The organism is Stenotrophomonas sp. YJH_SMC_6 (assembly GCF_059371335.1).
Genome location: NZ_JCAFUM010000008.1, coordinates 57,672 through 171,075, shown reverse-complemented (window position 1 = coordinate 171,075; position 113,404 = coordinate 57,672). Strand labels below are relative to the sequence as shown.

The window sequence follows — 113,404 nt, the reverse complement described above, 5'->3', positions numbered from 1 at the left end:
TGATCGAGGTTCATTAAATTGGGCCCCTTCACGAACCGTTAGTGTTCGGAGTGCTTCTATAACTCTCGACAGGCGCAACGCCTGTTGTGGATCTCTCCCATCCCCTGGAGCAGATCTCGGAACGGGGACTCCTCCCCAAGTGCCCGTTCCCCGGCCCCGTTGACCTCCCCCTGGTCAGCGGGGCTTTTTATTTGTGCCGCCGCAGCACCAGGGATGGGGTCAGATCCTTGGTGCTAGGCTGGGCTACCGTTCCACAGGGGAAGGCCATGCCCGATCTGTTTGCACTGGCAATGCCCTGGTGGGAGTTCATCCTGCGCGCGGTGGTGGTCTATGTCGTGGTGCTGGGCATGGTCCGGCTTGGCGGCAAGCGGGCTCTAGGGCAGATCACGCCCTTCGACGTGCTGTTGATCGTGCTGCTGGGCAATGCGGTGCAGAACGCGCTGCTGGGCACCGATACCTCGCTGGGCGGCGGCCTGCTGCTGGCCGCGACCCTCATCCTGCTCAACTATGGGGTGGGCTGGCTGACCACCCGGAATCGACGCATGGAGCGGATGATCGAAGGAGAACCTACCGTAATCGCGCGCGATGGCCGGCTTTTGGAGGGTGTTCTTCGCCGCGAACTGATCAGCCGGGCCGATTTCGATGCTGCGTTGCGCCAGCAGGGTGGCCTGCGGATCGAGGATGTGCAGATCGCCCTGCTGGAGACGACCGGGCACATCACCATCCTTCCGCGGAAGGGCACCTGATCGTGCAGCACCGAGCATGGGCTCGGCGCTACAGCGCATCATTCACGGTGTGCAGCGGGTAGTGCCGGCCGCCGGTTTGCGCTCGTAATAGGCGAAACGATTGCCGCTGTCGATACCGACCAGGTTGCCGTTCTGCAGCAGCTGCAGCACGAAGTCGCTGCCGATATCGCGGTGGATGAGGATGCGGCCATCGCGCAGGCTTGCCCGCAGTGGCTGTTCGCGGCCACCGGCCTCAACCACACCACCCTCGAGGAAACGCAGCTGCGACAGCACGCTGCGCTCGGCTTCAAAGCTGCCACAGGGCAGTGCGGCGGCCGGCACCGGCGTGAGCGCTGCCGCGGGGGCGCTGGCGAGAACGGCAAGGTCTTTGGCCGGACCGCAGGCCGGGGCATCCGCGCGCTGTGCACAGGATCGCTGCAGCGCATCGCGGGCCTCCTGCAGGCGGCCACTGCTCCACAAGGTTTCGGCGGTGTCGGCGCAGAACGTTTCGCCCTGTTGCACGCGGCAAAGGTCGATCAGTTCATCAAGCTGTGCAGGTGGCAGAGGCGCATCCACGGAATGCTGCAGGCCGAGCAGGGCCTTGCCCATCATTTCCGAGGCAATCTCCTTGGCTGCCGTCATGCAACCCTCGGCGTCGAACGAGGGCAGCTCCTCCCTGCAGATCTCGGGAATCGGCGGTTCTTCCTTTCCGGGCGCTGCGTCCTTGGCCTGCTGCTGGTAGGTCTCCAGCAGGCGCATGCAGGCTGCGCCCACGCCCTCGGCGCACCAGGCGTGCAGTTTCACGGGTGCGGCCTCTGGCAGCGCCTCCAGGCACTCGGAGGTGTTCATCACGCAACCGCCCTCGACGGGCTGCGGCATCGTCTTGCAGGCGGCGGCGTGCTCACGGGTGAACTCGCGATAGGGCGTGCTGATCGTGCGGTCGTTGTCCGAGAAGTACCAGTTTTCCAGCTGGCCCGTGGACAGGTTGCCGGTACCGAGCACGTCTTCCTGGCGGGCGATGCGCAGCTCCTCGGTGGCCTGGTAGGGGCCGGACAGGAAGCCGTGGCCTTCGCTCTCCAGGGTCAGCGTGGTGTTGCCGTTGCTGTCCTTGTAGGTGCCGCAGGCCATCGACTGAGCGGCGGCCGGCAGGCTGGCCGAGGCCAATGCAAGCAACAGCAGGGAGCGCCAGCCCGCAGCGCGGGGGCGGGGGGAAACAGCAGCGGGCATGGGGTCATCCTTGAAGGAAGTGAGCAGGGCCTGTCCGGTGCGGGGCGCACCACAGGCAGGAGAGGGCGCCACGGGTCAGGCGTGGCGCCGGAAGATCACAGCCAGTCGCGCGGCACCAGATAGTCGGCCAGGCGCGCCTCGGCGCTGCCCGCTTCCGGGGTGAAGCCGTACTCCCAGCGTACCCGGGGCGGCAGGCTCATCAGGATGCTTTCGCTGCGGCCACCGCTCTGCAGCCCGAACAGGGTGCCGCGGTCGTAGACCAGGTTGAACTCCACGTAGCGGCCGCGGCGGTACAGCTGGAACTCGCGTTCGCGCTCGCCATAGATGGCGTCCTTGCGCTGCTGCACGATCGGCAGGTAGGCGTCGAGGAAACCATCGCCGACCGCACGCAGATAAGCGAAGTCGCGCTCGAAGTCGCCGTGCAGGTCGTCGAAGAACAGCCCGCCGACGCCGCGCGTTTCATTGCGGTGGCGCAGGAAGAAGTACTCATCACACCAGCGCTTGTGCGCGGCATAGCGTTCGTCGCCGAACGGAGCACACAGATCGCGTGCCACCTTGTGCCAGTGCTGCACGTCCTCGTCGAACGGATAGAACGGGGTCAGGTCGAAGCCGCCGCCGAACCAGCTGGCCACCACTTCACCGTCGCGCTGTGCCTGGAAGAAGCGCACGTTGGCATGGGTGGTCGGCACGTAGGGGTTGAGCGGGTGGAACACCAGCGACACGCCGGTGGCGCGCCAGGAGGCGCCGGCCAGTTCCGGGCGGTTGGCCGAGGCCGACGGCGGCAGGCGGCTGCCGGACACATCGGAAAAGCCGATACCGGCCTGCTCGAACACCGCGCCGTCGCGCAGCACGCGGGTGCGCCCACCGCCGCCCTCGGCACGCTGCCACAGGTCTTCCTGGAAGCGGGCCCGGCCATCGACGGCCTCGATCGCCGCACAGATGCGGTCCTGCAGGTCGGTGAGGTAGGCGCGCACGCGCTCGAATTCGTTCATGGCGCGTACTTTACCGCAGGGCCCGCCCGAAGCTGCCGACAGGCCCTGGCCGGCTCAGCGCTTGCGGTTGGAATGGCGTGGCGGCGGGGTGTCGTCTGATGCCGCGTCATCGGCCGCCTTCTGCAGCGCGCGGCCCAGATCGATCAGTTCCCAGTTCTGGGTGCCGAGCACGTCGCAGGCCACGTGCAGGCCACTGCGGTCGGCCTTGCACAGCCGGTCCAGCAGTGCATGTGCATCCACCTCGGCATCGTTGCCCTGGGCCGTGACCAGGTTCTCGCAGCCCTCGCGGACGCCGGCGCGGCAGACCGTGGTGTAGTGCTCGGCGGCCTGCAGCCAGTGCCCGGACAGCGCAAGGCGGTTGCCGAGCATGTTGCAGCCCTGCAGCTTGCCCTGCGCGCAGCAGGCTTCCGCCCCGCCGGTAGCGAGCGCCTGCGGGCAATCCTGGGGTAGCGGCAGCACGGTGTACTGCTTCGGTGCACTGCAGCGGCCCGGGCCATCGCCAGTGGGGGTGAACACCTGGAAGCGGGTCCAGGTATCCAGGCCCAGCAGCTGGCCGCCAGGCAGCGGACGCAGCACGAAGTCGCCGCCCCTGTCGTGGCGGATGCGGATGTCGCCCTCTTCGACGCGGGCGCGGAGATGACTGTTCCAGCCAACGCCGACCAGGCCGTTGTCACCGAAGTCCAGCGTGTCCATCAGACCGCCATCGGCCCGGTAGTTGCCGCAGGGCAGGGCCGTTGCCGGTTGCGGTTGCAATGATGCGCCCAGCGCCTGCAACGCCGGCAGACGCTCGCAGGTGGCGGTGTCGTTGCCCGGTGTGCAGGCCGCAGCCAGCGCCTGCACCGCCAGCAGGGGATCTCCCGCGTCCCAGGACAGTTCGGCCACCCGCTCGCAGAAGCCGCCATGCGCTACCTCGCGGCACAGCCGCAACAACTGTTGCCGCCGCTCAGCCGGAATGATCACCGGCACGGTCGGCGCCGTCATCGTCACCATGGCTTCGGTCATGGCTGCCGTCATCGCGGCCTTGACCAGCTGCGCCTGCACTGCGGGGTCGGCCTCGAGCGCGGCGGCACATGCCGGGGTTTCCTGTTCGAAGCCACCGTTGTCACAGGCAGCGGGGAGCTTGATGCCGGACAGGGCGGCGTCGAGGGCCGCCTTCTGCTGGACAGGATCGGCCTTCACCGTAGGCTTGGCTTCATCACGCCAGCGATCAGCCAGTTGCAGGCACATGCCGGGCACGCCTTCCCGACACCCTGCTTCCAGCGCGGCCGGAGTGGCTTCGTGACGGTTGTCCAGGCAGGCCACGGCATTGGCCAGGCAGCCGCCTTCAGCCGGCGTGGCTGCTGCGGCGCACTGTTCGGGGGCCAGCAGGATGTAGGTCGTGCCATCCACCTCGACCGTGCGGCCACGATCACGTACCTGCAGCGGGCTGGGCAGGCCGTACTCCAGGTTCACCAGTTGCAGCTTCCCGTCGATCTGCTGGAACGCGACCGGAGACGGTGCACTGCCGAAGTGCTTCTGCTCGCCACGGTTGGGTGAGCTGATGCGCAGCGTGCTGCTGCCTTCGTCGGCCTTGAACAGGCCGCATTGCGGTGACTGTGCGGCGGCCATCGGTGCGGCCAGCAGCAACGCCCAGGCCAGCCAGCGCTGGCGCGGTGCGGGTGAATGCATGTCGTCTCCTTGACGATCGAACGGGAAACTCCAGGCGCTACGGCGAACCAGGGCCCTCGCGCGGGGGCGTACATTCTGCCGTGCCGGGCACGGGCTGGTAACGCTGGTAGGCGGTCTGCGCATCCATGCCGAGCAGATCGCCGTTGCCGAGCTGGCGCAGCACAAGGGTTTCGCCGTTCTGCTGCAGGTGGATGGCGCCGTTCTGCAGGCGGGCCCGGGTGCCATCGCCGAAGTCGAGCCTGTCGATCACGCCTCCATCGGCCTGGTAGCGGCCGCAGGGCACCTGCTGGGCCGGGACGAGGCGCAGGTCGGTGCCGGGACCGCGCAGCGGTGCGATGCGTTCGCAGGCGCTGGCGCGGCCGGCATCGCAGACCACCTGCAGCGCCTGCACCGCCAATGCGGGCTCCAGCGCGATCAGCTGCTGTGCGGCTACTTCGACGCAGAAGCGGCCACCACGTTGCTGCAGGCACAACTGCTGCAGGCGATCACGTGCAGCGGCCGGAAGCGGTGAATCCGGCATGTTTTCGTCTTCCTGTTGCAGGCGTTCACCGACCTTCTGCATGGCGGCGGCCAGCGCATCGCCGGTCAGCGTCTCGCAGGCCGGCGGGTCATGGCCGGGCGTGTGTTCGCGGCAGATGGGCGGGCGTTCGAAGCGCGCGGGGCTGGTGTCATCGCTGCCGGTTACAGTTGTTCCATCGCGAAGCTGGCGCAGCAGCGCCGAGCAGCCCGCGCCAACGCCTTCGCTGCACGCACGCTGGGCCTGGCCGGGTGAGGCCGTGGGCAGCCGTGCAACGCAGTGGCTGCCGGCGACGCGGCAGCTGCCGTCCATCGCGCTGGGCTCGCTGGCGCAGGTGCGGGACTGGCGCAGGGTGTAGAGCACCACCCCGTCGTACTCGATGCGCTGCCCATCGGCGCTGATCCGGATCGGCTGCGCCACGCCATCGTCGAGCATGACCAACCGCGTCTGTGCCGCACCGCGATCAACCCACAGCGGCTGCGGCTCGCTGCCATCATCGTGGTGGTAGCCGCTGCCGGGAGTGGTGAACACCAGCGCCATGCCGCCATCGGCGCTGCGGTATTCGCCACATTGCAGCGCGTCGGCGCTGGCAGGCAGCGCAGTCAACAGCAGCAATGCGGGGAGAAGGGTCGGCAAGCGCAAGCGACGGTCCTTGTCGTGCGGGAAAGGGGGGGCTCAGTGGAAGCGCGAGCGGAGGTCCGGCCGCAACAGGCGCCAGGCCAGCCAGCCCTGCAGGCCGAGGAGCACAAATGACATGGCCACCACGGTTAGCGTGATCAACCAGCGTTTCAGATGGAGTTCCTGCTGCAGGACGGCGTCGTCGGAGAGAAACGGGATGACATCACGCATGAACACGTCCAACCAGCCGGCGACCGCAAAGTTGGCCAATGCGCTCAGCAGCAGGATCACCACAAAGCTCCACAGGCCCCAGCTGCGCTCGCGCAGCAGGCCCCAGCTGGCCAGCGTCGAGGCCAGGCACAGCAGCGCGACGATCATCGACGCGGCCACCGGATGCGCCAACAGCCAGGTCAGGCTGTGCAGGTGCTGGTCTTGTACTTCCCTCTCAACCAGATGCCAGATCGGAAGGTTGTGCAGCGGCCACAGCAGCAGCCCCTGCATCACGAAGTACACCGTGAGCAGCAGCGACAGCCAGAACGAAGCGTGTGCGATCGGGCGCACCCAGGCGTGATAGGTCGGCTGGACCAGCGAGGGAATCGGCGGGATCGACATTGACATCCGGTGTCCTTGCAATCGGTGCCCGCGCGATCAGCGGGCCGTCACCCGGGTGGCGACGGCCGGCAGGATATGGTGTTCGCTCAACGGTGCCAAGGGCTGGCCATGCGGCGGCTGCAGCGGCACCCAGGCCAGTTCGGCGATCTCGGCACATGCCTGTGGCGTGCCGTCCACCCGCACCCACCAGGCCTGTGCCTGCACGCGATGGCCGGGCTCGTTCACCGCCCAATCCTCGAAGGTGCCCAGCGCGATGGCGGTATCGGCGCACAACTGCACACCGAGTTCTTCGTCCAGTTCGCGGGCCAGCGCCTGCAGCGGCGCTTCGCCGGGTTCGGGCTTGCCGCCCGGTTGGATGAAGCGGCTGGCGCCGTGCTTGCGCACCACCAGCGCCCGGCCGCGGTCATCCAGGATGACCGCGGCCACGATGTGGATCGTGGCCGCGGCGTTGCTCACTTCAGGTTCTGCTCGAACAGCTTGAGGATGCGCTTGTACTGGTCCAGCCAGGAATCGGCGCGCACATAGCCGTGGCGCTCCAGCGGGTACGGTGCGATCGACCAGTTGTCCTTGTGCAGTTCGATCAGGCGCTGGGTGAGGTTCACCGAGTCCTGGAAGAACACGTTGTCATCCATCATGCCGTGGGCGATCAGCAGGTTGTCCTGCAGGTTCTGCGCGTATTCGATCGGCGAGGACACGCGGTACGCCTCCGGATCGATGTCCGGGGTATTGAGGATGTTGCTGGTATAGCCGTGGTTGTACTGGTGCCAGTCCACCACCGGGCGCAGCGCGGCGCCGGCCTTGAACGTGCCCGGCGAGCGGAACAGGGCCATGAAGGTCATGAAGCCGCCGTAGGAACCACCGTAGATGCCGGCATGGTCGCGGTCACCCTGCTGGGTGTCGACCAGCCAGTCCAGGCCGTCCTTGTAGTCTTCCAGTTCCGGGTGGCCCATGTTGCGGTAGATCGCCGTACGCCAGTCGCGGCCGTAGCCCTCGCTGCCGCGGTAATCCATGTCCAGCACGATGTAGCCCTTCTGCACCAGCAGGTTGTGGAACATCTGCTCGCGGAAGTAGGCCGGGTAGCGCTGGTGCACGTTCTGCAGGTAGCCGGCGCCGTGCACGAACATCACGATCGGGTACTTCTTCCCCGGTTCCTTGTTTTCGGGCTCGTAGTACTTGGCCCAGACCACGCCGGCGCCATGCTTGGACGGCACCGCCACCAGCTTCGGCTGGATCCACTGGCGCGCCTTGAACTCGGCAGTGCGGGTGTCGGTCAGCACGCGGGCCTGGCCTGCGCCGGTGCTCGGTACCACGGCCAGCTGCGCCGGCAGGTAGGCGCCGGAGTAGCGCACCAGCAGCTGCTGGCCGTCCGGCGACAGCGAGAAGTCTTCCACGCCGTTGAGGCTGGTCAGCTCGCGCACTTGGCGGCTGCCGGTGTCGACCGCGCAGACTTCGTAGTCATGCGGCGCCTGCTGGTTGCACAGGAAGTAGAAACCCTTGCCATCGGCCGAGGGCACCGGCGCCGAGGTTTCCCACTTGCCGCTGGTCAGCGCCTGCGGCTTGGCCGTACCGGACTGGGTATACAGGTGCGAGAAGCCCGATTCCTCCGACAGCAGCCACAGCGTGCGGCCATCGGCCATCCAGCCGAAATCATTGAAGCCCCAGTTGATCCAGGCGTTGTCGGTCAGGCGATGGCGGTTCTGCACGCGGCCGTCGGCGGCGTTGATGCTGACGATCCAGCGGTCCTTGTTGTCGTTGGCACGCAGCATCACCGCGGCCTGCTGGCCATCGGGGCTCCAGCGGATGCCACCGCCCATGAAGTCGCTCATCACCTGCAGGCTGCGCTCGCCCTTCAGCGCGTCCTTGCCGGCCTTGCGGCGCAGCTCGGCCAGCGGATCGGTGCTGATGCCCGGCAGGCCGGCCAGCGAAACCTTCTCGGCCTTGCCGGTGCGCACGTCCACGTACCACAGCGTGTGCGGCTCGAAGCCGTTACGGCCGACGCGGGTGCGGGTGTCCTCGGTTTCCTCGTAGCCCGACTCGGTCACGTACAGCGGCATCTTGCCGCCACGGCCGTCATCGAAGTCCTTCGGCTTGGTCACCACGACCAGGTGGGTCAGGTCAGGCGACAGCACGCTGTCGGCGATCTCCACGTCGGCGCCCAGGTACACCGGGCCCGGCGCGCGGGTCGGGTCAGCCTGGCGCCAGCGCTGGTCCTGGTCCTTCAGTGCTTCGCGCTGGTCACGGTCGCGGCGAAGGGTTTCCAGCGTGCGCAGCTGCTGGTCGCGCAGCACGTCGGCCTTCGGCGGTGTACGCGGATCCTTTTCGGCCTTCAGGCTGGCCACCTGCTGCACGCCGCTGGCGGCGGCCCAGTGGAACCAGTTCTGGCCGACGCACCAGATCACGCCATTGTCGGCGGCAAAGTTCACGTTGCCCGCGCGCTCGTTGCTGCGGGTCAGCTGCGTCAGCGCGCCGCTGCGCAGGTCGCGCACGAACACGTCGCCATTGCGCACGAAGGCGCTGCGGCTGCGGCTGCGGTCGTAGACCGGCTCGGCCACGTCCAGGGTGCCGCGCTGGTCATCGGCCACCTGCGCGGCCACGCCACCGGCCACCGGCTGGCGGAAGGTATCGCGCACCGGGCTGCCGTTGCGCTTGAGCTGGTACTCCACCTGCTGGCTGTTCCACGACCACCAAGCCTTCTCGACTGGCGGGCCGATCCAGTCCGGGTCGGCCATGGCCTGTTCGATGGTGATCGGCGTCGGCGCGGCATGCGCGGCCGGTGCGGCCAGCACGGCCGACAGCAGGAGGGACAGGGGCAGCACTCGGGACATGGGCGGACGGCACCAGTAGAGGAAAACCGGCCAAGCGTAGCAGCCGCAAGGGCCAGAGGCAGGGGCCACAGGTCATGGCAGCGGAATCGGCAAAATGGCCCTCTCCAAGTCGCTGCGACGGCGTGTGCGGCATGATGGCCATTCCGTTCGGATGGAACCGATATGTACTGCTACGACTACAGGATCTCGCTGCGCGTGCAGCACCCAACAGAGGCCGGCGCCGGGATTGCCGCCCGGCTGGATCTGGAACCGGCGTTCTCCCGAGACGTCGGAACCGGATACCGGGATCGCGACGGCAGCCTGATCAGCGGGCATGCGGAGACCCGCGTGGTGTTCGTACTGGAGAGGGGCAAGGACGGCTGGGTGATGGATGCCTGGCCGGCGTTGGTCGATCTCCTGCGGGCACGCGCCGATGTGATCGGGGAACTGCTGCAGGAGGGGGCTTCGATCGGCGTGCGTGTCGGCATCTTTGGAAAGACCGCATGGGCGGGTTCTTGTGCTGGATCAGCAGTTGCTGGGACTGATGGCGGACCTGCAGCTGGGTTTTCAGGTGGAGACCTATTTCCCGGACCCGGCGGACACGCCCGGCGCCAGCGACGAGGTGGCAGGCAGCTAGTGCAACCGGTTGCCGTGGTCGCGCATCCATTCTCGTGAACCCGCATCATCCATCGAACAGGAGCCCGACCATGCAGGAACTGATCCCGATCACCCTCTTCATCTGCATCGCCTACGCGATCCATGCCATTGCCGATGCGCGCGCGCGCAGCAAGCTGGTGGCCCCGCACGTGCCGGAGGAAGTGATCCGCTCGCTGGCCGTGCTGGAAGAAGAGCGCCGCCGCCAGGGCGCGCTGCGCTGGGGCATCAGCCTGGTCAGCCTGGCCGTGGCAATGGGCCTGCTGGAGGCGATCGGTGCACGCGAACTGACCTTCGGCGCCGCCGCCGCGATGGTCGGCAGTGCCGGCCTCGGTCAGCTGCTGGCCTGGCACTTCACCCGCCCCGCCGCGCGCAAGGGCTGAGGCAGGCATGCCACGGGCACAGGGGGCGCCCTGCGCATGAGCCTGCTGGGTGGAGCATTGGCTGCATTGCGGGGGCGTCGCCGCGACGTCCCCGCCGAGCCCATACCCGACGCAGATGACGACCGCGCTCTGGTCCGCGCCATCATCGATGGTTCGCAGCCGGCGTTCGCGCAGCTGGTGCAGGCGCATCAGCGCACCTGCGCGCACGTGATCGGTCGCATGGTTGGCGACCGCGACCAGGTGGCCGATCTGCTGCAGGAAACCTTCCTGGCGGTGTTCCGCCAGTTGCACCGGTTCCGATTTGAATCTTCGTTGCGTACCTGGGTTTCGCGGGTGGCCTACACCACCGCGCTGCAGCACCTGCGACGGCGACGCCTGGAAGCGCAATGGATGGTTGCGGTGGAGGTGCCGGAAGAACTTGGCATCGGTGATGAAGGCCCGGGCCCGGCCGAACTGAGCGAGATGCTGCAGGCCGGGCGCCAGCTGGGCGCGGCACTGGAACGGCTGAGTGCGCCACAGCGGCTGATCGTCGGGTTGCACTACCTGGAGGATTTCGATCTGGCCGAGATCGAGCAGGTGACCGGGCTGGCGCGCGGTACCATCAAGAGCCACCTGCACCGCGCGCGCCAGGTCCTGAAGCAGGAACTGACGCGGCACGCCTCCGCTGGAGAACTGCTGTGAACCTACCAACCGACCCCCGCGATGCGGAAGAGCGCGCGCTGGCCCAGGCGTTGCGTGAGCAGGCGCAGCAGGAAGACGCGCCGGATGTGAGCGAGGCGCTGCAGAAGCGCATTACTTCTGAATCGCGCGACAGTGGTGTGTGGTACGTGGTGGTGCAGGTGGTGCTGGTTGGGGCGTTGGTGGCGGCAGGCGTCTGGTACTTCCGGGGCTGAATCGCAACCTCGTTGGGCCGGCCCGCTGGCCCCGCCGTAGCGACGTCCCGGACGAAGCATGAACACATTGTGTTTTGTGAATACAAATGTGAAGATCGCCGCCTTGGTTGTGTCGCCATGGATGGCGGAAGCATTTCGCGTTCCCCGATGGCGAGCAATGCGCCTGACAGGAATCAGCAAGTGCAACTCGAAAACTCGTACCACCTTGGTCGGCCCAGCCTTCTGGCGTTGGCGATCGTCGGCTTCGGAGCCTCCTCTTTCTCCCCACACGCGCAGGCAGCACGCCACTGTGTGACGACCGTGACGGGGATGACGTTCAACCAGGAAAGCCAACCGGTCTCAGCGTCCCAGGTCGAATGCTGGGACGATGGCATCGTGGATATGGGCTGGGGTGGCTGGGGTGGTGGCGGTGGCAACAGCAACAACGGTGATTGGGATCGTGGGCCCGGCGCTGGTTCGGGCGGGTCGATCACCACGCCAAGCGTCGAAGAGCAGCGCACCGCCGACAAGCTGGAAAAGGCACGTTGTGCTGGCGAAGTGAGCGGCAACCCCGTTGTGCTTTCGACAGGCAACAAGGTCGAACCTGAAGTCGATTTCAGCAGCGAAGGTGCAATGCCGCTTCGACTGTCGCGTACCTACAACTCCTTCTGGAGTGGCCGTGGTCTTTTTGGCCGATTCTGGCTGAGCAACTTCGACTACTCGATTACTGTCGCCGCCGACGGGAAGACGATCTGGGCACAGAGGCCCGATGGCCGTCGGATCCGCTTCCAGCGTGATGCCGCCAGCGGCAACTTCGTTGAACAGAAGGCATTGCCGATCGCCTACATCGTGCGGAATCAGGACGGTTCGCTGACCCTGTTCAACGACGTCAATGGGCATGAGACATACTCGGCAGCAGGGCGAATCACCACCCGCGTGAACGAACAAGGAATAGGTTGGACTTTCACCTATCGCGGGGACTATCTCGACCGGGTGACCCATACGTCGGGACGCTTCGTGGCCTTCGAATGGGCCAACGGCATGGCGGCAAAGGTCACGGATCCGGCGGGGAATGTCTATCGCTACTATTACGACCACAACATCTTCGGAAGTGGGGCAGGGTCCGGTCGTCTGACCAATGCTCTGTTGCCGGGCAGCACGATCACGTACTTCTACGAAGATAATCGCTTGCCCGGGGCACTGACCGGTAAGGCATTCAACGACACGCGCTACTCGACCTTCACCTACGACGCTGAAGGGCGAGCAACCTCGACCCAGCACAGTGGTGGCGTTGAACGCTTTCAGTTCGCCTACGATGTGAAGAGCAGCAAGCCGGTCATTCCGCCACCTGCGCCGCTACCGCCCGGCGGCTATGTATTCAACGAAGAGCGGCGGATGTGCGAGTACGGACCCAATGGTGTGCAGAACTGCCACGGGCCACGCCTGGTGGATGAGCCCATGCAGCAGTTTGCGATGGCTGCTTCGGCCCCGGTCGCGCAAGCGTCTGACCCGGCAAAGGCGATTCCGGTACGCATAGATGTTACCGAGACAACGCCCTTGGGCCGTAAGACCACCTATGCGTACCAAGACGATCGCTTGGTCTCAGTGTCCGGTGCCGCCGGAAGCTGCCCTGCAAGTTTCAAAGAGAAGGCCTACGACGAAAACGGCTACGAGCGACGCACCACCGACTTCGCGGGCGTCGTGACCGAGTACAGCTACGACGGCCAGGGCCACATCCTTCGGCGCGTGGAAGCCGCAGGTACGCCCGTGGCGCGGACCTGGACCTACGAATGGGACATGGCGAACAATCGCCTGCTGTCGCAGACGCTGGCAGGCCAGGCCACGACACGGTACAGCTACGACGCCAGGGGGCGCATCCTCAGCATCACGAACAAGGACCTGACTGCGGCTGGTGCGGGTCGTGAGCAGCAGGTTACCTATGGTTATCGCCTGCACGGCAATGGCCTCGTCGCCGAAATGACGATCGATGGCCCACTGCCGGGTACAGGAGACCGCTCCACCCTTCAGTACTCGGTGGCGGGGGACTTGATCGCCTATACCAATGGATCGGGACACAGCATCCGCTTCGAGAATCACAATGGCCTTGGAAAGCCGGGTCGGATAACGACTGCCAACGGCGCCATCAATGACTATGTGTACGATGCACGTGGCCGCACGATCAAGGAAACAAGCACGGTCGACGGGAAGCCGTTCACCACGACCTACAGCTATACACCCGCCGGCCTCGTGGATACGGTTGTCCACCCCGACGGCAGCCAGGTCCACAACTACTATGATTCCGCGCTGCGTCTTTTGGAGACGTGGTCTCCCAACAAGCGTGGTGGGTACTCGCGAAGGGCATTCGGCTACAACAATGCATCGCAGGTGACCTTCGAGCAGGTAATGGAAACTGCATACCCTGTCACCACCCAGGTGACGGGTGCGATTGACCGCGTGACCCACGACACCAACTGGAACTGGTACGTTGAAGGCTGGGCGTGTTCCATGGGCATGGACGGATCCATCGACGTCCACGTTTACGCCAATGATGCTGCAGGCGGGTCTTCCTTCCTTGGTGGCAACACTGCCAACCTCGTGAGCGAGCCGCAGGTTGCTACGTCCTGCAAGGCGGGTGGAAGCAACTACCGGTATCACATTGGCCTGCCCGCTGATCTGCGCCTGCAGCATGGTGGGAAGACGATAACGGTCTACGGTAACGCCGTTGATGGCGGGCAGAATCGATCGTTGGGTGGAAGCGGAGCTTCGGTCGTGCCAGCGCCTATGGTCGTCGGGAACATCGATGAAGTCAGTCACGATTCTAACTGGAACTACTACGTTCGCGGATGGGCATGCGCGACCGGAGTCGCTCGCTCCATCGACGTTCACCTCTATGCAGGCGGGGCCGCAGGAGCAGGAACGTTCGCAGTCTCGGGTTCGGCGAATCAGGCAAGCGAGCCTGGAGTGGCAGCGGCATGCCAGATTGGCGGAGGGGCTTATCGATTCACTCTCCCGCTTGACGCAGGGATGCGTCGTGCCCATGGCGGCAAAGGTATTTTCATCCATGGCATTTCGCCGGCAGGAGGGCCGAACTCGCTCGTTGGACCGCAGGGCGGATTTACGGTTCCCGCAATGCTGCGTGGCGCTGATCTGATCAATCCCGAGCGCGGCACTTCACTCAGTGATGAGCAGACGTGGAGCGTTACATTCACGGTACGAAACACGGGTAACACCGTCTGGAATCCGGGAAGTACTGCGATGGTGCTCAACACCGGGGAGCAGATCGCATTGGGTCACAGGGTGCTCCCCGGCGAGCTAGCGCAGTTCAACTGGAGCTATGAGGCCACTGCAGAAGCGCTGACCAGAACACACGTCCGCTACTTTCAGATGATGGACGCGGGTATCCGCTTCGGACCGAACCACGAGTATCGCATCACCGTTGGCGGGAAGGGCAGCGGCCCCAACTGCAGCGGCGTCAACTGCTACGAGGAAGAATGATGAGTTCTGGATTGTTGATACTGGCGTCGGTGGTGATTCTCAGCAAGTCGATTGAGTACGATGAACTGGGCCGCATGACCGTTGAGCGTGGAAACAACGGTCAGCTGACCCGCCATGAGTACGATGCAGAGGGCCGCCGCACCGCGACGGTAGATTCTCTGGGACGCAGGCTGGTCATGACTTACGACGCGTTGGGGCGGATGTCAAAGGTGACGCATCCCGATGGCGGGGTGACCTCATATACCTATGACACGGCGGATCGCGTGGTCCAGATCAGAGACCCTCGTGGCAAGGTTACCCTCTATGAATTTGACGGGCTGGGCAACCTGCTTGCGCAGGACAGCCCCGATTCGGGAACGACTACGCTGGCGTACAGTCCGGCGGGCCTGTTGTTGGCGAGCACGCGCGGCGATGGCATAAACACCTCGTACCAGTACGACGGCCAGGGACGCCTGCTGCAGGCCAGTGCCGCTGGGCAGCTGCAGACCTACCGCTATGACAACTGTATGAACGGCAAAGGCAGGTTGTGCTCTGTCACAGAGGGTGGAGCGATCACCTCATTCAGTTACACACAGGACGGACAAGTTGCCGAGCGCGGTGACGACGTGCGCCTGGGAACCGTCAGCCAGCTGCTGACGATGCGCTACAGCTACGACGAGATGCGCAGACCGAGAACCATCACCTATCCCGATGGTATGCAGGTTCAATACGAGTACTCGGATGGGTCGCCCTACGCGATGACCGTCATCCAGAACGGTCAGGCGGTGCGCCTCGTTGACAAGGCAGAGTACCAGGCGGGCGGTGCCCGTCGATCCATGCAGTTCGCCAACGGGCTGCAGGAGCGTCAGGAATTCGACGTCGACGGGCGCTTGAAATCGAGGGTTATCGCAGGCGCGAATTCAACGGTGCTTTCGAAAACCTACGCTTACAGCAGTGGCAACGAAATTACCCGAATCGATGATGCAGTTGAACCCGGTGCTTCCCAGCAGATCGGCTATGACAGTCTTGGCCGTATTTCCGAGCAGCAGCGAGGTGGGAAAGGCCACACGATGCGCTACGATGAAAACAGCAACTGGACGATTTTCGGCGAAGGTAACCACACCCGCACCTTCAGCATCGATGCAGGCAGCAATCGTCTGCTTGGGTACTCGTCCAACAAGCCTGGCGATGAATCACGCAGCTACAGCTACGATGCGATGGGGAACCGGACCGCAGAGCATGCGGCTGGCGACGAGCGCACCTACGGCTATTCAGCGTTCAACCGGATGACATCCTCACAGGTCAACGGATATGGCACTCAGTATCTTCTCAATCCGCTTGGCCAGCGCTTGGCGAAGATCAACCCGGCCGGTACCAGCTATTACACGTACGCCGGGCAGAACAGGTTGATGTCGGAACGAGGCAGTGGCATATGGAGCAATTACCTTTGGTTCGATGGTGAGCTGGTTGGACTGTCGCGGCAAGGGACGATTTCCCAGATCCACGGCGATCACCTCGGCCGTCCTGAGGCCGCCAGCAACGCAGATCGGGCAGTGGTCTGGCAAGCCTACAACTATGCATATGGACGTTCTGTGCGAACGGACTCCATCGGTGGTTTGAACATCGGTTTCCCCGGTCAGTACTTCGATCAGGAAACGGGGCTTTGGTACAACGGATTCCGGGACTACGACGCGGCCATAGGCCGGTATGTGCAAAGCGATCCGGTCGGGCTGGCCGCGGGCAGTAATACCTACAGCTACACCGGGGCCAATCCAATCAGCCGTGTGGACCCTCTCGGTCTGGACACCTTGGTAATCCTCGGGGGTGAGACATCAGGCAACGCCGCTGGACACGTGGCCATCGCGTTCACGGGAAAGGGTGTTTACAGCGATGGAACCCTGACGGACTACGGTAGCTCACTTACAGACTATCTAAACAAGCAGTCCGAGTACCGAACCAGTACGTTGATTACGATCAAGACCAGTCCGGAGCAGGAGGCGCGAATGATCGCGCAGCTTGAGACCAAGAGGGGAATTCGCCTGCCCAATCCCAAGTCTGAACCGGTAAAAGCCTGGGGAGACACCTGCGCGACGCGCACCCAGGACGCTCTGACGGCCGGCGGAATTCGCTCGATGCTCATGCCGTTCCGCAGCCCATTCCCAGTATCGGTGGGCGGTATTGCAGCGATGAACGCGGCAAGCATTTCCATGCTTTGGCAGGGCTCAACTGCGCCCTCTGCCTTTGAGTCGTTCAACCCGGATCATTGAGGCGCATATGCGGAAAGTCTCAACGGCGGTTCTCCTGTCTGCGGTCGTGCTTGGCTTCGTCTACGGCTACTTCCGATTCATGCAGAGCGATGAATTGGGAGCGAAGTATGAGAACTCCCTGCTGCAGGCAATGAACGCACGCTATGAAAACTCCGAGCATACGAAGAGCCTCATAGCAGAGCGTATGGCCGATGGGACCGATTCCGATGTGATCGGGCTGCCACGTGCTGGGGTTGCGAGAGGCTATGTATGGTTCATCGCCAATCCGAAAAGTGTCCCCCTCGTCAAGAAGATGCCTGCTGACTTGAACTATCGTTTAAGTGAGGCGCAGATCGAGGAGATTGCGTTGAGGGTCCGATTGGACCCCGCGATCAGGGGATACCTGCTGGAGAATCGTCAATGATGAATCGACTGGGGGCCAATGGCCCCCAGCGCTGAGGACGGTTCATCACTTCCCCGGCCGGTCCCTGCGACAAAGTGAAGCAGCGCGTCACCCGGTCGCATCCCGTCTTAACGAAATCCTCCTAAAGTGGTCCGGTATCCCACCGGTCACAGGCAGGAGGCGTCCCTTGGACGCGTTGTTGTTGTCCCGGATCCAGTTCGGATTCGTCATCAGTTTCCATGTGCTGTTCCCCGCCTTCACCATTGGCACGGCCAGCTGGCTGGCCTTCATCGAATGGCGCTGGCTGCGCACCAAGCTGCCCGTGTGGCGCGAGCTGTATTTCTTCTGGCAGAAGATCTTCGCGGTGTCGTTCGGCATGGGCGTGGTCAGCGGCATCGTCATGGCCTTCCAGTTCGGAACCAACTGGCCACGGCTGAGCGAGGTGGCCGGCACGGTCATCGGCCCGCTGCTGACCTACGAAGTGCTGACCGCGTTCTTCCTGGAAGCCAGCTTCCTCGGCGTGATGATGTTCGGCTGGGGCCGCGTCTCGCCGCGCCTGCATTTCCTGTCCACCTGCATGGTGGCGCTGGGCACGCTGTTCTCCACGTTCTGGATCCTGTCGTCCAACAGCTGGCTGCATACGCCGGCCGGCTACGAGATGGTCAACGGCGTGGTGCATCCGGTGGACTGGTGGCAGGTGGTGTTCAATCCTTCGTTCCCGTACCGGCTGGCGCACATGGCGCTGGGTTCGTTCATCACCACCTGTTTCGTGATCGGTGGCGTCGGCGCGTGGTACCTGCGCAAGGGCACGCACGTGGAAGCGGGCCGGCGCATGCTGGTGGCAGCGGTGGCGTTCGCGGCACTGACCGTGCCGGTGCAGATTTTCGTCGGCGACATGCATGGCCTGAACACGCTCAAGCACCAGCCGATGAAGATCGCGGCGATGGAAGCGCACTGGCATGAAACCAAGGAGGGCGAGGGCGTACCGCTGGTGGTGTTCGCGCTGCCGAACGAGAAGGAAGAGCGCAATGATTTCGAAGTTGCCATTCCGAAGCTGGGCAGCGTGATCCTCACCCACAGCCTGGACGGTACCTTCGACCCGCTCACCTCGGTACAGTCCAGCGAGCGGCCGCCGGTGACGCCGGTGTTCTTCGCCTTCCGGATCATGGTCGGGCTGGGCACGCTGATGCTGCTGCTGGCCTGGGTGTCGGCGTTCCAGTTGTGGCGCAGGAAGCTGCTGGATTCGCCGTGGCTGCTGCGCGGCTGGAACTGGATGCTGCCCAGCGGCTTCATCGCGCTGCTGTCCGGGTGGTTCGTCACCGAGATGGGCCGCCAGCCGTGGGTGGTGCATGGCGTGCTGCGCACTGCTGATGCGGTCGGCCCGCAGAGCGCGTGGATGACCGCGCTGTCGCTGGGTGTCTACGTGGTCGGCTATGCCTTCGTGTTCGGCTGGGGCATCTGGTACCTGGTGAAGATCCTGCGCCACGGACCGCGTCCGCACGATGATGGGCCATCGCTGGACCACGGCAGCCACACCCCGGCACGCCCGCTGTCGGCGGCCGACGAACCGCTGGAGGAGCGCTGACATGGACCTGATGACCTGGCTGCCGGTGGCGTGGTTCGCGGTGATCGGCTTCGGCGTGCTGATGTACGTGGTGCTGGACGGTTTCGTGCTCGGCATCGGCATCCTCGCCCCGTTCGCCGAGGACGAGGAACAGCTGGACCTGATGATGAACACCGCCGCGCCGATCTGGGACGGCAACGAGACCTGGCTGGTGCTGGGTGGCGCCGGCCTGCTGGCGGCGTTCCCGAAGGCCTATGCGGTGCTGCTGTCGGCGCTGTACCTGCCGGTGCTGCTGCTGGTGGTGGCGCTGGTGTTCCGCGGCGTGGCGTTCGAGTTCCGCTTCAAGGCGCATCGATCGCGCCGGCTGTGGAGCGTGGCGTTCGGCCTCGGTTCGTTGCTGGCCACGTTTGCCCAGGGCGTGATCCTCGGCACCCTGGTGCAGGGCATCCCGCTGGTGGACGGTGTCTATCAGGGCGGGCCGTTCGCCTGGTTCAGCCCGTTCGCGATGCTGACCGGTGCTGCGCTGGTGGCCGGCTATGCACTGCTGGGCAGCACCTGGCTGATCCTGAAGACCGAAGGCCGCGTGCAGGCGCTGGCACGGCAGATGACCCGGCCGCTGGTGGTGGCGGTGATCGCAGCGATGGGCCTGGTCAGCAGCTGGCTGCCGTTCCTCGATTCGCGGCTGATGGCCCGCTGGTTCAGCGACGGCAACTTCTGGTGGCTGTCGCCGGTGCCGCTGTTGACCCTGGCGGTGGCCGCCGCGCTGTGGCGCAGTGCGACCCATCCGCGCCGCGACCTGCCGCCGTTCCTGCTCAGCCTGGCGCTGTTCGTGCTTGGTTTCCTTGGCCTGGTGCTGGGCATGTGGCCGTACCTGCTGCCGCCGTCGATGACCCTGTGGCAGGCCGCCGCGCCGGCCTCCTCGCTGGGCTTCACCCTGGTCGGGCTGGTCATTCTGCTGCCGGTCATCCTGGGCTATACGGCGTGGTCGTACCGGGTGTTCCGCGGCAAGGTGCACGCCGACACCGGTTACCACTGATGGGTTGAAGGCGGGGCCCGCCGGTGCCGGGCCCCGTGTTGGGGAATGTGAAACCTGCACACCCCGGGCGGGACGTGCTAGCGTGCGCTCCTTTCCGGCAGCCAGGGGGGCAGCCGGCGACGTCCTGGACGGACGCACGGCTGCAGGAATGGGGGGCCGCCGCGCGTCGCCGTAATGGCTCGTGCCTATCGTTCTCCCGTTGAAGCACCAACGCTAAATGATTGAATTCTCCATCGTCGACTGGGCCGCGTGGGCGCCCGGCCTGAGCGAGCGTAGCCAGTGGCTGGGCTGGGCCGAAGCGCCGTACCTGCCGCACGGCGGGGATACGCCGGCACTGGCAGAGGTTCCGGCAATGCAACGCCGTCGCATCGAGCGGTTGGGCCGCATGGCGATCCAGACCGCGTGCTGGTGCGAGGACGGGCAGGGGGCCGACAGCGACGTGCCGCTGGTGTTCGCCAGCCGCCATGGCGACGTCGCACGTTCGATGGACCTGCTGGGGGCGCTGGTCGGCGACCAGCCGTTGTCGCCCACCGGATTTGGCCTGTCGGTGCACAACGCGATCGCCGCGCTGTATTCAATCGCCCGCGGCCATCGCGGCAACTACCTGGCATTGGCGGCTGGCCAGGCAACGGTCGAAGCCGCGTGCCTGGAGGCCGTCGGCCTGCTGGCCGATGGCGCCCGCGAGGTACGGGTGGTGGTCTACGAGTCGCCGCTCCCGGAGGTTTACGCGACGTTCGCCGACGAACCCGACCCGTTCTTCGCCTGGTGCTGGCGTTTGACCGCGCCAGCAGGGGGCCGGCCGACGCTGGCGCTGCAGTGGCAGCCGGCCGACGGCCAGGCCAGCACTGTGCCCGGCCTGCTGCCGCATGCGCTGGACCTGCATCGCTTCCTGTTGTCCGGCGCGCCAGCGCTGGAGCACGTGGCCCATGGCCAGCGCTGGCGCTGGGGCCGCCGTGAGTGAGCTGCCGCGCCGCCTCGACCACGCCTGGCGGGTGTTTGGCACCGGCCTGAGCTTTGTTGCGTTTGGCCTGGGCGGGCTGCTGCTCGGCGTCCTGGTGATGCCGGTACTGCTGCTGATGCGGGACCCGGTGGCCCGTCGCCGGCGCGCCCGGCGCGTGGTCCAGGTCGCGTTCGCCAGCCATCTGCGGCTGATGCGCGGGCTGGGGGTGATGACCTACGAGATCGAGGGCGGTGAACGCCTGCAGCGTGACGGCCTGCTGGTGCTGGCCAACCACCCGACCCTGATCGACGTGGTCTGCCTGATCTCGCTGCTTCCCAACGCCGACTGCGTGGTCAAGCGGGCCGTGGCCTGCAACCCGTTCATGCGCGGTCCGGTACGGGCCGCCGGCTACATCTCCAATGACGATGGCGCCGGCCTGGTCGATGACTGCGTGGCCGCGGTGCATGCCGGCGGCACCCTGGTCATCTTCCCGGAGGGCACCCGCAGCGTGCCCGGGCAGCCGCCGCGCCTGCAGCGCGGGGCCGCCAACATCGCCGTACGGGGCCGCATCGACGTCACCCCGGTGCGGATCACCTGCAGCCCGCCAACCCTGACCAAGGGACAGAAGTGGTATCGTGTCCCCTCACGTCGCTTTCACGTTCGGCTGCAGATCGGCGAAGATATCCCGATCGCGCCTTTCTTGGCCGAAGACGACTCGCCAAGGGGGGATGCCTTGGCGGCACGCCGCGTTACCGAGCACCTTTCTCGTTATTTCGACCTGTCTGGAGAGCCGCCCCGTGCAAGCACTTGAGCACGAGATCAAGGAATTGATCATTTCCTCCCTTTCGCTGGAGGACATCACGCCGGAGGACATCGATCCGACCGCGCCGCTGTTCGTCGAGGGCCTCGGCCTGGATTCGATCGACGCGCTGGAGTTGGGCCTGGCGCTGCAGAAGAAGTACGGTGTCAGCCTCTCGGCCGATTCGGAAGAAACCCGTCGCCATTTCTCCAGCGTGCGCGCGCTCGGCGAGTTCGTCGCCGCCCGCCAGTCGTAACGGCGCCAGGAATTGCCATGACCAAGAATGAACTGTTCGAACGCATCGTCAGCATCCTGACCGACAGCTTCGAGATCGAAACCGCCCGGATCACCCCCGAGGCACGCCTGTACGACGACCTGGATATCGACAGCATCGATGCGGTCGACCTGATCGTGCAGCTCAAGCCGCTGCTGGGCCGCAACCTGCAGCCGGAAGCGTTCAAGGCCGTGCGCACCGTGCAGGACATCGTCGATGTCGTGCATGGGTTGCTGCCGGACCAGGCAGCCGCCTGACCGCAGCGCCGGCGGCTCCGCCATGGCACGCGCACGCACGGTCGTGGTGGCTGCGATCTCGCTGGCCTACCCGGTGCTGGTGTACCTGGCGATGGGCCGTTTCGAGCCACGCTGGCTGTCGCTGCTGCTGTTCACCCTGGCCCTGCTGCGTGCGCTGAGTACGCGCCAGCCGCTGTGGTGGGCCGCCGCCGCGGGAACCGGCCTGCTGGCCGTGTTGGCCACCGTGCTGAACCAGGCCCTGCCGCTGAAGCTGTATCCGGCGCTGGTCAACATGGTGATGCTGGCGGTGTTCGGAACCAGCCTGCGCTTCGGCCCGCCGCTGGTGGAACGCCTGGCGCGGTTGCAGGAGCCGGACCTGCCGGCGTTCGCGGTGGCCTATACCCGCCGCGTCACCCAGGTGTGGTGTGGCTTCTTCGTTCTCAACGGCAGCCTGGCCCTGCTGACCGCGCTTTACGCGTCGGACCGGGTCTGGATGCTCTACAACGGATTGTTGGCGTACGTGATGATGGGCGTGTTGTTTGCAGGTGAGTGGCTGGTGCGGCGTCGGGTCAAGGCAGCGCACGCGCATGGCTGAGTGGATTGCCCTGGACCGGCTGCTGGTGGACCCGCAGCCGCAGCGCAGCATCGGCGTGTGCGATGGCGAGGTGATCGACCATGCCCGCTTCCGCCAGCGAGTGCTGGCCTGGCGTGCGGCCTTTGCTGCTGCCGATGGCCGTGACTGGGCCCTGTACTTCGATGATGCGGTGGCCTTCGCTGCTGCGCTGTTCGGCGCCTGGCATGCCGGCAAGCGGGTGTTCCTGGCTGCCGACAACCTGCCGGCCACGCTGCAGGCGTTGCGGCCACAGGTGAGCGGTTTCGCCGGCGATGTTTCCACCGACTACCGAGCGCTGGTTGCCCCCACCGTTGGCGTGGACGGCGAACTGCAGGTGCTGGACGAGCGCGCCTGCGAGCTGTGCGTGTTCACCTCCGGCAGCACGGGCCAGCCCAGTGCGATCAACAAGCGCATGGACCAGCTGGCGCGCGAGGTGGATGCGCTGCAGGCTGCGTTCGGCGCGCAGCTGGAAGGCGTGCAGGTGCATGGCACGGTGTCCCACCAGCACATCTACGGCCTGCTGTTCCGGGTGCTGTGGCCGCTGGCCGCCGGCCGCCTGATCCATCCGCGCCGGTTCTTCCACGAAGACCTGGTGGGCGCGCTGGCCGGTACCGACACGGTGCTGGTGGCGACGCCAGCCCACCTCAAGCGCCTGCCCGAGCAGCTCGACTGGGCCAGCCTGCACGGCCGCCTGCGCGCGGTGTTCTCCTCCGGTGGCCCGCTGCCCGAAGAAGCCGCACGCCAGGTACGGCAATGGCTGGGCGTGGCACCGACCGAGGTTTACGGCAGCAGCGAAACCGGGGGTATCGCCTGGCGCCGCTGGGATACCGACCTGCCACCGTGGCAGCCGTTGCCGGGCGTGCAGTGGCGCATCGAGGATGGCTGCCTGGCCGTCGCCTCGGCGCATCTGGAAACCCTCGACTGGTGGCGCACCCAGGACCGTGTCGAAGCCCTGGCCGATGGCCGCTTCCGCCTGCTGGGCCGCGCCGACCGCATCGTCAAGATCGAGGAGCGCCGCGTTTCGCTGGATGCGCTGGAACGCGCGCTGCGCGAAGACACCGAAGTGGACGATGTGAGAGTGCTGGTCCTGCCGGGACACCGTGAGCAGCTGGCAGCGGTGGTGGTACCGGCCAGCCTGGCGCTGCTGGAGGGCGGTGACGCCGCGCGCCGCGCGCTGGGCCAGCGCCTTGGCGCGCGCCTGGCACAGGCGCATGACGCGGTCACCCGGCCGCGCCGCTGGCGCCTGGTGAAGGCGCTGCCGATCAATGCACAGGGCAAGGTCACCCAGGCGGCACTGGCGGCGCTGTTCCAGCCGCTCATGCCGGTGCCGGTCTGGGTTCACCGCGATGCTGCCAACGCTACGTTGCGCATGACCCTCGACCCGGCGCTGCGGCCGTTCCAGGGCCACTTCCCGCAGGCGGCGATCCTGCCCGGCGTGGCGCAGCTGGACTGGGCCGTGCGTTTTGGCCGCCAGGCGTTCAGCATGCCGGCCGGATTCCTGCGCATGGATGCGGTGAAGTTCCAGCACGTGGCCCGCCCGGGCGATGAGCTGACCCTGCAGCTGGACTGGGATGCCACGCGCAATGTGCTGGCCTTCCGCTACACCTCCAGCCACGGTGTGCATGCCAGCGGCAAGGTGGTTTTCGCCGATGCGGACTGATCCGGCCGTTGCCGGTGCCGCGTTCGCGCCACTGGTGGTGATTCCCGTCTACGACCACGAGCACGCCATCGCGGCGGTGGTCGACGGCGTGCAGGCCGCTGGCCTGCCGTGCCTGCTGGTCGACGATGGCTCGCATGAAGCGTGCGCGACGGTGCTGCGTTCGCTGGCACAGCGCCAGGGCGTCGACCTGCTGCGCCTGGACATCAACCAGGGCAAGGGTGGGGCGATGCTGGCCGGCTTTGCCGAGGCCGCTGCGCGTGGCTACAGCCACGTGCTGCAGATCGATGCCGACGGCCAGCACGATACCGCCGACCTGCCGCGTTTCGCCGAGGCGGCGCGTGCGCACCCGGGTGCGGTGATCTGCGGCATTCCGGCCTACGACGCCAGTGTTCCCAAGGCGCGCCTGTATGGCCGCTACGCGACCCACATCTGGGTCTGGATCAACACGCTGTCGCTGCACCTGCGCGACACCATGTGCGGCTTCCGCGTGTATCCGCTGCCGCCGGTGCTGCGCCTGATCGGTGAAGAGACCATCGGCCGCCGCATGGATTTCGATACCGAGGTGATGGTGCGCCTGTACTGGCGACAGCTGCCGGTCGAGCACCTGGCCACGCGGGTGACCTATCCCGCCGATGGCGTGTCGCACTTCGATGTGTGGCGTGACAACGTGCGCATCAGCCGCATGCATACCCGCCTGTTCTTCGGCATGCTCTGGCGCGCACCGCGCCTGCTGTGGCGCCGCCTGCGGGGGCAGCGCTGAGATGGCGGCCGCGCAGGGCGCTCCGCACTGGGCCGACATCGGCGAATCGACGTCGGTGGCCGGCGTGTTGTTCCTGTGCTGGGTGCACCGTTGGTTCGGGCGCTGGCCGTTCCGTCTGTGCGTGTGGCCGGTGGTGGCCTGCCACTGGCTGGGCAACCGCGTCGGCCGCCAGGCCTCCATGCAGTACCTCCAGCGCCTGCAGGCACACAGCGGTGTGCTGGGCCGTGCGCCGACCCGGCGCGACAGCCTGCGCCACTTCTTCGCCTTCGCCGACACGATGCTGGACAAGATCCTCGGCCTGGGCGGGCGCTATCCGGCCGAACGCATCCACCTGCATCGCGACCTGGTGCTGGACAAGATCGCGCGCCGCGAAGGCGGGCTGATCCTGACCGCGCACATCGGCTGCCTGGAACTGTGCCAGGTGCTGGCCGAACAGGTGCCGGGGTTCCGCATCACCGTGCTGGTGCACACCGCGCATGCGCAGCGCTTCAACCGCCTGCTGCAACGGCTGGACCCGCTGGCGGCGGTGGAACTGGTGCAGGTAACCGAAATGGGCCCGGCCACGGCAGTGATGCTGGCCCAGCGCGTCGCGGCGGGGGGCTTCGTCGCCATCGTCGGCGACCGCACGCCGGTGCAGGGCGGACGCAGCGTCACCGCCGATTTCCTTGGCCACCGCGCCCCGTTCCCGATCGGCGCCTATGTGCTCGCCGCCGCACTGGGCTGCCCGGTCTACACCATGGCCTGCCTGCACCAGGGCGAAGGCTACCGCGTGGCATTCGAACAGTTCGCCGAACGCATCGTGCTGCCGCGCGGCTCACGCGATGCGGCACTGGCCGAACAGGCACAGCGCTTCGCGCGCTGGCTGGAACTCCAGGTCATCCAGTCCCCATTGGACTGGTTCAATTTCTTCCCCTTCTGGGATCAGGCTCCGCATGACGACTGACGCCGTACCCGCGTGCCGCTTTGGCGATGCACCGTTGACCATCGAAGACGTGGTTGCCCTGGCCCAGCGCCAGTGCGAGGCCGCACTGAGCGACGCGCCGGCGTTCCGCGCCCACATCCAGCGTGGTGCCGACTTCCTCGACCGCCTGCTGCGCGAGGATGGCGTGATCTACGGTGTGACCACCGGCTATGGCGATTCGTGCACAGTGAACATCCCACCGGCACTGGTGGCTGAACTGCCGCACCACCTGTACACCTACCATGGCTGCGGCCTGGGCCGTTACCTGGACCCGGTCGAGACCCGTGCGGTGCTGGCGGCGCGCCTGGCCTCTCTGGTGCGCGGCATGTCCGGTGTAAGCCTGCCGCTGCTGGAAGGCCTGGCCACGCTGCTGCAGCACGACGTGCTGCCGATGATTCCGGCCGAAGGCTCGGTCGGTGCCAGTGGCGACCTGACGCCGCTGTCCTACGTGGCGGCGGTGCTGTGCGGCGAGCGCGAGGTACTGCACGACGGCCGCGTGCAGCCGGCGGCGGACGTGCTGGCGAAGATCGGCATGACCCCGCTGAAGCTGCGGCCGAAGGAAGGCCTGGCGATCATGAACGGCACCGCGGTGATGACCGGCCTGGCCTGCCTGGCCTGGCAGCGCGCCGACTACCTGGCACGCATGGCTACGCGCCTGACCGCGTTCAACGTGCTGGCCAGCGACGGCAACGCGCACCACTTCGACGAAACCCTGTTCGCCGCCAAGCCGCACCCGGGCCAGGGCCGCATCGCCGCGCGCCTGCGCAGCGACCTGCACAGCGAGCGCCCGCCGCGCAATGAACAGCGCCTGCAGGATCGCTACTCGCTGCGCTGCGCACCGCATGTGATCGGCGTGCTGGAGGACAGCCTGCCGTTCCTGCGCCAGCTGATCGAGACCGAACTGAACAGCGCCAACGACAACCCGCTGATCGACGCCGACGGCGAGCGCATCCTGCATGGCGGCCACTTCTACGGGGGCCACATCGCGCTGGCGATGGACACCCTGAAGAACACCGTGGCCAACGTTGCCGATCTGCTCGACCGGCAGCTGGCGCTGGTGGTGGACGCCCGTTACAACCATGGCCTGCCGGCCAACCTGTCGGCGGCCACCGGTCCGCGCGCGGCCATCAACCATGGCCTGAAGGCACTGCAGATCAGCGTGTCGGCCTGGACTGCCGAAGCGCTGAAGCAGACCATGCCGGCCAGCGTGTTCTCGCGTTCCACCGAGTGCCACAACCAGGACAAGGTCAGCATGGGCACCATCGCCGCGCGCGACTGCCTGCGCGTGATCGAGCTGACCGAACAGGTGGTGGCGGCAATGCTGATCGCCGCGCGCCAGGGCTTGGCCCTGCGTGAACGGGTTGGCCTGAATGCGCAGCTGCATGGCAGTCTGGCCGACATGTACGCCGACCTGGGGCAACGCATCGCCCTGGTCGAGGAAGACCGCGCGCTGGATCGCGAACTGCGGGAACTGCTGGTGGAGATCCGCGCGCAACGTTGGGAGCTGTATGCCGGTGAATGAGGCCATTGAACGGGTTGGCGAGATTGCGTTGACCCCCGCCTTCCATGACTGCGATCCGATGAACGTGGTCTGGCATGGCAACTACTTCAAGTACTTCGAGATCGCGCGCTGCGCGCTGCTCGGTCGCTACGACTACGACTACCCGCAGATGCTCGAATCGGGCTACCTGTGGCCGGTGGTCGATGCGCGGGTGAAGTACGTGCGCCCGCTGCTGTTCAACCAGGCGCTGCGCGTGGTCGCGCGCATCGTGGAATGGGAGAACCGGCTGAAGATCGAGTACGAAATCCTCGATGCGGAAAGCGGCCAGGTGCTGACCCGGGCGATGACCATCCAGGTCGCGGTGGACGCGGCCAGCAAGGAAATGCTGTACCAGTGCCCGCCGGTACTGTGGGAACGCCTGGGAGTGCCGGCGCCATGAACCGAGCGAACCGTTTCGCGCGTGCGCTGCTGTGCGCGCTGCTGCTGGTGGCCGCACCACTGGTGCAGGCGGCCGACCCCGCCATCGATGCGATTACCCAGGCGGTGGCGCGGCCGGATGTGCTGCGTGGCCAGTTCACTCAGGAAAAGCAGGTGAGTGGCTTCAGGAACCCGCTGCGCTCGCAGGGCCGGTTCGTGGTCGCGCGCCAGCACGGCGTGATCTGGACCACGCTCAAGCCGTTCCCCTCGGAAGTAGTGGTCACCGCCGATCGCATCCTCAGCCGGCAGCGTGATGGCAGCACCCGCGTCGAACTGGACGCGCGGCAGCAGCCGGCGATGCGTTCGGTGAATGCGATCATGTTCGCGTTGATGAGTGGCGACGTGCAGGCACTGTCCAGCCAGTTCAACGTGGCAGCCAGCCGTGAAGGGCAGGGCTGGCGGCTGCGCCTGACGCCGAAGTCGGCGATGCTGGCCAAGGCCTTCGAATCGCTGACCCTGCAGGGCGACCGCTACGTGCGCCAGGTCGAGATCGTCGAGGCCAACAAGGACCGCACGCAGATCCAGTTCAGCGCGTTGAGCGAGGCGCCGGCCACGCTCAATGCCGACGAGGCCCGCCGCTTTGAGTGAGGCCGTGGCATCGAACGCACCGGACCGGTTGCGGCGCTGGTGGCACTGGCTGGGCATTGCCTGGCTGCTGGTGCTGCTGGCGCTGGGCGCACAGCAGTGGCAGCTGTGGAGCCAGCAATCGCGGATCGACACCGACATCCTCGCCCTGCTGCCGCAGGATGCGCACGACCGCCTGTTGAGCGACGTCACCCGGCGCATTGCCGATGGCAGTTCGCGGCAGGTCGTGGTGCTGCTCGGCAGCAAGGACAGCGCGGCTGCGAAGCGCGCGCAGGCGGCCTTTGCGGCGGCCATGGCCAAGGATGCCGACCACGCCTTGCTGGTACCCAGCGGCTCGATCGAAGGCTGGTTTGACGAGGCGCGCGCGTTCTACGCGCCGTACCGCGACCGCCTGCTGACACCGGCCCAGCGCGAGCAGTTGCTGGGCAGCGAACCGGGCGTGTTGGCCGAGCAGGCGCTGGCTGCGCTGTATGGCCCGATGGGTGCGCCGCGATTGACTGAATGGCGCCAGGATCCGTTGTCGCTGTGGCCGCAGTGGTGGCAGCAGCAGGCGCAGGGTTCGGGCCTGCGGTTGGGCGATGACGGCCTGCTTGAAGCCGAGGGCAGGCATTGGGCCGTGCTGCAGTTCGATACGCCCGGCTCGGCGTTCCAGCTGGATGGCGAGCGCCACCTCGATGGCCTGCTGGAACGTGCCGGGCAGGCCGCCACGGCGGCGGCGCCTGAGCTTGAAATCCTGCATGCCGGCGTGCCGCTGCATGCCGAGGCCGCCGCGGTGCGGGCCAACCAGGAGATCAACACCATCGGTTGGGGGTCGCTGGCGGCGGTGCTGCTGCTGGTGTGGCTGGCATTCCGCTCGCTGCGCCCGATCCTGCTGGTGGCCGCCTCGCTGCTGATCGGCTGTGGCGTGGCGCTGGCGGTGACCGTGCTGGTGTTCGGCAAGGTGCACGTGCTGACCCTGGTGTTTGGTGCGTCGCTGGTGGGTGTGGCCGAGGATTACGGCATTCACTGGTTCGCCTCGCGCCAGGCCGAACCGGCCGATCGTCGCTGGAAACTGCTGCGGCATCTGCTGCCCGGCCTGTGGCTGGCCCTGCTGACCAGTGCGCTGGCCTACCTGGCATTGGGCCTGGCCCCGTTCCCCGGCCTGCGCCAGATGGCACTGTTCTCGGTGGTGGGCCTGGCCGCAGCTTTCCTCACGGTGATCTTCTGGTTCCCGTGGCTCGACGGTGGCGAGATCCGCCAGACCCGCTTCTCGCAGTGGCTGGGCAATACGCTGGAGCGTTTCCCGCGGCTGCATGGCCGCCGCGCGGTGACGGTCTTCGTGGTGGTCGCGCTGGCACTGTCTGCCATCGGCATCGTGCGCCTGCAGAGCAACGACGACCTGCGCAGCCTGCAGTCGTCACCGCCGGCGTTGATGGCGCAGCAGATCCGCCTGAGCCAGTTGCTGGGCATGCCCAGCCCGGCACAGTTCTACCTGGTGCAGGGCGCCGATGCGGCGCAGCTGCTGCAGCGCGAGGAAGCACTGACCGAGCGCCTGCGTGTATTGGCCACCGACAAGCGCATTGGCGGCTATCGCGCGATCAGCGATTGGCTGCCATCGCCGGCACGCCAGCAGGCCGATGCTGCGCTGACCGCGAAGGTGGAACCCGGCGTGCTGTCGGCCGTGTCCGAGGCGGTGGGCGAGCCTCTGCAGCGACCGCAGTTCGCCGCCGCGCCGCTCACCGCCGAAGCCTTCCTGGCCTCGCCGGCCTCGCAGCCGTTCCGCCACCTGTGGGTGGGTGAAGTCGGTGGGCAGATGATCAGCGTGGTGATGGTCGATGACCTGTCGCGCGCCGATGCCCTGGCCACGCTGGAGGGTGCCGCCGAAGGCCTGCCCGGCGTGCGCTGGGTAGACCGCACCTCCGATTTCTCCAAGCTGCTGGGCCACTACCGCAAGCTGATGGGCGGGCTGCTGCTGGTCGGCATCGCACTGGTGTTCGGTGCGCTGTGGCTGCGCTACCGCCGCCAGGCCTGGCGCGTATTTGCCCCCACCCTGATTGCCGGCGCACTGACCCTGGGCCTGCTGGGCCTGTTCGGCCAGCCGCTGCAGCTGTTCAACGTGCTGGCGCTGATGCTGCTGCTGGGCATGGGCATCGACTACGGCATCTTCCTGATCGAACACCGTGGCGATGCCAGCGCATGGCTGGCGGTCTGCGTGGGTGCGGCCAGCACCTGGCTGTCGTTCGGCCTGCTGGGCCTGTCGCAGACCCCGGCGCTGCGCGCGTTCGGCCTGACCCTGCTGTTCGGCATCGGCCTGGTCTGGCTGATCTCGCCACTGTTCCGGCCGCCACCGCATGACCTGCCGCCGGCCTGAGTCCGCCTTCCGCTTTTCTTCTTTCCCCTGATCGAGCAACAAGGACGCCCCGATGAGTACTGCTGTGGATGCTGTCGAACGCACTGAAATCCTGATCATCGGCGCAGGCCCGGCCGGCTCCGTGGCCGCGGCGATGCTGCGCCAGCAGGGCCGACAGGTGCTGATGCTGGAGCGCCAGCAGTTCCCGCGCTTCTCCATCGGCGAAAGCCTGCTGCCGCAGAGCATGGAGTACATCGAAGCAGCCGGGCTGCTGCAGGATGTGGTCGAGGCCGGCTTCCAGTACAAGAACGGCGCGGCTTTCGTGCACGGTGAAGCGCGTACTGCCTTCGACTTCCGGAAGAAGTTCTCGCCGGGCTGGGGTACCACCTACCAGGTGCAGCGCGCCGACTTCGACAACGTGTTGGCACGCGGCGCCGAGCGCATGGGAACCATGCTGCGTTTCGGTGATGAAGTGCTGTCGGTCGAACCCGGTGAACAGCCTGCGGTGAGCGTGCGCCGCCCGGATGGCAGCGAATACCGCATCGAGGCCGATTTCATCCTCGACGCATCGGGCTTCGCGCGCCTGCTGCCGCGCCTGCTTCAGCTCGAATCGCCGTCCAATTTCCCGGTGCGCGGCGCGATCTTCTGCCACGTGCGCGACAACATTCCGGCCGAAGCCGACTTCGACCGCAACAAGATCCTGATCACCACCCATCCCGAACACATCGACGTCTGGTACTGGACGATTCCATTCTCCAACGGCTGCTGCTCGCTGGGCGTGGTCGCCGAGCCGTCGTTCTTCGAGCGCTACGAAGGCGACGACCTGCAGAAGCTGCAGGCCATCGTCGGCGAGGACCCCAACCTGACCCGCCTGCTGGCCAATGCCGAATGGGCGGTGCTGCCGGTGCGCCGCATCACGGGTTACTCGGCCAATGTCAGCTCGCTGTGGGGCCCCGGCTACGCGTTGCTGGGCAACGCCGGCGAGTTCCTCGACCCGGTGTTCTCGTCCGGTGTGACCATTGCCTTCAAGTCCGCGCAGCTGGCCAGCGAGTGCCTCAAGCGCCGTTATGCCGGCCAAACCGTCGACTGGGAAGCTGAATTCTCGATCCCGCTGCGCGCCGGCGTGAAGACCTTCCGCCGCTTCGTGGAAAGCTGGTACCAGGGCGGCTTCCAGAAGATCATCTACCACCCGCAGCAGCAGCCCGAAGTGCGCGACATGATCAGCTCCATCCTGGCCGGTTACGCCTGGGACACCAAGAATCCGTATGTGGCCGATGAAAGTGGTCGCCGCATGCGCGTGCTGGAGGAATTGTGCAGCGCCTGATCTTCCGTACTGCGGCCCTGCTGCTGTGCCTGCTGCTGGCCGCCTGTGCCGGGCGCATGCCCAAGCCCCAGGTGGAGCTGCCGCCGCTGCGGCTGTCGCCGGCCAGCCTGCCGGCGCCGCTGGCCCTGCAGCAGCAGCTGCATTTCCGCTTCGGCAGCCATGAGCGCGACCTCGACGCGCTGCTGGAGGCCGACGCGCAGCAGGTGCAGCTGGCGGTGCAGGCGATGGGCCAGACCGGCGTGCGCCTGCAGTGGGACGGCCAGCAGCTGACCCAGCAGCGCGCGCCGTGGCTGCCGCCGCAGGTACGTGCCGAGCGTGTGCTGGATGACCTGCAGTTCGCGCTCTGGCCGACCGCGGCCATCGCCGCCGCGCTGCCGGCCGACTGGCAGGTCAGCGACGACGGCCAGCAGCGCAGCCTGTCGCGCGATGGCACGGTGTGGCTGCAACTGCAGCGCCTGGACGATGGCAGCGTGCAGCTGGACAACCGTGCCGAAGGCTATGCGCTGCGCATCGAATCGATCGACATGGCCGGACAGGACCGATGAGTGCACCGATCTACCTGAACGACCTGGGCGTGGTCTGCGCGCTCGGCGATGGCCGCGCCGCTGTCGCGTCGGCGATGTTCGCCGACGTGCCGGGCGGGCTCAGTGACAACGACAGCCTGTTGCCGGGACGCACCCTGGCGCTGGGAGAAGTACGCACGCCACTGCCGGCGCTGGAGGAACTGCCGGTGGCCCTGCGCGGCCGCAACAACGCCCTGCTGGACGTGGCACTGGCGCAGATCGCTCCGGCGGTGGCCGCCGCGATCACCCGCCATGGCGCCGAGCGCGTGGCGGTGGTACTGGGCACCAGCACCTCGGGCATCGGTGAGTCCGAGCAGGCCCTGCGCACCCACGCCGAACAGGGCCAGTGGCCGCAGGGCTTCGATTACGCCCAGCAGGAAATGGGTACTGCCGCGCAGTTCGTGCGCCAGCGCAGCGGCGCTCAGGGGCCCGCGTGGACCTTGTCCACCGCCTGCTCGTCCAGTGCCAAGGCATTGATGTCGGCTGCACGCATGCTGCGAGCCGGTATCGTCGACGCCGTGATCGCAGGCGGCGCGGACTCGCTGTGCCGCTTCACCGTGGCCGGTTTCAGTGCGCTGGAATCGGTGTCGGCCCTGCGCTGCAATCCGTTCTCGCAGCACCGCGCCGGTATCAACATCGGCGAGGGCGCCGCGCTGTTCCTGCTCACCCGCGAGCCGGGCCCGGTGTGCCTGGCCGGGTGGGGCGAATCGGCCGACGCCCACCACATGTCCGCGCCGGACCCGCAGGGCCTGGGTGCCATCGATGCCCTGCAGCAGGCGCTGCAGCGCGCCGGCTGGGCGGCCGATGAAGTGGACTACGTGAACCTGCATGGCACCGCCACCGGGCACAACGATGCGATGGAAAGCCTGGCGGTTTCGCAGGTGCTGGGCAACGGCATTCGGGCCAGTTCGACCAAGCCCCTGACCGGCCATACGCTGGGTGCGTCAGGCGCGATCGAAGCTGCATTGTGCTGGATCGTGCTGGCCGAGAACCCGCAGCAGCAGCTGCCACCGCACTGGTGGGACGGCGTGGCAGACCCCGCGCTGCCGGCACTGCCGCTGGTCGCACCAGCTACCCGCCTGGCGCAGGCACCGCGGCGGGTGCTGAGCAATTCGTTCGCCTTCGGCGGCAGCAATGCCGTGCTGGCGCTGGAGCGTCGATGAACATGCTGTATGCAATTGAAGAGGTGGTACCGCACCGCCAGGACATGTGCCTGCTGGAGCGCATCACGCACTGGGACCAGGACACCATCGAGGCGGAACTGGTGGTGCCCGAGGCCGGCCTGTTCGTGGAAAACCACGAAGTGCCGGCCTGGGTGGGTATCGAATACATGGCACAGGCCATCGCGGCCTGGGCCGGCTGCCGTGCGCGTGCAGCGGGCAAGCCACCGCAGCTGGGCTTCCTGCTCGGCAGCCGCCGCTACAACAGCGCGCGCTGCAGCTTCCCCAGCGGCTCGCGGCTGCGCGTACAGGCGCGCTGCGAGCTGTTGGGTGACAATGGATTGGGGATGTTCGCCTGCCGCATCCTGGCGGGCGAGGACGAATGGGCTACAGCCAACGTGTCGGTGTTCGAACCGGCCGATGCGATGGCCTATCTGGAGAGTGGACAGGCATGACAGGGAATCGAAGCGTGCTGGTGACCGGCGCCAGCCGGGGCATCGGCCGGGCCATCGCGCTGCGCATCGCGCGCGATGGCTTCGACGTGGTGGTGCATTGCCGCAGCCGCCTGGATGAGGCACAGGCCGTGGTGGCCGAGATCCACGCGTTGGGCCAGCAGGCCCGCGTACTGATGTTCGACGTGGCCGACCGCGAGGCCGCACGCGCCGCGCTGGAGGCCGATGTCGAAGCGCACGGCGCGTACTACGGCGTGGTCTGCAATGCCGGCATCGCCCGCGACGGCGCCTTCCCGGCACTGTCGGCGGAGGATTGGGACCAGGTCATCCACACCAACCTGGATGGCTTCTACAACGTGCTGCATCCGCTGATCATGCCGATGGTGCGGCGGCGCAAGCCGGGCCGCATCGTCACCCTGTCGTCGGTGTCCGGACTGGCCGGCAACCGCGGGCAGGTCAATTACAGTGCCGCCAAGGCCGGGATCATCGGTGCCACCAAGGCCCTGGCGCTGGAACTGGCCAGCCGCCAGATCACCGTCAACTGCGTGGCCCCGGGCCTGATCGAGACCGAAATGCTCAACGATGAAGTGATCGAACACGCGCTCAAGCTGATTCCCGCCGGCCGCGTCGGCCGTCCCGACGAAGTGGCGGCCACGGTGGCGTTCCTGCTGTCCGAACCGGCCGGCTACATCACCCGCCAGGTGATCTCGGTGAACGGGGGCATGCTCTGATGGCCACCGATCGTCGCGTCGTGGTGACCGGTGCGTCCGCGATCAGTCCGCTCGGCCATGACTGGCCGACCATCGAGGCGCACCTGCGCAGCTGCCGCAACGCGGTGCGCGCGATGCCCGAGTGGGATGTCTATGCCGGGCTGAACACCAAGCTGGCTGCGCCGGCGCAGGACTTCGCGCTGCCGCCGAACTACAACCGCAAGACCACCCGCTCCATGGGCAAGGTCGCGATCATGTCGGTGCGTGCCACCGAAGTGGCGCTGCGCGAAGCCGGCCTGCACGAGCACCCGGTGCTGCGCAGCGGTCGCACCGGCGTGGCCTATGGTTCCTCGTCGGGCAGCCACGAAGCCACCGGCGAGTTCGGGCGCATGCTCAACGAGTTCACCACCGAAGGCATCAGCGCCACCACCTACCTGAAGATGATGAGCCATACCGCGCCGGTCAACATCGGCGTGTTCTTCGGCCTGTCCGGGCGTGTCTACACCACCTCCAGCGCCTGCACCTCGGGCAGCCAGGGCGTGGGCGCGGCCTATGAAGCGATCCGCAGCGGCAAGCAGACGGTGATGGTCGCCGGTGGTGCCGAGCAGCTCGATGCCACCGCCGCTGCGGTGTTCGACACCCTGTTCGCCACCAGCGTGCGCAACGACGCGCCGCAGACCACGCCGCGCCCGTTCGATGCCGGCCGCGATGGCCTGGTGCTGGGCGAGGGTGCCTGCACGCTGATCCTGGAAGACCTGGAGCACGCGCAGGCGCGCGGTGCCACCATTCTTGCCGAGGTGGTCGGCTACGGCACCAACAGCGACGGCCAGCACGTCACCCAGCCCAGCGCCGACACCATGGCCCAGGCCATGCGCCTGGCGCTGGAGGATGCGGGCCTGGAGGCGGCGCAGATCGACTACGTCAACGCCCACGGCACCGCCACCGATCACGGCGACATCGCCGAGACCCAGGCCACCGCGCAGGTGTTCGGCAGCCGCGTACCGATCAGCTCGCTGAAGAGCTACGTCGGCCACATGCTCGGTGCCTGCGGTGCGTTCGAGGCCTGGCTGAGCATCGAGATGATGCGTGCCGGCTGGTTCGCCCCCACGCTGAACCTGGCCGAGGTTGACCCGCGCTGCGGCCAGCTCGACTTCATCACCGGGCAGGGCCGCGAATTGCAGGCCGAGTACGTGATGAGCAACAACTTCGCCTTCGGCGGCATCAACACCTCGCTGGTGTTCCGCCGCTGGAGCGAATGATCCACCGTCCCATCCCGCCTTTTTCCTCAACCCACCCGCACCCCCGACAAGGAGATGTTCCGATGCGCCGCACCCTGATGATCGCCACGGCCACTGCACTGCTGGCCCTGACCTCCACCGCCTCCGCCCGCGACACCCGCGTTGAGCAGTCCCTGCAGGAGCTGATCACCTCGCAGGCCGCCCGGGACGCCGGCATCGACGGCAGCGTGCGCTTCTACCTGGCCGGCCAGCCGGTCAGCGTGCAGCAGCGCCTGGGCGAGGACGTGACCAACAAGAAGACCAACGCCGCCAACAAGAGTGATGCCGAGGCCTGCCGCTGGGTCGCGCTGTCGGCGCTGCGCGCGCTGCAGGACGGCGCCAAGTCGCGCGGTGCCAACGCGGTGGTCGACATCGTCAGCTACTACAAGAAGAACGAGTTCAAGAGCAGCACCAACTACGAATGCTATGCCGGTACGATCCTCGCTGGCGTGGCGCTGAAGGGCACCTACGCCAAGGTCAAGTAAGCGACCGCAGGGCAGCGGCGTTGCCTGAACGCCGCCGCCACATTGCTGAACCCCGTCGGGGAAACGCCGTCGATCACGCCGCCATCGTCGGCCGACGGCTTTCCCCGGTGTCGGCTTTCCGACACAATCATGGCTCTTCCCGGGTTATCGTCCCGCGGACATGCACGCCTACGTCTATAAAAGCCAACTCAAGCCTGACACCTACGTCTACGTTCCCCGACGCGATGATTTCAGCGCGCTGCCTGCGCCGCTGCTCACCTCGCTGGGTGCGCTCACCTTCGTCCTGGACGTGGCCCTGGATGCCCAGCGTCGCCTGGCCCAGGCCGACCCGGACAAGGTTCGCAGTGACATGAGCGAGCGCGGGTTCTACCTGCAGGTGCCGCCGTCGGTGGCCAGCCTGATGCCGCGCCACTATGACTGACGTCTCCCGTCCGCGCGCCCTGTCGATCGCCTTCGCCGTGGGCGCCTTGCTGGCACTGGGTGCTGCCGTGGGCGGCGTTGCCGGTGCCATCCTCGCCGCCCTGGCGCAACCGGCGTTCGCGCTGGGCGTATCGTGGTGGCGGCGCAGCCGTGCGCTGCTGCCGCTGAAGGTGGTTGCACGCCAGGACCTGCCGGCGCTGCTGGCGTTGTGGGCGGCCGCCCCGCTGTTGCTGGCGCTGCTGCTGGCCTGGCCGTTGGCGGCGCTGCGTGACAGCGGCAGCCTGGCCGCGGTGCTGGGCCTGAGCGTGCTGGTCAGTGCCGGCCTGCTGGCGGCCTGGCGCACCTGGCCGCTGTGGAACGACGTTGAACGCCTGGATGGCAGCCTGGCCCAGCATTGGCAGGCGCTGGCCGGACGCGACCTGACCGCCTGGCGCGGTCTCGGTGTCGCCGCGCTGGTGATCGCGCTGGCCGCGCTGGTGGTGCTGCCGGCCTGGCCGGGGCTGCTGCCGGAGAGCGCGCGCTGGCCCGCTGCGCTGGCCGTGGTGGTGTCTCCCGTGCTGCACCTGCTGCTGCAACGGGTCGCGCCGGCGCCGCTGGTGTCGTTGCGCCCCAGCCCGATGGCGACGTCCAGCGCAGAACACGAACCGATGTCCGCTGCCGCGGCCGAGACCGCGCCGCTGGAGGCGATGGCACCGCAGGAGCTGACCCCGGCCCTGTATGAAGCCGCCCGCCACGGCCGCATCGACCGCGGCCTGCAGCTGCTGCAGGCCGGCGCCGATCCGTATGCGCTGCCCGACCCGAACTGGCGCGACCAGCGCAGCCTGGCGGTGCTGGCGGCGGTGTTGCCGGACCTGCGCCTGCTGCGCGAACTGATTGCCCGCGGCGTTGACGTGAACGCGCCGCACCGGGGCATGACCCCGCTGCTGGCCGCCACCCGCGACAGCTGGCATGGCCGCCCCGAAGCCGTGATGACCCTGCTCGCCAACGGTGCCGATTCGCGTGCCACCGACAGCGATGGCAACACCCCGCTGCACCATGCCGCGCGCAGTTCCGACCCAGGCGTGGCCGCGCTGCTGCGCGATGCCGCCGCCGAAGTCGATGCGCTGAACAACGAGGGCTGGTCGCCGCTGGCCGTGGCCTGCCAGGTCGGCAACTGGCGCCTGGCCCGCTTCCTGCTCGAACGCGGTGCGCGCAGCGAACCGGCAGAGGGCACCCCGGTGCTGCTGGCCGCCGCCGCCACCGAAGACGACGATCCGGCTGGCGTGCAGCTGCTGCTCAAGCACAAGGCACGTGCCGACGCGCGTGATCGCCAGCGCCGCAGCGCGCTGCACGAGGCGGCGCTGGCCGGCCACGTTGAAATCATCGGCGTGCTGCTGGCCGCCGGTGCCAATCTGGAAGCACGCGATGCACTGGGACGTACGCCCTGGCTGGAAGCCGCCCGTGCCGGGCGCGCCGCGGTGGTCGAACACTTGCTGCCGCACAAGCCGGATCTGGTTGCCGTCGACGGCGAAGGGCGCAACGCAGTGCAGCTGGCCGTGATGGCAGAGGATGTCTCGCCGTTGCTGGTCAAGCGCCTGGTGGAGCTGGGCATCGCCGCCGACGCGACCGATCCGGTCGGTCGCCGTGCAGTGGACTACGCTGCCGAAGCCGGGCGCTGGGCGATTGTCGCCCTGCTGGATCCGTCCTATCCGTTGCCGGCCGCGGTCAGTGACGGCCTGGCCGAGCGTGGCGAAGCCGCCAGTGCCAGCGGCCTGCTGCCGGACCGCCCGCCGCTGACCCTGCTGCGCGAGGCGCTGGGCTTCGGCAACACCGAAGGCATGGCCGCGCTGGCCAAGCTGTGCCAGCCGGAAGAACTGGGCGGCCTGCTGCTCGACCCCGAGCTGGCGCTGGAGCCGCGCGCGGTGGATTGGCTGCTGGGCCACGGCGCCGATCCCTACGTGCGCGACGCCTGTTCCGATACGCCGATGTTCGCGTTGCTGTCGCGCGGAATCGATGCGGTGCCGGCGTTGCAGGTGATGTTGCAGCGTGGCTTGTCGCCGGCCGGACGCGGTGGCTTGGCGCGCTTCCTGGCGGCCTGTGCACAGCACGACCAGGCCGCCCGTGGCCTGGAACAGCTGGCGCTGGAATTGCTGGAGCGTGGCGCCGATCCGTTCGCGGCTTCGCCGGCCGGTGATCCGCCGTTGTCACTGGCGGTGCGCCTGGGCTGGCTGCGCCTGCAGCAGGCGCTGCTCAAGGCGGGCGTCGATCGTGAAGCGCGCGACAGCCATGGCATGACCGCATTGCATCTGGCCACCGCATTGGCCCGCGAAGGCGCGCTGAAGCTGCTGGTGCAGCACGGTGCCTCGCCGGAAGCACGCGCCGCCGATGGCCAGACGCCGCTGGGCGTGGCGCTGTCGATTGGTCGCCGCGATCTGGCCGACTGGCTGGACTGGCGGGTGTGGCCGTTGCCGCGTCGCACCCTGCGCGAGTCCGATCTGCCGGCCGCCGCAATGGCCGGTGACGTCGACGCGGTACGCCGCCTGATCGATCTGGGCTTCGCCGTCGATGCGGTTGATGCGCAGGGCTGCACCGCGCTGCTGCGCGCCGCCGGTGGTGGCCATCTGGCGGTGACCGACCTGTTGCTGGCGCGTGGCGCCGATCCGCAGCACGCAGCGGCCAGTGGTGCCACGCCGCTGTCGGCGGCGGTCAGCATGCGCCAAGTGGACATCGTCTCGGCCCTGCTCGACGCTGGCGCCAAGCTGGAACACCGCCTGCCGGGCGGCGTGACCGTGCTGATGCTGGCGTCCGCGCTGGGCTTGCCGGACATCGTTGCGCGCCTGCTCACCGCCGGTGCCGACGTGCACGCCGGTGACGCCCAGCAGCTGGGCCCTCTGCACTGTGCCGCGCTGTATGGCTTCAGTGCCCGCGACCGCTCGCGCCTGCTCGCCCTGCTCGACACCCTGCTGCTGGCCGGTGCCGAACCGGACCAGGCCGCGGCCGGTGCGGTCACGCCGCTGCTGCTGCTGCTGGGCGCACGCGCCGAGCCCGGCACCGCCTGCGACGAACAGGTGGTGATGGCCGCAGTGGAACGCCTGCTGGACGAAGACGTGAGCCTTGAGGTGCGTGATCCGCGCGGCTTCGGACCGCTGCACCTCGCGGCCCTGCACGGTCTGCCGCTGCTGGTGCAGCGCCTGCTGCGCGCTGGTGCCGATCCGGAGGCGCGCGACAGCCTCAACCGCAGCCCGCGCGAGATCGCGGTGATGCGTGGCTTCATCGACGTGGCCGGCGAGTTTGAACCGCGCGTGCCGGGTGTCTCGTCGATGGCGCGGTTCCTGCGCGACAACGGTTGAGCATCGGGGTCGGATCCCTTTCCCACGGAAAGGGCTCTGACCCCGGCATCGCGTCATCCACGCATGGCGTGGATCTACGGCCGGAATCCCCAGTGGGTAGTGCCGGCCGCTGACCGGCAATCTCCTGAAACCTTCGGGATCCCGAGGCTGCCGGCCAGCGGCCGGCACTACTGCAATCCGTGGTGGGTGCCGACCGTTGGTCGGCACGCCTACTTGCCGTCGCTTTCCGCGTCGGCCTCGAACAGATGCATCAGGTCGTTGCGTGCGTCGCGCGAGGTCTGGATCACCGCTGCCTCGTCGTCGTACACCAGGTACTGGTCGCGCAGCAGCTGCTCATCGTGCTCGCGGAAGCGCTGCACGTGGCGCTCGGCCACGTCCGGTGCCACGCCCAGCGCGGTCAGCACGCGGCCGCTCATCTCCAGGCTGGTGCCGAACACTTCGCGGAACGGCTCGGCCGACATGTCCATCAACCGCCACGCATGCTGACGGTTGCGTGCACGCGCCAGCACCGTCGCGTCCGGGTACAGCCGGCGCACCATGCGCACCGCGCGCAGGTTGGTTTCCGGGTCATCCACGGTGATCACGAACACATCGATGTGCTCGCCCCCGGCCGCGCGCAGCATCTCCGGCCGGGTCGGGTCGCCGTAATACAGCTGGTTGCCGAATCGGCGCAGGTCGGCCACGGTATCCGGGTTCGCCTCCAGCGCCACGAACGGCACCTTCTGCGCGGTCAGCAGGCGCGCAATCACCTGGCCGAAGCGGCCCATGCCGGCGATCAGCACCTTGGGCCGGTTGTCCGGCGCCACCTTGTCGGCCTCGGCCGGCTCGCGCGGAGTGGCTTTCTCCTGGCCGAGCAGTTTCAGCAGCGCGATCATCAACAGCGGCGTGATCGCCATCGACAGGCCGACGATCGCCACCAGCCGGTCGTGGTTGGCGTTGCCCAGCAGGTGCGCGCGCTGTGCCTCGTTGAACACCACGAAGGCGAACTCACCGCCCAGCCACAGGACGCTGCCCAGCAGCAGCGATTGCCGCGAGCTGAGCCGGGCGACACGTCCAACCGCGTAGAGCAGGCTGAACTTGACCACCAGCAGGATGCCGACACCTGCGGCGATCAGCCACGGCTCGGCGGCGATGCGGTCCAGGTCGATGCCCATGCCCACTGCGATGAAGAACAGGCCCAGCAGCAGCCCCTTGAACGGCTCGATCTGCGCTTCCAGCTCATGCCGGAACTCCGAATCGGACAGCAGCACGCCGGCCAGGAACGCGCCGAGGCTGGGGCTGAGGCCGGCTTCCTGCATGAACCAGGCGGTGCCCAGCACCACCAGCAGGGCGGTGGCAGTGAATACTTCCGGGCTGCGGGTGCGCGCGATGATGCTGAACACCTTGCGCAGCACCGGTCGTCCGCACAGGATCACCACCGCCAGCGCACCCAGCGCCACGGCCGCATCTTCCCAGCGCAGGGTCTCGTTCTTGACCCCGCCCAGCAGCGGGATGGCCGCCAGCAGCGGAATCGCGATCAGGTCCTGGAACAGCAGGATGGCAAAGCCCAACCGGCCGTGGTCGCTGTTGATCGCCTTGTGCTCGGACAGCAGCTGCAGGCCCACCGCCGTGGATGACAGCGCCAGCGCCACACCTACCACCAGCGCGCTCTTCCACTGGAAGTGGTCGAGCAGCAGCAGGCCGCCCAGCACCAGCCCGGACAGCGCCACCTGTGCCGCACCGGCGCCGAACACCGAGCGCCGCATCACCTTCAGGCGTGCCGGCGACAGCTCCAGGCCGATCACGAACAGCAGCATCACCACGCCGATCTCGGCGGCGCCGAGGATGCGGTCGGCGTCCTGCACGAAGCCCAGCCCGTCCGGGCCCAGCACCACACCGGCCGCCAGGTAGCCCAGCACCGCGCCGAAACCGAACTTCTTGAACACCGGCACGGCGATGACCGCTGCCAGCAGCAGCACCAGCGCCAGTTCCAGACCACCGCTATGCATGGGAATACCTGGTCATCGGGGGAGCCGCTGTGCGTCCGTTCGGGTTGGGAAAAGCGTGGCGAACACCACCGCGCCATTATGCGCGCCGGCCTGTGTACGCACGAGAACAACCTGCGGGCAGGGTGCTGCCGCGGCGGGACCGGGTTGACCTGCATGGTCCACGGGTCCAGACTGCCCGCCGCTGGCGGCGCGTCCGTCGGCACACGCATCCCGGAGTCCCCAACCCATGTCCAGCGACAGTAGAAGTCGACCTCGTTCGACGCCAGCGATGGCCACCGCCTGACATCGGGACGGTTTGCCTGCGTTGGCGTTGCGCGAGGTCGCACCCCCACAAGGCAAACCCGATGAACCAGAAGCAATTGCTGCGCCCGGTGGCCGATGCCGCCGCACTGGCCGCGCCGCTGGCGAACTTCAACACCGCCGATGCGGTGGAATTCCTCAACACGCTGGAACTGACCCGCGCCGCGGAAACGCTGGCTGCGCTGCCGTTGCCGCGTGCAGTGAAAATGCTGGAAGCGCCGGAACTGCACCGCAGCGGCGAACTGGTGGCTGCGCTGCCGCCGGCGCGCGCTGCCGCCCTGCTCGGCTTGATGGCCGACGACCGCGCCACCGACATCGTCCATGAGCTGGATGAGGAAGAACGCGCCCGGTTGATCCCGCTGCTGGGCACCGACGCCCGCCAGGCCATCCAGAAGCTGCTCAGCTACCCGCCGAACACCGCCGGCGCGCTGATGACCACCGAGTACGTGGCGGTACCCGCCAGCTGGACCGTGGCGCAGACCCTGCAGCACATCCGCCAGGTCGAGCGCACCCGTGAAACGGTGTACGCGATCTACGTGCTGGACCCGGCCAGCCAGCAGCTGCAGCAGGTGGTGACCATGCGCCGGCTGATCACCGGCCTGCCGGAGGAGTCGATCCTGGACGTGGCCCAGGTCAATCCACCGGTGACGGTGGACGCACTGATGGACCAGGAAGAAGTGGCACGGCTGATCCGTCGCCACGACCTGCTGGCGATCCCGGTGGTCGATGCGCAGCAGCAGATGCTCGGCATCGTCACCGTCGATGACGTACTGGATGCGCTGATCGAGGAATCCACCGAGGACGCGCACAAGTTTGGCGGCATGGAAGCACTGGACAAGCCGTACATGCAGATCGGCTTCTTTGAGATGCTGCGCAAGCGCGCCGGCTGGCTGAGCGTGCTGTTCCTGGGCGAGATGCTGACCGCCAGCGCGATGCAGCACTATGAGGACGAACTGGCGCGTGCGGTGGTGCTGACCCTGTTCATCCCACTGATCATGAGTTCGGGCGGCAACTCCGGTTCGCAGGCCACCTCGCTGCTGATCCGCAGCCTGGCGCTGCGCGAACTGCGCCTGCGCGACTGGTGGAAGGTGGCCCTGCGCGAAGTGCCCACCGGCATGGTGCTGGGCGCGATCCTCGGCTGCCTGGCCATCGTGCGCATCGTCATCTGGCAGCTGGGTGGCCTGCATGACTACGGCGAGCACTGGATCCTGCTGGCGATCACCATCGGTGCGGCGCTGGTCGGCATCGTCACGTTCGGCTCGCTGTCCGGATCGATGCTGCCGTTCATCCTGAAGCGGCTCGGCTTCGACCCGGCCAGTGCCTCGGCCCCGTTCGTGGCCACCCTTGTGGACGTGACCGGGCTGGTGATCTATTTCAGCATCGCCGCGATGATCCTGCACGGCACGCTGCTGTAACAGAAAAGGGGACGGAGGGGATTAAGTCGTTTGTGGCACAAACGACTTAATCCCCTCCGTCCCCTTTTTTGGGTACCGTAGGCGCATGAGTACCTACCACCTGCAGTCCGTGTTCCGTCCGCAGTCGGTCGCGGTGATCGGCGGCAGCCCGCGTCAGCGCTCGGCCGGACGTGCGGTGATGCGCAACCTGCGCGGCACCGGCTTCCCCGGCAAGGTGGCGTGGATCAACCCGCGGCATGCCGAAATTGATGGCATCCGCACCGTGAAGCGGCTGAAGGACCTGGACTGGGTGCCGGATCTGGTGGTGATCACCGCGCCGGCGTCGATCGTGCCGCAGGTGGTGCGCACCGCTGCCGAACGCGGCGTGCAGGCGGCAATCATCCTCACCGCGCACCTGGGGGAAGGCCCGGGCTCGCTGTCGGCGCAGGTGGAGGCGGTGGCGCGCAAGCATGGCCTGCGCATCCTCGGCCCACACTGCCTGGGTGTGATTGCACCGCACGCACGGCTCAATGCCAGCATCGCCGCGCACTTCCCGCAGGCCGGTGATCTTGCGTTGATCTCCGAATCCTCGGCCATTGCCGCCGCGCTGGTGGAGTGGGGCGTGGCCCGCTCGGTCGGGTTTTCCGCGGTGGTCTCGCTGGGCGACACGATGGACGTCGACTTCGGTGACCTGCTCGACTACTTCGCCACCGACTACCGCACCCGCGCCATCCTGCTCTACGTCGAGCAGATCAAGGATGCGCGCAAGTTCATGTCGGCCGCGCGTGCCGCCGCCCGCGCCAAGCCGGTGGTGGTGGTGAAGTCCGGCCGCGCCGAGCGCGTGCAGCCGGGCAGCCGCGATACCCATGTGCAGGCCCTGGCCCGCACCGACGACGTGTACGGTGCGGCCTTCAACCGCGCCGGCCTGCTGCGCGTCAGCGCGCTGGACGAGCTGTTCACGGCTGCCGAATCGCTGGGCCGGTTGGGGACGTTCCCCGGTCGTCGCCTGGCCATTCTCAGCAATGGTGGCGGTGTCGGCCGCCTTGCCGTGGATCAGCTCATTGCATTGCGTGGCACGCTGGCCAACCTGTCCGACAGCACGGTCGAGAAACTCGACGCCGTGTTGCCGCAGGGCTGGTCGCGCAGCAATCCGGTCGACATCGTGGTCGACGCCGATGGTGACCGCTATGCCGCCGCCATTGAAGCGCTGCTGGCCGACAACGAGAACGACGCGGTGATGGTGGTCAATGTGCCCACCGCATTCACCTCGTCTGCAGACGCTGCGCAGGCGCTGACCCGCACGCTCGGCCTGCGTCCGCGCCACCATCGCGACAAGCCGGTATTCGCGGTGTGGCTGGGCAACGATGACCAGGCCACCGCCACGCTCAACGCGGCACGGGTGCCGACCTATCCGACCGAGGCCGAAGCGGTGCGCGGCTTCCAGCATCTGGTGCGCTATCGCGAAGCGCAGAACGCGCTGATGGAAACGCCGCCCAGCCTGCCGCAGGACTTCAATGTCGACGCGGCGGCCGCACGCGCGCTGGTCGATGCCGCGCTGGCCAACGGCCAGCAGTGGCTGGACCCGCTGGCTACGCATGAACTGCTCAAGGCCTATGGCATTCCGTCCGCGCCGGTGATGCATGCGCGCGATGCGCATGAGGCGATGGACCTGGCGCAGCCGCTGCTGGAACGTGGTGCCACCGTGGCACTGAAGATCCTGTCACCGGACATCCCGCACAAGTCCGAAGTGGACGGCGTGCGCCTGAACCTGTCCACCCTGCCGGCGGTGCAGAGCGCGGCCAACGCGATCCTGTCGCGCGCGCGCCAGCTGCGGCCGGATGCGCGCATCGACGGCCTGCTGGTGCAGCCGACCATCGTTCGCCCGAAGGCGCGCGAACTGATTGTCGGCATCGCCGATGACGCGACGTTCGGCCCGGTGATCGTGGTCGGCCGTGGCGGTACCGCGGTTGAAGTGATCAATGACAAGGCATTGGCGCTGCCGCCGCTGGACCTGCGCCTGGCCCATGAGCTGATCGGCCAGACCCGTGCCTCGCGCATCCTCAAGGCCTATGGCGATGTGCCTGCCGCCGACGAGCGCGCACTGGCATTGGCGCTGGTCAAGCTGGCACAGCTGGCCGCTGACATCCCCGAAGTGCGTACGCTGGACATCAATCCGCTGCTGGTCGACGGCAAGGGCATCCTCGCCCTCGACGCACGCGTGGCGGTGGCGCCGTCGCGCATCCTGCACAAAGGCCGTGGCCATCCGCGCTTCTCGGTGTTCCCGTACCCGAAGGAGTGGGAGCGCACCATCGAACTGTCCGATGGCGGCCGCGCCTTCGTGCGCCCGGTGCGGCCGGAGGATGACGCGCTGTTCCGTGCGTTCTTCGCCCGCGTCAGCGACGAGGATCTGCGCCTGCGCTTCTTCCAGTCGGTGAAGCACTTCAGCCACGAGTTCATCGCGCGCCTGACCCAGCTCGACTATGCACGCTCGATCGCACTGGTGGCGATCGAACCGCGCAGTGGCGAAATGCTCGGCGCGGTGCGCCTGCACGCCGATGCGGATTACCACCGCGGTGAGTACGGCATCCTGATCCGCTCGGACCTGAAGGGCCACGGCATCGGCTGGCGGCTGATGGCGATCATGATCGAGTACGCCAAGTGGCTGGGCCTGGACGTGGTCGAAGGTCAGGTGCTGCGCGAGAACAGCACCATGCTGGCGATGTGCCAGAGCCTGGGCTTCAAGACCAAGCTCGATCCGGACGACCCGACGGTGATGATGGTGACTCTGCCGGTGCAGCAGGTCGAAGTCCCCACCCCGCTCTTGTAGAGTCGAGCTTGCTCGACTGCCATCATCGAAAAGCAGTCGAGCAAGTTCGACGCTACAGTCAGGTCAACGCAATGGTTCCACCACCACCGCCGTGCCATAGCACAGCACCTCGGTCAGCCCGGTCATCACATCGGTGGCGTCGTAAAGCAAGCTCATGCTGATGATTGCGCTGCTGTCAGTCGTTCCGACGATTGAATATAGACTACAACGATGGCTTATACCCTACGCCAGTGACGTCCGAGTGGTCCACGCATGTCGGCGTACCGGGTGCCTGCTGTGTCTCTTGCGTAGGAGTGACTGAATCACCAGAAGGAAAGAAGCGGCTACTGACGCATTTCGCTCTTCAACTCAGCGAAGAAGCAACGCTACCATTGCGCCACTGCGTGGCGGCGACCCTTCGTGACCTTATTGAAAGAAGATGTTTCCCGATGTTGCAGGAATGAGGAAATTTGTGAGGATCCAAGGTATCAACGAAAAGACCTTCGCCATCTGCGTGTGCTGCCTAGCTATGGTGGCGGCAACTGCAGACGGTCGGACCTTGCCGTTCTTGTTCATAGGAGCGGTTGTCATTGTGATAGCCAGGCGTGCCGACGTCAGGCGCGAGCGGATTCGGGAAGAGCACGCGTCGAAATGATCACTTTGCAAGGATGCCGCTTGAGCTGCAGCTGCGGCTGATTCCTGCAAGGACGCCAAGTCCGTATTGGTTTCAATGCGGCAGTTGATGGACCAGAGCAATCGTCATGACTCTTCTCGACGCTTGGCATGGAGTCCACGCGAGTTATGCAGGGCATCTTGACCTGAGAACGACTGGTGAGCCGTTCGAACAGCCGCATCGAATCAATCTCGTGCAACGCTTGCTACATGCCCGAATCGCTCAAACGCATATCACTGCTGCAGCAGGTGGATGCGCAGCATCGTCTCCATCGCATACGGTGACCGACCCACGCGACCCGAACGCGGGTAATGTGGCTCGATCCGGGCCGGTAGTGCCTTCCATGGCACTACCTAGTCCACCTCGTAAAGGAGAATCTCGCGCCGGGTCTGCTTGCGCTTGCCCAGGCCCTGCGCATCCCCAAATGTCAGCCGTATGATGTATTCCACTACGCGACTCAATAGTGTCCCCCGAAGCGGCAATCTGTGGCGGGCACTGCTGCACAGTTCGCAGGGAGCTGTTCAGAACATCCTTGGCGCTGGTAAATCATTGGCTGGATCGCGGGGCTTTCGCCCTGCGATCCTTTGAGGGTCGATATGAAGATTACTGATGGATTTGATGGGCGGCATGGCAAGTTCTATTTTATTTCCCTGGTAGCAATGGCGTCTGCCTCAGCGCTGATGCTGGTGGCGGCGCTTCGGGGTGCTGAGCCTTTGCAGGTTCCTCAGGAGGTCGGAGTTTCTGTTGCCGCATTCTCGCTGATGTGTTCGACGGCAAGTTACCTGCTAATAGGGAAAATTAAGTGCTCGTTCCTGCTGCTTGGGGCTTCGGCTGTCGTGTTTTCGGCCGCTCTATGGTCGTTCGGTGCGCCTTTGTCGTTCGTGCTTCTTTTGGGGCTTCCAGCTCTGCTCCTGTCTTTAATTTCAGTTATTTTTCGGGATAAGGTCGATATACAGGTCGAGGGGGATGACTAACGTTATTTATCTATAGATTTGCTTATTCTTAGTCCATTGGTCGCTGATGGCTGAGCGAGATTTGTCGTCCTCATGACCTGCATCTACGGATGCTCTGAACAACTACTTCGGTAGTGCTGTCCGCTGGCCGGCGGCCTGAGAGACAATAGAGGCACACGTTGAGAAGCCATCCATGCAGCTGACATTTGGCGATACGCAGGGTCTGGGCAAGCGCAAGCAGACTCGGCGCGAGATTCTCCTTTACAAGGTGGACTAGGTAGTGCCATGGAAGGCACTGCTGGCTCGGATCGAGCCACATTACCCGCGTTCGGGTCGCGTGGGTCAGTCGCAGTATGCGATGGAGACGATGGTGCGCACCCACCTGCTGCAGCAGTGATATGCGTTGGAGCGATCCGGGCATGTAGTAAGCGCTGCACGAGATCGCTTCGATGCGGCTGTTCGCCCGGGTCAGCGAGCTTGATGCGATCCCGGATGACCAGTTGTTTGCCGGGAGCATTGCCGACAACATCAGCGGCTTCGATAGCGGCTTCGATGAACAGCGCATCGAGGAAGCTGCTCGGATGGCAGCCGTGCACGACGATATCGCGGGGCTGGCGATGGGTTATCACGGTCTTATCGGAGACATGGGCAACTCGCTTTCAGGCGGTCAGAAGCAGCGAGTGATTCTGGCCCGCGCCCTCTACCGCCGGCCACGGATTCTGTTTCTGGATGAGGCCACCAGCCATCTTGATGTCATGCGCGAGCGCTTGGTCAACGAAGCCGTGCAGCGTATGGAGCTGACCAAGGTGATCGTGGCCCATAGGCCGGAGACCATAAACAGCGCCGACCGCGTGCTCGTGATGGAGCAGGGGCGGATCGTCCAGGAGGTGCGGCCCCAGCGTGGGGCGTCGACGGCGCCTGCTTCCGACGCCGAGGAATGCGTCGCGGCATCGGTCTGACTCGCGTCCCACAGGGTATCCAGAAGCGGGCGCGGGTCCGGCGCGCCTGGCTCATCCGGCGGCACGTCGCCGCGCTTGGCGCGGTCGCTGGCATGGCGCCGCCACCGCACCGGCGCGACAATACCCCCATGACCGACCGTATCCCCCTGTTGCTGCTGCCCGGCCTGCTCAACGATGCCGAACTGTGGCGCGCGCAGTTGGCCGATCTGGCCGACATTGCCGATTGCACCGTAGGCGACCAGACCCGCGGCGAGACCCTGCAGGCGGTGGCCGAGGACGTGCTGGCGCAGGCGCCGGAGCGCTTTGCGCTGGCCGGGTTCTCGCTGGGTGGTTTCGTCGCCCAGCAGATCCTGCGCATCGCGCCGGAGCGTGTGCTGCAGCTGGCGCTGATCGATACCTCGATCCACGCCGATTCACCGGAACGTGCCGAACAACGCCGCAGCCAGCGCGCCAGCGTGCGCCTGCCGGGGAAGTTCCACGGCTTCGGCGATGCCCTGATGCGCAGCTACATCGACGCCTCGCGGCTGGATGATTACGTGCTGGTGCAACGTGTGCGTGACATGACCGCCCGCCTGGGCGCGGAAGTGTTCCTGCGCCAGAGCGCGCTGGAACGCCGCGATGGCCACGATGTGCTGGCTGGTTACCGCGACCCGCTGCTGATCGTATGTGGCGTCAACGACCGCATTACGCCACTCGCAATGAGCGAGGAAATGCACGCGATGGTGCCGCACTCGCAGCTGGTGGTGGTGCCCGATTGCGGGCACCTGGCCCCGATGGAGAAGCCGGACGAGGTCAGTGCGGCGATGCGTGGGTGGTTGCTGCAGGCGTGACACTGTCCAGCTTGATGGATTCCTCGTTCCAACCCATGCCGTTGTAAACGTGGTAGCGCAGGACGCCGATGTACTCGTGCAGCATCACTTCGATCAGCAGCAGGTTGTACGCAGAGGGAAGCCACCCCGGCGAGGCGCGGAGGCGATCACTGGGCAAGCCCTCGGCCACGACACCGAAGTGCCGGAAGTAGATCAGACTTCGCCTTAGGTGCAGGCCAGAGGTCACCAGCACTACCCGGACACTGTCGCGCTGGATCATTCGGCTGCTGTTGCTGGCGTTCTGCCAGGTGTTCACGCTGGCGTGCTCGCGGATGATGTGTTCCGCAGGCACGCCCAGCGCAATCAGTTCACGCGCGTAGACGTTGGCTTCTGCGGCATTGTCTGGCGCAGTAGCGCCACCGCTGACCAGCACCACGCAGGATGCACCGGTGCGTTCGCAGGCGAGGTAGCGCTGCGTTGCGGCCATCAACCGGCTATAGCCAGCCAGGCCGGGCCTGGAGCCGTGAGCGTCCTGATCGATGCCAGCGCCCAGCACGACAATCGCCGTGCGTGGATGGTGCGCTGTTGCAGTGCTTGGCGGCGCGTCCTGTGCCAGGTCCAGCAGCAGTTGCGTGATGGGCGCGCTCGCGCTGGCCAGGATGGCCAGTGGCGCTACGGCGAGCAGGGCGCCGCTACGCACGTGTCGCTTTCGAACCAGAACCGCACACGAGAGCAGCAGAAAGAGTGTCAGGGCGAGCATGTCGAACCTCAGGAAAATTTGAAAGGAATCCGATGGCGTTACGCGATCGTTGCTTCCATGCTGGATGCCATGGATCTGAAGCGAATGTCACTCCCGGTCAGATGTGTTGCCATCGTGGGCGCCATCCTGCTCGCGGTTGCAGGCGGGCATCTGCTGGGTAGCATGTTTCCGCAGCTGTTCCTGCAGATCCATCAACGGATGCAGTAGTCCGTACGCTCCGCACGTTGTCGCTTCAGGCCTCTGTTTGGGCGTCGCGGAACGCGGAAACGCATCTCTTCAGGTGTTGAATGCGACAAGCAGAGGAAAGCAATGCGACGCTTGAACTCAACGCAAGGCGTAGAGCCGCGGCGACATCCTGCAGACGGACCTGAGCTCGGGGAGCGATCGATGCTCAACCTGATTGCAGCGACCGCGCCAGACCAGTTCTCATCGTTTGTCGTTGACCTGGACGAGGCGATTTCGCGCTGGATGAGCGCTGCGGAGAATGAATCCCCGGGTTGCCTGGAACAGGAGCTTTCGCGCATGCATGCCTTGAAAAGTGTGACCTCGGCCTTGGGCAGCTGCAGGATTGCCGATGCCTGCGAAAATCTGGCTGATGCTCTCCGCTCCGGCGAAGCCATCGGCAGCGTGCGGCTGCGCGGCTGCGCGCTGGCAATCTCGGCAAAGCGCCTTCTGGGACGCACGACAGGTCAATCACTGACCGGGGGGCGCTGACATGCATGATCCGTACACGCCCTCTCCAATGTCGTCCCCGGCAGCGCTGCTGCATGCTGCGCGCGTGCTGGAAATGCATCGTCTGGCTCTACTGCTGTCATGCTTCCAGGAGCCGCGCGCCAGTGGGTTCCGGGTGCTGCTGCAGGCGCTTGCGGTGCTGTGGTGCTGGCTCTGGATCGATGGCCCTCAGCCTGTTCTGGCCGATGAGGCAGCGCGGGTGCTGCCGGCCGCCGTTGTACTTCTGGCGGTATCTGTAGCGTGGGCACTCTTTGTAAACCTTCGCAGGGCGCGTCACGACACGTGGTACGACGCGGCGGGTCTTCTGCTCAGTCTGGCGATGGTGGCCATCCAGGTGCACGCGGCCTTCATCCTGTTGATGGCACTCAATGCAATCCTGCCGTTCCTCGTCATCGCCGCGACGGTGGCTTACGGACGCAAGGCCATGGCGCCGGCAATCGCGGTAACGGCCGTGGCGCTGCTTTGGGCAGCCCCCGAAGGCTACTGGTTCTCGCGGCCCGCCTATCTGGCCTATGCGCTGGCGCTGACCATCCTGTTGCCGCTGGTCGTGGCGTCACTGGTGGCAGCGATGCGCGAAATCGCGTTGCGTGCCATTGCGTCGCGTGAGGCGCAGGGGCGATTCGTCGGCACCATGAGTCATGAGCTTCGCACGCCGCTCAATGCCATCATCAGCGGCATCCAGCTTCTGGAGGTCAATACGGCAAGTGCTGCCCAGCGACACGCACTGGCCACCGTTGCAGGGCAGGCCCAGGCGCTCCGACGTCGCATTGATGATGTACTTGATGTTGCCAGCATTGATGGTGGCAAGCTGAAACTGCGGCCACATCCTTGTTCGCTGCGTTCCATCATCGAGGCGGCGCAGGCGAGCTGCATGCCTGCGGCTGCAGACAAAGGCGTGGTACTGCAGGTGGATGTGGGGAGAGCAGACGTATGGCTGTTGGCAGATGGCGGTCGCATCGAACAGGTGGTGACCAATCTTCTCTGCAATGCCATCAAGTTCAGTCCCATGGCGGGCGAGGCGAGGGTCTCGGTTGGCGCCGTTCGAGCGGTGGATGACTGGCAGGTGCGGATCTCGGTCTGCGACTCCGGGACGGGCATCGACGAAGCGCAGAGAGGCATGATTTTCTCGCCTTTCGTGCAGGTCAGTCAGGGCGAAGCACGTTGCGAACAGGGCGTCGGGCTCGGGCTGTACATCGTTCGGCTGATTTCCGATGCCATGGGCGGAACGATCAGCGTCGGCCGCAGCGATGTCGGCGGCGCCTCATTCGTGTGGTGCTTCGCTGCTGCCGTGGCCGATGAGGCTGAGCCGCTTCCTTCCCTGGGTGAGCTTTTCCAGTTGCACGCGGCGGTGGTTCGTCCGCTGCACTGCCTGCTGTTCGAAGACGTGGAGACCAACCGCGAGGTGGTGCAGCACCTGCTGCAGTGTGCAGGCCATCGCCTCAGCTTCCGGAAAGATGGTCACGATGCTCAGGCCGTCATCAAGGCGCTGGCGCCCGACGTAGTTCTGCTGGATCTGCACATGCCAGGTTGCAGTGGATGGGACGTACTGGAGGCGCTGGTCAGGGACCCTGCGGCGCCTCCCGTTCTGGTGATGAGCGCAGACACCCGGGTAGAGGTGATTGACAGGGCGCAGGCGCTGGGCGCGGCTGGGTTTCTGTGCAAGCCACTGGACATCGAGAGCGTCCTGGATATGTTGCGCGGTGTTGCCGAGCGCTGACCGTCCGGTAGGTGCCGACCAAGGGCGGCACCTACCGATTCCGATCCGTAACCGCAGCGGGATCAATCCCAGGCCGGGGCGATACCTTCCGGGTTGGCCAGGCGATGGCCGCGGTCCAGCTTGGCGATCTGCGCCATGTCTTCGTCGGTCAGGCGGATCGCTGCTGCTTCCAGGTTGCCCGACAGGTTTTCGCGCTTGGTCGACGACGGGATCACCGAGAAGCCCTGCTGCAGCGCCCAGGCCAGCGCGATCTGCGCCGGAGTGGCCTGGTGGCGGCCGGCAATGGCCTGGATCACCGGGTCCTTGATCACCTCGCCATAGGCCAGGCTCATGTAGGCGGTGATGTGGATGCCGTTGTCCTGCAGGAACTTCACCAGCAGGCGGTTCTGCAGGTACGGATGGATCTCGATCTGGTTGGTGGCGATGGCGCCTGCACCGAGGATGCCGATCGCCTTGCGGGTCTGTGCGATGGTGAAGTTGGAGATGCCTATCTGCTTCGTCAGGCCCTGTGCCTTGGCCTCGGCCAGTGCGGTCAGGTACTCCTCCATCGGCACGTCGACCTTGTCGTTCGGCGACGGCCAGTGGATCAGCGTCAGGTCCACATGATCGGTACGCAGCTTTTCCAGACTGGTACGCAGGCTGGCCAGCAGCGCTTCGCGCTTGAACTCGGTGATCCAGACCTTGGTGGTCAGGTAGATCTCTTCGCGCGGCACGCCGGAATCGGCGATGGCCTGGCCGACCTCGGCTTCATTGCCGTAGATCTGCGCGGTATCGATGGCGCGGTAGCCGACATCCAGCGCATTGCGCACGGAATCGATCACGGTCTGGTCTTTGAGGCGGAAGGTGCCGAGACCGAAGGCGGGGACAGTCATGGGGAGCTCCAGCAAAGGGGAGGGATGCGAATATCCGGCAAAGGGTAGGCCAGTGGCCGCATGCGTGCCGGCAACGGTGCATTGCACCACCGTACCGGCAGGGCGCCGGCACGGCATGACTTATCTCAATGCGCGGCCACGGCGATGCCATCGGCGCGGTCATCGATGCCGTCGCGGCGGTCCAGGCGGCCGCTGAGCACGGTCAATGCATACGCGCCCACCACCACCAGCGCGCCCAGCCACGGCGTGTGCATCAGGCCGATGTTCTCCACCACCAGCCCGCCGAGCGAGGCGCCCAGCGCGATGCCGATGTTGAAGGCGGCGATGTTCAGCCCCGAGGCCACGTCGGTGGCCTGCGGCGCATAGCGCTGCGCCTGCTTGACCACGTAGACCTGCAGGCCGGGCACGTTGCCGAACGCCACCGCACCCAGTGCCAGCACCGTGAGCAGCATCAGCCAGGTGTTGTAGGCGGTGAAGGTGAGCACGAACAGCACGATGGCCAGCAGGGCGAAGATGCGCTTCAGTGCGGGCACCGGACCCATGCGGTCGGCCATGCGCCCGCCCCACAGGTTGCCGATTGCCACCGACACGCCGTACACCAGCAGCACCAGGCTGACCGCATTGGCGGAGAAACCGGTGACGTCCTGCAGGATCGGCGCCAGATAGGTGAAGGCCAGGAAGGTGCCGCCGTAGCCCAGCGCGGTCATCGCATAGACCAGCAGCAGGCGGGGTTGGGCGAGTACGGCCAGCTGCTGGCGGAAGCTGGCCGGCGCACTCTGCGGCACGCTGCGCGGCACGAACAGCAGCGCGCCGAGCAGGGCGATCACGCCCAGAGCGGCCACCGCCAGGAAGGTGGCGCGCCAGCCCAGGTGCTGGCCGATGAAGGTGCCCAGCGGCACCCCGGTCACCAGCGCCACGGTGAGGCCGGTGAACATGATGGCGATCGCGCTGGCGGCCTTCTCCTTCGGCACCACCGCGGTGGCGATGATCGAACCGATCGAGAAGAACACACCGTGGGCGAGGCCGGTGAGGATTCGGGCGACGATCAGCGAGGTGTAGCCCGGCGCCAGGAAGGCGATGACGTTGCCGAGGGTGAACAGCACCATCAGCGCCACCAGCAGCGACTTGCGCGGTACGCGGCCGGTGAGCGCGGTCAGCACCGGCGCACCGATGGCCACGCCGAGGGCATACAGAGAGACCAGCAGGCCGGCCGAGGGCAGGCTGACCTGCAGGTCGGCGGCAATGGTGGGAATCAGGCCGACGATGACGAACTCGGTGGTACCGATGGCGAAGGCACCGAGGGTCAGCGCCAGCAGGGCGAGGGGAATGCCACGGATCATGGCCGGCTCCGGAGGGAAGGAAGGCGCGCAGTGTGCGCGGCGCACCTTTGCCGAAAAACCGGTCTTCACGCCAATCACTATTGCCGCCCAGTCAATAATGGAGGCATGAAGACCACTCTCGATGAAATGCAGGCCTTCCTCGCGGTGATCGACAGCGGGTCGATCAGTGCTGCCGCCGAACAGCTGGGGCAGACGCCGTCGGGCGTGAGCCGGGCGCTGGGGCGGCTGGAAGACAAGCTCGGCACCACCCTGTTGACCCGTACCACCCGCCGCCTGCACCTGACCGCAGAGGGCGAGGCCTACCTGCGCCATGCACGGGCGATCATCGATGCGGTGGAGTCCGCCGAGGAACAGATGGCCGCCCGCCGCGAGCGCCCGGCCGGACGCCTGCGCGTGGATGCGGCGATGCCGTTCGTGCTGCACGTGATCGCGCCGCTGGTGGCCGGGTACCGCGCGCGCTACCCGGAGGTGCAGCTGGAGTTGAACAGCTCCGAGCGCTACATCGACCTGCTGGAACGGCGCACCGATCTGGCGATCCGGATCGGGCCGCTGGCCGACTCCACCCTGCATGCGCGGCCGTTGGGTCGCTGCCAGCTGCGGCTGGTGGCCAGTCCGGCCTACCTGGCGGCACACGGCGAACCGGCCAGCGTCGCCGCGCTGGGCCAGCACACCCTGCTCAGCTTCAACGAACCGGAATCGTTGAATCACTGGCCGTTGCCGGGCGATGCCGATGGCCTGCTGCGGGTGCGTCCGGATATCGCGGTGTCCAGCGGCGAAACACTACGCCGACTGGCGGTGGAAGGCGTGGGCATCACCTGCCTGTCCGACTTCGTGACCGACCGCGACCGCGCCGCCGGCACTCTGGTGCCGGTGCTGGCGACGCAGACGCTGGATGTGTACCAGCCGATCCACGCGGTGTATTACCGCAACACGGCGGTGTCGGCGCGGATCAGCTCGTTCCTGGATTACCTGGGTGAAGCGATGGCGCGGAGCGATTACCTGCGCTGAGGTCGTGGCGGGGTTGCCGGCCAGCGGCCGGCACTACCGCAGGTTACGGCGGGTGCGGACCGTTGGTCCGCACGGCCCCTGCCATCGCCCGACCAACGGTCGGGCGCTACCCATGTGGTGGTGGGGTCGCCGGCCAGCGGCCGGCACTACCGCAGGTTACGGTGGGTGCGGACCGTTGGTCCGCACGGCCCCTGCCATCGCCCGACCAACGGTCGGGCGCTACCCATGTGGTGGCGGGGTTGCCAGCCGCTGGCCGGCAACCGGATCAATCAGGCCGCGCGCGCCAGCGCGTCCTTCGCTGCGGCGGTGGTCGACAGATCGAACACATCCACCGCGTCGATCAACCGGTTCGCCTGCTGCTCCAGGCTGCGCGCGGCGGCGCTGGCTTCCTCCACCAGCGCGGCATTCTGCTGGGTGGTGCCGTCCATCTGGATCACGGTCTGGCTGACCTGTTCGATGCCCGCGCTCTGCTCCTGCGAGGCGGCGGAGATCTCGGCCATGATGTCGGTGACGCGCTGCACCGACGCCACGATCTCGGCCATGGTGTCACCGGCCTCGCGCACGCGCCGTGCACCGTGGCCGACCTGTTCCACCGACGCTTCGATCAACGCCTTGATCTCCTTCGCGGCTGCCGCCGAACGCTGTGCCAGGGTGCGCACTTCGCTGGCAACCACCGCGAAGCCGCGGCCCTGCTCGCCGGCGCGTGCCGCTTCCACCGCGGCGTTCAGCGCCAGGATGTTGGTCTGGAAGGCGATGCCGTCGATCACGCTGATGATCTCGGCGATCTGCCGCGACGAGGTTTCGATCGCGCCCATCGTCGTCACCACCTGGCCGACCACGCTGCCGCCGTGAGAGGCAACGGTGTGCGCGCCGATCGCCAGCTGGTTGGCCTGGCGCGCATGCTCGGCGTTCTGGCGCACGGTGGAGGTCAGTTCCTCCATCGATGCCGCCGTCTCTTCCAGGTTGGCGGCCTGCTGTTCGGTACGGCGCGACAGATCGTTGTTGCCGGCGGCGATCTCCGCCGCCGCCGTGTGGATGTTGCCGGAGGCGTGCTTGATGTCGGTGACGATGGTTGCCAGCTGCGTAGCGGTGGTGTTGGCGTCGCCGGCGATACGCGCGAACACGCCCTGGAAATCACCGTGCATGCGCGCGCCGAGGCGGCCATCGGCAATCGCGCGCAGCATGCTGGAGACCTCGCCGAGGTTCAGTTCGGTGGTCTGCATCAATCGGTTCAAGCCGTCGACCATTGCGCGGAAATCATGCTCGAAGCGTGCGCTGTCGCCGCGCTGGCTGAAGTCACCGGCGGCGGCGGCTTCGGCCAGGCGGCGGATCTCGCCGTTGATCATGCCGAGATTGGCCTTGGCCGTATCCAACGCGTTGGTGATCACGGCCTTTTCGCCGGGCAGGCGTTCCATGTCCTGGCTGAGGTCACCGACGGCATAGCGGCCCATGATCGAGATCGCGCGCATCTTCACCTGGATGTGCGCGTCAACCAGCGTGTTGCAGTCGGCCACCATGGTGCCGAACGCGCCCGGGAACGCACTGGCATCCATGCGATGGCTGATGGTGCCGGCGTCATGCGCCTGCGCCATCGTCGCCTGTGCGTCCAGTACGCCGCGCAGCGTGGACTGCACCGCCTGCATCGCCTGCGCGAGGCGACCGATCTCGTCGCGGCTGCGCACCTGCACCACGTGCTGCAGATCACCGGCGGCCACGGCACGCGCAGCGGCTTCCACCGCCAGCACCGGCTGCACCACCGCGCGCCGCAGCCACCAGGCCAGGCCCATCAGCAGCAACACGGCGGCCAGCACGGTCAGCGCCGCGCACAGCAGCAGGGTCTGCCGCGCCTGCTGCGACCGCGCCGCTACGGTTGCTTCGGCCACCTGCGTGGCATGCGTGCTCAGCGCATCCAGTGCGGTCGCCACCGGGCGGTCCTTGCCACGCACCAGATTGTCGCCGGCGGCGGGATCGTAGCCGGCTTCCGCAAACGCCTGCAGGGCGGCGTGGTAGTCCTTCTGCAGCTGCGTGTGCAGGCCGATGAAGGACTGCGCCAGTTCGCGCGTGCGTATGTCCGGGCTGGCTACGAGGCCCCTGGCCAGCTGCTCGACCAGGCGGCCCTCGCTGTCAAAGGCGTCCAGATGGCGCTGGCGCAGCGCGTCGTCGTGGCCGCGCAGCAGCACGTTCTTCCATTCCTGCACCTGGCCGCGGAACTCGCGCTGCAGGCGTTCGGCGTCGCGGCTGTGCGCGACTTCGGGTGGAACCTCGGTGGACAACTTCAACCAGGCGGAGGCCAGGCCCGCCAATGCGCACAGCAGGACCACGGCCAGACCAACGGAAACCGCGCCGAGCAGCTTGGACTGCAGGCGCGGAGCACGGACAGACGCTTTCATGGAAGGGACTCTCGGGAAGGGGCAATGCGGTATCGACCTGTCCCCAAGCGTCTGAAGTGCGACACTCATCACATTACCGTTTCGTTTAGTGATGTGAAGGAGATGTTTCATAGGACAAATGTGTCCATATGGAACGAAAGAAGACCCTCGACAGAGAATTTAAATGTAACTATCGTTGTTACATGAAATCCGCAAATCCACTGTCCGACGCCCTGCATGTGATGGCGCACCTGGTCGGCCATGCCGCCCCGCGTACGTCCGAGCAGCTGGCGTCCTGCCTGCCGACGCATCCGGTGGTGATCCGTCGCCTGCTGGCACAGCTGCACAAGGCCGGCCTGGTGCGCAGCACCCGCGGCCACGGCGGCGGCAGCCTGCTGGCACGCGACGCCGCGGCGATCACCCTGCATGACATCTACCTGGCGGTGGGCGCACCACCGCTGGTCCAGGTCGGCGCCCGCGACTCCGGCGGTGGCTGCCCGATCCAGCAGCTGGTCAACAGCGCCTTGCTCGAAGGGGCGCGCGAAGCGCAGCGCCTGCTCGAAGCGCGGCTGCAGGCGACCACCCTGGATCAGCTCGGCGCCGACTTCGCCCGCCATCTTGCCCATCACCGTTCCCTGGAAGGTCACCATGAATCCTGATGTGCTCATCGTCGGCGGCAGCTATGCCGGCATTGCCGCCGGCCTGATCCTGGCCCGTGCCCGTCGCCCGGTCACCGTCATCGACGCCGGTTCGCCGCGCAACCGTTTCGCCAGTCATTCGCACGGGGTGCTCGGGCTGGATGGCATCAGTGGCGCCGAGCTGCTGAAGACCGCGCGCCAGCAGCTGCTGGACTACCCCACGGTGCGTTGGGTGCATGCCGAAGCCGTGCAGGCCACCGCAAGCGCCGAAGGCGTGGAAGTGCGTACCGCCGATGGCCAGGTGCTGGCCGCGCGCAAGCTGCTGCTGGCCAGCGGTATTGCCGACCAGTTGCCGGCGTTGCCGGGCCTCGCCGAGCGCTGGGGCAGCACCGTGCTGCACTGCCCGTACTGTCATGGCTATGAAGTGGGTGGTGGTGCCATTGGCCTGCTTGGCGGTCATCCGATGTCCGCCAGCAAGGCGCCGCTGTTCGCGGATTGGGGCAATGTCACGTTCTTCAGCATGGGACTGGACATCACGGATGAGGAACGCGCCGCCATGCAGCAGCGCGGCGTGCAGATCGAGACGTCACCCGTGCTGGGCGTGCAGGGCGACCAGCCGACCTGGCTGGAAGTGAAGCTGGCCGACGGCCGCCGAATCGCCCAGCGTGCGTTGTTCGTGCCGGCCACCCAGGCGATGGCCACGCCATTGGTGCAGCAGCTGGGCTGCACGTTGGTCGAGAGCCCGCTGGGCGTGCTGATCGAGGTCGATGCGATGAAGCAGACCTCGGTGCCGAACGTGTATGCCGCAGGCGATGCGACCACGGTGGGCAACATCACCCTGGCCATGGCCGAAGGCGTGCGCGCGGGCATCGGCGTGCACCATGCGCTGGTGGCCGAGGACAGCGTGCCGCGCTGAATGTGCCGGGGTCAGATCCCTTTCGCAGAAAGGGATCTGACCCCCGACGCGACGTGTTGCTCTGGTAGAGGCCGGCCTTGGTCGGCACCGCTCCATTACCCCTTCACGCACAGCACCTGCCGCAGCGTGTGCACCACCTCGACCAGGTCGAGCTGCGCGGCCATCACATCGTCGATCGACTTGTACGCGGCCGGTGACTCGTCCAGCACGCCACTGTCCTTGCGGCATTCCACATGCGCGGTGGCTTCGCGGTGCTGGGCCAGCGTGATCTGCTGGCGCGCCGTGCCACGGCTCATCACCCGGCCGGCGCCGTGGCTGCAGCTGTGGAAGCTGTCCTCGTTGCCCTTGCCGCGCACGATGTAGCTGCGCGTGCCCATGCTGCCGGGAATGATGCCCAGCTCGCCCTGACGCGCGCTGACCGCGCCCTTGCGCGTCACCAGCAGTTCCTGCCCGTGGTGCGTCTCCTTCTGCACGTAGTTGTGGTGGCAGTTCACCGCCATCGCCGCCAGCTGGAACTTCGGCAGCCGGTGGCGCATCTCGGCCAGCACGCGCGACATCATCGCCTCGCGGTTTTGCCGGGCGTAGTCCTGCGCCCACGACACCGCTTCGACGTAGTCATCGAACAGCGGCTCGCCTTCCATGAAGAACGCCAGGTCCTTGTCCGGCAGGTGGAAGCCCAGCACGCGCCGGGCCAGTTCCTCGCGCGCCTTCTCGATGAAGTAGGTGCCGATCAGGTTGCCGGTACCGCGTGAGCCGCTGTGCAGCATCACCCACACCATGTCCGTCTCGTCCAGGCACAGTTCGATGAAGTGGTTGCCGCCGCCAAGCGTACCCAGCTGGCGGTCGAGCTTGTCGGTGCGGATCCTGCGGTGCTTGTCCTTGATCTTCTCCAGGCCGGCGGCCAGCCCGGACTGCACCAGCCGGGTGTGGATGCTGTCGGGCATGCGGTGATGTTCGCCGCCGCGCCCATTGCCGACCGGGATGCTGCGCTCGATGCTGTTGCGCAGCTGCCGCAGGTCATCGGGCAGGTCGTTGGCGCGCAGCGTGGTACGCACCGCCGCCATGCCGCAGCCGATGTCGACGCCGACCGCGGCCGGGATGATCGCCCCGCGGGTCGGGATCACCGAGCCCACGGTAGCGCCCTTGCCCAGGTGCACGTCCGGCATCACGGCCACCCACGGTCCGACGAACGGGATCGCGGCGATGTTGCGCAGCTGCTCGTGGGCCTGCGCTTCAAGCGGCACACCGTTGACCCAGCCCTTGATCGGCGTGGTGCCCTCGGCATGCAGCCATTGATAGTTCTGTTGAGTGTCCATGTCTTCTTTAATGTCCTTGATGGGCCGGCGGCGCGTCCCTGCGCCACCGCTACCCCCTACCTGATCGTCACCAGCTGCTTCAGCACGCCATCCAGGCCGCCGAACACGGTGAGCGTGTCGATCTTCTCGGTGACCTTCTCCAGTGCCTCCAGCTCCTTCAAGCGCATCAGCACCGGGTTGTCCTCGATCAGCTTTGCGGTGTTGAGCTGCGAACGCGTGGCGTTGGCCTCCTCGCGGCGACGGATCACGCTGGCCTGGGCCTGCTTCTCGGCCAGCACCACGCCGTTGAGGATCTCCTTCATCTCGCCCGGCAGGATCACGTCCTTGATGCCGACGCCGAGCAACCGCACGCCGTGGCCTTCGATCGCCGCCTGCACATGCGCAGCGATCTCGCCGTCCAGTGCCGCCTTGTCACCCAGCAGCTCGTCCAGGCTGCGCGCGGCAACTGCCTGGCGCAGGCCGAACTGCAGCTGCCGGTAGACGAACTCATCGGCATTGCTGAGCGTGCGGTGCGCACGCACCGGGTCGACCACCTGCACGGTCGCGGCCAGGTTCACCCGCAGGGTCACCTTGTCGCGGCTGAGCAGTTCCTGGCCGGACACATCCAGTGAACGTGCACGCAGTTCCACACGCTCCACCGACACGTTGCCGTTGAAGTTCCAGAACGCGTGCAGGCCGGCGTCCAGCGTCTGCCGCAGCGTGCCATCGATGAACAGCAGGCCGACCGACTCGCTCGGCACCGTGCTGATCACCGCCACACGCGGCAGCACGCCCAATTGACCCAGCCGCTGCTGCACGTCGGCCGGAATGCGCGGCTCGTCACCCAACGCCATTACCTGCACCTGGGTATCGACCGAACCGCGCCAGTACAGACGGCGGCTGCCCGGCGGCAGCACTTCATCGATGCGGCCGTTGCGCAGCAACAGGCCGACCTCGCTGGCGCCGACGTTGGCCAGCACGAAGTGCGTGTCCAGCTGTGCGCCCAGCGCTTCGATCAGGCTGTCCTGGTCGCTGCCAGTGTAGGCCGCGCCCTTCGATGCAGTGTGGATGTCCACGTGCGGCCGGCCGCCGAACGGCGACAGGCGGTGCACGCCCGGCAGCAGGATCTGCTGGAAACGACGGTTGCGATACACCAGGCCGCGCTCGCCGTCGCCGATCACGACCTTGATGGTCCAGAACATGGGAGTCTCTCCTTGTATGGCTCTGGTGGTTCGACCCGTTGCGGATGAATCGCCATGACCCGGGTCGATCCGGTCGTGGCGAGGCTGCCTGCACATCACGTGCAGGCAGCGGAAGAGGGCGGCCATCGGCGGACGGTCCGCGCGCGGAGCCTTCGATGCGCCGGCAGTGCTGCCATCGTCGTTCCCGGCAGGCAGCACCGGTGCGGAACGTGGCTGGCAGTGGCGGCGGGCCGGGGCCCGGCGTGAGGTCCGTTGCCTTCCACGTTCCTGCCCGAAGGCGATGTCGGTGGACGGCGACGATGGCCGCTGGGGCTTGCGCCCCGGGTGTTGCTTCAAGTCATGACGTGACAGGTCATGTGGTTTGGAGTGGGAATCGAACCCACGACAGACGGATTACGGATCCGTTGTTCTGACCAAGCTGAGCTATCCAGTTGGGGACCGCGCGGAATCGAACCGCGTACCGGCGAACCGGTGCCTGCCTCCAGCAGGCGATCCAGGCGATGGCATGTCCGCGACCTCCGGCATACGCCACGGCAACGCCGCGCGCACCAGCCCGTGGTTGAAACGGGACCGTTGGATAATCGAGGGTGCAGGCCACCGACATTATCGGCGAGCGATAATGTTCTGATGCGATGCAGATAATGTCCAGGCGCTGCCAGTCGCGCGAAGTAAATCCTTCGGCGGGGCGGGAAAAGCCTGGGTCAGTGAGCGGCGGGTCGCCGCGCGGGGTGCAGTTCTGGCATCGCGGGTCCTTGTGTCGACGCAAACGAAAACGCCCCCGGGACTTGCGTTCCGAGGGCGTCGTCAGGCCTCGGAGATCGGGGTGGCCGATCTCCGCAGGGCGGGTATCAGGCCGTTGTCAGCTGGTCTTCCTTGCCGAACGCGCGCGCCGGCCCGTCCATGCGCAGGCATGGCAGCAGTTTGGCGATGGCGACGGAATGCGCGTTCAAGGGAAGTTTCCAGTGGTTGTTGAAACGAGGTGCGCACGATAAACCACGATTTAGTCGTGCGCAACCATTTTGTTCAATTACTTTCTGCGGTATGTGTGCAATGCCGGCCAGCGGCCGGCACTACCGGCCCTCACGCTTCGGCGCTGGCGGCATCCAGCTGCGCGACATCCTGCACGCTTAGCGACACATTGGCCGCCGCCAGCAGATCGTGCAGCTGCTCGACGCTGGTGGCGCTGACGATCGGCGCGGTGATCGACGGCCGTGCGATCTGCCATGCCAGTGCGATCTGCGCGGCACTGGCGTTGTGCTTGCTGGCCACGTCATCCAGTGCCTGCAGGATGCGCAGGCCACGCGGATTCAGATAGCGCTTCACCACGTTCTCGCCACGCGCCGGGCTCTTGGCCGCATCGGCCGGCGTGCGGTACTTGCCGCTGAGGAAGCCACTGGCCAGCGCGTAGTAGCCGATCACGCCGATCTGTTCGCGCTGCACCAGCGGTTCCAGTTCCTTTTCGTAGCCGGCGCGGTCATACAGGTTGTACTCCGGCTGCAGGGTTTCGTAACGCGGCAGCTTGTAGTCGGTGGACACCTTCAGCGCATCGGCCAGGCGCGTGGCGCTGTAGTTGGAAGCACCGATCGCACGCACCTTGCCAGCTTCGATCAACCGGCCGAATGCAGCCAGGGTCGCCTCCAGCGGCGTCGACTCGTCATCCTCGTGGGCCTGGTACAGATCGATCACGTCGGTCTGCAGGCGGCGCAGCGAATCCTCGACCGCCGCATTGATGTTGTCCGGGGTCAGGCCGGGGCGCTCGGCCCACTTGGCCACCTTGGTCGCCAGCACCACCTTGTCGCGCTTGCCGCTGCGGGCAAACCACTTGCCGATCAGCGTTTCCGATTCGCCGCCGGCATTGCCCGGCACCCAGGCCGAATACACATCGGCGGTGTCGACCAGGTTGAAGCCGGCGTCGACGAAGGCATCGAGCAGGGCGAAGCTGGCCTTCTCATCGGCGCTCCAGCCGAACACATTGCCACCGAAGGCGAGCGGACGTACATGCAGGCCGGAACGGCCCAGTTCGCGGGTTGCCGTCATGGGCACGGACTCCTTGGGGGAAGTGCTCCAGAATAAAACGCGTAGTGTGACCGTGCTGCGGCGGCGACCACAAAACAGTGTTCCGCGATACGCACGCAGCTAACGTTTTGTGAACACCTGGGACGCCGCGGCTGCTAGTCTCGCCCCATCTTCCGCTGGAGTCGCTCCGATGATGCCTGCTTCGTCCCTGCGTGGTTGCCGCCTGCTGCTTGCTTCGGCCCTGTTTGCCGCTGTTCCCGCGTTCGCCGCACCGGCCACGGTGGCGCCGGCGAAGATCCAGGTGTCGCCGGCCATCGACGCGGCGGTGAAGGCACCCACCCGTGATGCCAACAACGTCAAGCGCGACGGCTTCCGCCACCCGTCGCAGACGCTGTCGTTCTTCAAGGTGACGCCGGAAAAGACCGTCATCGAGATCACCCCCGGCAACGGCTGGTACTCGGAGATCCTGGCGCCCCTGCTGCACGACAAGGGCCACTACGTTGCTGCGGTGGTCGATCCGATGGCGGTGCCCGAAGGTCGTGGACGCGACTACCAGCAGCGCAGCCGCGACAGCCTGGAAAAGAAGTACGCCGCTGCACCGGCACAGTTCGGCAAGACTGCCGTGGTGGCCTACGATCCGGCCAAGCCGGTGTTCGGCCCGGCCGGTTCAGCCGATGTGGTGCTGACCTTCCGCAACGTGCACAACTGGCGCAAGGCCGGCCAGGCGCAGGGCATGTTCCAGGGCTTCTTCAACGTGCTCAAGCCGGGCGGCGTGCTGGGCGTGGTCGAGCACCGCGCCAAGGCCGACGTGGCCGACGACGATGACACCGGCTATGTCGGCCAGCAGCAGGTGATCGCGATGGCCGAGGCCGCCGGCTTCAGGTTGGACGCGCGCAGCGAGGTCAACGCCAACCCGCACGACACCAAGGACCACCCGAACGGCGTGTGGACGCTGCCGCCGACCAACCAGCACGACAAGGCCGATGATGCGAAGTACCAGGCGATCGGCGAAAGCGACCGCATGACCCTGCGCTTCATCAAGCCGTAAAGGGCGGCGCCGGGCCGTGCCTGGTGAGCGCGCAGCGCGGTGTCGGGCGGAATGGGTAGCGGCCGGGCAATGCCCGGCGCTGCCACCAATGGAGTGTGCTGTTGAAGAAAGTGCTGTACTTCGCCTTCGCATTGATGGCGCTGCCGCGGTTGTACGACTTCGTGTTCCATGCGGGTCACGTGCATGATCTCGTGGCGGCGGCAGGTTTTGCGGTGCTGCTCGTGGGTTGCCTGTGGGACGAACGTGCGCGCAGGGCCTGCCCACCGGTAGCGCGGCTACGGTATCGCGCCAACGCTGCCGCCACGTGCGGCGCCGTGGTGGTGCTCGTTGCGCTGTTGATGGAAAGGAAGGTCTTCGGCTGAGTGGTGATCGCGGCGGCGATGCGGGAATGGGACAATGCCCCACCCGCCGACTGCCGTGCCCGCAATGCTGATCGCCTTCAACAAGCCCTTCAACGTGCTCTGCCAGTTCACCGACCGCAGCGTGCCGCCGCGGCCGACCCTGGCCGGGTTCGGCCTGCCGCCGCGCGTGTATGCCGCCGGCCGGCTGGACCATGACAGCGAGGGGCTGCTGCTGCTGACCGACAATGGCACGCTGGCGCACAAGCTCACCGACCCCAGGCACAAGGCCGACAAGACCTACTGGGTGCAGGTGGAAGGCACGCCCAGCGAAGAGCAGCTGCAACAGCTGCGCGACGGCGTGGTGCTCAATGACGGGCCGACCCTGCCGGCGAAGATCGAGCGCCTCGATCCGGCGCCGTCGCTGTGGACGCGCGATCCGCCGGTGCGTTTCCGCAAGACCGTGCCTGACAGCTGGCTGGCGATCACGATCCGCGAGGGGCGCAACCGCCAGGTGCGGCGGATGACCGCCGCGGTGAACCTGCCGACGCTGCGGCTGGTCCGCGTGTCGATGGGACCCTACCGGCTGGACGACCTGCAGCCGGGGCAGTGGCGGCAGATTGGCTGAAATGAAAAGGCCGGAGCCCTTCCTGCGGAAGGACCCCGGCCCTGACAGTGGCCGACGATCTCAGGCGTCGCTGCCGATATCGCTGTGCTCGTCCACCACGGTGTCGTTGCGGCGGTCGCGTGCGTTGATGCGCTGCGCCTGCCCATTCACCACGTGGCCATTGGCAGCCTTCTTCTTCTGCTGCTTGCGGTACAGCGCATAGCCGAGCAGGCCGACGCCGACGGCAGCCGCGGCAATGGTCACGGCCGGGTTCCGGCGGGCGAACTTGGTGGCGACCTTGCCGCCGGTCTTCACTGCGCCGAGGGCGGCGCCGGTCTTGATCCAGTCCGCGTTGCGCAGGCTGCCACCGGCGCTCTTCAGGCCATCGCCGGCGGTGTGGGCCAGCTCCAGGGCGCGCTCCAGAGCGCGGTCGGTGATTACAGTCAGCTTGCTCATGCGGGGGTCCTTTGCCTCGGGTCGAAGTCCAGTGTCGCGTATTGCCCGTAAACGGTATGTCAGTCGGGGACGCAGGCGGTGTGACTTTAGCGTAGCCATTCAGGATCAGGCAGGGTGGGTCGGATCCCTTTCCGTTGGGAAACGGCTCTGACCCCAGCGCCACGCCTGGGGTCAGAGCCCATCGCGATGCAATGGGATCCGACCCCGCCCTTCAGGTTCCGCGCGGCTTGGCCCGGTGCGTGGCCGTCGCCGTCCACGGATCATCCGGCCATGGGTGGCGCGGGTAACGGCCCTTCATCTCCTTTTTCACTTCGGCGTAGGTGCTTTCCCAGAAGTTGCGCAGGTCCTGGGTGACCTGCAGCGGGCGGCCACCGGGGGAGAGCAGGTGCAGGGTCAGCGGCACGCGGCCATCGGCGATGCGCGGCGTGTCGGCCAGGCCGAACAGCTCCTGCAGCTTCACCGCCAGCACCGGCGGCAGCGAATCGCCGCTCTCGCTGTCCAGCGCATAGGTGATCGGCCGCTCCAGTCCGGACGGCACGGTAATGCGGGTCGGCGCATGACGCTCGACCAGCTGCCGTTGTGACCACTCCAGTGGCGATTTCAGCGCTTCGCCAAAGCTGGATTCGTCCAGCGCATCCAGTCGCGTCTTGCCGGCGAACGCGGGCTGCAGCCACTGCGCACGGTTGGCCAGCAGGGCGTCGTCGCTGCAGTCGGGCAGGCCGAGCTCGGGCATCCAGCGGCGCAGCGATTCCACCCGTGCCTGCCACTGGCGCAGGCCTTCGGTCCACGGCAGCGCCTGCAGGCCGAGCTCGGCCACCGCATCGGTCAGCGCCTGCGCGGCGTGCTGCGGATCGACCCGGCCGGCCGAGCGGCTGTCCAACACGATCCGGTCGAAACGGGTCTCGCGCAGGGCCACCAGGGCGCGGCGCTCGCTGTCCCAGCGCACCACGTCTTCGGTGACGAAGCGCTCCGGCCACGCCCTGCGCAGCTGGCCTTCGTCCACCGGTGCGGCACGCAGCAGCAGCGCATCGCGTGCCTCAAAGCGAAGCTCGCTGGCCACCAGCCACGGTTCGCCACGCAGGTCGCTCAGCTCGTGCAGGCGCGCGCTGCGCCCATTGGCCAGCAGGTAACGCAGTGGATCGCTGGGATGCTGGAAGCCGATCCGATCAGGGAAGGCGTGAGCGAGCAGGTCGCCCAGCTCATGGGCCTCGATGCTGGCCGGCGGCGTGGCTTCGCAGCGCAGGCGGCGACGCCACTGCTTGGCGGTGGCATCGATGGCGGCCAGCCCGCTGCGGTTGGCATCGCCCGGTGTGCGGCCATTGCGGAACGCGGCCAGTGCGCGCCAGCGGCTCGCCAGCGCGTCACCGCCCTGGCGCAGCGGATCGCGCGCTTCCAGCAGCGCGGCCAGATCGGCGGCCAGCGCCTGCGAACGTGCATCGGGCGCGGCCAGCAGCATCGCCGCCATCCGTGGGTGCGTACCCAGCGCCAGTATGCGGCGGCCGAGTGCGGTGATCGCACCACTGCTGGACAATGCACCCAACCGCTGCAGCAGTTCGCGGGCGGCGCCCATCGGGCCGGCAGGTGGCGCATCGAGGAAGCGCAGGTCGCTGCTGCCCCAGGCGGCCAGTTCCAGTGCCAGTCCGGCCAGTTCCACCTGGTCGATCTCGGCGCGGCGCTGCGGCTCCAATCGCTGCGACTGCGGCCACAGCCGCCAGGCCACGCCTTCGGCCACGCGACCGGCGCGACCGGCGCGCTGGTCGGCCGACGCCTGGGCGATGGACACCACGTCCAGCCGGGTGAAGCCGCTGTTGGGGTCGTAGCGCGGTTCGCGTGCCTGGCCGCTGTCGATCACCACGCGCACGCCGGGCAGGGTCACCGACGACTCGGCCACGTTGGTGGCCAGCACCACGCGGCGGCGGCCATCGCTGGCGGCCTGCAGCACGCGCGCCTGCTGTTCCACCGGCAGCTCACCATGCAGGGCCAGTACTTCGACGCCGGCATCCAGCGATTCCTGCAGGCCAGCCTGCACCCGCGCGATCTCGCGCTGGCCGGGCAGGAACACCAGCAGGTCACCGGGGTGATCGGCCAGGGCCTGCTGCACCGCGCGGCGCACCTGCAGCTCCAGCGTCTCATCGCGGCGCGCCGGGAAATGGCTGACCGTCACCGGGTAGCTGCGGCCCTCGCTGCTCAGCCGCGGCGCATCGAGGAAGCGTGCCAGGCGCTCGCCATCCAGCGTGGCCGACATCACTACCAGTCGCAGGTCATCGCGCAGCTGCGCCTGCACGTCCAGCGCCAGCGCCAGGCCGAGGTCACCGCTGAGATGGCGCTCGTGGAATTCGTCGAACAGGATCGCACCGACTTCTTCCAGCATCGGGTCGTCCTGCAGCATGCGGGTCAGGATGCCTTCGGTGACGACTTCAATGCGGGTGCGTGCCGAGACCTTGTTCTCGAAGCGGATGCGGTAGCCGACCGTGCCGCCGACCTCTTCGCCCAGCTGCCGTGCCATGAACAGCGCGGCGCTGCGTGCGGCGACCCGGCGCGGCTCCAGCAGGATGATTTTCCGGCCTTGCAGCCATGGTGCTTCGAGCAGGGCCAGTGGTACCTGGGTGGTCTTGCCGGCGCCGGGCGGGGCTTCCAGCACCAGCCGTGGCTGCACGGCCAGGTGCTGCTGGATCTGCGGCAGCAGCGGGGAAATCGGGAAGAGCGGGGCATTCATGGGCAAAGGATAAGGGGCCATGGCGGCCGCAGGTACAATGCGCAGGCACTTTTCCCCCGCGATGACCATGCACCTGATCGATATCGGCGCCAACCTGACCCACGACTCCTTCGACCGCGACCGCGATGCCGTGCTGGACCGCGCACGGCAGGCCGGCGTGGTGCAGATGGTCATCACCGGTGCCAGCCGCGAGCACTCGCCGCTGGCCGTGCAGCTGGCGCAGCAGCACCCGGGCTTTCTGTATGCCACCGCCGGCGTGCACCCGCATCATGCGGTGGAGTACACCGAGGAATGTGATGCCGAGATGCGCGCGCTGCATGACCACCCGGAAGTGGTGGCGGTGGGCGAGTGCGGGCTGGACTACTTCCGTGACTTCTCGCCGCGCCCGGCGCAGCACCGTGCCTTCGAGCGCCAGTTGCAGCTGGCCGCGGACAATGGCAAGCCGCTGTTCCTGCACCAGCGCGACGCGCATGCCGATTTCATGGCACAGATGAAGAACTTCGAAGGTCGCATAGGCCCGGCGGTGGTGCATTGCTTCACCGGCGAACGCGACGAGCTGTTCGACTACCTGGACCAGGACTGGTACATCGGCATCACCGGCTGGCTGTGCGACGAGCGCCGTGGCGCGCACCTGCGCGAACTGGTGAAGAACATCCCGGCCGACCGCCTGATGATCGAGACCGATGCGCCCTACCTGCTGCCACGCACGCTGAAGCCGATGCCGAAGGACCGCCGCAACGAACCGATGTTCCTTTGGCATATCGTGGAAGAACTGGCACGTGACCGTGGCGAGGACGTGGCCGTGACTGCGGCCAATGCCACTGCCGCCACGCGTGCGTTCTTCCGCCTGCCCGACGCGGGTTGACGGTAGTGCCGGCCGCTGGCCGGCAGCACATCCTGATTGCCGGCCAGCGGCCGGCACTATCGGAGCAGGTCGCGCAGGCCCTCACGGTAGCTGGGGAAGCGCGGCTGCCACGCCAGCGCTTCACGCGTGCCACGACTGTCGATGCGCTTGTTGCTCTCGTAGAAGCGGCGTAGCGTCGGGCTGAGTGCAGGGTCGTCCCAGGCCACGGCAGGTGGCATCGCAAACCCGCCCAGCTTCGCGGCGAAGGCCAGCACATCCTGCGGTGGTGCCGGCTCGTCATCGCTGGGCAGGTATATCCCCTGCGCAACCGGTCGCTGCATCGCCGCGACGATCACTGCCGCAAGATCCTCTACGTGCAGGCGGTTGAACGCCAGGCCCGGCCGAATCACATGGCGGGCACGGCCCTGTGACAGCTGCAGCAACGCATTGCGCCCCGGCCCGTACAGGCCGGGCAGGCGGAACACCGCCGAAGCGATGCCACGTTCCTCTGCAAGCGCACGCCATTGCGCTTCGGCACGCAGGCGCTGCACGCCGGCTGCTTCGGTGGCATCGGCTGCGCTGTGCTCGTCAACCCAGCCGCCGGCCCGATCGGCATACACCGACGTGGACGACAGATAGCCCACCCAGCGCAGTGCCGGGCTGGCCCGCAGAGCCGGCAGCAGCAGGCGCAGTGCCGGGTCGCCCGCAGCATCTGGCGGCACGCTGCACAGCACGGCCTCGGCCTGCGCGACCTCATCGAGCAGGGCGGGCGACGGTGGAGTGTCAGCGTGCAGCTGATGCCGCAGCAGGCCATCGTCCGGCGCCGACGAGGGGTCACGAACCGTGCCGACGACGTGCACTCCCCGTGCCTGCAGCTGCGTGGCCAGCACGCATCCGCTCCAGCCCATACCGAGGATCAGCACCCGCGTAGGCAGCGCGCTGGCCCGCAACGGGAGGCTCACGCGCCGCGCAGTGCCTGGTAGGCCTGCAGGCTGCTGTAGGCGACCTGCAGCAACAGGGCTTCCTGATCGGCCTTGCGTGCACGCGCCAGCATGTCGCCGACGATCTGCTCGGCCTCGACCTGCTGGCCAGCCTCCAGGTCCCGCAACATCGACGCCTTCAATGCAGAGCCGGCCTGGGTGAGGGTGCCGCGCGCGGTGTCCTGCGCGGCATCGGGAATCGGCTCACCGGCAGCTTCGGCCACGGCCAGGCATTCGTCGTACAGGCCGCGCACGATCGCCTCGCCATCATCGGTGGCGACGATGGTGCCGATATCCGCGCGAAGCAGGCAGGTAGCAGCGGCCAGCGCGGTCAGGAAGGTGTACTTGATCCACTGTTCCTGGCCGATGTGTTCGCTCGCCAGGTGATCAAGATGGGCCTGCGCGCAGGCAGCGGCGAAGGCACGCACGCGTGCGGACGCCGCGCCGCCATCGCGCTCGCCGAAGGTGAGCTTGGCCGGCTTGCCCAGGTGCAGCACCGCACCGTCGGGGGCCTTGGTGGCGCTGATGAAGCACAGGCCGCCGAGCACGGCGTCGCGGCCGAAGCGCAGGTCCAGCGCGTTGTAGTGGTGCAGGCCGTTGAGGATCGGCAGCACGGTGGTGTTCGCGCCCACGGCTGGAGCAATGGCGTCGATCGAGCTGTCGAGGTCGTAGGCCTTGCAGCTGAGGATGACCAGATCGAACGGCTTCTGCGCGGCCAATGCGGGCAGCGCATCGGCGGTGACGTGCTGCACCGGGAAGCTGGCATCGCCGAGCGGGCTGCGGATGACCAGGCCATCGCGGTCCAGCTGTGCGGCGCGCGCGGGGCGCACGAGGAAGGTCACGTCCACGCCGGCCTGGGCCAGGCGACCACCGAAGTAACCGCCGGTACCGCCGGCGCCGAGGATCAGGATGCGCATTGCACGTTCACCGCTTTCTGGGGAATCAGATCTGCGATTGTGCCGGAGATTGCGGCCAACGGCGGAGCCCCTCGTGGTGGTTCGCGCAGTTGGTTTCATGAGCTGGGTCGTGTGCGATGGGTTCGCGGGGGACGCCGTGAACCCATCCTTGGGGGCTTAGCCGAGCCATCCATGGCGCGGATACCCCCGCGAGCCCATCGCACACGACCCCTGACAGTTTCCGGGTGCGGCCACCGCGGAAAACAGATCAGGAGCGGAGGCGGGTCGCTCGCTGCGCTCGCTCGTGTAGAGCGGTGCTCAGGGCAGTTGTTCGCTGAAGTCTTCGGTGTAGCCCAACAGCAGTGTGGTGCGGGTGGCCAGGGTTGCAGCCAGTTTTGACCACATGTCATGCGTTCCGGCCGCGTAGACGCGCTGCAGGTCCGCGACCAACGCATTTGCCTGTGCAGGCGACGGCGCGCTGTCGCGCTGGAAGCCGAGCCACGATGCGCCGAGCCCGAACAAGCGGTAGTCATGGTGTCCCTGCAGGTGCCGGATCAGGGCGTGATTCTGGAAGATGTCCCAGTCCGCGCTGAAGTAACCGTTGGGCAGGGCGGCGATCAGCAGGTCATCGCGGTCCACCGGCACCTGTTGCACGCAGACCACCTCGTCGACGATGAGGTCCGGCGTTGCATTGGCGGCGACCAGCGCCTCGATGTCCTCGTCGCTGCACATCAGCGTGCCCGGCAGCGCGCTCCATTCCAGCCGATGAGAGGAATGCTCGAGCTGCGCGACCACATGCGCCAGCAACCGCTCGCGTGCCGCCAATGCATCTTCGGGGGTTTCCGGATCTTCGTCCTCGTACAGCGCGACGCGCGCGTCGTCGGACGCATGCATGCTGGTGTAGCGGCATTGGCCGACATCATCGAGCGTGCACAGGTAGCGATACCGGGGATCAGCCGCGTGCCGCGAGGCCAGGTATTCCAGCACCTCATCCAGCGTGGGCGAATCGCCCAGCAACGCATGGCTGAAGGCATCGATGGGGCCGTCCGACACGGCCTTGTCCAATGGAATGGAAGTGATCTTCATCGCCACAGCCTAGCCGCAATCCCGAACGAAAAGATCCGGGCGTCGGCCTTACCGTGAACGCTCCATTCACGCATGGCGTGGATCCATCGTGTCGACCAAGGTCGACACCCACCAACAGCAGCGGCAATCTGTCGAAGGCGGGGTGGGTCCGGTTGCGGGGGTGTCCGCGGCATGGATGCCGCGGCCAAGCCTCCATGGACGGATTCACGGCGTCCCCCGCAACCGGACCCACCCCGCCATCCCCCGGATAGTCAGCTTTTGCCGTTGCCGTTGCCGTTGCCGTTGATTCGGCGGGTGCAGGGCCGCAGGCCCTGCAGGCAAAACTCAGCTGCGCATGCCCACGCCGCGACGCAGCAGCCACAGCGCCAACGCCGTCAGCACCACCACGAAACCGATCATCAGGCCGTAGGCCACCGGCAGCGGTACATCGCTGCTGCCCAGCAGGCCATAGCGGAACGCGTTGACCATGTAGAAGATCGGGTTGGCGTGCGTGGCCGCTTCGGCCCAGCCCGGCAGCAGCTTCACCGAATAGAACACGCCACCCAGGTAGGTCAGCGGGGTCAGGATGAAGGTCGGCACGATCGCCACGTCATCGAACTTCTTCGCATACACCGCGTTGATGAAGCCGGCCAGCGAGAAGATCGTCGCGCCCAGGATCACCGTGGTCAGCATCACCAGCGGGTGCGGGATGCGCACCGGGGTGAAGAACATCGCGATGATCAGCACGATCACGCCCACCATCAGGCCGCGCAGCACGGCGCCGGCCACGTAGCCCCACAGGATCACCCAGTTCGGCATCGGGCTGACCAGCAGTTCTTCCACGTGGCGGCCGAACTTGGCGCCAAAGAACGAGGAACTGATGTTGCCGTAGCTGTTCTGGATCACGCTCATCATCACCAGACCCGGCACGATGAACTGCATGTAGGTGTAGCCGCCCATGTCACCCACGCGCGACCCGATCAGGTTGCCGAAGATCAGGAAGTACAGGGTCATGGTGATCGCCGGCGGTACCAGGGTCTGGCCCCAGATGCGCATGATGCGGGCGACTTCGCGGCGCACGATGGTCATCAGCGCGATGCGGTTGCGCTGGCCGTCGGTCAGCTCGGTGGTGCTCATGCAGGCTTCTCCAGGTTGCCGGTGAGGCGCACGAACAGCTCCTCCAGGCGGTTGCTCTTGGTACGCATCGAACGCACGCGGATACCGGCCTCGTTGAGCGTGGCGAACACGCGGTTGAGGTCCATTGCGCGCGGCATGTCGATGTCCAGCGTGTGCGGGTCCGGCGCGGTCAGCGTCGCACCTTCGATCACCGGCAGCTGTGCCGGCAGGTCACCGTCGATGTCCAGCAGGAAGCCCTCCACGTCCAGCTTGGCCAGCAGGGTGCGCATCGGCCCCTGCTCGACGATCTGGCCATGGTTGATGATCGCCAGGTGGCGGCACAGGTACTCGGCTTCTTCCAGGTAGTGCGTGGTAAGGATGATCGTGGTGCCTGCGGCATTGATCTCCTTCAGCACGCGCCACATGTCGCGGCGGATCTCGATGTCCACGCCGGCGGTCGGCTCGTCCAGGATCAGCAGGCGCGGGCGGGTCATCATCGCGCGGGCGATCATCAGCCGGCGCTTCATGCCGCCGGACAGCGTGCGGCTCATCACCTGTGCCTTTTCCCACAGGTGCGCGCGCTTCAGTTCCTCTTCGGCGCGCTGCTCGGCTTCCTCGCGCGGTACGCCATAGAAGCCGGCGTAGTTCACCAGGATGTCGAAGGGCTTCTCGAACAGGTTGAAGTTGATTTCCTGAGGCACCAGCCCGATCAGGCGCATGGTGGCACTGCGGTTGCGCACCAGGTCGCTGCCGAACACTTCCACCTGGCCCTCGCTGAGGTTGACCAGGGAGCTGATGATGCCGATCAGGGTCGACTTGCCGGCGCCATTGGGGCCGAGCAGGGCGAAGAAGTCGCCCGGGGCCACTTCCAGGGAAACCCCCTTCAGGGCCTGTGTGCCGTTGTCGTAGGTCTTGCGCAGGTCGCGCACGCGCAGGGCGGGCGCCGTATCGTTCTGGGATGCCAAGCTCGAAGCCTTCGCGCCCATGGGCTGGCGCTGGAGAGGGGCGGGGAGGGGCTATTATAGAAGACCCCGAGGGCTTGCCCCGGCTACACACTGTCCCGAAAAGTCGTGCCTGTTCAATTCCCCCTCAAGCTGGTCGGCTGCCGCATGCTGGCCCCGACCGTCGGCCACTACCAGTTCGTGCGTGACGATGGGCAGCCGCTGGATTTCCAGCCCGGCCAGTTCATCCAGGTCCATTTCAGCTACGCCGACGGCACCGAAACCAAGCGCAGCTACTCGCTGGCGACCATCCACGACCACGCGCTGGGCCCAGGCGAGGCGGTGGATATCGCCGTCAGTTTCGTGCCCGGTGGCGCCGCCACGGCCCTGTTCGAGGCACTGGAGCAGGGCGGCCAGATCAGTGCGTCCGGCCCCTATGGCCGGTTCTGCCTGAATCCCGGTGACCACAACGCCCGTTACCTGCTGATCGCCACCGGTACCGGCGTTACCCCGTACCGCTCGATGCTGCCGCTGCTGGAAAAGGCCATGGCCGAACGCGGTGTGCAGATCGTGCTGTTGCAGGGCGCGCGCAGCCCGGGCGAGTTGCTGTACAGCGAAGATTTTTACAGCTTCGCCGAAAAGCACCCGAACTTCCGTTATGTTCCGTGCCTGTCGCGTGAACTCCCGGCTGATCCGCACCCGGACGTACAGCACGGCTATGTGCAGCAGGCGCTGGCCGGCTTCACGCCGGACCCGGCCACCGACATCGCCTACCTGTGCGGCAACCCGGACATGGTCGATGCCTGTGCCGAGCTGCTGAAGGCCGCCGGCCTGGGCAACCCGCAGATCCGCCGCGAGAAGTACGTCAGCAGCAAGTAAGTCAGGGTAGTGCCGGCCGCTGGCCGGCAGCCCCACGAACCCTGGTAGTGCCGGCCGCTGGCCGGCAACTCCAAGAACCGGAGGCGGCGCCACGCCGCCCCCGGTGCCCTGCCTCAGTACGCGACCCAGGCATCGCGCCAGGCGAAACCGGTGCCCGGGCGATAGGCATCGGCGTTGATGTTGCACCACGCACCCTCCGGGAACGGCCGGCAGGCGTAGAGCTTGCCGTCGGTGCCCTTGACCACGGTTTCGCCCGGCGTGTAGCTGCCGATACCGGCCGGATACACGAAGTCGTAGTCGTCACCCGGCGGCGGATCGACCGGATCCACCGGGCCCGGCAGGCGGGTATCGATCTGGAACAGGTTGCCCGGCTTCAGGTAGACGCGGTTCTCGGTGGCCGAGGCGACCGGCGTGATCACGCCGTTCCTCATCACGCCCACACGCGCCTGCTGTGCACTGGCGTTGACCTTGCGGGCCAGCGCCAGCGGCCACTGGTTCGCAGCGGTCTGACCTGCGGCCAGGGTGATCTCCGGACGCTCCAGATCATTGCCCTGGGCGTTGAACACGCGCAGCGTCAGGGTGGTGCCTTCTTCCAACGCACCGCGGGCGGTGACCGGGCCGGCGTCCTGCCACTGCGGCGGCGGTTCAACGCCACCACCGCCCTCGAAGCGCACGTCCGCGCAGGTATAGAACGCTTCACCGGAATCCGAGCGCTGCCAGGTGTTGTAGATGATGTGCTGGCCGCTGCGCTTGGGCAGCGGGCAATCCAGCTTGTAGACGTCGCCGGAGACCGGCACGTTGCCCAGCGTGCAGAATTCCTGCAGGTCGGCCCAGCGCAGCGGGCTGCCCGGCTGCCAGCCGTCGCGGGTGACGTAGAACTTCCACTCGCGGGTAGCATGCGGGGCCGGTGCCTTGAACTCGAAGGTGTAGCGCCCGCGAGAATCGGCGCGGATCGGCGAGGTCGGCCAGTCACTGCGGTTCAGATCGAGGCCGCGGTACTTGCTGTTGCCGCCGCTGCACAACTCGCCATCTGGAACCACCGCTTGATGGTTGCCGTTGGCGTTGGCCTGGTTGACACCGGCCCAGTCGTAGAACGGCTGGGCGCCGCCGATGGCCTTGGCGGCGGCGCAGGCCGGGTTGGTCGGATTCTCCGGATTGCCCTCGTGGCACTGCTTCACGCGGCTGAGCGGCTTGGACAGGGTGCCGTGGGCGAAGGCGTAGTCGGACAGTGCCAGGCCGACAACGGCGGACAGTGCGAGGACGGCCCGATGGGACAGGTGCATGCAGGAACTCCTTTGCGAAGTGTTGGAAACCTCGCGGAGTCTTCCCATGTAGCCGCCATATGCCCATCAGACAAGTTTGAAAGGCTGCTGCGTTCCTCTGTTTCTGCAACGCGCGCCCCACTGCGCGGCAGGGGAGCCAGGAGGCGGTGTGATGTGCACCGCCTCCCACATCACTGCGTCAGTACGCGATCCACGCATCGCGCCAGGCCGCGCCCACGCCCGGCCGGTAGGCCTCGGCATTGACGTTGCACCATGCACCCTCCGGGAACGGGCGGCAGGCATACAGCTTGCCGTCGCTGCTCTTCACCACGGTCTGGCCCGGCACATAGCTGCCGATGCCCGCCGGGTACACGTGGTCGAAATCACCACCCGGCGATGGCGTACCCGGGTCCGGCACCTGGGTATCGAGCTGGAAGCGGTTGCCGTCCTTCAGGTACACGCGATTGTCGGTGGCCGACGCCGACGGCGTGATCACGCCATTGGCAAGCACGCCCACGCGCGCATGCCGGGCACTGGCATTGACCTTGCGGGCCAGCGCCAAGGGCCATTGCGCGGCCGAGGTCTGGCCGCTGGCCAGCGTCGCTTCCACACGTTCGACATCGTTGCCGCTGGCATTGAACACGCGCAGTGCCAGCGTCGTGCCGACCGGCAATTCACCGCGGGCGGTGACCGGGCCGGCATCCTGCCATTGCGGTGCCGGCGCCGTACCACCGCCGCCGCCTTCAAAGCGTACGTCCATGCAGGTGTAGAACGCTTCGGTCGAATCCGAGCGCTGCCAGGTGTTGTAGATCACATGCTGGCCGGTGCGCTGCGGCAGCGTGCACTGCAGCTTGTAGGTGCCATCGGCAGAGAGCGGTGTATTGCCCAGCGTGCAGAACTCCTGCAGGTCGGCCCAACGCAACGGGCTGCCCGGTTGCCAGCCGTCGCGGGTGACGAAGAAGCGCCAGTCGCGCGTGGCGTGCGGCGCGGTTGCCTTGAACACGAAGGTGAACTTGCCATTGGCATCGGCGTGGATCGGCGTGGTCTGCCAGTCACTGCGGTTCACGTCCAGGCCGCGGAAGGTGGCATTGTTGCCGCTGCACAGCTTGCCGTCGGGCACCACCGCCTGATGGTTGCCGTTGGCGTTGGCCTGGTTGATGCCGTTCCAGTCGTAGAACGCCTGCGATCCGCCCACCGCTTTCGCGGCGGCGCAGGCCGGGTTGGTCGGGTTCTCCGGATTGCCCTGGAAACAGGCATAGACGCGGCTGACCGGCGTGGTCATGGTGCCGTGGGCGAACGCGTTGCCGGCCAGGCACAGGCCTGCAGCGGCGAACGAGGTGGCCAGCAGCAGCGGTGTGGATCGGAATGACATGGCGCTTCCTTGTGGTCGTCGAAAGAGAGCGGTGACCGCAGAGTTGCGCTGCGCGGCGGACTTTCGGCGGCACCATGGCGAGTATCGAGTTGCGGTGCCGGGTGCGGAACCATGGAAATGCTGATCCGTGACTGTGGGTGTGAAGCCCTTCCCGCGGGCTTCACGTGGGCCTGAACGGATGCGCTGGCGATCACGTGTCCGGCGTGGCAACGATCACGTCGTGGAGATCCGGTCATGTCGGCGCCATGCCGACGCGATCCGCCTGGCACGAGAAGCAGCCGTGGGCCGCGTTGTGCAGCTGCACGAAGGCCACGGCAGGGTCGGCAAACAGCGCGTCCAGCCGAGCGCCGACATCCGTGCCTGCGCTGATCTCGGCGGCCAGCATCAATGCAGCCTGGTCATAGGCGCGCAACGAGATCATCCGGCGCTGCACGTACGGGGGTACTTCGCCCGGCGGCAGCACGCAGCGGGTCACGCCACGCTGCACGAAGATCGGGCCCGAGGCGTGATAGGGCGAGTGCAGGGGCAGGTGCACGTGGGACAACAGCAGCAGCTCGCTGCCACCGGGCGGATCGCTCAGGCTGATCCGGCAGGGGTGTCCTCCTGATTCGCCGGCCCAGCGACGCCGGATGCCCAGCGCAGCCAGCGCGGTGTCGCTCTTTTCGAACAGGTGCAGGAACGGGCGGTGGTCGATGCCACCGAGGTACCAGGCATGCATGGGCGTCTCCTTGGTTTCCCTCGGATTCTGCGCAGGCACCGGCCGCCGTGCTCGCCGTTTTCAGACCCCGCATCTCCATCGGGCCAGGCAGCGCCACGGGGAACGCAGCACAAGGCGCCAAGATGCGCGCGCCGCCCCTGCCGATGAGCGCCGCATGTCCGTGGATTTCCCCACCCTCACCGTGCTTGGCTTCCTGCTCTGCATCGCTGGGGCCATCTGGCCGGAGACGAGGTACTGCGCCACTTCGCTGCGTTGATGCAGCACGGTTTGCAGGGCCATCACACGCTGCTGGGCCGCTACGGTGGCGAGGAGTTCGTGCTGGTGCTGGCCGGCAGCACGCAGGTGGAAGCGATGGCGCGGGCTGCGGCGATCCGTACCGCTCTGCAGCAGAAGCCGGCGCGACTGGCCACCGGGGCGGTGACGTTCACTGCCAGCATCGGCCCGGCGATGGACCACGGCCAGGGCGAGCTGTCCACGCTGCTGGCAGCGGCAGACGCGGCGCTGTACCGGGCCAAGGCCGCCGGCCGCGATCGCCTGGCCTGCGCCACGCCTGCGGAGATTTCGCGTCTGCCCATCGCCGACGACGCCGTGCCCGTGTAAGTTGAGTCACATCTTCCGCGGCAGCCCGTCGTGGTTGCCAGGAACGTCCTCCAGGGGAAACGAGCACGATGCAAAGACACCACCTCGCGTTGGCCGCAGTGTTGGCCAGCCTGATGCTTGCCGGATGCAGCCAGTCACCGTCACCCGGCGCCGAAGGCGCCAGCGATGCACCCAGCCGCCGTTTCGGCACGATCGACTTCCAGCCCTGCACGCTGTCCACGGTAGGTGCCAGTGCCAACGTGGAAGCGCAGTGCGCCACCCTGCAGGTGCCGGAGGACCGGGCCCAGCCCGCTGGCCGGCGCATCGGCCTGCGCATCGCCTGGCTGGAATCGGGCAGCAGCGGCTCCAGCCAGCCTGACCCGGTGTTCTTCCTGGCCGGTGGCCCCGGCCAGGCCGCCAGCGAAGTGGCCGTCATCGTCGATACCGCGCTGCGCCAGGTGCGCAAGCAGCGGGACATCTTCCTGGTCGACCAGCGCGGCACCGGCGGCTCCAACCCGCTCAGCTGCCTCGGCGCGGACGGAAAGGAACTGCCGATGGACGAGGACGCGGCGCCCTCCGAGGCCTTGCTGCGCGACTATGCCCAGCGATGCGCGGCTTCCCTGCAGGGACGTGCGGACGCACGTTTCTACACCACCACCGAAGCCATTGCCGACCTGGACGCGGTCCGCCAGGCCTTGGGCGTGGACCGGGTCAATCTGATCGGTGCGTCCTACGGCACCCGCGTGGCCCAGCGCTATGCGGGTACCTATCCACAGCACACCCGCAGCATCGTCATCGATGGCGTGGTGCCGAATGAGCTGGTGGTGGGCGGCGATTTCGCCAGGACGTTCGAAGACGCGATCGCCCTGCAGTCGGCGCAGTGCCGCAAGGACGCTGCCTGCAGCAGGCGCTTCCCGACCGATACCCGTGCGCAGCTGCGCAGCGTGGTCGAGACCCTGCGCCGTGCACCGGTTCCGGTCGAGTATCGCGATCCCGGCACCTACGACACCCGGAAGGATGTGCTGACACCGGACAGCGTGGTGGGCCTGGCTTTTGCGTTTTCCTACGTACCCCAGTACGCCTCATTGCTGCCGCTGGTTCTTGATGAAGCCGCGCACGGCCGCTACGCGCCGCTCGCCTCGCTGGCGCGCGGTGCGAACCGCAGCATGGATTTCCAGATCAACCGTGGCATGCACTGGTCGGTGATCTGCAGCGAAGACGCGCCACGCTACCAGGCGCCGGCCGAGGATCCCGGGCGCCTGTTCGGCAACGACGTGGCAAGTTCCTTCTTTGCCGCCTGCCCGGCATGGCCGCACCGACCGGCACCGGCAGCCAATGCCTTGCCGCTGCGCAGTGACGTACCGGCGCTGCTGTTGTCTGGTGAACTGGACCCGGTGACCCCGCCGCGCTATGCCGAGCAGGTCCTCAAGGGCCTGCCCAATGGACGCGCGCTGGTCGCCCGTGGCCAGGGCCACGGCACGCTGACTGCCGGCTGCATGCCGCGCCTGCTCGGCCAGTTCATCGACACGACCGATGCCAAGGCGCTGGATGCCGGCTGCCTGGACACGCTGAGCTACGTGCCGGCGTTCACCTCGTTCAACGGATGGGAACCATGATCGTCGCCGACAACCTGCACAAGGCCTTCGACACCCGCACCGGCCGTATCCAGGCCGTGTCCAACGTCGGCTTCCGCGCCGAGGATGGCCGCATCACCGGCCTGCTGGGGCCCAATGGTGCCGGCAAGACCACCACCATGCGCATGCTGTACACGCTGATGACCCCCGACCAGGGCAGCATCAGCGTCGATGGTGTCGATGCTGCGCGCAATCCGGTGGAAGTGCGTCGCCATCTCGGCGTGCTGCCCGACGCGCGTGGCGTCTACAAGCGCCTGACCGCGCGTGAGAACATCGCCTACTTCGGCGAACTGCATGGCCTGTCGGCCGAGCGCATCCGCGAGCGCATCGAGGTGCTGTCGCACGCGCTGGACATGGGGGACATCCTCGACCGCCAGACCGATGGCTTCTCGCAGGGCCAGCGCACCAAGACCGCGATCGCCCGCGCACTGGTGCACGACCCGCGCAACGTCATTCTCGATGAACCGACCAACGGCCTGGACGTGATGACCACCCGCGCACTGCGCCGCTTCCTGCTGGGCCTGCGCGAAGAAGGCCGCTGCGTGATCCTGTCCAGCCACATCATGCAGGAGGTGGCTGCGCTGTGCGATCACATCGTGATCATCGCCAAGGGCACGGTGATGGCCGCCGGCAGCGCCGATGAACTGCGCGCGCAGTCCGGCGAATCCAACCTGGAGGATGCGTTCGTGAAACTGATCGGCAGCGAAGAGGGCCTGCACGCATGAGCATGATGTCGACCCTGATGACGGTGATGCGCAAGGAGCTGCGTGACCTGTCGCGCGACCGCCGTACGCTGGCGCTGACCCTGCTGTTCGGGCCACTGCTGTACCCGCTGCTGATCCTGGGCATGGGCAAGCTGTCCGAAAGCCGCGTGCGCACGCAGATCGAGCAGCCGCTGCAGATTCCCACCATCGGCGCCGAACATGCGCCGAACCTGGTGCGCTTCCTGGCTGCCCAGGGCCTGAATGCCGCTGCTGCGCCGAAGGACCTGGCCGAGGCCATCCGTTCGCAGGACATCGACGTCGCGCTGCGCATCAGCCCGGACTTCGGCAGGGACTGGGCCGATGGCAAGCCGGCGCTGGTGGAGGTGATCAGTGACAGCACACGACGTGCCGCCGAGGTGCCCACTGCGCGCCTGCAGGCGGCGTTGGCCACGTACAACGGGCAGGTAGGGGCGCTGCGGCTGATGGCGCGGGGCATCGACGCCCAGGTCGCACGGCCGCTGGACGTGGCCAGCCAGGACATGGCCAGTGCCGAAGCCAAGCGTGGCCTGATGCTGTCGGCGTTGTTGCCGATCCTGCTGACCCTCACCTCGTTCCTCGGTGGTGCCTACCTGGTAATGGACACCACCGCCGGCGAGCGTGAGCGGCAGTCGCTGGAGCCGCTGCTGGCCACGCCGGGGTCGCGCAGTGCCATTGTCAGCGGCAAGATCGCCGCCGCCTGCATGGTCGGCTTTGCGTCGCTGCTGTTGACCCTGGCCGCGTTCAAGGTGAGCGCGCAGATCGCCCCCGGCAACATCGGCCGCCAGCTCAACATGAACATCATGGCGATGGTGCAGATGCTGCTGGTGATGCTGCCGATGCTGCTGATCGGCACCTCGCTGCTGACCTTCCTGGCCGCAGCGGCCAAGAGCATGAAGGAAGCGCAGAGCCACATGACCTGGTTGATGCTTCTGCCGATGCTGCCGGGCTATGCGCTGATCGCCTACCCGGTGAAGAGCCAGCTGTGGCAGTACGCCGTGCCGTTCCTGTCGCAGAACCAGATGCTGCTGAAGGTGATCCGCCACGAGACCATCACACCCGCGGTCTGGGCCATCTACCTCGGCGCCAGCCTCGGCCTGGCCGCCGTGCTGTGGTTCGCCGCCGTGCGCCGTTATCACAACGAGCGCCTGGCCATCTCCGGCTGACCGTAAAAGGGGACGGAGGGGATTAAGTCGTTTCTAACCCCCCCGCGCCCTTCTTCTGAGGGCGCCCCCGCTTGCGCAGCATCACGGGGCGACCCAGGGTCTGTTCCACCATTCGCAGGTAAGCTGCATTTCCCAACGGATGCTGGCCGGCACTGTGCGCACGGATTGCCGGCAGGTCAGCGGACGCGTTCATGTCCTGCAGAAACTCCGCATAGAGCATTGCCCGCTGTCGCTGGGTCGGGGCGAGCGCCTGGAATGCGGGATGTTCCGTCAGCATCGGATCGTGGCGCCGCTGCAGGTTTCCATGCACGCTCGACCATGGGTGATCTTCCGGGGCGGCAGTCATGCCTGCACGAACCGGATTGAGTTCGATGTAGCGATAGACGCTGAGCAGATAGGCGTCGCTGTCCACCATCGAAGAATGGAAGCGGCCCTGCCAGAGCGGTCCGCTGCGCTGATGCCGCTGATTGAACGCCTGGACATAGTTGTTGCCCTGCATCCGCATCGCATTCGCCAAGCCAACACGCGTGGAAGGTGTGGCCAACAGATGAACGTGATTGCCCATCAATACGTAGGCATGCAGTGCGACCTGATGCTTCAGGAACGCGCTGTGCAACAGGTGCAGAAACAGCTGACGGTCGATATCGTCAACGAAGATCGCCCCCTTGTTCACACCGCGCTGGGTTACGTGGTACGGCTGTTCGGCCAACATCAGGCGTGCTTGTCGAGGCATGGCAGTTCGGGGCTTCAAGAATTCATCAGACTGCCGCCTCCGTGACCTTGAAGGGCATCAGGCGATGCCGCGAGATGGCGTGGGGGAGGGCAGAAGCGACTTAATCCCCTCCGTCCCCTTTTCCATACCGCGCAGGCGTAACCCCCATCTCGCGCTTGAACACGGCGATGAATGAACTAGGCGTGTCGTACCCCATCGACAGCGCGACGCTGATCACCGGCTCGCCGGACAGCAGGCGTGGCAGCGCCAGCAGCACCCGCAGGCGTTGCCGCCACTGGCTCAGCGTCATGCCGGTCTCGGCCAGCCAGTGGCGGGCCAGGCTGCGGCCGGACAGGCCACTGCTGGCGGCCCAGTCCTCGACGGTGCGGTTGTCGTGCGGCGCGCGAGCCAGCGCGGCGGCGATCCGGCCCAGGCGCCGGTCACGCGGTTGTGGCAGGGCCAGCGGCAGCGGCGTGCTGGCGGCAATCTCATCGGCGATCACGCCGGCCAGGCGTGCCTGCGCAGCATCCAGTGGCGCATGGGGCCATTGCAGCGCACGTGCTGTCGCCGCCTGCAGCAGCGCATTGGGCTGGAAGATGCGTGGTGTGGCGGGCAGACCCAGGCAGGCCTCCGCGTTGAAGTACAGGCTCCAGCCATTGAACCCGTCTGCGCCCAGCAGCGCGTGGGGCAGCAACGGCGGTATCCAGGCGACGTGACCTGCGGGCAGCAGCCAGTGCAGGTCGTCGGCGGCGATCCGCAGCAGCCCCTGGTACGCACCCAGCAGCTGCCCACGCGCATGCCGGTGGCGGGCCGTGCGACGCTTGCCGAGCTGGTGCAGCTGGGCCGCCAGCACTACCAGTCCATTGGTGGCATCGGCCAGCGCGGGGTCGAGCAATGCGGCGGTTGTCTGATCTGCCATATCGATTGGCAGTTATACGGCAGAAACGTCGCGTCCGGGACCCGACACTGGGGCCCACTTCAACGGAGCGCTTCCCCATGCAGCCACACGACATCCTCCCCGACCATCAGAACGACGTGCAGGTGAACGGCCTTACCGTGCGCAAGGGCAGTGTCGGCGCCTTCCTGGCCAGCGTCCGTGACTGGCAGGATCCCGCCAGCGATGTTGCCACCCGTTCCACTGCCGAAGCCGACCTGCGTGCGCTGCTGCCGGGCCTGCACGCGCTGGGCCTGTTCCAGGTGCTGACGGCGCGCGATCCGGCACTGCAACACCTGATCGATGGAGCGGCCTGAAACGGACAAGGCCCGGACATGCCGGGCCTTGGCGTCATTGCAGGGGCAGAAACGACTTAATCCCCTCCGTCCCCTTTTTCGTTCAGTTGTTGCCCGGCGCGAACACCAGCGTACGGCGGGTGGTCACCGGCGCGCTGACCGGCTCGAAGCGCCATCGCTTGACCGCGTTCAGGGCTTCACGGTCGAACACGCGTCCCGGCGTCGCGCGCAGCACGCGAGCGTTCACCACCGAGCCGTCAGTGCCGACGGTGATCTCCACCAGCACTTCGCCGGAGGTTCCCGAACGCAGCGCTTCGCCCGGATAGCGCGGCGCCGGTGTGCTGACCGGGCGCAGGGTGGGCGCTGCCGGTGCGGCGGCCTGGCGTGCGGCGCTGGCCTGCTGGGCGGCAGCCTGCTGCTGCTTCTGCTCGGCCTCGCGGCGGGCGGCGGCCTGGCGCTCGGCTTCCTGGCGCTCGTTGTCGCGGCGCGCGGCATCCTGCTGCGCGGCAATCTGCTTGGCGGCGTCGGCTTCCTTGGCGCGCTGCTCGCTCAGGCGCTGCTGCTCGGTCTGCTGCTTGCTGCGGTCCTCGGCGTCCTTCTTGGCCTTCTCGGCTTCCGCTTCGGTGCGCTTGGCTGCGTTCTGCACGCCCTTGGCCAGGCCGTCCTTCAGGCGCGGCAGGGCCGGCGCGGATGCATCCACCTTCTCGATCAGTGCCACCAGGCGCTGCGCTTCGGTGTAGTCCTCGCGGCCCAGGTGTTGCTCGGCGGCGATCAGGGTGTACGGCAGCAGGTCGGTCAGTGCGCTCTTCACCGAGGCGTCGTCCGGCGTCTTGTCACGCAGGGCGAGGTAGTACTCGATGGCGTTGTCGCCGGCCGGTGCATACATGCGGTTCTCGCGCAGCGCCTGGCTGGCCGACTCGCGCAGCTGCTCGGTGCCCATGGACTGCACCTTGGCAGCAACCGCCGGTGCGGCGGGCGCGGCAGCGGCAGGCGCCGTGACGGCAGCAGGCGCTGCGGATTCTTCCTTGCCCGAGCAGGCGGCCAGTGCCAGTGCCAGGGCAACCGGCAGCCACCGGCGCGCGGCGGTGATCGTTGAGACGTGCGACATCCTGCTCCCCTCTAGAAGACGACGTGACGTAAATCATTGATACGCATGGCCGGGACCTGCGGTCCGGGCGCGGCAGGGTGACGTTTCCCGACGCCACCGCCGGCAACGGCGAGGGTGCAATCTAGCATCCCGGCCACCGCCGCGCACAAGGGACGGTGGCCGGAATGGGGCAGCGGCGGTCAAGCCGCTGGCGGCGGCGACCTCAGTGGTCGTGTGCCTTGTCGTGCGACTTGCTGTGGCTGTTGGACATCAGCTTGTCGGTCCAGGCGATGCCGATCGCCGACAGGATGAACACGCAATGGATGATGGTCTGCCACAGCACGCCATCCTGGGTCAGCATCGAGCAGCGGGCGACACCGATGTTGGCAGCGGCCACGCTCATCTGCTCCGGCGTGCACAGCGGGATGCCGCCAAGCGCACCGCTGGCGATGAAGGTCTTCAGCAGGTGGATCGAGGAGATGCCGATGATCGCCATCGCCAGCTTCACCTTCAGCACGCTGGCATTGACGTGGCTCAGCCATTCCGGCTGGTCCGGGTGGCCTTCCAGGCGCAGGCGCGAGACGAAGGTCTCGTAGCCGCCGACGATCACCATCACCAGCAGGTTGGAGATCATCACCACGTCGATCAGGCCCAGCACGATCAGCATGATCTGCTGCTCGCCCATCGACACCGAGTGCGAGATCAGGTGCCACAGTTCCTTGCCGAACAGGAACACGTAGACGCACTGCGCCACGATCAGGCCCAGGTACAGCGGCAGCTGCAGCCAGCGTGAGGCGAAGATCAGCGTGGACAAGGGGGAGAGCGGCGGGCGGTTTGCACTCATGCGAGGGATGCTGCGTTGCGGGGGAGAGGCGAGGTTACCGGCCCGCCATGACGGTGCCAACCCAACTCACGCACTAGACTTCAGGTTCCTTTCCGCACCCCGAGCCGCCGCCATGATCGACCTGTATTACTGGCCCACCCCGAACGGCCACAAAGTGACCCTGCTGCTGGAAGAAACCGGCCTGGAATACCGCATCCACCCGGTCAACATCGGCTCGGGCGACCAGTTCAAGCCGGAATTCCTGGCGATCTCGCCGAACAACAAGATGCCGGCCATCGTCGACCAGGCCCCGGCCGATGGCGGTGCTCCCCAGAGCGTGTTCGAGTCCGGCGCGATCCTGCTGTACCTGGCCGAGAAGACCGGCCGCTTCCTGCCCAGCGATCCCCGCGGCCGCGTCACCACCCTGGAGTGGCTGTTCTGGCAGATGGCCGGCCTGGGCCCGATGAGCGGCCAGATGGGCCACTTCAACGTATACGCGCCTGAAAAGATCCCGTATGCCATCGAGCGCTACGACAACGAAGTGCGCCGCCTGCACGGGGTGATGGACAAGCGCCTGGCCCAGCACGCCTTCCTGGCCGGCGACGAGTACACCATCGCCGACATGGCCAGCTACCCGTGGATCGGCGCCTACGACAAGCTGCCGGTGGATTTCACCGCGTTCCCGAACCTCAAGCGCTGGCATGAAGCCATTGCCGCACGCCCGGCCACCCAGCGGGCCTATGCCCTGCGCCAGCAGGTGAACCCCAACGCCGGCAAGCCGCTCAGCGACGAAGAGCGCAAGCACCTGTTCGGCCAGCGCTGACCGCCCCGGGTCGGATCCCTCTGCAGCGCAAAGGGCTCTGACCCCAGCACCGCGGCATGGGCAGAAGGTCATGCTGCCTTCCCGCACGGGCTTGGTTAGGATGGGGGACGACCGCTCCACGTCCATCGCAGGGGCGGACCTGCCGTTTGCCGGGATCCTCCATGCGCCACCTGTTCGCTTCGCTCGCCCTCATGCTCGCCACCAGTACCGCCGCCCACGCTGAAAAGCTGACCCTGGAAGCCATTACCGGCCCGTTGCCGTTGTCCGGCCCAACCCTGATGAAGCCGAAGGTGGCGCCCGACGGTTCGCAGGTTAGCTTCCTGCGCGGCAAGGACAGCGACCGCAACCAGCTGGACCTGTGGACCTACGACATCGACAGTGGCCAGACCCGGTTGCTGGTTGATTCCAAGGTGGTGCTGCCCGGCACCGAGACCCTCAGCGACGAGGAGAAGGCCCGCCGCGAGCGCCAGCGCATCGCCGCGATGACCGGCATCGTCGATTACCAGTGGTCGCCGGACGCGCAGCGCCTGCTGTTCCCGCTGGGCGGCGAGCTGTACCTGTACGACCTCAAGCAGCAGGGCCAGGCGGCGGTGCGCCAGCTGACCCATGGTGAAGGCTTCGCCACCGACGCCAAGCTGTCGCCCAAGGGCGGCTTCGTCAGCTTCATCCGCGGCCGCAACCTGTGGGTGATCGACCTGGCCAGCGGCAAGCAGCTGCAGCTGACCCGCGACGGCAGCACCACGATCGGCAACGGCGTTGCCGAGTTCGTCGCCGACGAGGAAATGGATCGCCATACCGGTTACTGGTGGGCGCCGGACGATTCGGCGATTGCCTTTGCCCGCATCGACGAATCGCCGGTACCGGTGCAGAAGCGCTACGAGGTCTATGCCGACCGCACCGACGTGATCGAGCAGCGTTATCCCGCCGCCGGCGATGCCAACGTGCGCGTGCAGCTGGGCGTGATCGCACCGGCCGCCGATGCGCAGCCGCGCTGGGTCGACCTCGGCAAGGAACAGGACATCTACCTGGCCCGCGTGGACTGGCGCGATGCGCAGCACCTGAGCTTCCAGCGCCAGTCGCGTGACCAGAGGCAGCTGGACCTGGTGGAAGTGGCACTCGATTCCAACCGCCAGCGCGTGCTCGCCCACGAGACCAGCCCGACCTGGGTGCCGCTGCACAACAGCCTGCGCTTCCTCGATGACGGCAGCGTGCTGTGGTCGTCCGAGCGCACCGGCTTCCAGCACCTGTACCGCATCGACAGCAAGGGCAAGGCCACCGCGCTGACCCACGGCAACTGGCCGGTAGACGAGCTGCTGGCGGTCGATGAAAAGGCTGGCAAGGCCTACTTCCGCGCCGGCATCGAGACCTCGCGCGAAAGCCAGATCTACGCGGTGTCGCTGCAGGGCGGTGAGCCGCAGCGCCTGTCGAAGGCGCCGGGCATGCACAGCGCCAGCTTCGCCCGCAACGCCAGCGTCTACGTGGACAGCTGGTCCAACAGCACCACGCCGCCGCAGATCGAACTGTTCCGCGCCAATGGCGAGAAGATCGCCACCCTGCTCGAGAACGACCTGGCCGATCCCAAGCATCCGTATGCGCGCTACCGCGATGCGCAGCGCCCGGTGGAGTTCGGCACGTTGATGGCTGCCGACGGCAAGACCCCGCTGAACTACAGCCTGATCAAGCCGGCCGGCTTCGATCCGTCCAAGCGCTACCCGGTGGCGGTGTACGTCTATGGTGGCCCGGCCAGCCAGACCGTCACCGACAGCTGGCCCGGCCGTGGCGACCACCTGTTCAACCAGTACCTGGCCCAGCAGGGCTACGTGGTGTTCTCGCTGGACAACCGTGGCACCCCGCGCCGTGGCCGCGACTTCGGTGGTGCGCTGTATGGCAAGCAGGGCACGGTGGAAGTGACCGACCAGCTGCGCGGCGTGGCCTGGCTGAAGCAGCAGCCATGGGTGGACCCGGCGCGCATCGGCGTGCAGGGCTGGTCCAACGGCGGCTACATGACCCTGATGCTGCTGGCCAAGGCTTCGAACCAGTACGCCTGTGGCGTGGCCGGTGCGCCGGTGACCGACTGGGGCCTGTACGACAGCCATTACACCGAACGCTACATGGACCTGCCGGCGCGCAATGAAGCGGGTTACCGCGAAGCGCGCGTGCTGACCCATATCGATGGCCTGCGCTCGCCGCTGCTGCTGATCCACGGCATGGCTGACGACAACGTGTTGTTCACCAATTCGACCAGCCTGATGAGCGCGTTGCAGAAGCGTGCACAGCCGTTCGAGCTGATGACCTACCCGGGTGCCAAGCATGGCCTGTCCGGCGCCGATGCCCTGCATCGCTACCGCGTGGCCGAAGCCTTCCTGGGACGTTGCCTCAAGCCCTGATCCAGCAACGGGAAGGAGCCCGCCGATGACCCTGCCACCGCCGATTCCTGCCCATGACCCGGCATCCGCCGGTTGGTGGTGCCGCCACTGGCGCTGGGCGATGCCGTTGATGGTGGTGCTGGTGCTGGGTGGTGCAGGGGGTGTGGTGACCTGGAGCGTGCTGCGCTGGAGCGAGGCGGCACGCGAGAGCCCGCCGATGCGCGAGGCGCTGCGACGCGCGGGCTGCAGTATTGAACTGGTGGAAGCGTTCGGTGAGCCGTTGAACATCGAGTCGATGCCGCTGGGCAGCATGCAGACTGCGATCAACGGCCAGCGTGATGTCGGCCTGACCGTAGCCCTGGAAGGACCGCATGCGCACGGGCGGTTGTTCGTGCAGGGTACCCGTCGCGATGACGTGTGGGACTACCCGGTGATGTACGTGTTGGGCGAGGACAAGCAGACCTTCGACCTGACGGCGCTGGATGACGACGAGGCCGCGCAGGAGTGCGAGCTGAAGGCCTGCCGTGATCGCGGCGAATGCCCGCTGACCGCCGCGCTGTGACCTCCGGGCGCAGGCGACTGCGGGACGTCGACTGGGTAGAGTCGACCGGGTAGGGTCGACCGGGTAGAGTCGACTGTCAGTCGACTGCTCTTCGATCAGACAGCGAAAACCCCCGCGCTGCGCGCGATGGTCGACCGGGGTAGAGTCGACTGTCAGTCGACTGCTCTTCGATCAGACAGCGAAAAACCCCGCGCTGCGCGCGATGGTCGACTGACAATCGACTCTACTCCCGCCAGGTTTCCGCGGAGCCCGGCTGCACAACCAGCCCGCCATGACTTCCCGCCGATCGTCGCCGTCGCCGTGAGCGCGTAGGGTGCGGGCAACCCTTTGCTGGAGTGTCCCATGAAGCCGATTGCGCTCGCCGTTGCCCTGGCCCTGACTGCCGCACCGCAGCTGTCCGCACCACCGGCGCTGGCGGCCTCCGCCAAGGCCGCCACCCCGGCCAGCCCGGCCTGGGTCGCCCGCAGCAATGCGCTGGCGCAGATTCTGCTGGACGCCCAGGGCCCGTTCCAGCCGGAGGAAACCGGCTTCTTCGGCGTGCCCGGCTACGACGACAAGGTGGCCGATCTCGGCCCGGACAACGGCAAGCGCTACCGCGCTGCCATGGCCAAGGCACGCGACGAACTGAAGGCAAAGCTGGCCGTCGAGAAGGATCCCAATGTCCGCCAGGACCTGGAGATCATGATCCACGCCGCCAGCCAGAACATCGAAGGCAGCGAGCTCAACGAGAAGTACCTGCTGCCGTGGAGCGATGCGCCGCAGACCGTGTTCAGCGGCCTCAACCTGCTGCTGTCCGACCAGGTGCCAGCGGAGCGCCGGGCCAAGGCGGTCGACCGCCTCAAGGCCTATGCCGGCCTGCAGCCGGGCGGCACCGCCTTCACCACGCTGGCGCGCCAGCGCTACGAGGAACGGCTGAAGGACAGCAGCCTGTTGCAGCCGACGAAGATTGAAGTGCAGCAGTCGCTGGACAACGTCGAGACCTACATCACCGGTATCGAGTCGCTGCTGAAGAAGTACCAGATTGCCGGCGCCGATGAAGCAATGAAGGCGCTGGCGGGGCAGATGAAGGACTACGCCGCCTGGACCCGCAAGGAGGTACTGCCGAAGGCACGTGCCGACGCACGCCTGCCGGCACCGTTGTACGCCTACCAGCTCAAGCAGGTAGGCATCGACATCGACCCGAAGCTGCTGATGCAGCGCGCGCAGCTGGAGTTCATGGAAACCCGCTCGGCGATGCAGCAGCTGGCACCGCTGGTGGTGAAGGACAAGGGGCTGAAGGTGGCCGACCCGAGCGATCCGGTGGCGGTGATCCGCGCGCTGAAGGCCGACAAGATCGCCGACGATCATCTGGAAGGCCACTACCGCAAGGTGATCGATGCGATCGATCCGCTGATCCGCGAGCACGCCATCGTGGACGTGCCCAAGCGCGCCATGCAGATGCGCCTGGGCTCGGCCGCCGAGAGCGCGGCCAGCCCGGCCCCGCACTTCCTGCCGGCCCCGCTGGTCAACAACACCGGGCAGCAGGGCACCTTCGTGCTGCCGCTGGGCAACCCGGCAGCGGGCCCGGGCGCGCAGTACGACGACTTCAACTTCGGTGCGGCAGCATGGACGCTGAGCGCGCATGAAGGCCGCCCCGGCCACGAGCTGCAGTTCACCGCGATGGTCGAGCGTGGTGTGTCGCTGGCACGCACCATGTTCGCGTTCAATTCGGTGAACGTGGAAGGCTGGGCGCTGTACGCCGAAGCCGAGATGGTGCCGTACGAGCCGCTGGACGGGCAGATGATCGCCCTGCAGTTCCGCCTGCTGCGCGCCGCGCGCGCGATGCTCGACCCGATGCTCAACCTCGGCCTGACCGACCGTGCCAACGGCGAGCGCGTGCTGATGGAGCAGGTCGGCCTGTCCAAGGCGATGGCCACCCAGGAACTGGACCGCTACATGGTGCGGATGCCGGGCCAGGCAGGTAGCTACTTCTACGGCTACACCCGCATCCTGGAACTGCGCATGCAGACGGAACTGGCGCTGGGTGCGAAGTTCGACCGCCTGGCGTTCAACAACTTCCTGCTCGACCAGGGCCTGCTGCCGCCGGACCAGCTGGCCGACGCGGTGAACAAGGTGTTCGTGCCGAAGTACAAGCGCTGAACACCCTCCGGTAGTGCCGGCCGCTGGCCGGCAACCGATGTTGGTAGATGCCGACCTTGGTCGGCGCTGTGGGTTCGTGCCAACCAAGGTTGGCACCCACGAGAGTGATGTGTTGGCTGTTGCAGGGATGTGCCGGCCAGCGGCCGGCACTACCCCGGTGACGCTGCTGCGTCACCGCTGCGGGGTAATCACCTGTGTCGGCAACCGCGCCGGCGGTGCCGGATTCGGCACCCAGATCGCGACGCCTGCGGCGCGCTTCTGCGTGGTCGGAATCCCGATGCCGACGCCACCACCGACGTGCGAGCCGAACGTGCCCGCGCCCACCGACATGCCTACCGGCGAACCGCTGCTGCCCACGCCCATCAGCACCACGCCGTTGGCGCCCAGCGCTGCGGCTTCACGCTTCAGGCGGGCCACGGCGGCGTCGGTCTGGCCCTGGGTGCCGAAGCCGACGGCGGAAGACGATTCCAGCTGGGCGATTTCCTGGGAGCCGGCCGGTGGCGTCGAATAGATCTGCACCAGCGCCGGATCGATCGGTGCGCGCGCGCGGCCCAGCATCACCTTGGAGGTGCTGGCACAGCCGGCGGCGACCAGCAGCGTGGCCGCCAACGCGGCCCAACGGATGTTCATGGCACTTCCCCTGCAGGACTGGTTGCGATGATCGGCGGGCCACTCTGAATCGGCGCCAACACCCGGGCCGGGGCACGCACGGCAGCACGCTAGCACGGGTCGGGTGACAGCCCCGCCAATGGCAGTAGGCGGCGGCAACGGGAACGATTATGGTGGGGCCAGGAACCAACTGCGGGAGAGCGGCATGGGTGTGATCAGTCTGTTGTGGGGCGTATTGGCGCTGTTGTGGATGATCCTGGCGTTGATTCCGCTGCTGGGCTGGGGCAACTGGTTCCTGATCCCGTTCGCCGCGGTCGGTGCGGTCATCGCCGCGCTGGGTATCCTGTTCACCCACCCGAGCAAGCGTGGCCGGGCGTGGGCCGGGTTGGTCCTGAACGGTATCGTGGTGGTGGTCGGCATCCTGCGTCTTGGCCTGGGCGGCGGCGTGGTCTGAGCCCGGTCCCGGTGCGACAGGGCGTCGCAGGCACACGGCCGATGGCCGGGCGGGGGCGTACAATGAATGGCTGCGCGAGCCCCCCGCGTGCCTGTGAATCCGCGCCCCGCGCGGCTGCCCCATGATCATCCGACCCCGTCCCCACGGCTGGCAACTGCTGTACATCCTGCGCGGTTCGATCGTCAAAGCGATCGCGCCGAAGGTGCTGGCCATCCTGATCCTGTCCATCGCCGTGGCTGCGGTGGTCGAACTGGCGCCCCCCACCGGCATCGAACGCGTGTCGGTGACCCCGTTCACCCTGCTTGGCCTGGTGCTGTCGATCTTCCTCAGCTTCCGCAACAGCGCCTGCTACGACCGCTGGTGGGAAGGACGCAAGCTTTGGGGCCAGCTGGTCTACGAATCGCGTTCGCTGGCGCGCCAGGTAAACCTGCTGCTGGCCGACGACGCGGGCCGTCGTCGTCGCGTCGCCTACCTCACCACCGCGTTCGCCCATGCGCTGGCGGCGCGACTGCGTGGTCGCATCGTCGCCCTGGCAGCACTGCCGTGGCTGGACAAGCGCCAGCGCGAACAGCTGGGCCAGCGCGAGAACGTGCCCGATGCACTGCTGGCGATGATCGCGGCCGAACTGGCGCATGCGCTGCGCGCCGGCCAGCTCGAGCCCATCCTCTACACCCAGCTGGAAGAGCGCCTGCACGCGATGTCGTCGATCCAGGCCGGCTGCGAGCGCATCCTCACCACGCCGCTGCCGTTCGCCTACACCCTGCTGCTGCACCGCTGCGCGTGGATGTTCTGCGTGCTGCTGCCGTTCGGCCTGGCCAGTTCGCTGGGCTGGGGCACGCCGGTGCTGTCGGCGGTGCTGGCCTATGCCTTCTTCGGCCTGGACCAGCTGGGCGAAGAAATGGAAGACCCCTTCGGCCTTGAGCCGAACGATCTGCCGCTGGACGCGCTGGTGCGCACGATCGAGATCGACCAGCTCGATTCGCTCGGCGAACGCCCGTTGCCCGAACCCCTGCTGCCGCAGGGCTACCTGTTGCAATAGCCACTCCTCGGAGCCTGCCATGTCCCACCCGCTGTATCGCCCGCGCCGCATGCGCCACGACGAGTTCTCGCGCCGCCTGATGCGCGAGAACACGCTGACCACCGACGACCTGATCTACCCGGTGTTCGTGCACGAACTGGCCGGCCGCACCGCAGTGCCGTCGATGCCGGGCGTGGAGCGGCTGTCGATCGAAGAACTGCTGAAGGTGGCCGAAGAGGCGCTGGAGCTGGGCATTCCGGTGATCGACCTGTTCCCGGTGATCGACCCGTCGCTGAAATCGCTGGATGCATCGGCGGCGTGGGCCGAGGACGGCCTGGCGCAACGCGCGATCCGCGCGCTGAAGTCGCGCTTCCCGGAACTGGGGGTGATGACCGACGTGGCGCTGGACCCGTACACCACCCACGGCCAGGACGGCATCATCGATGACAAGGGCTATGTGCTGAACGACATCACTGTCGAAGCGCTGGTCAAGCAGTCGGTGTCGCATGCCGAAGCCGGCGTCGACATCGTTTCGCCGTCGGACATGATGGATGGCCGCATCGGCGCGATCCGCCGTGCGCTGGATGCCGACAACCACGTCAACGTGCGCATCATGGCTTACTCGGCCAAGTACGCCTCGGCGTTCTACGGTCCGTTCCGTGATGCGGTGGGCAGCGCGGCCAGCCTCGGCAAGGCCGACAAGAAGACCTACCAGATGGACCCGGCCAACGGCGACGAGGCCCTGCGCGAGATCGCGCTGGACCTGGAAGAGGGCGCCGACATGGTGATGGTCAAGCCGGGCATGCCGTACCTGGACCTGGTGCGCCGGGTGAAGGAAAAATTCGGCGTGCCGACCTTCGCCTATCAGGTCAGTGGCGAGTACGCGATGATGAAGGCCGCCTTCGCCAACGGCTGGCTGGACGAGCGCGCCTGCGTGCTGGAGTCGCTGCTGGGCTTCAAGCGGGCCGGTGCCGATGGCGTGCTGACCTATTTCGCGCCGCAGGTGGCGCGATGGCTGCGCGAGCGCTGACAATAGCGCCACGATAGACGGAGGACTGCGCGATGGGACCCGAACTGGGATGGATGCAATGGCTGATCTGGGGCACCGGCACGCTGGTGTTCGGCGCCATCATCGTCGGTGTCTTCATCGCCGCCTGGCGCGCGGGCAAGCGCCCACCGGAGCAGCTCTCCGCCGCCCGCCACGTGGCCCGTGAGCAGGCCCTGCCGGACAGCGTGCAGGCCGAGCTGGCCGCGCTGAACCAGCGCAAGGACAATGGCCAGCTGAGCGAGATGGAGTACGAGCAGTTGCGCGCCAAGGTGTTGTCGCGCTGACGGGCAATGCCCGGGGTCGGATCCCTTTCCGCAGGAAAGGGCTCTGACCCCTTCGCGGGCGCCATCCACGCGCGGCGTGGATCTACCGCACGCACCCGGCCACCGCCGCCACCTTCGGCACCGCCAACCGGTACACGTCCACGCCACCGGCACGCGGTGCCCTGGCCGCGCTGCTGGCCACCATCATTTCGCCTGGCTTGGCGTTGTCGATCACCGGCGCGCCGGTCCAGCCGCCGGTCTGGTTGAACGACAGTCCCAATGGTTGCAGGGCCGCGCCACTCCACGCGCAGCCGCTGCTCCACACCTGTGCGGTCGTGCCGTTGCCGCGGCTGAACACCACCGCGCCATCGTTGCCCAGCCAGTCGCCGTCGGTCTCGTCATCGGCGCTGTTCAACGCTGTCAATGCGGTGGCAGGGCCGCGCATGCCCTGCGCATCCAGCGTCGCCACGAACAGGTTCCAGCCGGCGCCACGGCCCTGTTGGCGGGCAAACAGCAGCCGCGTGCCGTCCGCGCTCAGGGCCGGCCCGCGCTCTTCGTGGCGTCCACCGTCGCCGGCCATGGGGTGCGCCTTGCCCAGCCGGCCATCGGCTTCCACCGCAGCCCGGTACAGCGCCAGCGCGCCTTCGCGGCCGGCGGCGAACAACAGCCAGCGGCCGTCGCGGCTGAAGTAGGGATCGCGAGCCTCGCCGGCCACGCCTACCGGCAGGGCCTGCGCCTGCTGCCAGCGGCCATCGACCACGCGCGCCTCCCACAGGCCCCAGCCGGCTTCGCCGCGGCGGGCGAAGACGATGCGCTGGCCGTCGGCACTGATCGTGGCGCGGCCCTCGTCGGCACGGGTCGAGACCACGCCCATGCCTTCGATGCCGTACTCGTTCAACGCCATCGCCACGGGGGCAGAGAGTAGACTGGCGGCAAGCACCAGCAGGGGCGGGGTGATGCGCATCATCCGGGTCCGTGCACGAAAGAGCATCAGTCTAGCCAGCTTGAGGATTCCATGACCGACCGTTACGCCGTCTTCGGACACCCCGTTGCCCACTCGAAGTCGCCGCAGATCCACGCGACGTTCGGTCGCCAGGAAGGCATCGCGGTGGATTACCGCGCGATCGACCTGGCCCCGGAGGCGTTCCTGGCCGGCCTGGAGGCCTTCGCCGCCGACGGCGGTGTCGGCGCCAACGTCACCTCGCCGCACAAGGAGGCCGCGTTCTCGGTGTGCACCACCCTGACCGCACGCGCGCGCCGCGCCGGTTCGGTCAACACGCTGCTGCGCAAGGGCGACCGCTGGCATGGCGACACCACCGACGGCATCGGCCTGGTGCGTGACCTGACCGACCGCCATGGCCTGGACCTGCGTGGCCGCCGCATGTTGCTGATCGGTGCCGGTGGCTCCGCGCGCAGCGTCGCCCCGGCGCTGCTTGATGCCGGCATCACCGAGCTGGTGGTGGTCAACCGCACGCCGGAACGCGCTGATGAACTGATCGATGCGATGGGTGAGCCGGGTCGCGCGATCAGCCGCTACTGGGAAGACCTGCGTGATCTGGGTGACTTCGAACTGATCGTCAACGCCACCTCGGCCGGCCGCGATCGCGACGTCGAGTTCAAGCTGCCGCTGTCGCTGGTCAACTCGATGACCACCGCCGTCGACCTCAACTACGGCGAAGCGGCGATCGCCTTCCTGGCCTGGGCGCGCGCCGCGGAGTGCCGCAATACGGTCGATGGCCTGGGCATGCTGGTCGAGCAGGCCGCTGAGAGTTTCCTGCAGTGGCACGGTGTGCGCCCGCAGACCGACGAGGTCTACCAGTCGCTGCGTGAGGGCTCGGCCGTGCTGGCCGGCGAGGACTGATCGATGGACGGCACAACCCTGCTGGTCACGGTGCTGAGCATGGTGGGCGTGCGCCTGCCGGTGCTGATCGCGCTGTGCGTGGGCCTGGTCTGGGTGGTCGGCGCACCGCGCGATGCCACCCGCACCGGTGCCCTGGTCGGCCTGCTGCTGTTGCTGCTGGCCAGCCTCGGCGGCATGGCGGCGGGCATCCTGCCAATGTGGATGGTCCGCAGCGGTGATTTCAGCGCCGTGTCGAGCTTGAGTGCCATCCTCGGCGTGCTGCATTTCGCGCTGGCGATGGTCGAGGCCATCGGTGTGGTGCTGGTGGTGTGGGCGCTGGTGCGCCTGCTGCGTACCCGTACGCTCCCGGCCGCCTGACCGGTCGCGCCGGGCCATGCCCGGCGTATCTGCCCCTGGGATGGTCCGGCCATTGGACCGGGACCGCCAGCGGGCGTCGTCGCTGGCCCGTTCAGGGTCCCAGCGGCGGTGAATGCGGCCGGCCATGCGACAATGCCCGGCCTGATCCAGCTACGGTAATTCCCGGCGTGACCGAAACCGTCGCCGCTCCGCGCACCCTCGATGACACCTTGAAGGACGCGATCCGCAAGGCGTACACGACGCTGCAGGCCAATACCCCCGGCTTTTCCACCCGTCGCTCGCAGAGCCAGATGATCGGCGTGGTGTCGCGTGCGCTGTCGAAAAGCGGTGGCGTCGGCGTGGTCGAGGCGCCCACCGGCGTCGGCAAGAGCCTGGGCTACCTCACCGCAGGCGTGCCGATCGCATTGGCCAGCAAGAAGAAGCTGGTGATCAGCACCGGCACCGTGGCGCTGCAGTCGCAGCTGGTCGAGCGCGATATCCCGAATTTCCTGAAAGCCACCGGCCTGGAGGCGACCGTGGCGCTGGCCAAGGGCCGTACCCGCTACCTGTGCACGCGCAATGCCGCCGAGGCGCAGGGCGAGGGCTCGCAGGGCGGCATGTTCGAGGATGACGCGCCGCTGTTCGACCGGCCACTGGCGCCGATCGAGATGGACATCGCCAAGCGCCTGACCGACGCCTTCACCAGCGGCAGCTGGGATGGCGATATCGACAACGCACCGGAGACGATCAGCCCCGGCCTGCGCAGCCGCATCACCACGCCGGCCTCGGGTTGCGCGGGGCGCCGTTGTGCGTACTCGGCACAGTGCGCGGTACTGCGTTCGCGCAACACCGTGCGTGACGCGCAGATCGTGGTCACCAACCACGCGCTGCTGCTGTCGGCGCTGTCGATCGGCGACAGCGACAACGGCCAGCCGTTGATCGCGCCGCCCTCGGACATGCTGCTGGTGCTGGACGAAGGCCATCACATCGGCAACGTGGCGATCGACCAGGGCGCGGCCAGCCTGGCGCTGGACGAGATGGCCAAGCGTACCGGCCGCCTGCAGATCCTGATCGCCGGCGCCTACCGCGCGGTCGACAAGGATCGCCTTGGCAACCTGCTGCCGAACGAAGCGATCGAGGTGGCCAGCAACGTGGCCAAGCAGCTGCGCGCGTTCCGCGATCATATCGAGCGGGTGTGGATGCCGGCGCCGGCGGACGAAGAGCCGATGTGGCGCGCGGCCAATGGGCGACTGCCCGAGGCCTGGCGCGAGCCGATCGAGGCGTTGGCTGACGATACCCGCAGCCTCTACAACTGGGCGCACGCCGCCACCGCCCAGGTAGCCAAGGGCAAGCCGGACGATGCCGCGCGCGAGCGCCTGCAGCGCAACCTGGGCATGGCGCTGGAGATGATCGAGCAGCAGTACAACCTCTGGCAGGCCTGGCGTCGCGAAGACAAGGACGGTGCGCCGCCGATGGCGCGCTGGGTCACCGCCACCCGCGACGGCGATCTGGTGCTGCACGGCTCGCCGGTGTCGGCCGCGCACGTGCTGCGCAAGCTGCTGTGGGATGAAGTGGACTCGGTGGTGATGACCTCGGCGACGCTGACCGGCGGTGGCGACTTCCAGTCGCTGGCGATCGACAACGGCATTCCGGAAGAGGCCGAGATGGTCTCGCTGTCGTCACCGTTCGACCTGCCCAACCAGGCCGAACTGATCGTGCCGAAATTCCCGGTTACCCCGGACGACCGCGAAGGCCACCCGCGCGAAGTGGCGCGCTACCTCGACACCGAGCTGGACTGGGCCAAAGGCTCGATGGTGCTGTTCACCTCGCGCTGGAAGATGGAGAAGGTGGCTGGGCTGATGTCGGCCGCGCGCCGCAAGCAGGTGCTGGTTCAGGGCGAGATGTCCAAGACCCGCCTGATCGACGAGCACCTGCGCCGCGTGGCCGCAGGCGAGGGTTCGGTGCTGTTCGGACTGAACTCGTTCGGCGAAGGCCTCGACCTGCCCGGTGAAGCCTGCACCACGGTGGTGATCACCCAGGTGCCGTTCGCGGTGCCGACCGATCCGCAGACCGCCACCCTCAGCGAATGGTTCGAGGGGCGTGGGCTGAATGCCTTCAACCTGATCGCCATTCCGCACGCGTTGCGCACGCTGACCCAGTTCGCAGGCCGCCTGATCCGCACTTCCACCGACACCGGCCGCGTGATCATCCTCGATTCGCGGCTGCTGACCCGCCGCTACGGCAAGCGCATCATCGACGCGCTGCCGCCGTTCAAGCGTGTGATCGGCTGACCGGTAGTGCCGGCCGCTGGCCGGCAAAAAGGGGACGGAGGGAATTAAGTCGTTTATGGCACAAACGACTTAATTCCCTCCGTCCCCTTTTCCCAGATGCCGGCCAGCGGCCGGCACTACCGTATGGCGGTCAATCGCCCAGAAGCGCGGTGTTGCGTACGGCGCCCTTGTCGGCGCTGGTGGCCAGCAGGGCGTAGGCCTTCAGCGCGCTGGTGACCTTGCGTGGGCGCGGCGCGCGCGGCTTCCAACCACGCGCATCGGCGTCGCTGCGGCGCTGGGCCAGCACGGCCTCGTCCAGCAGCAGGTCGATGCGGCGGGCCGGAATGTCGATGCGGATGCGGTCGCCATCTTCCACCAGGCCGATGACACCCCCGCTGGCGGCTTCTGGCGAGACATGGCCGATCGACAGGCCGGAGGTGCCGCCGGAGAAGCGGCCATCGGTGAGCAGTGCGCACTGTTTGCCCAGCCCCTTCGATTTCAGATAGCTGGTCGGGTACAGCATTTCCTGCATGCCGGGGCCGCCCTTCGGGCCTTCGTAGCGGATCACCACCACCTCGCCCGGCTGCACTTCGTCGGCGAGGATGCCGGCGACGGCGGCGTCCTGGCTTTCATAGACGCGCGCGGGGCCTTCGAACACATGGATCGACTCGTCCACGCCGGCGGTCTTCACCACGCAGCCATCCACGGCCAGGTTGCCGCGCAGCACGGCCAGCCCACCTTCCAGCGAATACGCATGCTGCAGCGAGCGGATGCAGCCCTCGGCGCGGTCTACGTCCAGCGTCGGCCAGCGCGTGGCCTGGCTGAAGGCCTCCTGGGTGGGGATGCCGGCCGGGCCGGCCTTGAAGAAGGTATGCAGGGTGTCGTTGTCGCTGCGCACCACGTCCCAGCGTTCCAGCGCGTCGGCCAGGCTGGCGCTGTGAACGGTCGGCACCGTGGTTTCGAGCAGGCCGGCGCGGTCCAGTTCACCGAGGATGCCGAACACACCGCCGGCGCGATGCACGTCCTCGATGTGGTACTTCGGCGTATTCGGCGCCACTTTGCACAGCTGCGGTACGCGCCGCGACAGCGCGTCGATGTGGGTCAGGTCGAAGTCGACCTCCGCTTCCTGCGCGGCGGCCAGCAGGTGCAGGATGGTGTTGGTGGAGCCGCCCATGGCGATGTCGAGGGTCATCGCATTGGCAAATGCCGCCTGGGTGGCGATGCCGCGCGGCAGCGCGCTCGGGTCTTCGCCGCCATACCAGCGATGGCAGAGTTCGACGATCAGGCGGCCGGCACGGCGGAACAGCGCCTCACGGTCGGCGTGGGTGGCCAGCGTGGTGCCGTTGCCGGGCAGTGACAGGCCCAGCGCTTCGGTCAGGCAGTTCATCGAGTTGGCGGTGAACATGCCCGAGCAGGAGCCGCAGGTGGGGCAGGCACTGCGTTCGAACGCTGCCACCTTCTCGTCGGAAGCGCTGTCATCGGCAGCCACCACCATCGCATCGACCAGGTCCAGCTTGTGCTCGGACAGCTTGGTCTTGCCCGCTTCCATCGGTCCGCCGGAAACGAACACCACCGGGATGTTGAGGCGCAGCGCGGCCATCAGCATGCCGGGGGTGATCTTGTCGCAGTTGCTGATGCACACCAGCGCGTCGGCACAGTGCGCGTTGACCATGTACTCCACGGCGTCGGCGATGATCTCGCGGCTGGGCAGCGAATACAGCATGCCGTCGTGGCCCATCGCGATGCCGTCGTCCACGGCGATGGTGTTGAATTCCTTGGCGACGCCGCCGACCTGCTCGATCTCGCGCGCGACCAGCTGGCCGAGGTCCTTCAGGTGCACGTGGCCGGGCACGAACTGGGTGAAGGAGTTGGCGATGGCGATGATCGGCTTGTGGAAGTCGCCATCCTTCATGCCGGTGGCACGCCACAGGGCGCGGGCGCCGGCCATGTTGCGGCCGGCGGTGGAGGTGCGGGAACGGTATTCGGGCATGGCTGGCGGAACGGGCGGGCCGTACGACGTGGGGGTCAGCCGATCATGGCCAATTTTTTCGGTTGCTGCTGCAACCACCGGGGAGAGAGCGGCAGGGCTGCGCCCTGCACCCGGGGTAGTGCCGGCCGCTGGCCGGCAACCTCAACAGCAACAGCTGGGCTATCCGTGGGATGGCGGGGTGGGTCCGGCTGCGGGGGACGGCGCAAGTACGTCCATGTAGCCTCGGTCGCGCCATCCATGGCGCTCACGCCCCCGCAACCGGACCCACCCCGCCTTCGACAGTTTCCTGCGATCTGACGGGGTCGGATCCCGTTGCTGCGCGACGGGCTCTGACCCCCGATTCCTGATTGGAACGACGAAAATGAAAGTCCGTTCATCTTTCGGACTTTGCCGATTCCGGTTGCTGGCCCGGATTTGGCATCATTGGGGCATTGATCCGTCGACAGGGCATGAGGCCATGAAGCGTTCCCGCACCACCGCGCTGCTGCTGATGAGCGCCGCGCCGCTGCTGTTCACCGCCTGCCAGAAGGAGCCGGAGGTGAAGGTGCAGGAAGGCCTGTACACCTCGGTCGAGGCCTGCACCGAGGCCACCGGCGATCCGTCGTCGTGCCGCAATGCCTTCGCCGAAGCGCAGAAGCAGGCCGCCGATGCGGCGCCGAAGTACGCCAGCAGGGAAGCCTGCGAGAAGGACTACAAGCCGGAGCAGTGCGTGCAGCAGCACACCTCGGCCGGTACCTCGTTCATCGGCCCGATGATGATGGGCTTCTTCATGTCGCAGATGCTGAGCAACCGCGGAGGCCTGGCACCGCAGGCACCGGCATCGGCGCCGGCCTACCAGGACAAGAATGCGGGTTGGGCGCGCCCGGCACCGGGTGGCACTGGTGGCCTGAACACCGCCAGCGGCATCGGCGCGGGCAAGGCCGGCCTGGCCCCGGTCACCAGCGAACCGAACCGTGCGGTCACTGCCAGCCGTGGTGGCTTCGGCAACACCAGCGCGCGCCGCAGCAGCAGCGGCAGCTACGGCGGCTGATCGACCCATGCAGCGCATCCGGATTGCCGAGCGTGCCCAATGGCGGGCGCGCGCGGAAGAGGCGGGTTTCCGCTTCCACACCATCGACGGCCAGCCGTACTGGGACGAAAGCGCGTACTACGCGTTCACCCTGCGCCAGATCGAGCAGGACATCGAAGACCCCAGCGCCGAGCTGCACCAGATGGCGCTGGACCTGGTCGGCGATGTCATCGCCAGCGAACGATTGATGGACCAGCTGGCGATTCCGTCGCATTACCGCGACTGGATCGCCGACAGCTGGCGCCAGCGCCAGCCGCATCTGTACGGTCGCCTGGACCTGGCCTACGACGGTACCGGTCCGGCCAAGCTGTACGAACTGAACTACGACACGCCGACCTCGCTGTTCGAGGCCAGCTTCTTCCAATGGCAGTGGCTGGAAGACCAGCGCAACGCCGGTCGCCTGCCGCAGCACGCCGACCAGTTCAACGCGATCCACGAAACGCTGGTCGAGCGTTTCGGCGAACTGGCCACGCAGCTGCCGCCGCCGCTGTATTTCAGTGCCGTGGGCAGCTCCGAAGAAGACCGCGGCACCGTCGACTATCTGCGCGACTGTGCATCGCAGGCCGGCCTGCATGGCCAGGCCATCGCCATCGAGGACATTGGCCTGTCCGAGGACGGCCGCTTCACCGCGCTGGACGATTCGGTGATCGGCACGCTGTTCAAGCTGTATCCGCTGGAAGACCTGATGGCCGAGGAATTCGGCCGCGCGCTGCCCGGCTCGGGCGTGCAGCTGCTGGAGCCGGCGTGGAAGGCGGTGTTGAGCAACAAGGGCATCCTGCCGCTGCTGTGGCAGCGCAACGTGGGCCATCCGAACCTGCTGGAAGCGCATTTCGATGACGGCAGCACGCTGGCGTCGGGCTGGGTGCGCAAGCCGCTGTTCTCGCGCGAAGGCGCGAACATCGAGATGCATCTGGCCGATGGCAGCACCCAGCGCAGCGACGGTCCCTACGATGGCCCGGCGATCATCCAGCGCGCCCATCCGCTCACCCGCTTCGAAGGCGGCTATCCGCTGATCGGCAGCTGGGTGGTGGGTGACCACGCCTGCGGCATCGGCATCCGCGAAGACGACAGCGCGATCACCCGTGACAGTGCGCGCTTCGTGCCGCATGCGATCGTTGACGAGGCGCCGACGCGGATCTACGTCTGATGGCGGTGCGGCGTTGGCCTGGCCGGCATGGGCGTCCCACGCCCGTGCCGGGTCGGCATTTCGATGACGGGCGCAGCCTGCAGGCCTTCGCGGACCGCGTCGCGGTGCGTTGCCATCGCTGCGACACCCCCGGCTGGGTGGTCGCCAGCTGGGAACCTTACCGGTGGACCGCGCGATTCCGCTGCACCGGCTGCAGCTCTGCACTGGACAGTGGGGACTGGGTCGGTGCGGTCTACATGCTGGGCCGCCAACCTTGTGGATTCTGTGGGCATCAGTGGCTGCACGTGCGTCGTCGGGTTCCCGCTGGCGTTCCTGCACCGGCGTCCTTCGCTGCTCGATGCGCGCAATGTGATCGCAGTACCGATGTTTCGGTCTCGGTGCGTCCGTTGCGTGATGCCGAGCCTGCCGATCCGCACTTCGGATTGCCGCTGTGCCTGGTCGAACAGACCCGCGCAGGCCTGCTCTGGGCCTATAACGCTGAACATCTGCACGCATTGCACGAGTACGCGAGCGCGACATTGCGCGAAAGCCGCGGCCATCACCGATCCATGTTCTCGCGCCTGCCGCAGTGGATGAAGCTGGCCCGCAACCGGGTGCTGCTGCAGCGTGCGGTGGAGCGATTGCAGCGGCGATTGCTGCAGGGGTAGTGCCGGCCGCTGGCTGGAAGCCGGTGTTGGTGGATGCCGACCCTGGTCGGCGCTGGGGGTTTCGTGCCAACCAAGGTAGGCACCCACCAGAGCGATGCACCGGTTGTTGCATGGGGTAGTGCCGGCCGCTGGCCGGCAACCGTTGCTGGTAAATGCCGACCCTGGTCGGCGCTGTGGGTCTCGTGCCAACCAAGGTTGGCACCCACCAAAGCGATGCACCGGTTGTTGCAGGGGGTAGTGCCGGCCGCTGGCCGGCAACCGCTGTTGGTAGATGCCGACCCTGGTCGGCGCTGTGGGTTTCGTGCCAACCAAGGTTGGCACCCACCAGAGCGATGTGTCGGTAGTGCCGACCGCGGGCCGGCAACCGCTCCCGGTATCAGAGCAGCCCTTCGCGCTTCACCGCCAGATAGCGCTCCACCAGTGCACCGGGCAGGGCGTCGGCGGTCACGTCCAGCACCATCACCTTCTCGCTGCGCAGCGCATCATGCGCTTTCGCGCGCTGCTGCAGGTACAGCGCCGCGGCGCCGGCCTGGGCCGCGTCCTCCAGCGACTGCACCTCATCATCGAGGACGGCATCCAGTTCGCGCTCGCGCAGGCTGGCCACGCACACCAGGTGGCGTTTCTGCAGCAGGCGCACCGCCGCCAGCAGATCCTCGATGTCTTCGTCGCGCACGTTGCTGACCAGCATCACCAGCGCGCGCCGGCGCTGGCGCAGCGACACTTCGGTGGCGGCGGCCAGGTAGTCGGTGGCCACCGCGCGCGGCTGCAGGTCGTAGCTGGCACGCAGCAGGTGCTCGACGGTGCCCATGCCACGCTGCGGTGCCACCCAGCGGCGCTCGCCACCGGTGGCGAACAGGCCGGCAGCATCGCCCTGGCGCAGCGCCAGGTAGGCCACCACCAGCGAGGCATTCAATGCATGATCGAAGTGCGAGAGCCCGCCTTCGCTGGCCAGCATGCGGCGGCCACTGTCGAGCATCAGCAGCAGCTGCTGGTTCTTCTCGTCCTGGTACTCGCGCGAGACCAGCTTGCGCGCACGCGCGGTGGCCTTCCAGTCCAGCTGGCGCAGGCTGTCGCCGATGCGGTACTCGCGCATCTGGTGGAAGTCGGTGCCTTCACCGCGGCGGCGCTTCACGTGTGCACCGACCAACCGCGAGGCCTGGTCGGCGCTGAACAGGGCGAAGCGGGTGAGCGGTACGAAGTTCGGATAGACCCGCACGTCCAGCGCGGGAGGCAGCGTGCGATGCTGCCACCACAGCCGCCACGGCGAGCGCATGCGCAGGTGCACGCCTTCGAAGCGGAAGCGCCCGCGCTGCAGCGGCTGCAGGTGGTAGTGCAGGGTGGAGGCGCTGCCGGCCTTCAGGCGCACGCGCTGCGGCAGCGACTCCAGCGGCCAGCCGCCGGGGACCAGGTCGAACACCTGCACCGTCATCGATGCGTCCGCCTGCAGCCGCAGCGCGGCCTCGCGGCGCACGCCCAGTGCCAGCGCTTCGGGCAGCTCACGCTGGATCTGCGGCGATGGACGCCGCGTCTGCCGCCACAGATCCATCAACGCTGGCACGGCAATCGCCACCGCGGCCAGCGCCCAGCTCCAGCGCGGCAGCAGGCCGCCCAGCACCAGGCCACCCAGGGCGGCCCAGGCCAGCAGCAGCGCCAGCAGCAGCGGGGCCGGCCTCATCGGCGCGGTGCTTCCACCTTGGCCAGCAGTGCACCCAGCACGTCGTCGGCGTCCTGGCCTTCGATCTGCAGTTCCGGTGCCAGCGCGATGCGATGGCGCAGCGCGGGGCGCGCGATGTCGCGCACGTCGTCGGGGGTGACGAAGTCACGGCCGGCCAACACCGCCTGCGCGCGCGAGGCACGTACCAGCGCGATGCTGCCACGCGGGCCAGCGCCGACCGCGATACCCGGCCACTGCCTCGTGGCCGCCACAATCCGCACCGCGTAGTCGATCACTTCGTCATCGACGGTGATCGCCGCCGTGGCGCGCTGCAGTTCCAGCAGTTCGCCGGCACCGAGCACGCGCGGCACCTGGCTCAGGTCGAAATCGCTGGCGGCGCGGCCGCTGGTGATCGCGGTCACCATGCGCTTCTCGTCCTCCAGCTGCGGGTAGTCGATCAGCACCTTCAACAGGAAGCGGTCCAGCTGTGCTTCCGGCAGCGGGTAGGTGCCTTCCTGCTCCAGCGGGTTCTGCGTGGCCAGCGCCATGAACGGCGGCGCCAGGGTGAAGGCCTTGCCTTCGATGGTCACCTGGCCTTCCTGCATCACTTCCAGCAGCGCCGACTGGGTCTTGGCCGGTGCGCGGTTGATCTCGTCGGCCAGCAGCAGGTTGGTGAACACCGGGCCGCGACGGATCTTGAAGCTCTCGCTCTTCGGGTCGTACACCGCGTGGCCACTGACGTCGCTGGGCATCAGGTCGGGGGTGAACTGCACGCGGCCGTAATCCAGTTCCAGGGCCTGTGCCAGCGCGCGCACCAGCAGGGTCTTGCCCAGCCCGGGCACGCCCTCGATCAGCACGTGGCCACCGGCCAGCAGGGCCACCAGGATCTGGTCCAGCACATCAGCCTGGCCGATGAAGGCGTGGCCGACGGCATCGCGGATGGCATCGACGCGTTCGATCAGGCGGGCGTTGGCGGCCGCCGGCAGCTCGGGGACTTCGGTCATAGCAGGGATCTCATCTGGAGCAGCAAGCGGATGCGCTCGCGCAGGGCGGAGGAATCGTGCGGCGGAGGGGGCGTGAGCGCGCTGGCAACGCGGCCTTGCGGCCACTTCAGCAGCTCGGCGATGGCCTGATCGCGCGGCGCGCCACCGAGTGCGGCGGCAATCGGTGCGCGCAGGCGCAGGCGGTGCAGGAACAGGGCGAGTACGGCCTCGTACAGGCGCGCGCCGTGGCCGAAACGCAGCAGCAGTTCACCACTGGCGCGCACGTGCTCCAGCAGCGAACGGCGTTCCAGAACCGGCGACGGCAGCAGGCTGCCGAAGCGCTGCGAGCGGCCCCACAGCCAACCCAGCAGGGCCAGCAGCAACGGTGCCCACAGCGGCCAGCCCTGATAGAACATGCGCGACCACAGCGACGGCGGGCGGCTGGCATAGACCAGCCAGACCGCACCCTTGCCGTAGTTCGGATCGAGCAGGTAGCGGGTCAGGTCGCGATGCGACGCGTCATGCAGGCCGTCGCTGGCATTGCCCCCTGCGGAGGCCAGGCGCGCCGCCGGTGAGTCCACCTCGCTGCGCATGAACTCCATGTCGGCCAGCACGCTCACCTTGCCCTGGCCATGGCGCAGGCGCGCGAACACCAGGTCGCGATCCGTGCCCCAGCGACGTTCGGCCTGCGCACTGGCGGCAAAACCCAGGGTGAAGCGACGGCCACCGCAGAATTCGACGTGGCCAGGATCGTCGTCGACATGGAACGGCTGGCAGTCGCTGCGCTGGAACAGGCTGTCCACGCCCAGCCGGTCCAGCAAGGGGCCCTGCGTGCTGCCGGCATCGTCCTCGGCCGGCGGCGGTGTACGTACCAGCAGGTGGCCGCCACCGTCGACCCAGTCCAGCAGCGCGCTGGCAACGGGCGGCGGCAGTTCGCTGCTGTCCTGCAGCAGCACCACCGTATCGTTCGGCCCCAGTGCCATCTGCTGCAGTTCCAGCCGTGGCCGCGAGTGCACGTCAATGCCATCGGCGCGCAGGGCCTGGCCGAGTACGTACAGCGGGTTGTAGGCGGCTTCGCCCTGTGGCGGCAGCCGGATCGTCTCGGTCACCCGTTCGTGCGTGCGCAGGTAGAGGATGGTCAGCGGTACACCGAACAGCACCAATGCACCGAGCAGCAGCGACCAGAACAGGCGCGGACTCATGCCTGCCACCCGTACTGCTGGCGCAGGGTATCGACCAATGCATCGAAATCGGCGCGGCTGGGCAGGCGGCCACCGTAGGCGGCGTACTGCCACATGCGCACGATGCGCGCGAACAGGTCACGATCGGTGGCATCAGGCATGCGCCGCGACGCGCGCAGGCATTGCGCTTCGGTGGCACCAGGTGGAAGCGCGATACCGCTGCGCTCGCCCACCGTGCGCACACTGGCGCGGTACAGCAGGGCCAGCGCCTGCCGCGGCCGGCCCTGGTCCCAGAGCAGGCCAGCCTGGGTGGCCACGTCCGGCGGCAGCACCACCGGCAACTCCACCTGTTCCTCCAGCACCTTCGGTGCAGCGTCGGCCTTGCGCCGGCCACTGCCACGCAGCCATGGCAGCCACAGCCGCGCGGTCAGCAGCAGCACCAGCAGCAGGATGCCGAGCAGGCCCCACAGGCCCCATTCGGCCAGCCGTGCCAGCCAGGCGATGCCGTCCCTGCGCGCTTTGCGTTCACCTTTGCTGTTGGTGTCACGCTGCAGCTGCTTGTCTTCCTTCTTTTTTTCCTCGGCCTGCTCGATCGGCTTCCAGCGGGTGACCTCGCGGGTCGGGCGCTGCAGCGGGTCCTCATAGGCGCGGTTAACCGCTTGACGGAAACCGGCGGTGTCCACCGGCGTGCCACCGAAGATGGTGGCCGGCGTGTTGGCCGGGTCGATGGTCGGTTCATCGTCGTCGTCTTCGGCGGCGATGTCACTGGCGTTGGGCTTGCCCATTGCGCGCCCGGGCTCGGCATCTGCGTCCTGCGCATGCACCGGGGCGGAGACCAGCGGCAGTGCCAGGCACAGCAGCAGCGCCAGCGTCGATGCCGCCGGCAGCAGGCGATCGCGCAGTCGGCGCAGGGCGATTTCGACGTCCCAGGCTTCCATCTGCGTACGCCGGTTCAAGTACAGGCCAAAGCCCGCACCGACGAAGAACGGGCCGATCAGCGCCGAGGCCAGCCAGCAGGCCAGATTGAAACCGAAGCGTGCCCATGCCGGCGTGTCCTTGCCGATCATGTCCCAGGCCGCACGCCAGGATTCGGACATCAGGTCCAGTGGCATGAACATGAACACTGCACCGATGGCACCAGATACCAGCACCGCTTCGAACGCCATGCAGGTCACGGTCAGCACTGTCGCCGCACCTGCGGCGCCGGCAGCCACCGCACGGCGGCGTGGACCGCGCTGGCCCGGTGCGTTGCCTTCCAGCAGGTTCACCGGCAGGCACAGGCTGCGCAGCACGCTGAAGCGACGCCAGCCCAAGTAGCCCCAGGAACCAGTGTTGCCCCAGTGACGCTGCGCACGCAGGGCCGAAAGTGTGCTGACCGGTTCGCCGAAGATGCCGCGTGACAGCACATACAGCGGCGCACGCTCGAACAGTGGCTTGCACCACCACATCGCCAGCCAGGCCCAGCCGAAGGCATCCAGCCACCATCCCAGCGCGTTGAAGATCACGAACAACGGAGCACTGGCCAGCAGCCAGCTGCCCCACACGGCGCGCGCATGGCGGCGGGCGAGGGCACTGCCCAGCTCCATCGCTTCCCAGCCGCTGCGTGCACGCAGCACCACGTCCAGACGGTCAATGCGCATGGCCGCCTCCACGCCCGCCACGCCACAGCCACAGCAGCACGCCGGCCCAGAGCACTCCGGCGACGCCGAACTTGGTCCATGCGGGGACTTCGGCGATCGACGACCAGAACGCTTCGATGAAGGCTGCGGCCAGCAGCATGAACGCCACGCCCAGGCACAGCCGCGCACCGATGCGGCCACCGTCGACCAGCGCGTCCAGGCGGCTGCGCCGGCCCGGTGCCAGCAGCTTCATGCCCAGCTGCAGGCCGGCACCGCCGGCGATCACGATCGCGGTCAGCTCGAACGCGCCATGGCCGGCCACGAAGCGCCAGAATGGTCCACCGTGTCCGATGTGCTGCAGGTGGCCGGCCACCGCGCCGATGGTGACGCCGTTGAACAGCAGCACCAGCAGCGTACCCAGCCCGGCCAGCAGGCCGCTGGCGAAGGTGCGCAGGGCAATGCTGATGTTGTTGAGGATGTAGTGGCCGAACATCATCCAGTCGGTACCGCTGTCGCGGCCCAGTCGTTCGGCGGCAGGGTCGTACATGCGCTCCATCGCGGCGATCTGGCGGTTGTCCATCAACGTATGGATCAGGTCCGGGTAGACCTGTACAAGCACGAAGCAGGCGATTGCCGGCAGCGCGAACATCGCCAGCGCCACCCACATGCTGCGTGCCTGGCTGCGCACGAGCAGCGGGAAGTCGGCCACCAGGAATTCCAGCGCGGCGCGCCAGCGCGTCGGCCGTGTGCGGTACAGCA

General features: G+C 67.1%; 102 protein-coding genes, 1 tRNA gene and 3 pseudogenes (1 of these 106 running past the window's edge). 66 read left to right on the top strand and 40 right to left on the bottom strand.

Going from position 1 to position 113,404, the window contains the following annotated elements; all coding sequences use genetic code 11:
• Positions 1 to 266 precede the first annotated feature (266 nt).
• Positions 267 to 746 (top strand): DUF421 domain-containing protein, encoded by a 480-nt coding sequence (locus AC5P9N_RS11185; protein ID WP_024957711.1) that lies wholly within the window; start codon positions 267 to 269, stop codon positions 744 to 746.
• Positions 747 to 788: 42 nt separating this feature from the next.
• Here AC5P9N_RS11185 and AC5P9N_RS11180 read toward each other — a convergent pair whose 3' ends face one another.
• From AC5P9N_RS11180 to AC5P9N_RS11150, 7 genes are all read right to left on the bottom strand, one after another.
• Positions 789 to 1,952 carry a hypothetical protein gene (locus AC5P9N_RS11180; protein WP_076739418.1) on the bottom strand — a complete coding sequence of 388 codons (1,164 nt, stop codon included), beginning with the start codon at positions 1,950 to 1,952 and terminating at the stop codon, positions 789 to 791.
• Between the two features lie 95 nt (positions 1,953 to 2,047).
• The gene (hemF, locus tag AC5P9N_RS11175) at positions 2,048 to 2,944 is read right to left on the bottom strand and encodes an oxygen-dependent coproporphyrinogen oxidase (protein WP_099485154.1); all 897 of its coding nucleotides are present in this window, start codon (positions 2,942 to 2,944) and stop codon (positions 2,048 to 2,050) included.
• Positions 2,945 to 2,998: 54 nt separating this feature from the next.
• A complete protein-coding gene (locus AC5P9N_RS11170; protein WP_043034433.1) occupies positions 2,999 to 4,612 on the bottom strand; it encodes a hypothetical protein in 1,614 nt (537 codons plus the stop codon).
• A gap of 37 nt (positions 4,613 to 4,649) precedes the next feature.
• Complete coding sequence (locus AC5P9N_RS11165; RefSeq protein WP_005411622.1) at positions 4,650 to 5,771, bottom strand: hypothetical protein; 1,122 nt, start codon at positions 5,769 to 5,771, stop codon at positions 4,650 to 4,652.
• Between the two features lie 33 nt (positions 5,772 to 5,804).
• Complete coding sequence (locus tag AC5P9N_RS11160) at positions 5,805 to 6,365, bottom strand: hypothetical protein (protein WP_099485152.1); 561 nt, start codon at positions 6,363 to 6,365, stop codon at positions 5,805 to 5,807.
• A gap of 30 nt (positions 6,366 to 6,395) precedes the next feature.
• Positions 6,396 to 6,815, bottom strand: coding sequence for an NUDIX hydrolase (locus AC5P9N_RS11155; protein ID WP_012481609.1), 420 nt, complete (start codon positions 6,813 to 6,815; stop codon positions 6,396 to 6,398).
• On the bottom strand, positions 6,812 to 9,184 hold the full coding sequence (locus AC5P9N_RS11150) for a S9 family peptidase (protein WP_049459625.1): 2,373 nt from the start codon (positions 9,182 to 9,184) through the stop codon (positions 6,812 to 6,814). Before AC5P9N_RS11150 ends, AC5P9N_RS11155 begins: the two co-directional genes overlap by 4 nt.
• A gap of 162 nt (positions 9,185 to 9,346) precedes the next feature.
• Between AC5P9N_RS11150 and AC5P9N_RS11145 the strand changes: the two genes are divergently transcribed.
• The 30 genes from AC5P9N_RS11145 (at position 9,347) to AC5P9N_RS11000 (ending at position 40,650) form a co-directional block, all read left to right on the top strand.
• Positions 9,347 to 9,838: a hypothetical protein gene (locus AC5P9N_RS11145; protein WP_229298698.1), complete on the top strand. Its 492-nt coding sequence runs from the start codon at positions 9,347 to 9,349 to the stop codon at positions 9,836 to 9,838.
• Between the two features lie 32 nt (positions 9,839 to 9,870).
• Positions 9,871 to 10,200, top strand: a complete 330-nt coding sequence (locus tag AC5P9N_RS11140) for a hypothetical protein (RefSeq protein ID WP_010482336.1) — start codon at positions 9,871 to 9,873, stop codon at positions 10,198 to 10,200.
• A 36-nt stretch (positions 10,201 to 10,236) separates the two neighbouring features.
• Complete coding sequence (locus tag AC5P9N_RS11135) at positions 10,237 to 10,881, top strand: RNA polymerase sigma factor (RefSeq protein ID WP_099485150.1); 645 nt, start codon at positions 10,237 to 10,239, stop codon at positions 10,879 to 10,881.
• Entirely contained in the window at positions 10,878 to 11,093 is a 216-nt protein-coding gene (locus AC5P9N_RS11130) for a hypothetical protein (RefSeq protein WP_099485149.1), read from the top strand. The genes AC5P9N_RS11135 and AC5P9N_RS11130 overlap by 4 nt, the downstream gene beginning before the upstream one ends.
• Positions 11,094 to 11,273: 180 nt before the next feature.
• Positions 11,274 to 14,567, top strand: a complete 3,294-nt coding sequence (locus tag AC5P9N_RS11125) for a DUF6531 domain-containing protein (RefSeq protein ID WP_158230129.1) — start codon at positions 11,274 to 11,276, stop codon at positions 14,565 to 14,567.
• Entirely contained in the window at positions 14,567 to 16,813 is a 2,247-nt protein-coding gene (locus AC5P9N_RS11120) for an RHS repeat-associated core domain-containing protein (protein WP_164212604.1), read from the top strand. Before AC5P9N_RS11125 ends, AC5P9N_RS11120 begins: the two co-directional genes overlap by 1 nt.
• Positions 16,814 to 16,820: 7 nt before the next feature.
• Complete coding sequence (locus AC5P9N_RS11115; RefSeq protein ID WP_099485146.1) at positions 16,821 to 17,216, top strand: hypothetical protein; 396 nt, start codon at positions 16,821 to 16,823, stop codon at positions 17,214 to 17,216.
• A 166-nt stretch (positions 17,217 to 17,382) separates the two neighbouring features.
• On the top strand, positions 17,383 to 18,780 hold the full coding sequence (locus tag AC5P9N_RS11110; RefSeq protein WP_099485145.1) for a cytochrome ubiquinol oxidase subunit I: 1,398 nt from the start codon (positions 17,383 to 17,385) through the stop codon (positions 18,778 to 18,780).
• Position 18,781: 1 nt separating this feature from the next.
• Entirely contained in the window at positions 18,782 to 19,795 is a 1,014-nt protein-coding gene (gene cydB / locus AC5P9N_RS11105) for a cytochrome d ubiquinol oxidase subunit II (RefSeq protein WP_005414876.1), read from the top strand.
• A 217-nt stretch (positions 19,796 to 20,012) separates the two neighbouring features.
• Positions 20,013 to 20,756 (top strand): beta-ketoacyl synthase chain length factor, encoded by a 744-nt coding sequence (locus AC5P9N_RS11100; RefSeq protein ID WP_043034440.1) that lies wholly within the window; start codon positions 20,013 to 20,015, stop codon positions 20,754 to 20,756.
• Positions 20,749 to 21,546: a lysophospholipid acyltransferase family protein gene (locus AC5P9N_RS11095; protein ID WP_005414875.1), complete on the top strand. Its 798-nt coding sequence runs from the start codon at positions 20,749 to 20,751 to the stop codon at positions 21,544 to 21,546. The genes AC5P9N_RS11100 and AC5P9N_RS11095 overlap by 8 nt, the downstream gene beginning before the upstream one ends.
• Positions 21,533 to 21,790, top strand: a complete 258-nt coding sequence (locus tag AC5P9N_RS11090; RefSeq protein WP_005411610.1) for a phosphopantetheine-binding protein — start codon at positions 21,533 to 21,535, stop codon at positions 21,788 to 21,790. The genes AC5P9N_RS11095 and AC5P9N_RS11090 overlap by 14 nt, the downstream gene beginning before the upstream one ends.
• A gap of 17 nt (positions 21,791 to 21,807) precedes the next feature.
• Complete coding sequence (locus AC5P9N_RS11085; protein ID WP_005411609.1) at positions 21,808 to 22,065, top strand: acyl carrier protein; 258 nt, start codon at positions 21,808 to 21,810, stop codon at positions 22,063 to 22,065.
• 22 nt (positions 22,066 to 22,087) lie between these two features.
• Positions 22,088 to 22,639, top strand: coding sequence for a COG4648 family protein (locus AC5P9N_RS11080; protein ID WP_005414874.1), 552 nt, complete (start codon positions 22,088 to 22,090; stop codon positions 22,637 to 22,639).
• A complete protein-coding gene (locus tag AC5P9N_RS11075) occupies positions 22,632 to 24,317 on the top strand; it encodes an ApeI family dehydratase (protein WP_099485144.1) in 1,686 nt (561 codons plus the stop codon). The genes AC5P9N_RS11080 and AC5P9N_RS11075 overlap by 8 nt, the downstream gene beginning before the upstream one ends.
• The gene (locus tag AC5P9N_RS11070) at positions 24,307 to 25,077 is read left to right on the top strand and encodes a glycosyltransferase family 2 protein (protein ID WP_099485143.1); all 771 of its coding nucleotides are present in this window, start codon (positions 24,307 to 24,309) and stop codon (positions 25,075 to 25,077) included. Before AC5P9N_RS11075 ends, AC5P9N_RS11070 begins: the two co-directional genes overlap by 11 nt.
• A gap of 1 nt (position 25,078) precedes the next feature.
• A complete protein-coding gene (locus AC5P9N_RS11065; RefSeq protein WP_099485142.1) occupies positions 25,079 to 26,020 on the top strand; it encodes a lysophospholipid acyltransferase family protein in 942 nt (313 codons plus the stop codon).
• Positions 26,010 to 27,560, top strand: coding sequence for an HAL/PAL/TAL family ammonia-lyase (locus AC5P9N_RS11060; RefSeq protein WP_005411604.1), 1,551 nt, complete (start codon positions 26,010 to 26,012; stop codon positions 27,558 to 27,560). Before AC5P9N_RS11065 ends, AC5P9N_RS11060 begins: the two co-directional genes overlap by 11 nt.
• Entirely contained in the window at positions 27,547 to 27,978 is a 432-nt protein-coding gene (locus AC5P9N_RS11055; RefSeq protein WP_005411603.1) for an acyl-CoA thioesterase, read from the top strand. Before AC5P9N_RS11060 ends, AC5P9N_RS11055 begins: the two co-directional genes overlap by 14 nt.
• A complete protein-coding gene (locus AC5P9N_RS11050; protein ID WP_005411602.1) occupies positions 27,975 to 28,604 on the top strand; it encodes an outer membrane lipoprotein carrier protein LolA in 630 nt (209 codons plus the stop codon). Before AC5P9N_RS11055 ends, AC5P9N_RS11050 begins: the two co-directional genes overlap by 4 nt.
• Positions 28,576 to 30,951: an MMPL family transporter gene (locus AC5P9N_RS11045; protein ID WP_099485141.1), complete on the top strand. Its 2,376-nt coding sequence runs from the start codon at positions 28,576 to 28,578 to the stop codon at positions 30,949 to 30,951. Before AC5P9N_RS11050 ends, AC5P9N_RS11045 begins: the two co-directional genes overlap by 29 nt.
• A 52-nt stretch (positions 30,952 to 31,003) precedes the next feature.
• The gene (locus AC5P9N_RS11040; RefSeq protein ID WP_099485140.1) at positions 31,004 to 32,254 is read left to right on the top strand and encodes an NAD(P)/FAD-dependent oxidoreductase; all 1,251 of its coding nucleotides are present in this window, start codon (positions 31,004 to 31,006) and stop codon (positions 32,252 to 32,254) included.
• Entirely contained in the window at positions 32,242 to 32,799 is a 558-nt protein-coding gene (locus AC5P9N_RS11035) for a DUF3261 domain-containing protein (protein WP_005414865.1), read from the top strand. Before AC5P9N_RS11040 ends, AC5P9N_RS11035 begins: the two co-directional genes overlap by 13 nt.
• Entirely contained in the window at positions 32,796 to 33,980 is a 1,185-nt protein-coding gene (locus AC5P9N_RS11030) for a beta-ketoacyl-[acyl-carrier-protein] synthase family protein (RefSeq protein ID WP_005411598.1), read from the top strand. The genes AC5P9N_RS11035 and AC5P9N_RS11030 overlap by 4 nt, the downstream gene beginning before the upstream one ends.
• Positions 33,977 to 34,432 (top strand): hotdog family protein, encoded by a 456-nt coding sequence (locus AC5P9N_RS11025; RefSeq protein WP_005411597.1) that lies wholly within the window; start codon positions 33,977 to 33,979, stop codon positions 34,430 to 34,432. The genes AC5P9N_RS11030 and AC5P9N_RS11025 overlap by 4 nt, the downstream gene beginning before the upstream one ends.
• Positions 34,429 to 35,160 carry a 3-ketoacyl-ACP reductase FabG2 gene (locus AC5P9N_RS11020; RefSeq protein WP_005414863.1) on the top strand — a complete coding sequence of 244 codons (732 nt, stop codon included), beginning with the start codon at positions 34,429 to 34,431 and terminating at the stop codon, positions 35,158 to 35,160. Before AC5P9N_RS11025 ends, AC5P9N_RS11020 begins: the two co-directional genes overlap by 4 nt.
• Positions 35,160 to 36,398 carry a beta-ketoacyl-ACP synthase gene (locus AC5P9N_RS11015; RefSeq protein ID WP_005411595.1) on the top strand — a complete coding sequence of 413 codons (1,239 nt, stop codon included), beginning with the start codon at positions 35,160 to 35,162 and terminating at the stop codon, positions 36,396 to 36,398. The genes AC5P9N_RS11020 and AC5P9N_RS11015 overlap by 1 nt, the downstream gene beginning before the upstream one ends.
• A gap of 62 nt (positions 36,399 to 36,460) precedes the next feature.
• Positions 36,461 to 36,901 (top strand): hypothetical protein, encoded by a 441-nt coding sequence (locus AC5P9N_RS11010; protein WP_043034448.1) that lies wholly within the window; start codon positions 36,461 to 36,463, stop codon positions 36,899 to 36,901.
• Positions 36,902 to 37,061: 160 nt separating this feature from the next.
• On the top strand, positions 37,062 to 37,322 hold the full coding sequence (locus tag AC5P9N_RS11005; RefSeq protein ID WP_005411593.1) for a YcgL domain-containing protein: 261 nt from the start codon (positions 37,062 to 37,064) through the stop codon (positions 37,320 to 37,322).
• Positions 37,315 to 40,650: an ankyrin repeat domain-containing protein gene (locus tag AC5P9N_RS11000; RefSeq protein WP_043034450.1), complete on the top strand. Its 3,336-nt coding sequence runs from the start codon at positions 37,315 to 37,317 to the stop codon at positions 40,648 to 40,650. The genes AC5P9N_RS11005 and AC5P9N_RS11000 overlap by 8 nt, the downstream gene beginning before the upstream one ends.
• A 209-nt stretch (positions 40,651 to 40,859) precedes the next feature.
• On the opposite strand, the gene AC5P9N_RS10995 is transcribed toward AC5P9N_RS11000, so the two are convergent.
• Positions 40,860 to 42,638, bottom strand: a complete 1,779-nt coding sequence (locus AC5P9N_RS10995) for a monovalent cation:proton antiporter-2 (CPA2) family protein (RefSeq protein WP_005411591.1) — start codon at positions 42,636 to 42,638, stop codon at positions 40,860 to 40,862.
• A gap of 344 nt (positions 42,639 to 42,982) precedes the next feature.
• On the opposite strand from AC5P9N_RS10995, the gene mgtE reads away from it, so the two are divergent.
• Positions 42,983 to 44,353 carry a magnesium transporter gene (gene mgtE / locus AC5P9N_RS10990; protein ID WP_005411590.1) on the top strand — a complete coding sequence of 457 codons (1,371 nt, stop codon included), beginning with the start codon at positions 42,983 to 42,985 and terminating at the stop codon, positions 44,351 to 44,353.
• An 85-nt stretch (positions 44,354 to 44,438) separates the two neighbouring features.
• A complete protein-coding gene (locus AC5P9N_RS10985) occupies positions 44,439 to 47,159 on the top strand; it encodes a bifunctional acetate--CoA ligase family protein/GNAT family N-acetyltransferase (RefSeq protein WP_043034453.1) in 2,721 nt (906 codons plus the stop codon).
• Positions 47,160 to 47,222: 63 nt separating this feature from the next.
• Here AC5P9N_RS10985 and AC5P9N_RS10980 read toward each other — a convergent pair.
• Both AC5P9N_RS10980 and AC5P9N_RS10975 read right to left on the bottom strand, forming a co-directional pair.
• Positions 47,223 to 47,333, bottom strand: a pseudogene (locus AC5P9N_RS10980) (YbjQ family protein); the annotation flags it as partial.
• A gap of 686 nt (positions 47,334 to 48,019) precedes the next feature.
• Positions 48,020 to 48,248 (bottom strand): annotated as a pseudogene (locus AC5P9N_RS10975) (transposase); the annotation flags it as partial.
• Between the two features lie 159 nt (positions 48,249 to 48,407).
• Between AC5P9N_RS10975 and AC5P9N_RS10970 the strand changes: the two are divergent.
• From AC5P9N_RS10970 to AC5P9N_RS10960, 3 genes and pseudogenes are all read left to right on the top strand, one after another.
• Positions 48,408 to 48,785 carry a hypothetical protein gene (locus AC5P9N_RS10970; protein ID WP_043034456.1) on the top strand — a complete coding sequence of 126 codons (378 nt, stop codon included), beginning with the start codon at positions 48,408 to 48,410 and terminating at the stop codon, positions 48,783 to 48,785.
• 172 nt (positions 48,786 to 48,957) lie between these two features.
• Positions 48,958 to 49,723, top strand: a pseudogene (locus tag AC5P9N_RS10965) (transposase).
• A 128-nt stretch (positions 49,724 to 49,851) separates the two neighbouring features.
• Positions 49,852 to 50,553: an alpha/beta fold hydrolase gene (locus AC5P9N_RS10960; protein WP_043034459.1), complete on the top strand. Its 702-nt coding sequence runs from the start codon at positions 49,852 to 49,854 to the stop codon at positions 50,551 to 50,553.
• On the opposite strand, the gene AC5P9N_RS10955 is transcribed toward AC5P9N_RS10960, so the two are convergent.
• Positions 50,516 to 51,088, bottom strand: a complete 573-nt coding sequence (locus AC5P9N_RS10955; RefSeq protein WP_224119435.1) for a YdcF family protein — start codon at positions 51,086 to 51,088, stop codon at positions 50,516 to 50,518. The two genes, AC5P9N_RS10960 and AC5P9N_RS10955, sit on opposite strands and share 38 nt — an antisense overlap.
• Between AC5P9N_RS10955 and AC5P9N_RS10950 the strand changes: the two genes are divergently transcribed.
• From AC5P9N_RS10950 to AC5P9N_RS10940, 3 genes are all read left to right on the top strand, one after another.
• Positions 51,056 to 51,499, top strand: a complete 444-nt coding sequence (locus tag AC5P9N_RS10950) for a hypothetical protein (protein WP_223846451.1) — start codon at positions 51,056 to 51,058, stop codon at positions 51,497 to 51,499. The two genes, AC5P9N_RS10955 and AC5P9N_RS10950, sit on opposite strands and share 33 nt — an antisense overlap.
• 180 nt (positions 51,500 to 51,679) lie before the next feature.
• On the top strand, positions 51,680 to 52,006 hold the full coding sequence (locus AC5P9N_RS10945) for a hypothetical protein (protein ID WP_099527226.1): 327 nt from the start codon (positions 51,680 to 51,682) through the stop codon (positions 52,004 to 52,006).
• Positions 52,007 to 52,079: 73 nt separating this feature from the next.
• Positions 52,080 to 53,741, top strand: a complete 1,662-nt coding sequence (locus tag AC5P9N_RS10940) for a hybrid sensor histidine kinase/response regulator (RefSeq protein WP_239498890.1) — start codon at positions 52,080 to 52,082, stop codon at positions 53,739 to 53,741.
• A 62-nt stretch (positions 53,742 to 53,803) separates the two neighbouring features.
• Here AC5P9N_RS10940 and dkgB read toward each other — a convergent pair whose 3' ends face one another.
• Positions 53,804 to 54,613, bottom strand: a complete 810-nt coding sequence (gene dkgB, locus AC5P9N_RS10935; protein WP_076739400.1) for a 2,5-didehydrogluconate reductase DkgB — start codon at positions 54,611 to 54,613, stop codon at positions 53,804 to 53,806.
• 125 nt (positions 54,614 to 54,738) lie between these two features.
• Positions 54,739 to 55,953 carry an MFS transporter gene (locus tag AC5P9N_RS10930; RefSeq protein WP_076739399.1) on the bottom strand — a complete coding sequence of 405 codons (1,215 nt, stop codon included), beginning with the start codon at positions 55,951 to 55,953 and terminating at the stop codon, positions 54,739 to 54,741.
• A 105-nt stretch (positions 55,954 to 56,058) separates the two neighbouring features.
• Between AC5P9N_RS10930 and AC5P9N_RS10925 the strand changes: the two genes are divergently transcribed.
• Positions 56,059 to 56,961 (top strand): LysR family transcriptional regulator, encoded by a 903-nt coding sequence (locus tag AC5P9N_RS10925; RefSeq protein ID WP_005411584.1) that lies wholly within the window; start codon positions 56,059 to 56,061, stop codon positions 56,959 to 56,961.
• A 269-nt stretch (positions 56,962 to 57,230) separates the two neighbouring features.
• On the opposite strand, the gene AC5P9N_RS10920 is transcribed toward AC5P9N_RS10925, so the two are convergent.
• Positions 57,231 to 59,351: a methyl-accepting chemotaxis protein gene (locus AC5P9N_RS10920; RefSeq protein WP_024958519.1), complete on the bottom strand. Its 2,121-nt coding sequence runs from the start codon at positions 59,349 to 59,351 to the stop codon at positions 57,231 to 57,233.
• Positions 59,352 to 59,533: 182 nt separating this feature from the next.
• Between AC5P9N_RS10920 and AC5P9N_RS10915 the strand changes: the two genes are divergently transcribed.
• Positions 59,534 to 59,989, top strand: a complete 456-nt coding sequence (locus tag AC5P9N_RS10915; RefSeq protein WP_044571046.1) for an Rrf2 family transcriptional regulator — start codon at positions 59,534 to 59,536, stop codon at positions 59,987 to 59,989.
• Positions 59,979 to 60,884 (top strand): NAD(P)/FAD-dependent oxidoreductase, encoded by a 906-nt coding sequence (locus tag AC5P9N_RS10910; RefSeq protein WP_099485137.1) that lies wholly within the window; start codon positions 59,979 to 59,981, stop codon positions 60,882 to 60,884. Before AC5P9N_RS10915 ends, AC5P9N_RS10910 begins: the two co-directional genes overlap by 11 nt.
• A 95-nt stretch (positions 60,885 to 60,979) precedes the next feature.
• Here AC5P9N_RS10910 and AC5P9N_RS10905 read toward each other — a convergent pair whose 3' ends face one another.
• The 4 genes from AC5P9N_RS10905 to AC5P9N_RS10890 form a co-directional block, all read right to left on the bottom strand.
• On the bottom strand, positions 60,980 to 62,200 hold the full coding sequence (locus AC5P9N_RS10905; protein ID WP_043034465.1) for an RtcB family protein: 1,221 nt from the start codon (positions 62,198 to 62,200) through the stop codon (positions 60,980 to 60,982).
• A gap of 56 nt (positions 62,201 to 62,256) precedes the next feature.
• A complete protein-coding gene (locus AC5P9N_RS10900; RefSeq protein ID WP_043034466.1) occupies positions 62,257 to 63,381 on the bottom strand; it encodes a slipin family protein in 1,125 nt (374 codons plus the stop codon).
• Between the two features lie 357 nt (positions 63,382 to 63,738).
• Positions 63,739 to 63,812: transfer RNA gene (locus tag AC5P9N_RS10895), tRNA-Thr, on the bottom strand.
• A gap of 649 nt (positions 63,813 to 64,461) precedes the next feature.
• Entirely contained in the window at positions 64,462 to 65,418 is a 957-nt protein-coding gene (locus tag AC5P9N_RS10890; RefSeq protein WP_012481579.1) for an aldo/keto reductase, read from the bottom strand.
• Positions 65,419 to 65,587: 169 nt separating this feature from the next.
• Between AC5P9N_RS10890 and AC5P9N_RS10885 the strand changes: the two genes are divergently transcribed.
• From AC5P9N_RS10885 to AC5P9N_RS10875, 3 genes are all read left to right on the top strand, one after another.
• Positions 65,588 to 66,445, top strand: a complete 858-nt coding sequence (locus AC5P9N_RS10885) for a class I SAM-dependent methyltransferase (protein WP_099485136.1) — start codon at positions 65,588 to 65,590, stop codon at positions 66,443 to 66,445.
• A 95-nt stretch (positions 66,446 to 66,540) separates the two neighbouring features.
• Positions 66,541 to 66,807 carry a hypothetical protein gene (locus tag AC5P9N_RS10880; protein WP_012481577.1) on the top strand — a complete coding sequence of 89 codons (267 nt, stop codon included), beginning with the start codon at positions 66,541 to 66,543 and terminating at the stop codon, positions 66,805 to 66,807.
• A gap of 64 nt (positions 66,808 to 66,871) precedes the next feature.
• Positions 66,872 to 67,411 (top strand): pseudouridine synthase, encoded by a 540-nt coding sequence (locus tag AC5P9N_RS10875; RefSeq protein ID WP_043034468.1) that lies wholly within the window; start codon positions 66,872 to 66,874, stop codon positions 67,409 to 67,411.
• A 60-nt stretch (positions 67,412 to 67,471) separates the two neighbouring features.
• Here the strand turns inward: AC5P9N_RS10875 and AC5P9N_RS10870 are convergent, their stop codons facing one another.
• Together AC5P9N_RS10870 and hrpB are read right to left on the bottom strand one after the other, a co-directional pair.
• A complete protein-coding gene (locus tag AC5P9N_RS10870; protein WP_005411574.1) occupies positions 67,472 to 67,846 on the bottom strand; it encodes a hypothetical protein in 375 nt (124 codons plus the stop codon).
• 211 nt (positions 67,847 to 68,057) lie between these two features.
• The gene (gene hrpB / locus AC5P9N_RS10865; RefSeq protein ID WP_043034469.1) at positions 68,058 to 70,562 is read right to left on the bottom strand and encodes an ATP-dependent helicase HrpB; all 2,505 of its coding nucleotides are present in this window, start codon (positions 70,560 to 70,562) and stop codon (positions 68,058 to 68,060) included.
• A gap of 67 nt (positions 70,563 to 70,629) precedes the next feature.
• On the opposite strand from hrpB, the gene AC5P9N_RS10860 reads away from it, so the two are divergent.
• A complete protein-coding gene (locus tag AC5P9N_RS10860; protein WP_099485172.1) occupies positions 70,630 to 71,427 on the top strand; it encodes a TatD family hydrolase in 798 nt (265 codons plus the stop codon).
• A 56-nt stretch (positions 71,428 to 71,483) separates the two neighbouring features.
• Here AC5P9N_RS10860 and AC5P9N_RS10855 read toward each other — a convergent pair whose 3' ends face one another.
• From AC5P9N_RS10855 to AC5P9N_RS10835, 5 genes are all read right to left on the bottom strand, one after another.
• On the bottom strand, positions 71,484 to 72,368 hold the full coding sequence (locus AC5P9N_RS10855) for an NAD-dependent epimerase/dehydratase family protein (RefSeq protein WP_099485135.1): 885 nt from the start codon (positions 72,366 to 72,368) through the stop codon (positions 71,484 to 71,486).
• A complete protein-coding gene (panE, locus tag AC5P9N_RS10850; RefSeq protein WP_005411570.1) occupies positions 72,365 to 73,303 on the bottom strand; it encodes a 2-dehydropantoate 2-reductase in 939 nt (312 codons plus the stop codon). Before panE ends, AC5P9N_RS10855 begins: the two co-directional genes overlap by 4 nt.
• Positions 73,304 to 73,600: 297 nt before the next feature.
• On the bottom strand, positions 73,601 to 74,368 hold the full coding sequence (locus tag AC5P9N_RS10845) for a hypothetical protein (protein WP_099485134.1): 768 nt from the start codon (positions 74,366 to 74,368) through the stop codon (positions 73,601 to 73,603).
• A gap of 324 nt (positions 74,369 to 74,692) precedes the next feature.
• Positions 74,693 to 75,484, bottom strand: coding sequence for an ABC transporter permease (locus tag AC5P9N_RS10840; protein WP_005411568.1), 792 nt, complete (start codon positions 75,482 to 75,484; stop codon positions 74,693 to 74,695).
• Positions 75,481 to 76,449, bottom strand: a complete 969-nt coding sequence (locus tag AC5P9N_RS10835; RefSeq protein WP_005411567.1) for an ABC transporter ATP-binding protein — start codon at positions 76,447 to 76,449, stop codon at positions 75,481 to 75,483. The genes AC5P9N_RS10840 and AC5P9N_RS10835 overlap by 4 nt, the downstream gene beginning before the upstream one ends.
• Before the next feature lie 84 nt (positions 76,450 to 76,533).
• Between AC5P9N_RS10835 and AC5P9N_RS10830 the strand changes: the two genes are divergently transcribed.
• Positions 76,534 to 77,283, top strand: a complete 750-nt coding sequence (locus AC5P9N_RS10830) for a ferredoxin--NADP reductase (protein WP_024958208.1) — start codon at positions 76,534 to 76,536, stop codon at positions 77,281 to 77,283.
• 113 nt (positions 77,284 to 77,396) lie between these two features.
• On the opposite strand, the gene AC5P9N_RS10825 is transcribed toward AC5P9N_RS10830, so the two are convergent.
• The 3 genes from AC5P9N_RS10825 to AC5P9N_RS10815 all read right to left on the bottom strand — a co-directional run bounded on the left by AC5P9N_RS10825 (position 77,397) and on the right by AC5P9N_RS10815 (position 80,635).
• Positions 77,397 to 78,566, bottom strand: coding sequence for a lytic polysaccharide monooxygenase (locus AC5P9N_RS10825; protein ID WP_099485133.1), 1,170 nt, complete (start codon positions 78,564 to 78,566; stop codon positions 77,397 to 77,399).
• Positions 78,567 to 78,744: 178 nt separating this feature from the next.
• Complete coding sequence (locus AC5P9N_RS10820) at positions 78,745 to 79,917, bottom strand: lytic polysaccharide monooxygenase (protein WP_099485132.1); 1,173 nt, start codon at positions 79,915 to 79,917, stop codon at positions 78,745 to 78,747.
• A gap of 232 nt (positions 79,918 to 80,149) precedes the next feature.
• On the bottom strand, positions 80,150 to 80,635 hold the full coding sequence (locus tag AC5P9N_RS10815; protein ID WP_005411563.1) for a DUF1203 domain-containing protein: 486 nt from the start codon (positions 80,633 to 80,635) through the stop codon (positions 80,150 to 80,152).
• A 198-nt stretch (positions 80,636 to 80,833) separates the two neighbouring features.
• Between AC5P9N_RS10815 and AC5P9N_RS10810 the strand changes: the two genes are divergently transcribed.
• From AC5P9N_RS10810 to AC5P9N_RS10795, 4 genes are all read left to right on the top strand, one after another.
• The gene (locus AC5P9N_RS10810) at positions 80,834 to 81,235 is read left to right on the top strand and encodes a GGDEF domain-containing protein (protein ID WP_315973662.1); all 402 of its coding nucleotides are present in this window, start codon (positions 80,834 to 80,836) and stop codon (positions 81,233 to 81,235) included.
• 68 nt (positions 81,236 to 81,303) lie between these two features.
• The gene (locus tag AC5P9N_RS10805; protein WP_099485131.1) at positions 81,304 to 82,830 is read left to right on the top strand and encodes an alpha/beta hydrolase; all 1,527 of its coding nucleotides are present in this window, start codon (positions 81,304 to 81,306) and stop codon (positions 82,828 to 82,830) included.
• Positions 82,827 to 83,573, top strand: coding sequence for an ABC transporter ATP-binding protein (locus AC5P9N_RS10800; RefSeq protein ID WP_005411560.1), 747 nt, complete (start codon positions 82,827 to 82,829; stop codon positions 83,571 to 83,573). Before AC5P9N_RS10805 ends, AC5P9N_RS10800 begins: the two co-directional genes overlap by 4 nt.
• A complete protein-coding gene (locus AC5P9N_RS10795; protein ID WP_032967061.1) occupies positions 83,570 to 84,754 on the top strand; it encodes an ABC transporter permease in 1,185 nt (394 codons plus the stop codon). Before AC5P9N_RS10800 ends, AC5P9N_RS10795 begins: the two co-directional genes overlap by 4 nt.
• A gap of 22 nt (positions 84,755 to 84,776) precedes the next feature.
• Here the strand turns inward: AC5P9N_RS10795 and AC5P9N_RS10790 are convergent, their stop codons facing one another.
• Positions 84,777 to 85,487: a transposase gene (locus AC5P9N_RS10790; RefSeq protein WP_049397678.1), complete on the bottom strand. Its 711-nt coding sequence runs from the start codon at positions 85,485 to 85,487 to the stop codon at positions 84,777 to 84,779.
• 100 nt (positions 85,488 to 85,587) lie between these two features.
• Entirely contained in the window at positions 85,588 to 86,385 is a 798-nt protein-coding gene (locus AC5P9N_RS10785) for a helix-turn-helix domain-containing protein (protein ID WP_099485130.1), read from the bottom strand.
• Positions 86,386 to 86,462: 77 nt separating this feature from the next.
• Here AC5P9N_RS10785 and AC5P9N_RS10780 point away from each other — a divergent pair, with 77 nt between their 5' ends.
• Complete coding sequence (locus AC5P9N_RS10780; protein ID WP_005414831.1) at positions 86,463 to 86,717, top strand: hypothetical protein; 255 nt, start codon at positions 86,463 to 86,465, stop codon at positions 86,715 to 86,717.
• A gap of 82 nt (positions 86,718 to 86,799) precedes the next feature.
• On the opposite strand, the gene AC5P9N_RS10775 is transcribed toward AC5P9N_RS10780, so the two are convergent.
• Both AC5P9N_RS10775 and AC5P9N_RS10770 read right to left on the bottom strand, forming a co-directional pair.
• Positions 86,800 to 87,804 carry an energy transducer TonB gene (locus tag AC5P9N_RS10775; protein WP_099485129.1) on the bottom strand — a complete coding sequence of 335 codons (1,005 nt, stop codon included), beginning with the start codon at positions 87,802 to 87,804 and terminating at the stop codon, positions 86,800 to 86,802.
• A gap of 202 nt (positions 87,805 to 88,006) precedes the next feature.
• Positions 88,007 to 88,627 (bottom strand): TIGR00645 family protein, encoded by a 621-nt coding sequence (locus tag AC5P9N_RS10770; RefSeq protein ID WP_005411554.1) that lies wholly within the window; start codon positions 88,625 to 88,627, stop codon positions 88,007 to 88,009.
• A gap of 112 nt (positions 88,628 to 88,739) precedes the next feature.
• Between AC5P9N_RS10770 and AC5P9N_RS10765 the strand changes: the two genes are divergently transcribed.
• The 4 genes from AC5P9N_RS10765 (at position 88,740) to AC5P9N_RS10750 (ending at position 94,496) form a co-directional block, all read left to right on the top strand.
• Positions 88,740 to 89,429, top strand: coding sequence for a glutathione binding-like protein (locus AC5P9N_RS10765; protein ID WP_005411553.1), 690 nt, complete (start codon positions 88,740 to 88,742; stop codon positions 89,427 to 89,429).
• Positions 89,430 to 89,590: 161 nt separating this feature from the next.
• Complete coding sequence (locus AC5P9N_RS10760) at positions 89,591 to 91,816, top strand: S9 family peptidase (RefSeq protein WP_099485128.1); 2,226 nt, start codon at positions 89,591 to 89,593, stop codon at positions 91,814 to 91,816.
• Between the two features lie 25 nt (positions 91,817 to 91,841).
• Positions 91,842 to 92,357: a cytochrome c oxidase assembly factor Coa1 family protein gene (locus AC5P9N_RS10755; protein ID WP_049403671.1), complete on the top strand. Its 516-nt coding sequence runs from the start codon at positions 91,842 to 91,844 to the stop codon at positions 92,355 to 92,357.
• Positions 92,358 to 92,699: 342 nt separating this feature from the next.
• Entirely contained in the window at positions 92,700 to 94,496 is a 1,797-nt protein-coding gene (locus AC5P9N_RS10750; RefSeq protein ID WP_099485127.1) for a DUF885 domain-containing protein, read from the top strand.
• Between the two features lie 171 nt (positions 94,497 to 94,667).
• Here AC5P9N_RS10750 and AC5P9N_RS10745 read toward each other — a convergent pair whose 3' ends face one another.
• Complete coding sequence (locus AC5P9N_RS10745; RefSeq protein ID WP_005411549.1) at positions 94,668 to 95,126, bottom strand: hypothetical protein; 459 nt, start codon at positions 95,124 to 95,126, stop codon at positions 94,668 to 94,670.
• Positions 95,127 to 95,310: 184 nt separating this feature from the next.
• Between AC5P9N_RS10745 and AC5P9N_RS10740 the strand changes: the two genes are divergently transcribed.
• From AC5P9N_RS10740 to AC5P9N_RS10725, 4 genes are all read left to right on the top strand, one after another.
• Positions 95,311 to 95,559 (top strand): hypothetical protein, encoded by a 249-nt coding sequence (locus AC5P9N_RS10740; RefSeq protein ID WP_005411548.1) that lies wholly within the window; start codon positions 95,311 to 95,313, stop codon positions 95,557 to 95,559.
• A gap of 121 nt (positions 95,560 to 95,680) precedes the next feature.
• The gene (locus AC5P9N_RS10735; RefSeq protein ID WP_099485126.1) at positions 95,681 to 96,598 is read left to right on the top strand and encodes a bestrophin family protein; all 918 of its coding nucleotides are present in this window, start codon (positions 95,681 to 95,683) and stop codon (positions 96,596 to 96,598) included.
• Positions 96,599 to 96,617: 19 nt separating this feature from the next.
• Positions 96,618 to 97,607 (top strand): porphobilinogen synthase, encoded by a 990-nt coding sequence (gene hemB / locus AC5P9N_RS10730; RefSeq protein ID WP_005414824.1) that lies wholly within the window; start codon positions 96,618 to 96,620, stop codon positions 97,605 to 97,607.
• A 32-nt stretch (positions 97,608 to 97,639) separates the two neighbouring features.
• Complete coding sequence (locus AC5P9N_RS10725; protein ID WP_005411545.1) at positions 97,640 to 97,909, top strand: hypothetical protein; 270 nt, start codon at positions 97,640 to 97,642, stop codon at positions 97,907 to 97,909.
• 82 nt (positions 97,910 to 97,991) lie between these two features.
• Here AC5P9N_RS10725 and AC5P9N_RS10720 read toward each other — a convergent pair whose 3' ends face one another.
• Positions 97,992 to 98,855, bottom strand: coding sequence for a TolB-like translocation protein (locus tag AC5P9N_RS10720; RefSeq protein WP_099485125.1), 864 nt, complete (start codon positions 98,853 to 98,855; stop codon positions 97,992 to 97,994).
• A gap of 48 nt (positions 98,856 to 98,903) precedes the next feature.
• On the opposite strand from AC5P9N_RS10720, the gene aroE reads away from it, so the two are divergent.
• From aroE to dinG, 3 genes are all read left to right on the top strand, one after another.
• Positions 98,904 to 99,749, top strand: coding sequence for a shikimate dehydrogenase (gene aroE, locus AC5P9N_RS10715; RefSeq protein ID WP_005411543.1), 846 nt, complete (start codon positions 98,904 to 98,906; stop codon positions 99,747 to 99,749).
• A 3-nt stretch (positions 99,750 to 99,752) separates the two neighbouring features.
• Positions 99,753 to 100,106, top strand: a complete 354-nt coding sequence (locus tag AC5P9N_RS10710) for a hypothetical protein (RefSeq protein ID WP_005411542.1) — start codon at positions 99,753 to 99,755, stop codon at positions 100,104 to 100,106.
• A 167-nt stretch (positions 100,107 to 100,273) separates the two neighbouring features.
• Positions 100,274 to 102,376 carry an ATP-dependent DNA helicase DinG gene (gene dinG / locus AC5P9N_RS10705; protein WP_005411541.1) on the top strand — a complete coding sequence of 701 codons (2,103 nt, stop codon included), beginning with the start codon at positions 100,274 to 100,276 and terminating at the stop codon, positions 102,374 to 102,376.
• Between the two features lie 130 nt (positions 102,377 to 102,506).
• Here the strand turns inward: dinG and ilvD are convergent, their stop codons facing one another.
• Entirely contained in the window at positions 102,507 to 104,345 is a 1,839-nt protein-coding gene (gene ilvD / locus AC5P9N_RS10700; protein WP_012481555.1) for a dihydroxy-acid dehydratase, read from the bottom strand.
• A gap of 457 nt (positions 104,346 to 104,802) precedes the next feature.
• On the opposite strand from ilvD, the gene AC5P9N_RS10695 reads away from it, so the two are divergent.
• Genes AC5P9N_RS10695 through AC5P9N_RS10685 form a run of 3 tightly spaced genes read left to right on the top strand, consistent with a single transcriptional unit; the run spans position 104,803 to position 107,208 of the window.
• Complete coding sequence (locus AC5P9N_RS10695) at positions 104,803 to 105,375, top strand: DUF1190 domain-containing protein (protein ID WP_005411539.1); 573 nt, start codon at positions 104,803 to 104,805, stop codon at positions 105,373 to 105,375.
• 7 nt (positions 105,376 to 105,382) lie between these two features.
• Entirely contained in the window at positions 105,383 to 106,561 is a 1,179-nt protein-coding gene (locus AC5P9N_RS10690; RefSeq protein ID WP_012481554.1) for a glutathionylspermidine synthase family protein, read from the top strand.
• Positions 106,561 to 107,208: a hypothetical protein gene (locus AC5P9N_RS10685; RefSeq protein ID WP_164212739.1), complete on the top strand. Its 648-nt coding sequence runs from the start codon at positions 106,561 to 106,563 to the stop codon at positions 107,206 to 107,208. The genes AC5P9N_RS10690 and AC5P9N_RS10685 overlap by 1 nt, the downstream gene beginning before the upstream one ends.
• 376 nt (positions 107,209 to 107,584) lie before the next feature.
• On the opposite strand, the gene AC5P9N_RS10680 is transcribed toward AC5P9N_RS10685, so the two are convergent.
• The 5 genes in view from AC5P9N_RS10680 to AC5P9N_RS10660 are tightly spaced (each overlapping or abutting the next) and all read right to left on the bottom strand, a layout consistent with a single transcriptional unit that may run on beyond the window.
• Positions 107,585 to 108,883: a DUF58 domain-containing protein gene (locus tag AC5P9N_RS10680; RefSeq protein WP_154329654.1), complete on the bottom strand. Its 1,299-nt coding sequence runs from the start codon at positions 108,881 to 108,883 to the stop codon at positions 107,585 to 107,587.
• A complete protein-coding gene (locus AC5P9N_RS10675; protein ID WP_005411535.1) occupies positions 108,880 to 109,866 on the bottom strand; it encodes an AAA family ATPase in 987 nt (328 codons plus the stop codon). The genes AC5P9N_RS10680 and AC5P9N_RS10675 overlap by 4 nt, the downstream gene beginning before the upstream one ends.
• Complete coding sequence (locus AC5P9N_RS10670; RefSeq protein WP_099485123.1) at positions 109,863 to 111,047, bottom strand: DUF4350 domain-containing protein; 1,185 nt, start codon at positions 111,045 to 111,047, stop codon at positions 109,863 to 109,865. Before AC5P9N_RS10670 ends, AC5P9N_RS10675 begins: the two co-directional genes overlap by 4 nt.
• Complete coding sequence (locus AC5P9N_RS10665) at positions 111,044 to 112,666, bottom strand: DUF4129 domain-containing protein (RefSeq protein ID WP_099485171.1); 1,623 nt, start codon at positions 112,664 to 112,666, stop codon at positions 111,044 to 111,046. The genes AC5P9N_RS10670 and AC5P9N_RS10665 overlap by 4 nt, the downstream gene beginning before the upstream one ends.
• A protein-coding gene (locus tag AC5P9N_RS10660; protein WP_005414812.1) for a stage II sporulation protein M crosses the window boundary here: on the bottom strand, positions 112,656 to 113,404 show its 3' portion. The gene runs 244 nt beyond the window's last position; 749 of the gene's 993 nt are visible here — the last part of the coding sequence; the start codon falls outside the window, past its right edge; its stop codon occupies positions 112,656 to 112,658. The genes AC5P9N_RS10665 and AC5P9N_RS10660 overlap by 11 nt, the downstream gene beginning before the upstream one ends.

Coding starts and splice junctions, on each gene's coding strand:
- aroE (WP_005411543.1), top strand. CDS start 98,904: ATGACCGACCGTTACGCCGTCTTCGGACACCCCGTTGCCCACTCGAAG.
- AC5P9N_RS10800 (WP_005411560.1), top strand. CDS start 82,827: ATGATCGTCGCCGACAACCTGCACAAGGCCTTCGACACCCGCACCGGC.
- AC5P9N_RS11020 (WP_005414863.1), top strand. CDS start 34,429: ATGACAGGGAATCGAAGCGTGCTGGTGACCGGCGCCAGCCGGGGCATC.
- AC5P9N_RS11000 (WP_043034450.1), top strand. CDS start 37,315: ATGACTGACGTCTCCCGTCCGCGCGCCCTGTCGATCGCCTTCGCCGTG.
- hemB (WP_005414824.1), top strand. CDS start 96,618: ATGTCCCACCCGCTGTATCGCCCGCGCCGCATGCGCCACGACGAGTTC.
- AC5P9N_RS11010 (WP_043034448.1), top strand. CDS start 36,461: ATGCGCCGCACCCTGATGATCGCCACGGCCACTGCACTGCTGGCCCTG.
- AC5P9N_RS10735 (WP_099485126.1), top strand. CDS start 95,681: ATGATCATCCGACCCCGTCCCCACGGCTGGCAACTGCTGTACATCCTG.
- AC5P9N_RS10790 (WP_049397678.1), bottom strand. CDS start 85,487: ATGCCTCGACAAGCACGCCTGATGTTGGCCGAACAGCCGTACCACGTA.
- AC5P9N_RS10875 (WP_043034468.1), top strand. CDS start 66,872: ATGCTGATCGCCTTCAACAAGCCCTTCAACGTGCTCTGCCAGTTCACC.
- AC5P9N_RS10890 (WP_012481579.1), bottom strand. CDS start 65,418: ATGACGGCAACCCGCGAACTGGGCCGTTCCGGCCTGCATGTACGTCCG.
- AC5P9N_RS11140 (WP_010482336.1), top strand. CDS start 9,871: ATGCAGGAACTGATCCCGATCACCCTCTTCATCTGCATCGCCTACGCG.
- AC5P9N_RS10770 (WP_005411554.1), bottom strand. CDS start 88,627: ATGAGTGCAAACCGCCCGCCGCTCTCCCCCTTGTCCACGCTGATCTTC.
- AC5P9N_RS11005 (WP_005411593.1), top strand. CDS start 37,062: ATGCACGCCTACGTCTATAAAAGCCAACTCAAGCCTGACACCTACGTC.
- AC5P9N_RS10780 (WP_005414831.1), top strand. CDS start 86,463: ATGCAGCCACACGACATCCTCCCCGACCATCAGAACGACGTGCAGGTG.
- AC5P9N_RS11150 (WP_049459625.1), bottom strand. CDS start 9,184: ATGTCCCGAGTGCTGCCCCTGTCCCTCCTGCTGTCGGCCGTGCTGGCC.
- AC5P9N_RS10720 (WP_099485125.1), bottom strand. CDS start 98,855: ATGATGCGCATCACCCCGCCCCTGCTGGTGCTTGCCGCCAGTCTACTC.
- dkgB (WP_076739400.1), bottom strand. CDS start 54,613: ATGACTGTCCCCGCCTTCGGTCTCGGCACCTTCCGCCTCAAAGACCAG.
- AC5P9N_RS11030 (WP_005411598.1), top strand. CDS start 32,796: ATGAGTGCACCGATCTACCTGAACGACCTGGGCGTGGTCTGCGCGCTC.
- AC5P9N_RS10995 (WP_005411591.1), bottom strand. CDS start 42,638: ATGCATAGCGGTGGTCTGGAACTGGCGCTGGTGCTGCTGCTGGCAGCG.
- AC5P9N_RS10725 (WP_005411545.1), top strand. CDS start 97,640: ATGGGACCCGAACTGGGATGGATGCAATGGCTGATCTGGGGCACCGGC.
- AC5P9N_RS10710 (WP_005411542.1), top strand. CDS start 99,753: ATGGACGGCACAACCCTGCTGGTCACGGTGCTGAGCATGGTGGGCGTG.
- AC5P9N_RS10785 (WP_099485130.1), bottom strand. CDS start 86,385: ATGGCAGATCAGACAACCGCCGCATTGCTCGACCCCGCGCTGGCCGAT.
- AC5P9N_RS10970 (WP_043034456.1), top strand. CDS start 48,408: ATGAAGATTACTGATGGATTTGATGGGCGGCATGGCAAGTTCTATTTT.
- AC5P9N_RS10820 (WP_099485132.1), bottom strand. CDS start 79,917: ATGTCATTCCGATCCACACCGCTGCTGCTGGCCACCTCGTTCGCCGCT.
- AC5P9N_RS11085 (WP_005411609.1), top strand. CDS start 21,808: ATGACCAAGAATGAACTGTTCGAACGCATCGTCAGCATCCTGACCGAC.
- AC5P9N_RS10925 (WP_005411584.1), top strand. CDS start 56,059: ATGAAGACCACTCTCGATGAAATGCAGGCCTTCCTCGCGGTGATCGAC.
- AC5P9N_RS11055 (WP_005411603.1), top strand. CDS start 27,547: ATGCCGGTGAATGAGGCCATTGAACGGGTTGGCGAGATTGCGTTGACC.
- AC5P9N_RS11120 (WP_164212604.1), top strand. CDS start 14,567: ATGAGTTCTGGATTGTTGATACTGGCGTCGGTGGTGATTCTCAGCAAG.
- AC5P9N_RS10765 (WP_005411553.1), top strand. CDS start 88,740: ATGATCGACCTGTATTACTGGCCCACCCCGAACGGCCACAAAGTGACC.
- AC5P9N_RS10960 (WP_043034459.1), top strand. CDS start 49,852: ATGACCGACCGTATCCCCCTGTTGCTGCTGCCCGGCCTGCTCAACGAT.
- hemF (WP_099485154.1), bottom strand. CDS start 2,944: ATGAACGAATTCGAGCGCGTGCGCGCCTACCTCACCGACCTGCAGGAC.
- AC5P9N_RS11100 (WP_043034440.1), top strand. CDS start 20,013: ATGATTGAATTCTCCATCGTCGACTGGGCCGCGTGGGCGCCCGGCCTG.
- AC5P9N_RS11160 (WP_099485152.1), bottom strand. CDS start 6,365: ATGTCAATGTCGATCCCGCCGATTCCCTCGCTGGTCCAGCCGACCTAT.
- AC5P9N_RS11070 (WP_099485143.1), top strand. CDS start 24,307: ATGCGGACTGATCCGGCCGTTGCCGGTGCCGCGTTCGCGCCACTGGTG.
- cydB (WP_005414876.1), top strand. CDS start 18,782: ATGGACCTGATGACCTGGCTGCCGGTGGCGTGGTTCGCGGTGATCGGC.
- AC5P9N_RS11075 (WP_099485144.1), top strand. CDS start 22,632: ATGGCTGAGTGGATTGCCCTGGACCGGCTGCTGGTGGACCCGCAGCCG.
- AC5P9N_RS10675 (WP_005411535.1), bottom strand. CDS start 109,866: ATGACCGAAGTCCCCGAGCTGCCGGCGGCCGCCAACGCCCGCCTGATC.
- AC5P9N_RS10795 (WP_032967061.1), top strand. CDS start 83,570: ATGAGCATGATGTCGACCCTGATGACGGTGATGCGCAAGGAGCTGCGT.
- AC5P9N_RS10840 (WP_005411568.1), bottom strand. CDS start 75,484: ATGAGCACCACCGAGCTGACCGACGGCCAGCGCAACCGCATCGCGCTG.
- AC5P9N_RS11045 (WP_099485141.1), top strand. CDS start 28,576: ATGCCGACGAGGCCCGCCGCTTTGAGTGAGGCCGTGGCATCGAACGCA.
- AC5P9N_RS10845 (WP_099485134.1), bottom strand. CDS start 74,368: ATGAAGATCACTTCCATTCCATTGGACAAGGCCGTGTCGGACGGCCCC.
- AC5P9N_RS10690 (WP_012481554.1), top strand. CDS start 105,383: ATGCAGCGCATCCGGATTGCCGAGCGTGCCCAATGGCGGGCGCGCGCG.
- mgtE (WP_005411590.1), top strand. CDS start 42,983: ATGAACCAGAAGCAATTGCTGCGCCCGGTGGCCGATGCCGCCGCACTG.
- AC5P9N_RS10985 (WP_043034453.1), top strand. CDS start 44,439: ATGAGTACCTACCACCTGCAGTCCGTGTTCCGTCCGCAGTCGGTCGCG.
- AC5P9N_RS11145 (WP_229298698.1), top strand. CDS start 9,347: ATGTACTGCTACGACTACAGGATCTCGCTGCGCGTGCAGCACCCAACA.
- AC5P9N_RS10815 (WP_005411563.1), bottom strand. CDS start 80,635: ATGCATGCCTGGTACCTCGGTGGCATCGACCACCGCCCGTTCCTGCAC.
- AC5P9N_RS11080 (WP_005414874.1), top strand. CDS start 22,088: ATGGCACGCGCACGCACGGTCGTGGTGGCTGCGATCTCGCTGGCCTAC.
- AC5P9N_RS10825 (WP_099485133.1), bottom strand. CDS start 78,566: ATGCACCTGTCCCATCGGGCCGTCCTCGCACTGTCCGCCGTTGTCGGC.
- AC5P9N_RS10670 (WP_099485123.1), bottom strand. CDS start 111,047: ATGAGTCCGCGCCTGTTCTGGTCGCTGCTGCTCGGTGCATTGGTGCTG.
- AC5P9N_RS10945 (WP_099527226.1), top strand. CDS start 51,680: ATGCTCAACCTGATTGCAGCGACCGCGCCAGACCAGTTCTCATCGTTT.
- AC5P9N_RS10940 (WP_239498890.1), top strand. CDS start 52,080: ATGCATCGTCTGGCTCTACTGCTGTCATGCTTCCAGGAGCCGCGCGCC.
- AC5P9N_RS11040 (WP_099485140.1), top strand. CDS start 31,004: ATGAGTACTGCTGTGGATGCTGTCGAACGCACTGAAATCCTGATCATC.
- AC5P9N_RS10760 (WP_099485128.1), top strand. CDS start 89,591: ATGCGCCACCTGTTCGCTTCGCTCGCCCTCATGCTCGCCACCAGTACC.
- AC5P9N_RS11015 (WP_005411595.1), top strand. CDS start 35,160: ATGGCCACCGATCGTCGCGTCGTGGTGACCGGTGCGTCCGCGATCAGT.
- AC5P9N_RS11050 (WP_005411602.1), top strand. CDS start 27,975: ATGAACCGAGCGAACCGTTTCGCGCGTGCGCTGCTGTGCGCGCTGCTG.
- AC5P9N_RS10665 (WP_099485171.1), bottom strand. CDS start 112,666: ATGCGCATTGACCGTCTGGACGTGGTGCTGCGTGCACGCAGCGGCTGG.
- AC5P9N_RS11060 (WP_005411604.1), top strand. CDS start 26,010: ATGACGACTGACGCCGTACCCGCGTGCCGCTTTGGCGATGCACCGTTG.
- AC5P9N_RS10905 (WP_043034465.1), bottom strand. CDS start 62,200: ATGGACACTCAACAGAACTATCAATGGCTGCATGCCGAGGGCACCACG.
- AC5P9N_RS10870 (WP_005411574.1), bottom strand. CDS start 67,846: ATGAGCAAGCTGACTGTAATCACCGACCGCGCTCTGGAGCGCGCCCTG.
- AC5P9N_RS11025 (WP_005411597.1), top strand. CDS start 33,977: ATGAACATGCTGTATGCAATTGAAGAGGTGGTACCGCACCGCCAGGAC.
- AC5P9N_RS10920 (WP_024958519.1), bottom strand. CDS start 59,351: ATGAAAGCGTCTGTCCGTGCTCCGCGCCTGCAGTCCAAGCTGCTCGGC.
- AC5P9N_RS10740 (WP_005411548.1), top strand. CDS start 95,311: ATGGGTGTGATCAGTCTGTTGTGGGGCGTATTGGCGCTGTTGTGGATG.
- AC5P9N_RS10910 (WP_099485137.1), top strand. CDS start 59,979: ATGAATCCTGATGTGCTCATCGTCGGCGGCAGCTATGCCGGCATTGCC.
- ilvD (WP_012481555.1), bottom strand. CDS start 104,345: ATGCCCGAATACCGTTCCCGCACCTCCACCGCCGGCCGCAACATGGCC.
- AC5P9N_RS11180 (WP_076739418.1), bottom strand. CDS start 1,952: ATGCCCGCTGCTGTTTCCCCCCGCCCCCGCGCTGCGGGCTGGCGCTCC.
- AC5P9N_RS10860 (WP_099485172.1), top strand. CDS start 70,630: ATGCACCTGATCGATATCGGCGCCAACCTGACCCACGACTCCTTCGAC.
- hrpB (WP_043034469.1), bottom strand. CDS start 70,562: ATGAATGCCCCGCTCTTCCCGATTTCCCCGCTGCTGCCGCAGATCCAG.
- AC5P9N_RS11170 (WP_043034433.1), bottom strand. CDS start 4,612: ATGCATTCACCCGCACCGCGCCAGCGCTGGCTGGCCTGGGCGTTGCTG.
- panE (WP_005411570.1), bottom strand. CDS start 73,303: ATGCGCATCCTGATCCTCGGCGCCGGCGGTACCGGCGGTTACTTCGGT.
- AC5P9N_RS10775 (WP_099485129.1), bottom strand. CDS start 87,804: ATGTCGCACGTCTCAACGATCACCGCCGCGCGCCGGTGGCTGCCGGTT.
- AC5P9N_RS10930 (WP_076739399.1), bottom strand. CDS start 55,953: ATGATCCGTGGCATTCCCCTCGCCCTGCTGGCGCTGACCCTCGGTGCC.
- AC5P9N_RS10745 (WP_005411549.1), bottom strand. CDS start 95,126: ATGAACATCCGTTGGGCCGCGTTGGCGGCCACGCTGCTGGTCGCCGCC.
- AC5P9N_RS10680 (WP_154329654.1), bottom strand. CDS start 108,883: ATGAGGCCGGCCCCGCTGCTGCTGGCGCTGCTGCTGGCCTGGGCCGCC.
- AC5P9N_RS10900 (WP_043034466.1), bottom strand. CDS start 63,381: ATGTTCTGGACCATCAAGGTCGTGATCGGCGACGGCGAGCGCGGCCTG.
- AC5P9N_RS11135 (WP_099485150.1), top strand. CDS start 10,237: ATGAGCCTGCTGGGTGGAGCATTGGCTGCATTGCGGGGGCGTCGCCGC.
- AC5P9N_RS10835 (WP_005411567.1), bottom strand. CDS start 76,449: ATGGGCGCGAAGGCTTCGAGCTTGGCATCCCAGAACGATACGGCGCCC.
- AC5P9N_RS11185 (WP_024957711.1), top strand. CDS start 267: ATGCCCGATCTGTTTGCACTGGCAATGCCCTGGTGGGAGTTCATCCTG.
- AC5P9N_RS10885 (WP_099485136.1), top strand. CDS start 65,588: ATGATGCCTGCTTCGTCCCTGCGTGGTTGCCGCCTGCTGCTTGCTTCG.
- AC5P9N_RS11115 (WP_099485146.1), top strand. CDS start 16,821: ATGCGGAAAGTCTCAACGGCGGTTCTCCTGTCTGCGGTCGTGCTTGGC.
- AC5P9N_RS10915 (WP_044571046.1), top strand. CDS start 59,534: ATGAAATCCGCAAATCCACTGTCCGACGCCCTGCATGTGATGGCGCAC.
- AC5P9N_RS10750 (WP_099485127.1), top strand. CDS start 92,700: ATGAAGCCGATTGCGCTCGCCGTTGCCCTGGCCCTGACTGCCGCACCG.
- AC5P9N_RS11065 (WP_099485142.1), top strand. CDS start 25,079: ATGGCGGCCGCGCAGGGCGCTCCGCACTGGGCCGACATCGGCGAATCG.
- AC5P9N_RS10695 (WP_005411539.1), top strand. CDS start 104,803: ATGAAGCGTTCCCGCACCACCGCGCTGCTGCTGATGAGCGCCGCGCCG.
- AC5P9N_RS10755 (WP_049403671.1), top strand. CDS start 91,842: ATGACCCTGCCACCGCCGATTCCTGCCCATGACCCGGCATCCGCCGGT.
- AC5P9N_RS10805 (WP_099485131.1), top strand. CDS start 81,304: ATGCAAAGACACCACCTCGCGTTGGCCGCAGTGTTGGCCAGCCTGATG.
- AC5P9N_RS10685 (WP_164212739.1), top strand. CDS start 106,561: ATGGCGGTGCGGCGTTGGCCTGGCCGGCATGGGCGTCCCACGCCCGTG.